Raw genomic sequence first — 115,343 nt, forward strand, 5'->3', positions numbered from 1 at the left:
TGATCCATCCCTTTACTCCTCAGAGAAATATTGGTTGATAAACCGCAGCATGGCATAAACACCAGCTGCAAGGCCAAGCAAGAGACCGGCGATCAGAAAGATCGGCTCCGTGCCTAACTTGCCATCGAGCCATCGGCCACCAAACACACCGATGACGACGCAACCAACCAATTGGGACACAATCGCCGACATCAACGCCATCGCTTGAAGGGGGTGACGCCGCTTTGGGGACATAGGTCTGCACACCCTTTAACTGCAACATGAAAACCTTCTCAATCTACCCCTTGTAAAGAATACAATACCGCTTGGTCAATGTCAATGTGTTCCCACATAAAACCTTGTTTCCACAGGGCAAATATTAATAATTTGTGACAATTTCTCATCTTTTTCTCACAATTGTCTTGTATAATGGTATATTTTATTTTTGGCCTCTTTGCGATGGTCGGATGATCGGGGAAAACGCTTACCGTTTCCACCGCGAACAAAGCCCCGCTCCGCGGCGGGGCGCTTAAGAGCCTTATTTCGTCCCGAACAGCCGGTCGCCGGCGTCGCCGAGGCCGGGAACGATATAACCGTGGTCGTTCAGCCGCTCGTCGAGGGCAGCGATGTAAATGTCGACGTCCGGATGCGCCGTTTCCACCGCGTTTACTCCTTCCGGCGCCGCGATTAGGCACATGAATTTAATGCTTTTCGCCCCCCGCTTCTTGAGCGCGTCGATCGCCGCCACTGCCGAACCGCCGGTTGCAAGCATTGGATCGACGATGATAAAATCGCGTTCTTCCACATCGCTTGGCAGCTTGACGTAATATTCCACCGGCTTGAGCGTTTCCGGATCGCGGTACAGACCGATATGGCCGACCTTCGCTGCGGGGATGAGCTTCAAGATGCCGTCCACCATGCCGATGCCGGCGCGCAAAATCGGGATGACGCCGAGTTTTTTGCCAGCGATCACCTTCGCTTTCGCCTTGCTGACGGGAGTTTCAATCTCCACTTCCTCAAGCGGAAGGTCGCGGGTAATTTCAAACGCCATCAACGTCGCCACTTCATCCACCAATTCGCGAAACTCTTTCGTCCCTGTATGTTTGTCGCGAATGTACGTGAGCTTGTGCTGAATGAGCGGATGGTCAAATACGTACACTTTTCCCATGGGTCATCTCCTCTTCCGTATGTATGCGGTACACTTCTATACATTCTACTGAAAAATCGGCGCCTGTTCAACTGGCGAAAGCGCTCGCCATCCGCGGCGCGGCAACGGTCGCGGAGCGCCGGTTTGCCTCGGTCGTTCACCGCTATCCGCACAAGAAAACGCCCGCGTCCCAACAGAGGGACACGGGTTGTGCACCGTCGTGCCCGCGGCCGGTCTTCGGAAACCGAGGGACCCGTCCGCGGCCTTCGCCGCTAGTCTTGGTAAAGCGGGAATTTTTCCGTCAGCACCGCCACGCGTTGGCGCGCTTCCTCAAGCGCCTGTTCGCTGTCGCTGTTTTTCAGGGCAAGCCCGATAATGGCGGCGATTTCATCCATCTCTTCCAAGCCGAAGCCGCGTGTGGTGACGGCGGCCGTGCCGATGCGGATGCCGCTCGTGACAAACGGGCTTTCCGGATCGTAAGGAATCGTGTTTTTGTTGACGGTAATCCCGACTTCATCGAGCACTTTTTCCGCCGTTTTCCCGGTCAGCTGCTGCGGGCGCAAGTCAACAAGCAACAAATGGTTGTCCGTGCCTCCGGAAATGAGAGTAAACCCTTCCTTCTGCAAAGCGGAAGCGAGCCGCTTGGCGTTTTCTACCACGCGTTTCGCATACACCTTAAAGTCATCCTGCAGCGCTTCACCAAGCGCGACGGCTTTGGCGGCAATCACATGCATGAGCGGGCCGCCTTGGATGCCGGGGAAAATCGCTTTGTCGATCTGTTTGGCGAACTGCTCTTGGCATAAAATCATTCCTCCGCGCGGGCCGCGCAGCGTTTTGTGGGTCGTCGTCGTCACAAAATGGGCGTACGGCACCGGATTCGGGTGAACACCTGCCGCAACAAGACCGGCAATATGAGCCATATCCACCATTAAATACGCACCGACTTCATCGGCAATCTCGCGGAACTTGGCAAAGTCGATGACGCGCGGGTAAGCGCTGGCGCCGGCGACAATCAACTTCGGCCGATGAAGACGCGCTTTCTCGCGCACATCGTCATAGTCGATGACATGCGTTTCCGGATCGACACCGTATTCGACAAAGTTGTACTGGATGCCGCTGAAATTGACCGGACTGCCATGGGTCAGATGGCCGCCGTGCGACAAGTTCATGCCAAGCACGGTGTCGCCGGGCTCGAGGACGGTGAAATAGACGGCCATGTTCGCCTGCGCTCCGGAGTGCGGCTGAACGTTCGCGTGCTCCGCCCCGAACAGCTGCTTCGCCCGCTCGCGCGCTAGCTCTTCAACGATGTCCACGTATTCACAACCGCCATAATAACGGCGGCCCGGATAGCCTTCGGCGTATTTGTTCGTCAGCACCGACCCTTGCGCTTCCATCACCGCGCGGCTGACGAAATTTTCGGACGCGATCAATTCGATTTTGGCGTGCTGCCGCTTCCGCTCCTGTTCGATGGCGGCGAATACTTGCGGATCTTGCTGTGGCAAGTGATTCATCACTAGCTCCCCCTTATGCGCAATGAATATTCGTTTTTATTTTATCAGCTTTCGCTCGGCAAATCCAAAGGAAAAGTGAATAAAAGATCTAAAAAGAACATGAATCGTTCGGATTTTCCAACGAGTAGACAGCCCGCGCGCCGCCGATCAGCTTCGGCCGCGTTTTCGCCAACGTCACGCACGCCGAACCGACATGCTTGATTGGCACCCGAACGGGAACCGCTACCGGCTTCAAATGCATGCCAATCAGCGTATGGCCGATGTCGATGCCAGCATCGGCGCGAATGGTCTCAACGACAACGGGATCGGCGAACTGCCGATAAGCGTAAGCCACCATCGCGCCGCCCGCCTTAGGGACCGGAACGACCGAGACGATCTCCAAGCCGTGCGTTTTGGCCGTTTCGCGCTCGACGACAAGGGCGCGGTTTAAATGTTCACAACATTGGAAAGCGAGGGCAATGCCGGTGTCGCGCCGCCATGCCTCCAGTTCGGCAAACAGCATAGCGGCGACGTCCATCGATCCCGCCGTTCCGATTCGTTCCCCCAACACCTCGCTTGTGCTGCAGCCAATGACTACGAGATCGCCGCGCCCAAGCGGCACCTGCTCGCGAAACGCCCGCAAAACCGCTTGCCATTGCCGCTGCCATTTGGCAAGCTGTGCCTCCACGCTATTTCCCTCCTTGATGGTCTTCATACTCAGCGATTTTACCGATCCGCCGCGCATGGCGCCCACCTTCAAATTCAGTCTCCAGCCACGCCTTGGCGATTTCGCGCGCCAAGCCGGGGCCGATGACGCGCTCACCCATCGCGAGGATGTTGCTGTCGTTATGCATGCGCGTCAATTTGGCGCTATATACATCATGACAAAGGGCGCAGCGCACGCCTTTCACTTTGTTCGCGGCGATCGTCATGCCGATACCTGTGCCACAAATTAAAATGCCGCGGTCAAACTCGCCGCGCGCTACCTTTTCAGCGACCGGAAGCGCGTAATCCGGGTAGTCGACAGACGTCTCACAGTCGCAGCCAAAATCTGTATACTCAATTCCCATTTCATCTAACAGCGTTTTAATTTCCTCACGGATGCGGATTCCGCCGTGATCGGAAGCAATGGCAACTTTCATCGTCGTTCTCCTTTCTGTTCATGGGATCGGCCGTCGCCGCGGGAATGGAAATGGCCGCCGTTTCCCGGACAGGCTTTTAGCGAAACCCTCCATTGCCAGCGATTAGGCGGCCAAAGACATCGGTTGTTTTCGTTCACGCACGTTGCTGCCAAGCATGCCTAACGAGCGCGGAACCGGGTGATCGCTTCGTGCAGCTGTTCCGCCTGTTCCACGAGCTCGCCTGCCAGTTGATGCACATCGCTGACCGCTGCGGTCTGCGCCTCAGTGGCCGCCGTCACTTCAAGCGCTCCGGCGGACGTCTCCTCGGCGATCGCCGCCACCTCTTGCGTCTGCGCCGCCACTCGCTCCATGTGGCTCATTTGGTTTTTCGCCAACTCAGCGATGTCATGAACGGCGCGGATCACTTCGCCGGCCGATGATGCCATAGCGGCGATCGCCTCATTCGTCTGTTTCCCTTTCGCCGCTTCGGCCGACGCCGCGGCGGCTTGCCCGTCCATTTGCACGACGACCCGGGCAACCTCGGTTTGGATCGTATTCACCAATTCGGCAATTTGTTTCACCGCCGCCGCGCTTTCATCAGCCAACTTGCGCACTTCCTCGGCGACAACGGCAAATCCCCGCCCGTGTTCGCCGGCGCGGGCCGCCTCGATGGACGCGTTGAGCGCCAGCAAGTTCGTCTGTTCGGCCATATCGGCGACAAGCAACGTAATGTGGCTGATTTGTTTCGCGTGTTTTTCAAGCTGCTTGACCGCTGCCCGCGACAGCTCTTGATCGTTGGCCAGCTGCTCAATGCCGCTGATGAGGGAATGGGTCTGCTCACGGCTCGCCTTGAGCGTCTCCGTCATCCCTTGCACGGATCGCTCCGCCCGTTCAGCGGTGTCTTTCACCTTCAAGGCAATGGCAAGCACGTCTTCAGCCGCCTCCGCCGCTTCTTGAACCGCCTCGGCCGATGCGGAAGCCCCTTTGGCAATCTCATCCATCGTCGCCGCAATCTCCCGAGCGCGGCCGGCCGCCGCTTCAGACGCCTGCTTCATTTCCGCCGTCTTTTCATTCGTCCGCGCCGCATGGGTTTCAATGTTGACGATGACGGCGCGCAAGTGATCAAGCATGCGGTTGAAGGCGACAGCGAGCGAGCGGATTTCATCGTTGGCCGAAGGCAGTGGCACGTCTTCTTCGATGCGCCCGCTCGCCGCTTTCACTGCGGCTTCCTCAAGCTGCTGCAGCGGTTTGGTGATCCAGCCGGCGGCAAAATAGGCGAGCGCTCCGGACCAAGCAATGCCGAGCGCTAAAATGACGATGGTGAACGCCCCTTTGTTGAAGGCGGAAAACCACCAGTCATACAACACATACAAATACAGAGCACTTGTCGAATAAGTGATAAGCGCCAACAGCGTCACAAATATGACGAGCTTCAAGCGCAAACTAAACCGGCGCTGCGTCTTCACCATCGTTCTCCCCCTTATCCATCGTCCTTTCACAGCTCTGTCCGCCATTTTTCCGCCAAGCGGTCAATGAGCGCCTCCAGCTCATCGCGCGCTGCCCGATACGCTTCGAGCGGCCCGCCGAACGGATCGGCGATGTCTCCGTCCGTTCCCGCCGCGAATTGCTTCAATGTAAACGTTTTGTCTTTCGCCTCTGGAAAACGTTGAATGATCATCTCCTTATGGCCGGATGTCATCGTCAGCACATGGGTCGCCCAATCAATGTGCTCTTTTTTCAGCAATGAAGAGCGGTGCTCCGCTTCAATGCCTTTTTCCCTCAACGCCATCTTCGCCTGATCGGACGCTTCGCTCCCTTCGGCGGCAAATACACCGGCTGACTTGACCTCGACGCCGGGCAGCCGCTTGTTGGCCAAAAGCGCCGCGGCCATCGGGCTCCGGCACGTGTTCCCTGTACAGACAAATAAAATGCGATACGACATGCCATCACCTCTTCCCCTTCCATCACTTATCATCAATATATCATAGGCAAAAGGGCAAAAAAAAGCAGGCAGTCCGTTTTTTCCCCGCCTGAGGTGAAAAACGCCCGCCCGAAAACCGGTGGGCAACGTTCCGTCGGGACGGCAAAATCGCGGTTGACAAGCGTCCCTCCTAGAAGGCTGGTGATTTAAGAGGGCAAGCCGCTGATCAAACCTGTTTCTCAAATGGATAAGCCTCGTCGCATCAGGAGCGCCTCTCAAACATTCCCCCACTGCTCAAGAGAAACAACCGTTTTTCACCAGCCTCCTAGGGGGCTGGTGATTTAATCGTGGATACCGCTTTACCATGTCATTTCTCAATTAGAAAAACCTTGTTACATCGGTCCTGCTTTTCCGCTCATTCTCCCATTGATGAAAGGAATCAGCGGTTTTTCACCGCCCTTCTAGGCCGGTCACCAGAACAACAGCTTGAACCCAAACGCCAGCAGAATGCTGCCGCCCAGCGCCTCGCTGTATGCGCCAAGCCATTGCTGAACGCGGCGACCGACAATCAGGCCCATCCACGTCAATCCCATGCTAAACAAGCCGAACAGGAAAATTGTTGCCATCGTCCGCGCCCCGAAAATGCCGAGGCTCAACCCGACCGAAAAACTGTCCAAACTGACGGTAAAAGCAAAAAAAAGCAGCCCTGCCCCGCGCGGAAACAGCGGTGAGCCGCCCTCGTGCCGAAACGAGGTGACAATCATTTGTCCGCCGAGCCATAACAGCAGCGCGCCTCCCGTATACGTCGCAAAGCTTCCTAATTCACGCGACAACAGGCGGCCGACGGCCATGCCGACAAGCGGCATGACAATGTGAAACAAGCCGACCGTCAGGCCGATGTAAAAGATTTGCCGAAGCCGAAGACGCAGCATCCCCATCCCCAAGGCGACCGAAAATGCGTCCATTCCCAGTGCGAACGCCATCATCGACAGCGCCATCATTTCTCCGACTAGCGCGCCCATGTTTCTCCCCTCCCGGACTGGCCTTACTGCTAGCATATGCGCGCGCAAAACGGTTTAGACATAGGGCGGGAGCTAAAAGGGACCTCCCCCAATGCCAGGAAGCTTTCATGCGGGCGTCATTCCGGTGCAGCAATCGCGCTAACGCCAAAAAACAAGGGCGCCTCACCAATGCGATGAAGCCCCCACGACCGTTTTCCTATATAGCGTCTCCCACCAGCAGCCTGTTTCTCATTCCGACTGCGTTGCTGCCCGACACGCGGCTTCCCGACGTCGTTGTCGCCGAAGCGGAACGCGAAACGGGAACCCCGCGCCTCATGATTTAAAAAATCGTTTTAGTCGTTCGAGTTTCGCCTTGATCTCCTCAAAAGCCGCGACTCGCTCGTTCCCCCCAAACTCGGCTGGTTGGAGAGGCGGAGCGCCAAGACGAACCGGCTTCCGCTTCACTCCGGTTGCTCATGGATGACACCTCTGTTCGAACGATCGATGTTCGCATGCACCCGTTGAACTTCACTCCTGTTGTTCATGGATGACCGGAAAATCCCGATGACTTTTTTGAAAGGAAATGAACTTCACTCGTGTTGTTCATGGATGACACGCCCCCCGGCAGCTTTGCGCAACCGGTTCATCAAGGCGACGCCGATTCCTTCTTCTGGAAACGCCTCGCTGTAAATCAGGTCCACATTCGCGTCATCAAACCGACGCAGCGCATCATATAATTGACGGGCGACCGTCTCAAGCGCCCGGCGCGTCCCGCACGAAATGACGATATCGGCCGCATACTGTCCGCGGTGTTCTTCGGTCGTCAACACCCCGACCGCTTTTCCTTCCGCCCGGCTTTCCTCAACGAGCCGCTGCAAAAACGCTGGCGAACCGGCAACGATCCAAAGCGGCGCTTTCGGTGCATAGTGCGTGTATTTCATCCCCGGCGCTTTCGGTGCCCCCGGCTCATGTTCTTGACCAGCCGCTTCAGCCACATGACCGATCACCTCCATGAGCGCTTCTTTCGTCACTCCGCCGGGGCGTAAAATCGTCGGCACTGTCTGGCTGCAGTCAAGCACCGTCGATTCGACGCCGATGCCGGTAGGTCCGCCGTCCATCACCCCGGCAATGCGCCCGTTTAAATCGGCGAGCACATGGGCCGCCGTCGTCGGGCTCGGCCGGCCGGAACGGTTGGCGCTCGGAGCGGCGAGCGCCAACCCGCTTTCCTCGATCAAGGCGAGCGCCAACGGATGCGCGGGCATGCGCACCGCCACAGTCGGAAGCCCGGCAGTCACGCGCTCGGACACGGCTCCTTTCCGTTTCGGCAACACGAGCGTGAGCGGGCCCGGCCAAAACCGCTCCATCAATGTCCTAGCCAGCGGCGGAATCGCCGCCACTACGGACTCCGCCTGCGCCATCGTCGCGACGTGAACGATGAGCGGATTGTCACTCGGCCGGCCTTTGGCGGCAAAAATTTTTTCCACCGCCTCCGTATTCGCTGCATCGGCCCCTAGTCCGTACACCGTTTCAGTCGGAAACGCGACAACCTCTCCTACTCGCAGCCACTCGGCCGCTTCCCGTATTTGTGGATAAGACTGTTGTTTATCAACAATATTATCCACAACCCAAACACGCGTTTTCAATCGGTTTCACCTTCTTCATCGCCGTCGTTCGTTTTGAAATCAAGCCGATTTTCGTTCCTTGCCAGATCCCCTTCCCGGCTTTTCGTAAAAGTTATACACAAAATGTGAATAAGTTTGTTGTTTTTGTGGATAACTATGTGGACAACTGCCATCAGCGTGCCCAACCTAACGCTGGCTAGGGTGGAGGCCACGGCCGCCGCAACGCTTTTCAAACGCTCTTCCCCTCTTCGCTCACCGGCCGTGACCGCTTTTACGGAACGAGGCGGTCGAACCATTCTTTGAAGAAAAATCTCACTTCGACCGGTTGCTCCGCCTCGGTTACAGCCAAGGAAGACTTTCGCTCCTCGCCATCATCGGTTTGAACGGAACCTGCGTCGCCGTTTGACCCAGCTTGACTCGCTCCCCCGGCCGCCTCCTTGGCTGAACTAACCGTTTCCCGTCCGCGCGGCTCCACCTTTTCTTCCCGAACCGTCTCATCCTCGCCGTTCGGCTGGCCCGGCCCGTGATTCGGCGTCTGGCTCGCCATCATCATAACGGCATCACCGTTGGAAAAATCAAGGAAGCAAAGCGGCGGAAACAGGACGCACCACCAGTTCGCCCCTTTTCCCTCCCCAAGGGTAATCAAGACCGCCTCGTACGTGCCGGCTGGGTATACGTAATCGCCATACACTTTCGTCGGAAAACGAACCGGCCGAAACTCCACTTTGTACGGCTGGTGGCTTCGTTCATCACGAAGGACGCGAGCGACGGTTTGTTCAATGTCCGGCAAATGGGAGCGAATGACGCGCTTCGCTTCGGCCAGCGATGTCAATTCGGCCACCCACCCGTTGATTTGCGCGTTGACCGCATCGCGCACTTTCCGTTTCAGCTCCTGGTCTTGCGCGGCATCGCTGTTCGCCAAAATGCGCAGGCGGATCGCGTCATTGGGAATGACGACCGCCGCGTTCGCCCCGGCGTTCGTCTGCTGGCCATACAGATGAACGAGCACACCTGTCGCTAATAGAATCATATATAAACATACGGCTATCGCATTTCCTTTTATCCGCATGATTGGCACCGTCCTTTCATCATTCATTGTGGACGGTGCCGCTTTGTTTTAAACCTATGAATCTAATTTTTTCTTGTCATATAAACCATTCGATCCTTGCCGTTCAAATCAAAGGCCACTTCGACCCGCGCCTCCGGAAACGCCGTCGCCAACAGGGCGGCCACCGCCTCCCCTTGCCCGGCGCCAATCTCAAAAGCCGCAAGCGCCGTTTCTTTCAACACCAATGGCAGCTCGCGGGCAAAGCGGCGGTAAAAATCCAAGCCGTCGCGGCCGCCGAAAAGGGCCGTGTGCGGTTCGTAGTCTCTCACCACCGGGGAAAGCATAGCGGCGTCCGTCTCGGCAATGTACGGCGGATTCGAAACGACCACATCGACGGTTCGCCCTTGTTCGATGAGCGGCTGCAACAAGTCGCCGCGCAAAAACGAAACGTTCGCCCCGAGCCGCCGGGCATTTTCCCCGGCAATGGCGAGCGCCGCTTCGGAAATATCGGTGGCGGTCACCGACAACGCCTTGTTCTCGAGCGCCAACGTCACCGCGATCGCTCCGCTTCCGGTACCAACATCGACGACATCGATCCGCTCGCGGCCGGCAAATAGGCGCGCCACGCGCTCAAGGACGCCAAGCACCAACTCTTCCGTTTCCGGGCGCGGAATGAGCACATGGCGGTTCACAAGGAACGGCCGTCCGTAAAACCGTTCGTGGCCGATCAAATATTGAACCGGTACATGGTCTACGGCATGGCGGCGCACATCGGCCGCGAACCGCTCGTACACCGCTTCCGCGACCGGCTCGCGCCAACGGGCGAACAGCCCGGCCCGATCGGTGCGCAAATGGTGGCACAATAGCCACTCCGCCGCCCGCTCCTCTTTTCCGTAGGCGCGCAAAAAAGAAGAAGCCCAAGCGAGGACTTCATGCACGTTACGACGCATCGTTCGCTTGCTCCAATTTTTTCGCTTGGTCATCCAAAATAAGAGCCTCAATGATTTCATCCAAATGCCCATCGAGCACTTGGTCGAGCTTTTGGATCGTCAGCCCGATGCGATGGTCGGTAACGCGGTTTTGCGGAAAGTTGTACGTGCGGATGCGCTCGGAACGGTCGCCGGTGCCGACCGCTTGCTTGCGCGTTTGGTCGTATTCAGCGCGCGCTTCTTGCTGGTATTTGTCATAAATGCGGGCGCGCAACACTTTCATCGCTTTTTCTTTGTTTTTGATTTGCGATTTTTCGTCTTGGCACGTGACGACAATGCCGGTCGGAATATGGGTGAGGCGCACGGCCGACATCGTCGTGTTGACGCTTTGCCCGCCGGGTCCGCTGGAGGCAAACGTGTCGACGCGAATGTCTTTTTCGTTGATTTCGACTTCGATGTCTTCCATCTCCGGCAGGCAGGCGACCGTTGCCGTTGACGTATGGATGCGCCCGCCTGATTCCGTTTCCGGGACGCGCTGGACGCGATGGGCGCCGTTTTCAAACTTCAGCTTGGAATACACCCCTTTGCCGTTGATCATAAAAATGATTTCTTTATAGCCGCCGAGGCCGGTCGGGCTCGCTTCGATCACTTCCGTCTTCCACCCTTGCGATTCCGCATAGCGCGTATACATCCGGTACAAGTCGCCGGCAAACAGCGCCGCCTCTTCGCCACCGGCGGCGGCGCGGATTTCCATGATGACGTTTTTCTCATCGTTCGGGTCTTTCGGCAAAAGCAGTACTTTCAGCTTGTCAACGAGCGCCTCTTCCCGTTCTTCGAGCTCAGCAATTTCCTCTTTCACCATCTCGCGCAGCTCGGGTTCCAGCTTTTCTTCGAGCATCGCTTTCGCTTCCAAGAGCTGCTCGCGAACCGACTTGTATTCCCGGTATGTTTGCACCGTTTCCTCCAAATCGGCTTGTTCTTTCGAATAATCGCGCAACTTTTTCGGATCGTTGATGACGTCGGGGTCCATCAGCAGCTCATTCAATTTTTCGTACCGTTGTTCGACAGCTTCCAACCGGTCAAACACATGATTCACCTCTGTTTTTGCACACAGTCTAATTTTAGATTATACCACGAAACGCGGCCAAACAAAAACCCCCGCCTTCGGCAAGCGGGAGCTGTCAGTTGACGCGGACGATGATTTCGTATGTTGGAATCGCTTTGGTCAACAGCTGGTCAATGCGGCGCGCTTCGTGCTGTCGCTCTTTAGCGGACAGCGTATCCGGCGCATCGACCGTTACATACAGATTGCTGCCATGAAACCAAATGGAATCGACGCGGTCATCGGTATGACGTTCAATCAGTTGCACCGCCTTGCGCAGATCGGCGCGCTGGTTTTCGCTTCCTTCCGTTAAACTAATGAAATTCGGGTTTTGCCGCGTTTTCTCCGGGTCGTCAAAATGGTTGTACAAGTCGCGATCCGCGTCGATGTTCGGCCGCTCCTCCGTCATGAGGCGCGCGCCGTTTTTGTCCTCGCTTTGCTGGCGATACGACGGATGATCCGGACGCAGCGAACAAGCGGAAAGAAGCAAAGCACATCCTAACAGCCCAATGCGTTTCATTGATTTCGCCTCCTTGCTGTTAGGATGTCCATGACCGACGGCAATATTTCTTCCATCATTCGCCTGCTTGTTCACCGGCAGACAGCCAAGGCGCGTCGGCCGCTTTTGCCGCGATCTGCGCCCGCTATGGTCCCGGCATGTGCCGGTTTGACAGCACCGCTTCGTTTCCCGTGAAAATGCCGAACTGACGCGGATTTTCATGCTTGGGTGGAGGGCAAATCACACTGCTCATGAAACTTTTCCACGAAAATGCTGAACTGACGCCGATTTTCATCCCCGAGTGGAGGGCAGACCGCTCTGCCCATGAAACTTTTCCGTCTCACTCACCGGCATGCTCAGCCAAGGAGTGGGGGCGTTTGGGCGGTTTGCCCGGCACTTCATGGTGATGGCGGCAGCGCGGCTCATACGCTTCGCTGGCGCCGACAAGAATGACGGGATCATCATAAGAGGCCGGGACACCGTTAATCAACCGCTGCGTCCGGCTGGCCGGGGAGCCGCAGACGGTGCATACTGCCTGCAATTTCGTCACCGATTCCGCGATCGCCATCAGCGTCGGCACCGGCCCGAACGGCTCGCCGCGGAAATCTTGGTCGAGCCCAGCGGCGATGACGCGATACCCGCGGTCGGCGAGCGTTTGCACGACATCGATGATGTCATCGGAAAAAAATTGCACTTCGTCAATGGCGACCACATCGGTCGCGGCGGTAATGTAGCGGAACATTTCCTCCGGCGTCGCGACCGGAATGGCGATCACCGAATTGCCGTTGTGCGAAACGACCGCATCATCGCTGTAACGGTTGTCCATCGTTGGCTTGAATACTTTCACTTCCTGCCTGGCGAACTGGGCGCGGCGAACGCGGCGAATCAATTCTTCCGACTTGCCGGAGAACATGCTGCCGCAAATGACTTCCAGCCAGCCGGACTGTGTCATCACATACATGGAGGCCTCTCCTTTCACACCACACTATCATCTAGACGGGCGCCGAAGCAAACGCGAGCAACAAGCGCCGGCATCCGTTCTCACGAAAAAGCAGGCAAGTGTCCGCTTGCCTGCTTTCGCTCGTCCTTGTTATTGAAGGCCGTATTTTTTATTGAATTTGTCCACGCGGCCCGCGGCGGTGACGAATTTTTGTTTGCCCGTGAAGAACGGATGGCACTCCGAGCAAATCTCCACGCGCAGTTCGTCTTTGACCGAACCGCTTTCGAATTCGTTGCCGCATGCGCAGCGGACGATGACTTTTTTGTACGCTGGATGGATCCCTTGTTTCATCGTTTTCATCTCCTTCCGCCCTGGATCTCGTCGAAACAGAGTGATTCATTCGTGGGGCGCTTCCGCCTAGCCGGGGAAGCGCTGCGTTCAGAACGGCCGGAGCGCATCCACAGACGCCCGCGGCCGACAAAGACCGTTTTACGTACAACCTTGTGATGGCCCAATCGAAACACACATGACAAGATTATAACAGCTTTTCTGAGGTTTTGCAACGGGCAAATCCCGACAAATACAGGAAACCCCGCTGAGCCGCGGCGGCAACGGAGCGAGGCGAAACGCGCCGGCGCCAACCAAGAGCCAGACCTCGTCCTGACCGCGCCGCCCGCTTGTGTTGGGCCTCCTTAAATGCGGAGTGGACCTCCGTTTTTCCACTCTTGATCGAGCAAGGCGAAAAACTCTTCGTTGGACTTTGTGCGGCGCAGCTTGTTCAAAAACCGCTCAATAAAGTCCGGCGAATCAGCCATCGTTTTGCGGATCGCCCACAATTTGTCCAAATGCTCTTTCGGAATGAGCAGCTCCTCTTTGCGCGTTCCCGAGCGGCGAATGTCGATCGCCGGGAAAATGCGGCGCTCGGCGAGCGACCGATCGAGGTGCAGCTCCATGTTGCCGGTGCCTTTAAACTCTTCGTAAATGACATCGTCCATGCGCGATCCGGTGTCGATGAGAGCCGTTGCCAAAATCGTGAGGCTGCCGCCTTCCTCAATGTTGCGCGCCGCGCCGAAAAACCGCTTCGGCCGGTGAAACGCCGCCGGATCAATCCCGCCCGACAGCGTGCGGCCGCTCGGCGGAATGACGAGGTTGTACGCCCGGGCGAGGCGCGTGATGCTGTCCATCAAAATCACGACATCGCGCTTATGTTCGACTAGCCGCATCGCCCGCTCCAAAACGAGCTCCGCCACGCGGATATGGTTTTCCGGCACTTCGTCAAACGTCGAGCTAACCACTTCGCCTTGCACCGACCGCTCAATGTCGGTCACCTCTTCCGGCCGTTCATCAATGAGGAGAACGATGAGTTCGACATCCGGATGATTGGTCGTGATGCTGTTGGCAATTTCCTTTAGCAGCATCGTTTTCCCAGCTTTGGGCGGCGCGACGATCAATCCGCGCTGGCCAAAACCGACCGGGGCGATCAAATCAATGATGCGGGTCGACAGCTTGTCCGGGGTCGTCTCCAATTTCATTTGCCGGTTTGGATATAACGGGGTCAGCGCCGGAAAGTGAACGCGTTCCTTGGCGATCTCTGGATCCTCGCCGTTGACCGCCTCGACGTGAAGCAAGCCGAAGTAGCGCTCATTTTCCTTTGGTGGTCGCACTTTTCCAGACACTTTATCCCCGTTGCGCAAATCAAAACGGCGAATCTGGGAAGCGGAAATGTAAATGTCTTCCGAGCTCGGGGAATAACCGACAGGCCGCAAAAAGCCAAACCCTTCGGACGGTATGATTTCGAGAACGCCTTCCATGAAAGAGAGGCCGTCTTGTTCGGCACGCGCTTTCAAAATGGCAAAAATAAGCTCTTTTTTCGTCAACTTGCTATAGTATGATATTTTGTACTGTTTGGCGAGCTCATACAGCTCTTTTAATTTCATGTTTTCTAAGGCCGCTAACGTTAGTTCCATCTCGACACCACGCTTTGCAAAGTTTCCTATTCTCCCATCGTGCGCATTCGGATATATCGATCATCAATTTCCACGGGCGAAGGGATCATTCGTTTCGAAGATAATGAAGGCTGAATAAAAGGAAAGTAGAATGGCAGAGCTTATTTTTGCACAGGCAACACGACTATTTTACCCCTTTTTCTCCCTTTTAATCAATCTTTTTTTGTTTTTTTCGGCGGGGCGCGGCGCGAGGGGCCGGCGCCGCCGTCAAGCCGAGATGGAAGGCAGGTCACTTAATGACCAAATTCGGCTTTTTCTTCAAGCTATGCCGCCCTTCGATGAAGCGAACGGTGCCCGACTTGGCGCGCATGACGACCGAGTGGGTGAGGCCGTATGCTCCCTTCAGCTGCACGCCGCGCAGCAGTTCCCCGTCGGTGACACCGGTGGCGGCAAAAATCGCGTCGTCCCCTTTCACGAGGTCGTCCATGCGCAGCACTTTGTTGACGTCGATCCCCATTTGTTTGCACCGCTCAAGTTCGGCATCATTTTGCGGCAGCAGTTTCCCTTGCAGCTCGCCGCCAAGGCATTTCAGCGCGACGGCCGCAAGCACCCCTTCCGGCGCGCCGCCGGAGCCGAACAAAATATCGACGCCGGTATGGTCAAACGCCGTATTGATGGCAGCAGCGACGTCACCGTCATTGATGAGCTTGATGCGGGCGCCGGCCTCGCGCAGCTCGTGGATGAGACGCTCGTGGCGCGGGCGATTGAGAACAACGGCAACGACGTCTTCAATGTCTTTATTTTTCGCTTTCGCTACTGCTTTTAAATTGTCAATGATCGGCGCTTCGATGTCGATCATCCCGACCGCTTCCGGGCCGACCGCGATTTTTTCCATGTACATGTCCGGGGCGTGAAGCAGATGACCGTGATCAGCGACGGCGACGACCGCCAAGGCGTTCCATCCCCCTGAGGCGACGATGTTTGTCCCTTCCAATGGGTCAACCGCGACATCAACACGCGGACCGTAGCCGTTGCCAAGTTTTTCCCCGATGTACAACATCGGCGCCTCGTCCATTTCTCCTTCCCCGATGACGACCGTCCCTTTCATCGGCACGGTGTCAAATACGTCGCGCATGGCCGATGTCGCCGCCTCGTCGGCTTCATTTTTTTTCCCGCGCCCCATCCAGCGAGCGGCGGCCAGCGCCGCCGCCTCGGTGACGCGCACGAGTTCCATTGACAAGCTTCGCTCCATCGTTGTTCTCCCCTTCCCCTTTGCCCTTGGTGTTACGCGTTTTTCACTTGTTCCACTTCTTCATCAGTCATTTTTTCGCGCCAAATGACAGCGCCGATGTCGGACAGTTTTTCCACCAAGCCGCTGTAGCCGCGGTCGATATGCTCAACGCCAGTGATTTCCGTCATCCCCTCCGCCATCATCCCGGCGATGACAAGCGCTGCCCCGGCGCGCAAATCGCTCGCTTTCACCTTTGCCCCTTGCAGCTTGACCGGGCCGGTGACAATGGCCGAGCGGCCTTCGACTTTGACGTTGGCGTTCATGCGCCGCAACTCGTCGATATGCTTGAAGCGGGCGCTGTAAATCGTATCGGTGACGACGCTTGTCCCGTTCGCCTTTGTCAGCAATGCGGTAAACGGCTGCTGCAAATCGGTCGGAAACCCTGGATAGACGAGCGTCTTGACGTCAACCGCTTTCAAAACCTCGGTGCCGGCGACCAAAATCTGATCTTCGCCCGTCTCGACGCGCACGCCCATTTCGCGCAATTTCGCCGTCAGCGACTCAACGTGCTGAGGGATGACGTTATCAACGATGACCTCGCCGCCAGTGGCCGCAGCGGCAATCATATACGTTCCGGCTTCGATCCGGTCCGGAATGATGGCGTGTCGGCAGCCCGATAATTTTTCGACGCCGTCAATGCGAATGACATCGGTGCCGGCTCCTTTGATTTTCGCGCCCATGTTCGACAGCAATGTCGCCACATCGATGATTTCCGGCTCTTTCGCCGCATTTTCAATGATCGTCCGCCCTTTGGCGCGCACCGCCGCCAGCATGATGTTGATCGTTGCCCCGACGCTGACGACGTCCAAAAAAATGCGGGCCCCGCGCAGCTCCTCGGCGCGCAAATAAATCGCGCCCTGCTCGTTCGTCACCGTGGCGCCGAGCGCCTCAAACCCTTTAATATGTTGATCGATCGGGCGCGGTCCAAGGTGGCAGCCGCCCGGCAAGCCGACGACCGCTTTTTTGAAGCGGCCGAGCATCGCTCCCATCAAATAGTACGAGGCGCGCAGTTTTTTTACTTTCCCGTTGGGGAGCGGCATGGACACCATATCCGTCGGGTCGATGACCGCCTCTTTGCCGTCAAATGAAAACGCCCCGCCGATTTCTTCGATTAAGCTTCCTAAAATGCGCACATCGGAAATATCCGGCAATCCCTCGATCGTCACCGGCGACTCGGCCAAAATCGCGGCCGGAATCAAGGCGACGGCGCTGTTTTTTGCGCCGCTCACTTTGATCGTCCCGCGCAGCCGCTCCCCGCCGATGATTTTGATTTTATCCATCGTCGTCTCCCTTCTTTGCACAGAAGTTGGCTTCCTTTGCAGGCCGAGAATGCGGCGCGGCGGGCCGAACGCCCAGCGCAAGGCAAAAAAGGCGGGCCCGCTTCACCGGGAAAACGAATGGCTTTCCTGTTATTGTTTCCGATTCCAGTCGGCAAGAAACTTCTCGATCCCTTGATCGGTCAGCGGATGGTGGAACAGCTGCATCAGCACTTTGTACGGCACGGTGGCGATATGCGCTCCGCGCAGCGCGGCCTCTGTCACATGGTGCGGATGGCGAATCGAAGCGGCGATGATCTCCGTCTCAATGCCGTGAATGTTGAAAATGTCAGCGATGGTGGAAATGAGCTCCAAGCCGTTGTGGCCGATGTCGTCGAGGCGACCGAGAAACGGCGAGACGTAGGTGGCGCCAGCGCGCGCAGCCAGCAGTGCTTGGTTGGCGGTAAACACGAGCGTAACGTTCGTTTTGATGCCTTTTTCGCTGAATGTTTTCACCGCCTTTAGCCCTTCCGGCGTCATCGGCACTTTAATCGTGATGTTCGGGGCGATTTTGGCCAACTCCTCGCCCTCTTCGATCATGCCGGCCGCATCGGTCGAGATGACTTCGGCGCTGACCGAACCGGAAACGATCGATGTAATTTCGCGGAGCCGCTCGTGGAATGACACGTTTTCCTTTGCCACAAGGCTCGGATTGGTCGTCACCCCAGCCAAAATCCCGAGTTCATGAGCATGTTTAATTTCTTCCAAATTGGCCGTATCAATGAAAAATTTCATGGCGGACCCTCCTTCGTTCATGATGAGACGGAAACAAGCAGGCCAGTCCAAGCGGCGGGCGAACCCGCCGGTCGGACAAGGTTATTGCGCCGCTTTGCCAGACGAGCCGAACTCGCGCATTTTGCCAATGACCGTCGCTTTGATGGCATCGCGGCCCGGACCGATGATTTTGCGCGGGTCGTAAACGTTCGGGTCGCTAGCGAGCAGCTCGCGGACGACTTTCGTGAACGCCATTTGGTTTTCGGTATTGACGTTGATTTTCGATGTACCAAGGGAAATGGCGCGCTGAATTTGTTCGGTCGGAATGCCGGTGCCGCCGTGGAGCACGAGCGGGACGCCGGTCAGGTCGCGGATTTGTTCCATTTCGGCAAATCCGAGCTTCGGTTCCCCTTTGTACGGGCCATGCACCGAGCCGAGAGCCGGAGCGAGACAGTCGATGCCCGTCCGTTTGACAAGCTCTTCACATTCTTTCGGGTCGGCGTAAATAATCCCTTCGCCGACGACATCATCTTCCTGCCCGCCGACGATGCCGAGCTCGGCTTCAACCGACACGCCGCGCGCATGGGCATATTCGACGACTTGCGAGGTGATGCGGACGTTTTCCTCAAACGGATGATGAGAGGCGTCAATCATGACCGAGGTGAATCCAGCGTCGATGGCTGCTTTGCATTTTTCAAAACTCGAGCCATGGTCTAGGTGAATGGCGACCGGAACTGTGATGTTCATGTCTTCCATCAAGCCTTTCACCATGTTGACAACCGTTTTAAACCCGCTCATGTAGCGGGCCGCTCCTTCGGAAACGCCGAGAATGACCGGCGATTTTTCTTCTTCGGCCGCCGCTAGAATGGCTTGCGTCCATTCCAAGTTGTTAATGTTGAACTGGCCGACCGCGTATTTGCCGCGCAGCGCGTCGTTGAGCATCTCCTTCATTGATACTAACGGCATGGTTCTATCCTCCTTCGCTGATCATCGCCCTTGCCACCTAAGCGGAACGTGAACCGGCAGGCGCAAAGGGCATCTACGTTATAAGCATACCAACTTGCCGGCAAAACAGCAACATTTCCATTCGGAGCCCGGCAGCTGGCAGCCCGCGAAGCCTCTCTTTACAGCGCCAAGCATTTTTTGACCGCCGCGCGCAAATCATCGATGTCAAACGGCTTGGCAAAATGCATCAGCGCTCCGAGCTCTTTCGTTTCTTGAATCATATCCAGCTCGCCATAGGCGGTCATGATGATCACTTTCATATCAGGGTCGATGTCTTTGAGCCGCTTTAAAATCTCAATGCCATCCATGCCGGGAATTTTCATGTCCAAAAGCACTAAATCGGGGCGATGCTTGCGAGCGATTTCGAGCGCCTGCATGCCGTTGGCGGCCTGATAGGTCGCATATCCTTCCCGCTGAAACACTTCGTTTAACAAAATGCGGATGCCGTATTGGTCATCAACAATTAAGATTTTGCTTTCCACCGCTATGCACCTCTATTCTTTTGTTCTTTCTATTAATCTTTCGCATTTCCCGAACGTATTTCCTGCCTGCTTTTCTTGACATTTGCATGTTTTGTATAATAACGGCGAAAGGAGGCCGAACAATGAAAATTTTGACGACCCAAACGATCGGACTGCTGCAAAAAATCGCGGCTGACGAGGAACCGGCCATCGAAGACGGGGCGCGTCTGCTCGCCCAGGCCGCTATCGGCGATGGACGCATTTGGCTGTATGGCAGCGGTGAACTCGATGCGGTCGCCGCCACCGCGCTTCTTGGCCCTGATCCGTTGCCGAAAGCCAAACGGATGGAACCGACGGCAACCAGTGATTGGCGGGAAACGGATCGCGCGCTTCTCTTCGCTCGCTTTTCCAATGATTGTGAGGCCATTCGCCTCGTCGAACAGCTGCAGGCACACGGCGTCGATGCAGTGGCCGTCGCGGCGCTCGTCAAGGATGACCCCGGACTGGCCGATATAGCTACCGTCTTTATCGACAGCAAACTTTCCCGTCCGCTCGTGCCGACCGAAGACGGCCGCCGCATCGGCATGCCGACGATCATCACCGCTTCCTTCGTCTACTACGGGCTGCGCGTGTTGCTCGATGAAATTTTATCGGAATATGAATAACGCTCGCCATCCAAAATGAGCGCTCTCCCGTCGGCTGAAGGAAAAAGGAAGAAAAGCCGCACCTAAGCGGATGGGGAAAAATGGTTGTTTCTTTTGAGCAATGGGGGATCGTTTGAAAGGTGATCCTGATGCGACGAGGCTTTTCTATTTGAAAAACGGGCTTGATAAGCGGCTGGCTCCCTTAAATCACCGACCTCTAAAAGGTTGGTGATTTAAGGAAAAATACTGCTGAGTTCCACCCATTTCTCAATGAGAGAAACCTCACAGAATCAGCTTTCTTTTTGGAATGAGAATGCCCCCAATTGGTGTGACAGCGGTTTTTCACCGGCCTTCTAAGAGGCTGGGGAAAAACCGCTCATTCCCTTCAGCAACGGGAGAATGAGTGAAAAACAGAACCGGTGCAACAAAGTTTTTCGACTGGAGAAATGACATGGTAAAGCTGTATCCACGATGCAATCACCAGCTTCCTCAGTCAACGGGCATCGTGCTAAAAAAAGAAAGGGAGCTGAACCCAAAAAGGCCGTTCGGTGGCTTTTTGGGACAGCTCCGTTTTCGTCATTGTTTCAGCGACGCTCTGACAAACTCGCGGAACAGCGGCTGCGGCCGCGTCGGGCGCGAGGTGAACTCCGGGTGAAACTGCGCAGCGACGAACCAAGGATGGTCTTTCAGCTCGATCACCTCGACCAACCGGCCGTCCGGGCTCGTGCCGGAGAAAACAAACCCGTGCTCTTCCATGATCGAACGGTATTGATTATTGAACTCATACCGATGGCGATGGCGCTCGTAAACGACCTTGTCGCCGTAAGCCGCATAAGCAAGCGTACCTTCCTGCAGCTTGCATGGATACAAGCCGAGCCGGAGCGTGCCGCCCATGTCCTCGACATCTTTTTGTTCCGGAAGCAAGTCGATGATCGGATGCGGCGTGTTGGCATCAAATTCGGAGGAATGAGCGCCGGAGAGGCCGACGACATTCCGGGCAAATTCGATCGACGCGAGCTGCATTCCTAAGCAAATGCCGAAAAACGGCACGCGCTGCTCGCGGGCGTAGCGAATCGCCTCCATTTTCCCTTCAACCCCGCGATCGCCAAACCCACCCGGAACTAAAATGCCGTCCGCTTCTTTCAACAGATCGGCCACATTGTCCCGCGTCACATGCTCGGCATTGATCCACTGAATATCGATGTCGGTGTCAAACGCATACCCCGCATGACGGAGCGCCTCAACAACCGAAATATAGGCGTCCGGAAGCTCGACGTATTTGCCGACGAGGGCGATTTTCGTCGTTTTCGATAAGTTGCGCACTTTCTCCACGAGCGCTTTCCATTCGGTCATGTCCGCTTCACGGCAGTTGAGGCGCAAATGTTCGCACACGATTTGGTCGAGCTTTTGCTCCTGCAGCATGAGCGGCACCGCATACAGCGTGTCGGCATCGCGCGCTTCAATGACCGCTTTTGGATCGATGTCGCAAAAGAGGGCGATTTTGTCTTTCATTTCTTGCGGCATCGGCATTTCCGTGCGCACGACGATGACGTTCGGCTGGATGCCGAGGCTGCGCAATTCTTTGACGCTATGCTGCGTCGGCTTCGTTTTCATTTCCCCGGCCGCCTTGATGTACGGCACGAGCGTGCAGTGGATGTACATGACGTTTTCGCGGCCGACGTCGCTTTTGATCTGGCGAATCGCCTCTAAAAACGGGAGCGATTCGATGTCGCCGACCGTGCCGCCGATTTCCGTAATGACGACATCCGCGTTCGTTTCTCGTCCGGCACGGAAAACGCGTTCTTTGATCTCGTTGGTAATGTGCGGAATGACTTGCACCGTGCCGCCTAGGTAGTCGCCGCGCCGCTCTTTGCGGATGACGGCGGAATAAATTTTCCCGGTCGTGACGTTGCTATATTTGTTCAAATTAATATCGATAAACCGTTCATAATGCCCTAAATCCAAGTCTGTCTCCGCACCGTCGTCGGTGACGAACACCTCACCGTGCTGGTACGGGCTCATCGTCCCTGGGTCGACGTTGATGTACGGGTCAAACTTTTGGATCGTCACGTTCAGGCCGCGGTTTTTCAACAGCCGCCCGAGCGATGCCGCCGTGATCCCTTTTCCGAGCGAGGAAACGACGCCGCCGGTCACAAAAATGTACTTCGTCATTTTGTCTTCCCCCTTGCCGAAATTACCATGACAGTTTCAGTGTTTGCGAAAGCTGCAAATAAAAAACGCTCCGCTTACATCCGTAAGGGAGCGATCCATCCGTGCGTTTTCAAGAGCCCAACACACATTGTACCGGCTTCGTCCGGCAAAGTCAAGCGATTATTCGTCTTCTTCTGTCTCTTCGAGATCGAGCTCTTCATCGAGCGGCTCATCGTCGAGCTCAAACTCTTCGTCGCCGAGAATGTCATCGTCAAACCCGACATCTTCATCAAGGTCAAACTCTTCATCCTCGAGCAGCTCATCCTCATCGAGCTCCAGCTCTTCGTCCTCGTATTCATCCAAATCGTCGTAATCGAGAACTTCTTCGTCAAGCAACCCATCGTAGTCATCGTATTCATCACCAAGCGCTTTTTTCTTCTTCTTCGGCTTGACGATCGTCACTGTCTCGTCCTCCGTCTGATCGAACGGATACCATGCGCGCAGTCCCCAAGCGTTCTCCCCGACGCAAATAAACCGTCCGTCGATATTTAAATCCGTATAATATTGGGCAAGCCGCTCCGCCATCTCTTCCTCTGATCGGCCGACCAACGCCGCCACCTCGCGGACGAGCTGATCGAATGGCAGCGCCTCCCGCTTGTCAAGCAAAATGAGGTTCGCCAATTCGACGAACGACATTTCCTGCAATTCCTCTGGCGAGTATTGCTGCTGCAGGCTCAAATTCAGCACTCCCCTTCTATATAATAAAACCAATGAATGCAAGTGTGGAATACATACCATTCATTATAAACAAATTGTCGGGGTTTATGCTACCCATTTGCCGAAAAAAGCGAAAGAGGGCCACCGTGCGGCGAGGGCGGCCCTCCTTCTGACATATTCGTTGCGTCCGCGTCTGTTTGGTCACACCGCTTCGCTTTTTCCTTACGAATCTCATTCGTCTTGGCCCCATCCGCGTTCTGCCCGTTTCGCTCCCGGCCGGTACGCCAACAGCTGCTGCCGATCGTTCTAAGACCTAAAGTGCAACGGGTCGTGATCGAGGGCGCCCAACGAAAGCGGAACACGGTGAAACGCGCTGGAATTACATATTCCGTCGATATTGTCCGCCGACTTCGTACAAGGCGCGGGTGATTTGTCCAAGGCTGGCGACTTTCACCGTTTCCATCAATTCCTCGAAAATGTTGCCGCCGCTCACGGCCACTTGTTTTAAGCGCTCGAGCGCTGGGCCGGCTTTGTCTTTGTTCCGCTCTTGGAATTCGCGCAAGTTGCGGATTTGCGTCTCTTTTTCTTCATACGTCGCCCGGGCGAGCTGGATGTTGTTCAGCTCCTCTTCCGACGGCGGATTCGGGTTCAAGAACGTGTTGACGCCGATGATCGGCAGTTCGCCGCTATGTTTCTTCGTTTCATAGTAAAGGGATTCGTCTTGGATTTTGCCGCGCTGATACTGCATTTCCATCGCTCCGAGCACGCCGCCGCGGTCGTTGAGCCGTTCAAACTCTTGCAACACCGCCTCTTCGACCAAGTCGGTGAGCTCCTCAATAATGAATGAGCCTTGCAGCGGGTTTTCGTTTTTCGCTAAGCCGAATTCTTTCGTGATAATGAGTTGGATCGCCATCGCCCGACGGACCGACTCTTCGGTCGGTGTGGTGATCGCTTCATCATAGGCGTTCGTATGCAGCGAGTTGCAGTTGTCATAAATCGCCAACAGCGCCTGCAAGGTCGTGCGAATGTCGTTGAAGTCAATCTCCTGCGCGTGCAGCGAACGGCCGGACGTTTGGATATGGTATTTCAATTTTTGGCTTCGTTCATTCGCCCCGTATTTGTCGCGCATCGCAACCGCCCAAATGCGGCGCGCCACGCGGCCGATGACCGAGTATTCCGGATCAAGGCCGTTGCTGAAGAAAAATGACAAGTTCGGCGCGAAATCGTCAATGTGCATGCCGCGGCTCAAGTAATACTCGACGTACGTAAAGCCGTTGGCAAGCGTAAACGCCAGCTGCGTGATCGGGTTCGCCCCCGCCTCGGCGATATGGTAGCCGGAAATCGACACCGAGTAATAGTTGCGGACGCGGTGCTGAATGAAATATTCTTGAATGTCGCCCATCATCTTCAAGGCAAAGTCGGTGGAAAAAATGCACGTGTTTTGCCCTTGATCTTCCTTCAAAATATCGGCTTGCACCGTGCCGCGCACCGTTTGCAGCGTCCATTCCTTCACTTGTTCGTACTCCTCTGGCGTAAGCGGGCGGCCGAGCTCGGCTTCTTTTTTCTCGACTTGCTGGTCGATCGCCGTATTCATAAACATCGCCAGCAAAATCGGAGCCGGGCCGTTGATCGTCATCGATACCGAGGTAAGCGGATCGCACAAATCAAACCCTTTGTACAGTTTTTTCATATCATCAAGCGTACAGACACTGACGCCGCTTTCCCCGACTTTGCCGAAAATGTCCGGCCGGTAGTCCGGGTCTTCGCCGTAGAGCGTCACCGAGTCAAACGCCGTGCTGAGCCGCTTCGCCTTGTCTTCTTTGCACAAGTAATGGAAGCGGCGGTTCGTGCGCTCCGGCGTCCCTTCGCCGGCAAATTGCCGTTTCGGATCTTCGCCTTGGCGCTTGAACGGAAAGACGCCGGCCGTGTACGGAAACGAACCCGGGACGTTTTCTTTATACACCCAGCGCAAAATTTCCCCGTAGTCTTTGAATTTCGGCAAGACGACTTTCGGAATGTCCAAGCCGGACAACGTTTTCGTCGTCAGTTCGGTGACAATTTCTTTGTCGCGCACTTTCGTGACAAATTGTTTGGCCGCATATTTCGCTTTCGTTTCTTCCCACGTCGCCAAAATGTGTTTCGATTCCGGCGTCAACTTGGCCTCATAATCGGCTTTCAGCGCCTCGAGCGGGCGGATGACGTCTTCCGCTTCGCCCCGTTCTTTCGCCGCTTCGATGGCCCCTTCCACTTGAAACAGGCGTCTTGCCACTTCGACTTGCTGCTCGGCGCGACGGTGGTACGAGCGGACCGTCTCCGCGATTTCACGCAAATAGTAGCGGCGTTCGTTCGGAATGATGACATTATGCTTTTCGACGTTGGCGACCGTTTTCATGCTGGTCTTCCAGTTCGTCTCTGTTTTCCGGTTAATCGTGTCAATGAGCGCGACAAAGAGCGTATTCGTGCCCGGATCGTTAAACTGGCTGGCGATCGTGCCGTACACCGGCATTTCCGAAACGTCGCGGTCAAACAGTTGATGGCTGCGCTGATATTGCTTTTGCACTTGCCGTTTTGCATCTTCCGACCCTTTGCGCTCAAACTTGTTAACGACGATCAAATCCGCATAATCGATCATGTCGATTTTCTCCAACTGCGTCGGGGCGCCGAACTCGCTTGTCATGACGTACATCGACACGTCGCACACGTCGGTAATGGCGGCGTCGCCTTGGCCGATCCCGCTCGTTTCAATGATGACAAGATCAAATCCGGCCGCTTTGACGACGGAAATCGCATCGCGAATCGCCGGCGACAGCTCAGAACGAGACCGACGAGTAGCTAGGCTGCGCATATAAACGCGCGGCGAGTTGATCGCATTCATCCGGATGCGGTCGCCCAACAGCGCCCCGCCCGTTTTTTGCTTCGTCGGATCGACGGATAAGATCGCGATTTTGATAGCGGGGATTTCATTTAAAAAACGGCGGACGAGCTCATCGGTGAGCGAGCTTTTCCCCGCCCCGCCCGTGCCGGTAATGCCGAGCACAGGGACGCGCTTTTCCATGGTTTTGACTTGCGCTAAGGCCGCTTCCGCCGCCGCAGCCGCTTCGCTGTGATCCGCCTCAGCGCGATATTCGCACAGCGTAATCAGCCGGGCGACCGCCTGCACATCGCCGGACGGGAGCCGCTCGAGTTCATCAGTCAGCGCTGTCACGGTCGGAAAGTCGCATCCTTCCAGTATAAGGTTAACCATGCCTTGCAAACCGAGGTTCCTGCCATCTTCCGGCGAAAAAATATGAGCAATCCCGTACTCATGCAATTCTTTGATTTCACGTGGAATGATGACGCCGCCTCCACCACCGTAAATGCGAATATGAGGGGCACCTTTTTCTTGCAGCAAATCATACATATACTTAAAAAATTCCATATGACCACCTTGGTATGAGGAAACAGCAATCCCTTGGACATCTTCCTGAATGGCTGCGTTAACAATTTCCTCGACGGAGCGATTGTGGCCTAAATGAATGACTTCAGCTCCGCTCGCCTGCAAAAGTCGACGCATAATATTGATGGTAGCATCATGACCGTCAAACAAACTTGATGCTGTCACCAAACGAACGGAATGTTTTAAACGATAAATGTGCGCCATCGTCTCTCCCCCTTTGTTATACCCGCTGTTTCTCCATAATCCCCTTCAGCAAAAACTCCGTCTGCCATTCAATATATTCATCGAGCGTATACATTTTTCGCAGCGCCCAGCGACGGAACGCCCACATTTGCCCAAGCACGATGATATTGTGAGCAAAAAGGCGAACCTCGCTCTCGGAAAGCGCCAACGCCCCGCTTTCCACACATGTGCGCAAAATCCGCTCGAAAATGGCCGTCATCTCCAGCTCTTTATTAAGCACATACGGGAGCGACTCTTTGCTTAGCGCTTTCACTTCTTGATACATGACCAACACTTCATCGTCAAGCTCATCGACAACCCGAAAATAATGAGCGATGGCCCGCCACAGCCCTTCAATCGTGCCATGATGGGCGCCGATATCTTGCTCCGTCCGCTCCCGCACCTCATCGTAAATGCGGTCGCACACCAAGTAGAGGACGTCTTCTTTTTTGCGGATGTACTCATAGAGCGTGCCGATGCTGAACCCCGATGCCTTGGCAATCTCTCTCGTTGTCGTTTGGTGAAACCCTTTTTGTTTAATCAAAGAAATGGCGCCCTTGATCATTTCGTTGCGCCGCTTTTTGACAAGCTTTTCATCTTTGACCGATGCGATCACTTCCCGTTTTTTCATTCGCGACTCCTCTCCCCCGTTCTCTGTCGACCTACCTACTCAGATCGTCTTGGTTCGGTTACCTGCGCGACTCCTCTTGCCCCGTTCTTGTTGACGGCGGGGCGGCGCCCCGCCTAAAGTCGGCCGCCGCGCGGCGTTTAACCGCGCGTCAACATGCGCGAAATGACAAGGCGCTGGATTTCTTGCGTTCCTTCGTAAATTTGCGTAATTTTCGCGTCACGCATAAACCGCTCAACCGGATAGTCTTTCGTATAGCCGTTGCCACCGAAAATTTGCACTGCTTCGACCGTCACTTTCATCGCCGTGTCGCCGGCAAACAGTTTCGCCATCGCCGATGCTTTGCCGTACGGCAAACCGTTTGACTCGAGCCATGCCGCTTGGTATGTCAAAAGCCGTGCGGCTTCAATGGCGGTGGCCATGTCGGCGAGCTTAAAGGCGACGCCTTGCTGCTCGGCGATCGGCTTGCCGAACTGGACGCGCTGTTTCGCGTAGTCAATGGCGGCATCGAGCGCTCCTTGAGCGATGCCGACCGCTTGGGCGGCGATGCCGTTGCGGCCGCCGTCTAACGTCATCATGGCGATTTTAAACCCTTCTCCCTCTTGGCCAAGCAAGTTTTCTTTCGGGATGCGGCAGTCTTCAAAAATGAGTTCCGTCGTCGGCGATGAACGGATGCCGAGTTTCTTTTCTTTTTTGCCGATCGAAAAGCCCGGTGTCCCTTTTTCAACGATAAAAGCGCTGATCCCTTTATGCCGTTTTTCCGGATCGGTGACAGCAAAGACGACGTAAATTTCCGCCTCACCCCCGTTCGTGATCCACACTTTCGACCCGTTTATCACGTAATGGTCGCCGTCTTTGATGGCGCGCGTTTTCATCGAGGCGACATCCGACCCCGCCCCCGGCTCGGATAGTCCGTATGCCCCGAGTTTTTCTCCGGTCGCCAAAGCGCGCAAATACTTCTGCTTTTGCTCTTCCGTGCCGAACTTGTAAATCGGCCAGCTGGCGAGCGAAATATGGGCGGAAAGCGTCACCCCGGTCGAGGCGCAGACGCGCGACAGCTCCTCAACGGCGATGACATAGGCCAAATAATCGCTACCGATGCCGCCGTATTCTTCCGGCCACGGAATGCCTGTTAAACCGAGTTCAGCCATTTTGTTGAAAATGCCGCGGTCAAACCGCTCCTCTTCGTCACGCTCAGCGGCGGTTGGCGCCACTTCGTTTTCGGCAAATTCGCGCACCATTTTTCGCAGCATTTCATGTTCTTCGCTCAATTGAAAGTTCATCGTTTCATTCCCCCGTTTCTGAATCTATGCCAAATCCTCGTCCCCCGGCGGTCGTTATGGCTTGGTCAGGTGTTTGCTGATGACGATGCGCTGGATCTCGCTCGTTCCTTCGTAAATTTGTGTAATTTTCGCATCGCGGAACAGCCGCTCGACGGGATAGTCTTTCGTGTAGCCGTTGCCGCCGAAAATTTGCACCGCCTCGATGGCATTGTCCATCGCCGTTTGTGAAGCGAAAAGCTTCGCCATCGCCGCCTCTTTTCCGCACGGCAAGCCTTGGGCGCGCAGCCAAGCGGCGCGGTAGACGAGCCATTTCGCCGCTTCCGCCGCCGTCGCCATATCGGCAAGCTTAAAGGCAATGCCTTGCTGCTCGGCGATCGGTTTGCCGAATTGGATTCGTCCTTTTGCGTACTCCGCCGCATGTTCGATCGCGGCTTCCGCGATGCCGAGCGCTTGGGCGGCGATGCCGATCCGGCCGACATCAAGGTTGGCCATCGCGATTGTAAATCCTTCCCCTTCTTGACCGAGCAAGTTTTCCGCCGGCACTTCAGCGTCTTCAAACGTGATGGTTACCGTCCGCGAGCCGTGCAGCCCCATTTTCTTTTCATCTTTGCCGATCGCCATCCCCGGCGTTCCTTTTTCAACGATAAACGCGGAAATGCCGCGGCTGCCGCTTTCCTCCGGATTCGTGCGGGCGAACACGATGTATGTGTCCGCCTCCCCCCCATTGGTGATAAATATTTTTGAACCGTTCAGGATATAATGATCGCCGCGGCGCACCGCTCTCGTTTTTACGCTTTTCGCATCCGAGCCGGCGCTCGGTTCGGTGAGACAAAACGCCCCTAAATAGTCGCCGCGAGCCAGTTTCGTCACGTATTTTCGTTTCTGGTCTTCCGTGCCGAAATACAAAATCGGGTTTGTGCCGACTGACGTGTGCACCGATAAAATGACACCGACCGTCGGGCTCACTTTGGAAATTTCATGAATGGCGATGATGTACGAAATAAAATCCATGCCCGCGCCGCCATACTGCTCCGGGACAGTGATGCCCATCAGGCCGAGTTCGGCCATTTTCGATAAAATCGGGCGCGGAAACTCCCCTTGTTCCATGCGCTCGACAAACGGGGCGATCTCTGCCGCCGCGAACTCGCGCACCATTTGCCGCATCATTTCTTGTTCTTCCGTCAACCGAAATTGCACGGGACATCCCCCTTTGTCATATTGCTCGTCACCGTTGCCCCGAGCTGCTTACTCGTACGTGTAAAATCCGCGGCCCGTTTTGCGGCCCAGCCAACCCGCCTTGACGTATTTGCGCAGCAGCGGGCACGGGCGGTACTTGTCATCGCCGAACCCTTCATGCAGCGTTTCCATAATGTATAAGCACGTATCCAATCCGATAAAATCAGCGAGCGTGAGCGGCCCCATCGGATGGTTCATGCCCAGTTTCATCACTTCGTCGATCGCCTCTTTGGTCGCCACCCCTTCGTACAAGGCGTAAATCGCTTCGTTGATCATCGGCATGAGGACGCGGTTGGAAATAAAGCCGGGGAAGTCGTTCACTTCGACCGGCACTTTGCCGAGCGTCCGGGTGACCGCTTCAATCGTCTCATACACGTCATCGGCCGTCGCCAAGCCGCGGATAATTTCGACGAGCTTCATCACCGGCACCGGGTTCATAAAGTGCATGCCAATCACTTTCTCCGGCCGCTTCGTCGCGGCGGCGATTTCCGTAATCGGCAGCGACGACGTGTTCGACGCCAAAATCGTTTCCGGGCGGGCGATTGCATCGAGTTCGGCAAACAGCTTCGTTTTCACGTCCATGTTTTCAACGACTGCTTCAATGACGAGATCCGCCTTCTCAGCGTCATGCAGATCCGTCGAGCGGACAAGCCGGGAAAGCGCTGCGTCCTTGTCCTCGGCGGCCATTTTCCCTTTTTCCACTTGACGGGCAAGGAGTTTTTGAATATTGGCCATTCCTTTATCCAATTGAGCGCTGCTAATATCATAGAGCAGCACCTCATAACCGGCGACGGCGCACACTTGGGCGATGCCCGAGCCCATCTGTCCGGCGCCGACGACCATGATCGTTTTGACGTCCATGTTCCTATCCCCCTGTCTATGTGTATTTCGTGAAAATGCCGAACTGACGCGAGACTTTCATCCTCGGGTGGAGGAGAAACCGTTGCCCATGGAACGTTTCTTTGAAAACCCCGTCACCAAGCTGTCATTTTCATCCCCGGTTGGAGGGAAGATCATGTGCTGTCCACGGAACGTTTCCGAAAAATGAACGCGCATCACATCCGCCAGCTTCGCGTCGCCAATGAGGCGGGGCCGGCAGCGAGAAGCATCGCGCCGGCACACCGATTCCTTCCCGCAGCGGCTCGACGGGGTGCACGGCTCCATCTTGCGCCGTGACGTTGTTCTGGAGACCGCTCCGGTTCATGGACGCGCGGCCGGCACCATGCCGCGTTCTCCGCCGTTTTGGCGCCATCGCCCAAGGGCGGGGCGGCGACACGTTCCGTTTCGCGCCGCGTCACCAAGGGACAGGATCGCAACAAGTCACTTCCTGCATCTTGGCGACAGCCGGCGACACGCGTCTTGGCGGCGGGCTGTCGTGCGAGGACAGGCAGCGACAGCCATGCCCCCGCAAGGCTACAGGTAAGACGCGCCCTTGACTCCTCTTATACCTCAACCAAGATGGCATCGCCTTGGCCGCCGCCGCTGCAGATGGCCGCAATGCCGAGGCCGCCGCCGCGGCGTTTCAGCTCATGAATGAGCGTGAGGATGATGCGCGCACCGCTCGCGCCGATCGGATGGCCAAGGGCAACCGCGCCGCCGTTGACGTTCACCTTTTCCGGGTCAAGACCGGCGATTTGAATGGCCGCCAATGCGACAGCGGCAAACGCTTCGTTCACTTCAAACAAGGCGATGTCATCGACCGTTTTTCCTGTTTTGCGGAGCAGCTCGTTGATCACAAGCCCCGGCGTCTTCGGGAAATCTTTCGCTTCAACGGCGATGGCGGTGTGGGCAACGACCATCGCCAGCGGCTCGAGCCCCTCGCGGACAGCGCGCTCTTCGCTCATCAACACGAGCGCGGCGGCGCCGTCGTTGACGCCCGGGGCGTTGCCGGCGGTGATAGTTCCTTGTGGGTCAAACACCGGCGGCAGTTTCGCCAATGCTTCTAGCGATGTATCCTTGCGCGGCGCCTCGTCGCGTTCGACGACAAGCGGCTCCCCTTTGCGCTGCGGAATCGTCACCGGAACGATTTCTTCCCCAAGCCGACCGGCTTCGATGGCAGCGATGGCGCGCCTATGGCTGCGGTACGCCCACTCGTCTTGCGCCTCTCTGGTGATGCCGAGCTCACGCGCCGTATTCCCGCCGTAGACGCCCATATGGACGCCGGTGAAGCTGCATGTGAGGCCATCGTATACCATCAAATCTTTGACCGTGCTGTCGCCCATCCGCAGCCCCCAGCGCGCTTTCGGCAACACGTACGGCGCGTTGCTCATCGACTCCATCCCGCCGGCGACGACAACATCGGCATCGCCTAAGCGGATGAACTGATCGGCGAGCGTGACGGCGCGCATGCCGGACGCGCACACTTTGTTCACCGTCTCGGTGCGCACGTGCCACGGGATGCCGGCATGACGCATCGCCTGCCGCGACGGGAGCTGTCCTTGCCCCCCTTGCAAAACCGTGCCCAAAATGACGTGATCCACTTGTTCCGCGCTCACGTTGGCGCGAGCGAGCGCCTCTTTCACAGCAATGCCGCCCAGCTCCGGGGCTGACAGCGCCTGAAGCGCGCCGCCCAACTTTCCAAACGGGGTGCGCACCCCGCTAACAATCACGGTTCTTCCCATCGTTCCTCTCCCCCTTTGATCAAGTAAGAAAGCGATTACAAAAATGCAGACTGAACGCTCGCTCGATAGCGGTGCAAAAGAGAAGGTGCGCCACCGACACCTCCTCTTTCATTATACTTACTATTTTAAAAAATAGAAATTGTCTTGGCAACTATTTTTATGACGCGACTTCTTCTTTTTCCTCGCCGAACACCGATTTCGCCAACAGTTCCGCGACATCGTACGTAAAGACGCGGTCTTCCACCTCTTTCGCCTTCGTGCCGTCCGACAGCATCGTCAAGCAGTACGGACAGCCGGAGCTGATGACGGTCGGGTTGACAGCGAGCGCTTGCTCCGTGCGGGCGACGTTGATCCGGTTGCCGGTCGTCTCCTCCATCCACATGAGGCCGCCGCCGGCGCCGCAGCACATGCCGCGCTCGCGGTTGCGCTCCATCTCAACAAGCTCGACGCCCGGGATGGCGCGCAAAATTTGTCTCGGTGCGTCATAGACGTCATTGTAGCGCCCTAAGTAGCACGAGTCATGGAACGTAATGCGTTCATTCACCGGATATTTTGGCACTAAGCGGCCTTCTTCGATGAGCTTGGCGAGCAGCTCGGTATGGTGGTACACTTCCGCCTCAAACCCAAAATCCGGATATTCGTTTTTGAACGTATTGTAGGCGTGCGGGTCGATCGTCACGATTTTCTTGACGCCCGCTTTTTCAAACTCGGCGATATTGTTGGTTGCCAGCTCTTGGAACAAAAATTCATTCCCTAACCGGCGCGGCGTATCGCCCGAGTTTTTCTCCTTGTTGCCTAAAATCGCAAACTTGACGCCCGCTTCGTTCAGCAGTTTGGCAAAAGCGAGGGCGATTTTTTGGCTCCGGCTGTCATACGACCCCATCGAGCCGACCCAGAACAAGTACTCGATTTCCTCTCCCGCTTTCGCCGCTTCTTTGACGGTCGGCGCATGCACATCATCGCGCAGCTCGCGCCAGTTTTCCCGCTCTTTTCGGTTCAAGCCCCACGGATTGCCCTGACGCTCGATATTCGTCATCGCCCGCTGCGCATCCGGATTCATCCGCCCTTCCGTCAAGACAAGGTAGCGGCGCAAATCAATGATTTTGTCGACGTGTTCGTTCATGACCGGGCATTGGTCTTCACAGTTGCGGCACGTCGTACAGGCCCAAATTTCTTCCTCGGTGATGACATCTCCGATCAAGCTCGGCATTTCGATCGTAGCGGCCTGCTCCGACGCAGCGGCGAACGCGAGCTGGTTGCCCCTTGTGTTTTTGAAAGCGAACGTCGGCACCCACGGCGCGCGCGACGTGACGACCGCTCCTTTTTCCGTCAAATGGTCGCGCAACTTCAAAATCAAATCCATCGGCGACAACATTTTCCCCGTGCCGGTCGCCGGACACATGCTCGTGCAGCGGCCGCACTCGACACAGGCGTACAAGTCGATCAACTGCTTTTGCGTAAAATCTTCAATTTTGCCGACACCAAACGATTCCTGGCTTTCGTCTTCAAAGTTGATCGGCGAAAGCTTCGGCCGCGTCAGCCGGCTGAAAAAGACGTTGATAGGCGCCGCGATCAAATGGGCGTGTTTCGATTGCGGGACGTACACGAGGAACGTCAGCAAAATCAACAAATGCACCCACCAAGCAACAAAGAACAGCACCGCGGCCCCCGTTTCGCCGACCCAGGAAAACGCGCCGGCAATGAGTGAGGCAACCGGCTCGCTCCATGTCGCCTCTTCGCCGTGCCAAATCATGCTCATCCCGTTGCCAAACAGCACGGACAGCATCAGTCCAGCGATGAAAATCAGGACGAGGCCGGCTTTAAAATCACGCTTTAAGCGGACGAGCTTTTCAATGTAGCGGCGGTAAAAAGCAGCGAGCACGGCGATTAAAATGAGCAACGTGACGATTTCTTGGAAAAACGTAAACCCCGGATACAGCGGCCCGAGCGGCAAATGCGCTCCGGGCGCGAGCCCTTTGATGATGAAATCGATCGCGCCAAACTGGACGAGAATAAAGCCGTAGAAAAAGACGACGTGAATGAGTCCGCTTTTCTTGTCCTTGAGCAGCTTTTTCTGACCGAACACGTTGATCCAAATGTTGCGCAGCCGCTCGTTCACCTTTTGGTCAAACTCGACTTTTTTGCCAAGCTGAATGTACATCGCCCGCGTTTTGACGACATAAGCGAACAAATAGATGGCGTAAGCGGTTACAAACAAAAACGCGAGCCAGTTCACCAACGATAAAGCGTTCATCTTTTCTCCCCTTCCCCCGCTTCCATTGTGTTTGCCATAACAAAGGAAATTTTCAGAATTTGCTTTACGTCTATTGTACATAATGAATGAGCATTCAGTCAATAGATTTTTTGCGTTTTTCAAAGCCGACTTCCCTCGATGAATAGCGGGCGGCAGGAGCCGAAGCCGCTTGGACGGGCGCTCGCGCCATTCCATCGTTCCCCTTTGCTATTTTGAGTTTTCCCGGGCACATTAATAAATACTGAAGGGCCACAGGAGGAGACAACATGGACGTCATTGCCGTCATCGCTAGTTTCATCGTTATTTTATTCGCTCTCATCTACCTCGATGACAAGCTCGGACAACTCGTCTTTCGAAACAGGCGCAAAAACGTCGTCTATCCGCAGCGACGAAGCGATCTTTCGCTGTTTGTCAACGGAAACCATTTATTTTCCGATTATTTTGCCGAGCTGGGCCGCGCCCGCGACCATATTCACATCTTGTTTTACATCATCAAAAACGACGAAATGACCGCGCCGTTTTTCCAACTTTTGAAGAAAAAAGCGGCTGAAGGAGTGAAAGTGCGGGTGCTGGTCGACTGGGTCGGTGGCCTTGGGCTTCCAAGGGCGCTCGTTCGTTCGCTTGCCAAAAGCGGAGTGGAGTTTGCCTACGCGCGCCCGCCATGCTTTCCGTTTCTCATTTATCGCCTCAACCGCCGCAACCACCGCAAAATCACCATCATCGACGGACGGGTCGGCTATATCGGCGGCTTTAACATCGGGCGCGAATATAGCGGGAAAGACGCCAACTTCGGCGAATGGCGGGACTATCACATCAAAATGAGCGGCGAAGGGGTTGGCGACTTGCAAAAACAGTTTTTGCACGACTGGGAAGAAGCGACGGGCCGAACGGTCCCTGACAACAGCCGCTATTTCCCGGCACTTCCTGCCGGCGCCGTTCACCACCAATTGATCGCCACCGATGGCTCGACGCTCGAAGAACAATACATCGAGGCCATCCGCCGCGCCAAAAAGGAAATTATGATCGGCAGCCCGTACTTCATTCCAAGCCGGCCGCTGTTTCACGAGCTGATGAAGGCGCTCGAGCGCGGAGTGCGCGTCACCGTGCTCGTACCGCTGAAAGCCGATCATTTGTTTGTCAGGGAGGCCGCCTATCCGTACTTTGCCCGGCTGCTTGAGGCCGGTGCGCACGTCTACCGTTTTTACCAAGGATTTTACCACGCCAAAACGCTTATCATTGACGATGAATGGTGCGACATCGGCACCGCCAATTTTGACCGCCGCAGCTTGTTTTTCAACAGCGAAATCAACTGCTACGTGTTTGATCGGGCGTTCACTCATCTCGTCAAACAGGCGTTCAAACGCGACTTGACGCGCTCCGAACCGCTGACGCTCGCCTTTTTGGAAAGGCGTTCGCTCCTTGACCGCGGCAAACAATCGATTTCCCAGCTGATCTCCGCCTGGCTGTAATCCGCTCAAAACGAATGCGCCCCATCCGGCCCGGCGTATAACGCCGTTGATGTCACGCCGAACGGGGCGATGGTCCGGTTAGGATCGCCAAAATATCGCCAGCCATTGAAACAGCCGCATGCCGAGATACACCCCGACGATGCCGGCGATGCCGGCCAACGCTGGGGGAGCCGGAATCGGCAGACGGAACAGCGTAAACAAAAACCCGACCACCATGCCAGTGACAAGCGATAATACGATTTCTTTCATAGGTTGCATCCTCCGCTGTCATTTTTCCTTAGAATGCCCAAACGAAAGAGGGGGTAGCCGCTCCCCCTCGATGATTACATCTGCTCGGGCGCTGAAACGCCGATCAGCGTCAACGCGTTTTGCAGCGTGATTTGCACCGCCTTGACAAGCGCGAGGCGGGCTTTCGTTTTTTCGATATGGTCTAGGTCAAGCACTTTCTCCGCATTGTAAAAGCTGTGAAGCGCCGATGCCAACTCAAACGCATAGGCGGTGACGCGGTGCGGCATCCGCTTGAGCGCCGCCTCGGCGACGACATCGGGGAAATCGCCGAGCACTTTGAGCAGCTCGACCTCTTTTTCCGTCCCGACAAGATGATGAAGAGCTACATCGCCATCGTAGGAAAGGTGTTGTTCCTCCGCTTGGCGAAGAATGCTGGAAACGCGGGCGTGCGCGTATTGGACGTAGTAAACCGGGTTTTCATTCGACTGCGACACAGCCAAATCCATGTCAAAATCCAAATGCGTATCGCCCGAGCGCATGGCAAAGAAATAGCGAACGGCATCGACACCGACCTCTTCCATCAGCTCGCGCATCGTCACCGCTTTGCCGGTGCGCTTGCTCATTTTGACGCGCTCGCCGTTTTGATATAGATTCACCATTTGAATGACTTCGACTTCGAGCGCCTCCGGGTCATAGCCGAGCGCGGCGATCGCCGCTTTCATGCGCGGAATGTAGCCGTGATGGTCCGCTCCCCAAATGTTGATGAGCTTTTGGAACCCGCGCCGCAGCTTGTCTTGATGGTAGGCGATGTCCGGGAGCAAGTACGTATACGTACCGTCCTGTTTAATCAACACGCGGTCTTTGTCGTCCCCAAACGCCGTCGAACGGAACCATGTCGCTCCGTCCTGCTCGTAAATATAGCCGCGCTCACGCAGCGTAGCGAGCGCCTCGTCGATTTTGCCGCTTTCATAAAGCGATGTTTCCGAATACCAAACGTCAAACGGCACGCGGAAGTCGGCCAAGTCTTTCTTGATTTTCTCAAGCTCATAACGGAGCCCGTAGTCGCGGAAAAAGGCAAGCCGCTCGTCTTCCCCCACTTCGACAAACCGGTCGCCGTATTCAGCCGCAAGCTGTTTGCCGATTTCGACGATATCGTCGCCGTAATAGCCGTCCTCCGGCAGCGGCATATCGACACCGAGCGCCTGAAAATAACGGGCTTCGACCGATTTCGCCAAGTTGTAAATTTGCTTGCCGGCGTCATTGATGTAATATTCGCGCGTCACATCGAACCCGGCTTTCGCTAAAATGTTGCAAAGCGAATCGCCAACCGCCGCGCCGCGGGCATGGCCTAAATGCAAATCGCCGGTCGGGTTGGCGGAGACGAACTCGACTTGCACTTTTTCCCCGTTGCCGACGTTCGACTCGCCATACGCTTGCCCCGCCTGCAAAATCGCCGGCACGACCGCCGTCAAATAGCGGTTGTCCATATAAAAGTTGATAAAGCCCGGCCCTGCTACCTCGATGCGCTCAACCGACACCCGCTCGCGGTCAAGCTGTCCGACGATGGCTTCAGCGATCGCCCGCGGCGGCTTTTTCGCGATGCGGGCGAGCTGCATGGCGATGTTCGTTGAGTAGTCGCCATGCGCCTTGTCGCGCGGCACCTCCAAGAGCACGTCCGGCAGCTCTTCGGCAGCTGTCAGACCGGCTTTGACCGCCGCCTCGCGAATTTCCTCTTTCAGCTTTTCTTTCATCTGTCCGACAATGTTCATCGGCCTATACCCCCTTAAATGTTAGCGTCAACGTATGGCGCCCGCTCCGCTCGTGCTCTAGCATCAGCTCATATGAGAGAAAGAGCTGCCCTTGTTTCCGTCTTTCGTCATATCGGAACTCGATCGCCTCCGTTTTTGTCGCCAGCCCCCACCGTCCAAACACCGTTTGGTAATGGCCCGGCATTTCCTGCTGGCAGCGGAACGTTTGCCGCATCTCAACCGCCCCAGAACGGAGAACGGTCACCTCGTCAGGCGCGATTTTCACAATGTTGTTCACCCGTCCGAGTTCGTTTTCCTCGACAAACTGCAAATACACGGTTGTCCCCTTTATGTAATACATGCCGTCCACTTCAAGCGCGATCGTCTCTTGGTGCGCACCGTCGCGGATGACGGCCACTTGACGAAGCCGCACCGGAATCCCGTTTGTTTCGTTCATATTTGCTGAACACACCTTTGCGAACCCAGTCATATCAATAAGTATAAAGAACTGTCCCGACTGATTCAATATGGAACGCTCATATTCCAGCAACCTTTCTCCTGCACACAAAAAAGCGCCCTCGCCCGCTGGCGATTTAGGCGCTTTTTTCTCTATTCACTTGGCCACCCAACCCAGCAGCATTTCCCGCACAAGCTTGCTCGCTGTATTGGCGGTTTGTTCCGAATGGTCGTAAATCGGTGCAACTTCCACCAAATCGGCGCCGACGACGCGGACGTCGGAGCGGGCGATCTCATGGATGGCGGCTAATAGTTCTTTCGATGTAATCCCACCGGCATCGACCGTTCCCGTGCCCGGGGCGTGAGCGGGATCAAGCACATCGATATCGATCGTCACATACACCGGGCGGCCGGCGAGCTTCGGCAGCACGGAACGGAGCGGTTCAAGCACCTCAAACTTGGCGATGTACATGCCGTTTTCTTTCGCCCATTCGAACTCTTCTTTCATGCCGGAACGGATGCCAAACGAAAAAACGTTCGTCGGTCCGATCAAGTCAGCGACCTTGCGGATCGGCGTCGCGTGCGACAGCGGCTCGCCTTCGTAATGTTCGCGCAAGTCGGTATGCGCGTCCATATGAATGACGGCGACATCCGGATAATAGTCGTACACCGCTTTGATCACCGGCCAAGAGACAAGGTGTTCACCGCCAAGACCGAGCGGAAATTTTCCAGCATCGAGCACTCTTCTGACAAACTGCTCAATCAGCTCCAAACTGCGCGCCGCATTGCCAAACGGCAGCGGGATATCACCGGCGTCAAAGTAGCGAACGTCCTTGAGTTCACGGTCCAAATACGGGCTGTACTCCTCAAGCCCGATCGACACTTCGCGGATGCGAGCCGGGCCGAACCGCGAGCCGGGCCGGTAGCTGACCGTCCAGTCCATCGGCATTCCGTAGATGATGGCTTCGCTTTCTTCGAAATTCGGATGGCTGCCGATAAACACGTTGCCTGAATAGGCTTCATCAAACCGCATCGCCTGCGCCCCCTTACTTCGTTAAATCGGCGACAAATTTCGGCAAGACAAAACACGCTTTGTGCAGCTCTTTCGTGTAATAGTTCGTCTCAATGTCATGGAAACGGTCGTCGCTCACCGCAAGCGGGTCGTATTTTTTCGAGCCGAGCGTAAACGTCCAGAGCCCGCTTGGATAGGTCGGAATGTTCGCCGTATATAGACGCGTAACCGGGAAAATCTCCTTTACATCACGGTAAACGGTGCGAATCAAATCCGCCTTAAACCACGGATTGTCCGTTTGGGCAACGAAAATGCCGTCCTCTTTCAATGCCTTGGCAATGCCGGCGTAAAACCCTTTTGTGAACAAGTTGACCGCCGGACCGACCGGTTCTGTCGAGTCAACCATAATGACGTCATACTCATTTTCGCTTTTCGCGATATGCATAAACCCGTCATCGACTTTCACTTCGACGCGCGGATCGTCAAGTTGGCCAGCGATTTCCGGCAAATATTTTTTCGAGCATTCGATCACCTTGCCGTCGATTTCAACCAGCGTCGCCTTTTTGACGCTTGGGTGCTTCAGCACTTCACGGATGACGCCGCCGTCGCCGCCGCCGACGACCAGCACGTTTTCCGGATGCGGGTGGGTAAACAGCGGCACATGGGCGACCATCTCATGGTAGACAAATTCATCTTTTTGCGTCGTCATCACCATGCCGTCTAGAATGAGCATGTTGCCAAACTCGGCTGTTTCGACCATATCGAGCTTTTGAAACGGCGTTTGCTCTGTATGTAAAGTGCGGATGATGCGTGCCGTGATGCCGAAATGTTCCGTCTGTTTTTCCGTAAACCATAGTTCCATTCGGTAACATCCTTTCTCCGAGCGTTTGCTTACTATCAAGTTTCCCTTGCCAACAAAAAACTAAACATGAAAAAGTATAGAGCAATCTAGCAAAAATGCAAGGGGAACGAGTTTAAAATAACAAAATTTTTTTCATACTAGTAAGAAAAGCGGAAAGCGCCTCCCTATCAAGCAGGCGCCTGCGTCAAGCACCGCTGAAACCGTTGGGGGGATGGGCAATGGAACCGATCCCGAGCAGCCGTTTTCGCGGCGCGTGGAAATATGTGCGCGCCGCCGTCTTTATCACCGTGTTCCTCGCCGTTTTTGCTTTCGCTGCTCTCGGGGGCTTTATTTTGTTTGCCAAAATGGCAGGAGCACCGCCGGTCGCTGTGCCGCAGACGACATTGTTTTATGCCGATGACGGCAGCAAAATCGGGGAAAGCGACCAAGGGCAGAAGCGTTACTGGGTTCATCTCGATGACATCTCGCCGCACGCCATAGAAGCAACGATCGCGGTGGAAGACCGAAAGTTTTACAGCCACCACGGCTTTGACTTTAAACGGATCGCCGCCGCTGTCATCGCCAACGTGCGGGCGATGGCGAAAGTCGAGGGCGCGAGCACGATCACGCAGCAATACGCGCGCAACTTGTTTTTGACGCATGAAAAAACGTGGTCGCGGAAAATTCAAGAGGCGCTTTATACGATCCGCCTTGAAACCAACTACAGCAAAGACAAAATCTTGGAAGGCTACTTCAATACGATTTATTACGGACACGGAGCTTACGGCATCGAAGCAGCAGCCCGCTACTATTTCGGCAAGCACGCGAGCGAGCTGACGCTCAGCGAAGCGGCCATGCTAGCCGGCATTCCGAAAGGGCCGTATTACTACTCCCCGTTCGTCAATGAACAGCGAGCGAAAGCGCGGCAAAAAATCGTCCTTCTCTCCATGGCGGAAGCCGGCTACATCAGCCGCCAAGAAGCGGAGCAGGCCTACCGTGCCAAACTCGTCTACGTTCGGCATCATGAACGCGAGCAGCCGATCGCCCCGTATTTTCAAGATGTCGTCAAGCAGCAGCTGCGCACGAAGCTTGGCCTTGACGAGCGGACGATCGAGCTTGGGGGGCTGCGCGTCTATACGACGCTCGATCCGCGTCTGCAACGAATTGCCGAAGAGCAAATCGCGCGCATCATCAACCCAAACTCGGCCATTCAGGCGGCGCTGGTCGCCATGGATCCGCGAACCGGAGAAGTAAAAGCGCTCGTCGGCGGGCGAAACTATCAAGAGAGCCCGTTCAACCGGGCGGTGCAGGCGGAACGCCAGCCGGGGTCGACGTTCAAACCATTTTTGTATTACGCGGCGATCGAGCAAGGATTCACGCCATCGACCCAGCTGCGCAGCGAACTGACGACGTTTACGTTTGATGACGGCCGGGCGAGGTACACGCCTCATAACTACAATGACTATTATGCGAACGGCCCAATTACCCTCGCCCAAGCGCTCGCTGTATCCGACAACGTCTTTGCGGTCAAGACGCTGCAATTTATCGGAGCCGACAAACTCGTTGACACAGCGAAGACGCTCGGCATCACGAGCAAGCTAAAAGCCGTGCCGTCATTGGCGCTCGGCACTTCGCCAGTGAGGGTGATCGACATGGTCGCCGCCTACAGCACCATCGCCAACTACGGCAAACGAAACGACCCAGTGTTCATTAAAAAAGTAGTCGACAGCGCCGGCAACGTGATCTACGAGCACCAACCGGCAAGCCGGCAAGTGCTCGACCGCGATGCGGCGTTTGTGACGGCCCATTTAATGACCGGAATGTTCGACCCGAAGTTAAACGGCTACACCACCGTCACTGGACAGTCGATCGCCGATGACATTACACGACCCTACGCCGGCAAATCGGGAACGACAAAAACGGACAGTTGGATGATCGGGTTCGCCCCACAACTGGTCGCCGGCGTCTGGACCGGCTACGACCGCGGCGAGCCACTAGATCGCTTTGACGAAAAACAATACGCCAAACAAATCTGGGTTCACTTTATGGAAGAAGGGCTCGCCGATGAACCAAAACGGTCATTCAAACCTACGAAAGGAGTCATCGGCGTCGACATCGACCCGCAAAACGGCAAACTGGCCACCGACGCTTGTCCGGTGAAGCGAAAAACGTACTATCTCATCGGCACCGAACCGACTGACTATTGCACCGACCATCTGGAAAAGAAAAAGAAGAAAAAAGAAGACGGAAAAAGCTGGTTTGAGAAATGGTTCCCGTGGTTTTAAATCAGAAGCCCGAGTTCTACAGTGACTAGGCAAACAAAATGCCTCTCATCCCTTGATACCAAAGGGACGAGAGGCATTTTGGCATATTTCGGGCGTGTACCTAGGAGGAGGGGGATGAAATCGTGCACACTGCTTCCTAGCATCGTTTCTCAAATAGAAAAGCCTTGCAACACCGCACACTTTTATTCATCGACCAAAGGAAACCAATGTTTTTTACCAGCCTTCTAGGAGGATGGTGATGGAATCCTAAATACGGATTGGCAATGTTATTTATCAACTCGAGAAACCTTGTTGCACCGATCCGACTTTTCACTCATTCCCCCATTGATGAAGGGAATTAGCCGTTTTTCACCGGCCTTCTAGAACGGTTTCGTTTGCGTGTATTTCTGGAGTGTACACGGAACACTACAGGTAGTCCTACTTACAACATTTTATACAATTGAACGGCTATGTATACAGCCACTCCCCATATGATCAAAGCTGATAGTTTATTTACCATTTTTAAAAGTGTTCCCGTTGTATCGAAATTACCGACTATTCTTCCGGCAATGGCAAGACATAAAAACCAAATCCAAGAAACCGAAATGGTCGCAATAGTAAACACCACTTTGTCTAATCCATTGTAATTCAGCGAACTAGTTCCAATCACCCCCACTGTATCTAGGATGGCATGTGGGTTGAGAAGGGACACCGATAATGCAAACATAATCTGTTTTTTAGGAGTCAACGCAACTTCATTCTTCCTTAAGCTTGCAGGGTCGCTATTCCAAATAGACCACCCCATATAAATCAGAAAGAATAACCCTAAAGAAAAGAGTATAGTTTGTAGTAAAGGAACCGTAAAAACAAGAACAGAGACTCCAAAAACAGCTAACAAAATGAGTAAAGTATCACAAAGCGAAGCTGTAATGATTACTGGAACTGCCCCTCTGAACTTTGGCTGTGAGGCCCCTTGGTTGAAAACAAAGACATTCTGCGCACCAAGGGGTAGAATTAATCCAAAAGCTAATGCAATCCCATGAAGCAATGCTGTCAACATGATGCTCCCACCTTTTCATGAACCCATTAACTAATGTTACCTTTACTTCGATCAAAAGAGATGCCACATATATCCTCAATGACACTATAAAACCCTGGTAAGAATGATTGAAAAAATCCCGTACAATGATGAGCCTCTCTGTATGCAGCGTCCTCCATTAGGATTAAATGTGCCTTCTTTAAGTTATAGTGGGGAATCGCAGGAAACAAATGATGTACAAGGTGATAATTGTCATGATGTGGATGTAAAAAGAATCTTCCTATTGGGGTACAAAAAGTATGTCTAAAACTATGAACCAATCATAACCAATTGCCAAGAAGTTATACCAATTATTCCTAGCGTACAGTTTTTGGATTTTTGAACGCAGTTCCGGAGAAAAATTTGCTTTTATCCTTTTATGTTTCTCTGTCTGCATATTCACCCTCCTCTTTTTATATATAAACCAACATAAATGAATAATAAAATATTTATAATTTTTTGTAAATATTCAGATGAGCAAATTCCCTAACATAAATTTACAAACAAAAAGGAGACATGAACCCGATTCCTTGGTTAGAATCAATGTACCACCTCATCTACAGTATAGAGTGAAGTCTCCCCCCTTTGATATTTACAGCTTATCGATTTCTTATTGAAATATTATTCGGAAAATCAAGAAAGGTGAGCCGTACAGTGAAATCGACAAAGATGACGTTGCATGTCAACATTTGTAGAAAATAGTCGTATTTTTTAGAATGAATTGTTTTGTAAATTCCCTCCTTTTAATTCATAATGTAGTTGCAAACGAGCATTTGAAAGTTGGTAAAATTATTACTATCCTTGGAACATCTATCATTACAGGTAATGGAGATTAGATTTACAGCCGTATATTGGAAGGGGAAGAAACAATGAAAAAACTTATGTTTGTAGTAATCACTTTCGCTTTATTTTTATTAGCTTCATGTGGTGATAGTGCAAAGAAGCCTTTACACCAAAAGGAGCCACAAACGGCTCGTTCTAATATTGTTAAAACACCTGTCCCAGAGGCACAAAAGGTGATTGAAAAATTTTATCAGGATATCAACAAACAAAAATATCAAGATGCGGCATCGCTTCTAGGCCCGCAATTGAAATTCGAAGGGCAACCAGAGTATAGTAAATACCTTAAAAATATGAAGCAGGTTACCATCACTAAGCTTGTTGATATCTCTAATGACTCAGGCCCCATTGACCCGAATTATAAACAATATTTTGCGATCAAAGTCTATTATGGGGAACTTAACATTAAGGTACAAGATCCTAATTTGGTTCCCACTTTAGGCGGGAAAAATTATCGAAGATTTATTCTCATTAAGGAAAATCGAGATAGTCCTTGGCTAATTGATACTGATGAAAATACACCTAAAAGAGAGTCTTAACAAATAAAACTTCTGAACAAAAACTGTAGATGAACATTCCTCTCACAAATATCCATCCGTTTGGGGGCATTCGCTCGTTTGGCGGATGGTGCACACACCTTCACGCAAGCGTTTCATCTGTATGACAAGACAGCGGGAAGAAGCAAGATCGACCTAGCGATCGCGAGGTTTTCCTCGCTCAAAGCAAAGTGGACTCGGCAGATGTGCGTGGTATCCATCCCAAACACTCATCGAAGCCTGCCTGAAACAAGGATTCCAGTCATCGCCATGCTCAAGACGAACTGAATTCTCTATCCGAAAGGCATCGCCGTCCAAGCGAAGGAGTTTGCCCGCTATATCGAGTCCAACGACCCCCGCCTCGTCACGGTGGGGAAGGAGCGTTACCGCGTGTATCGCTACGAGGGAGCGATCCATGGCCTCGATGACGCGGTGGTGCGGCTGGCTTGGAAGGCGGATGAACCGATGGCACCGGATCATCTCCATGTCATGTCGTCTTGAGCACCGACCGGGAGCTTAGCGATGAAGAGATCTTGCCCAAACTGATAGTATATATAAATGCTGAATAATCGGCTGGATGTAAAACAAAATTTCAACTTAGTATATATTGCCACAAAAGTTTTTTAATCTTTACTTTCACGAACTCTAAAGAGGTTCCGTCATCTATTCACGGTTAGGAGGTACTTTAATATGAACAATATGAACAAAAAAGAAATATATCAAGAGTTTACTGTTAATTACAAAAATAATGGTATTGAAATATAGAAACAATTCACAAAAAAATTAGCACATTCCTTCAGAAAAGGGGAGAGGGCTTTCTGAAGAAATGTGCAAAAAAAATGCCTCTTTTATTCCAAAATAAAGTGATAATTTATAGACAAGCATATTTACCTAATTTGTTTACTTATTCCTTCCCAAAGTGATTTGTCCATTTCCATGTATATTCCAGCTTCTTCGATTTTGCTAAAAATATCTTTATCAATAGTAATATCCTCTTGTTCAATTACACTGCATATTGTTTCTAGAGCTAATCCCCACTCTTCGTGTTCTATAAACTCTAATATGTCTTTTTCATCTTTCAATGGAAGATTAGTAATATTTCTTACTATTTCTTTTAAAAGAATATTTAAATTCATAAAATACGCCCTCCTAAAATTAGTTATTTAATAGGGAATGCAGTTATTATATCTTTTCCATCTGTAATTACCTTTATTTTAACTCCATCCCTAATTCCTATAACCTCATATCTTTGGACACTCTTAATAACTCTCCCCCTCTTCCATTTTAGTGTAGGGTCGGTAGCTATATCTGATACATTGTGCATTACCCTTTCCGCACTCCAGTTTTTAGGGAATAATGTTTTATTAGGGTTTCCAGTTCCAGGCCATAAATGCCCACCACCTGTTTTATCTCCGTAAAGTATATGCTTTGTTCGTTTTTTACTAGCTATATTTACAAAATTAGCTTTTCCCTTACCCTTAATGGAAGGATCACTTGACTTAGGTATACGATCAATGGCCTCTCCTTCGATCTTCTTCGTCATATGGAGAGCGGTATCTTTGACTTCATTCCTCGCTTCATTCATCCACACTCTAGACGTTGGGCCAACTCCGGCATATGCTGGCTGCCATGAAACGGAGGCGACGCTTTCCACTACTTCGTCCCATTGCTTCTTGAACAAACGGGCCGTTTCCGCCAACGGCGCTTTAATGACCTGTTGGTAAATCGTTTCGAAGATCGCCTTTATTTTATCATAGCGCACAACATGTTTCATTTTAGATAGGACAGACGCCGCCTCCATCGCCTTGGCGCCCTTGATCGCCGCTTTTCCGGCGACACCGGCTCCTTTAGCCGGAGGAACAATCGATAACAGCAACATCCCGCCCGCCAGCAGCCGATCCCCGATCGACAGGCGCTCGCCGGTGATCGGGTCGTACTCGCCAAATACGCGCTGCACGTCATACCAGCCGAGAAGCTCTAAACCGAATTCCTTCATGTTGTCGGCGAGCGTTTGGTCCGCTTGGCGCATCGCGGCGGCGGTGCGATACAGAAGTTCTTCCGCTTCGTTCAGTTTGTCTTCATAACGCTTCAGCCAATGAACGAGTTCGTCCCGCAGTGCTTCGATGGCAGGCGTGCTGACGCCGGGGAGGTCCATCGCAAGGGAAGAGGGCTCCCATGACAGCGTCGTCCGCGCCCGCTGGCAAGCGTCTTCGGCATCGGGAATGTGCTTTGCCACCGTTTCTAATTCATCAGGCCTCAGCCGAATCATCACCCGCGCTGCTCCCTTTTATCCCCATCACCTAACAAACGTGGCATGCAACGCATTTTTCTTCACTCCTCCATTTATACTTTGTATAAATGGTAACACAAGTGAATCAAGTATAAATTATGATTTTATTCCTATTTTATAGTAAATTCAGTGGTTATATATGCCTAATTTTTACATAACCGATAATACGAAATTCCTTTAACATATCCCCCTTTTCCTCCCCCACTTCTCTAAACAAAAAAAGAGAAACGGATTTCCTCATTTCCCTTGTCATTCCTTATTTTTCCCATTAACTATGTGCAATCAAAATAAACTCTTGCCACTCCTCCCCCTCGCCCCCTCATTCTTACAACACCTAATTCCTTCCATCCAAAATAAGGTCATGCACCAATTGCCCCTTTTCCCGATTTTCGTTTCGATTTTTTCTGTCACGACTTTATTATGATGGAGAATAAAGTGGTGATAGGGAATGAGGGGGAAGGCTGGATGGACAAGGGACTCCCCTTCTCCTCTTCACCTTTCCCGGTCCTTTGGCACAACTTTGTTTTGATGTTGGCAGGAGTTTATTTTGGTTGTAGATGAGCAAATTTGCTAACATAAATTGACAACTAAACAAAAAAAGGAGACATGAACCCGATTCCTTGAGTAAAATAGATGTGCTCAAACCCATTCACACAAGGAGGTTCATGTCTTAGGAATTGATGAGCACATCATCAACGAATGCTCATCGAAGCCTGCCTGAAACAAGGATTCCAGTCATCGCCATGCTCAAGACGAACCGGATTCTCTATCCGAAAGGCATCGCCGTCCAAGCGAAGGAGTTTGCCCGCTATATCGAGCCCAACGACCCCCGCCTCGTCACGGTGGGGAACGAACGTTACCGCGTGTATCACTACGAGGGAGTGTATCACTACGAGGGAGCGATCCATGACCTCGATGACGCGGTGATGCGGCTGGCTTGGAAGGCGGATGAACCGATGACACCGGATCATCTCCATGTCATGTCGTCTTGAGCACCGACCGGGAGCTAGGCGATGAAGAGATCTTGCGTTACGATGCCCAGCGCTGGACGATCGAATGCGTTTTCCAGCAGGCCAAAGACCAGCTGAAGTCAGGTGGTACCGTGTTCGCCACGTTCGGACAGTGAAACGGTATGGGGCAGTGGTGCTCTTAGCCTGTGTATCCAGCATCGCGGAATCTCAGCAAGACCTCTCTTCCGGCCTAGAGCTTCTTCGGTCTCGGAAAGGACACAGCATCGTCGAGTTCATCTACGATGCCGCAAAGCAAGAGATTCCCATTGATGTGATCAAAAAACAGCTCCATGTCGCCTAAGGGGTCCCCTGTTTGTCTTTTAGGAAATGGAAATTGATGTAATGAAAAATGCTCAACTACAGTACATCATCTATTAACGTTACTACTATTTTAGTAATGTTCTTTCATACTATTAATAAATTCTGAAAGTGAATCACATAAATATGAATAAGAATTATCTGGATCATCGACTTCCTCATGATACCAAAGGTAAATGTCTCCCTCGGAACCTTCGGCAATGCTAAAACAGTAAAGGTCGCCTGATGGTTCCTCCGCAAAAGGGATTAACCAATCCGGTATGATTCCATCCCTTCTTAAATCCCTGAGGGTGGTGTCGAAATCCCTGTTCCCTCCCTTAATAGGGATAAACTGTTGAATTATGTACTCGTCTCCGTCCTCATCCACGAATACATATTTTTCTGGTTCCCCCCCGTTATACGATAAATAGTGTTCCTTAAACTCCTCTGGAAAAGTAAAATGATACTTTAACTCTATTTCTTGAATATCTTCGATCGTTATCTTTTCTTTGGCATTAAGGATTTTATTATTATAATAGATTTTCATTCGACTGGACCCTCCATTTCTGTGGCATGGTCAATTCTTTTTTTCTTTTTAGGTTTATTGTATATGGCTTTCCCATAATATTCATCATATTGGGATGCGGAACCATAATGGGGGAAAGTTGCTTGGTGTACATCTCTCCTTACCAATTGCATAGTTGTTGTGCCGGTTTCGGGATCAAAATCATCCAAATGATGCCATGTATAATCCGGATGTGGGGATTTTCTTCCAGTCCCAGCAAACCCCGCTGCCTTATTCGCTTCGAGGAAATCCCCTGATCTACTCCCTGTCATTTTTATTTTTACTATATTTAATTGCCCTTCTTCAACAGGATATAAATATTCTGTTCCAGCAAAGTCTGGATTACCATTTTTAGTGGTTTTGATCCCGGGGAACCCTTTTGCGGCAGCCCTCTCGGCAGATGTTATTTTGCCTACTTCCCCTTCCAACCCATCCTTCGATTTTTTCATCATATAATGGGATATCAGGCGTGTTGATTATCCAATAAAATCCAAAGGGTATAGAAAAAAGAGCACCTTTCCTGTAGAATGTGAGTAGCGACACAAACAAACCCAGGAGGTGCTCTCTATGAACAAGCATACCACACTCCCGAATTTGATGCAAAAACTTGTTTCGGATGAAGAGATTCAACTGATTGCCGAAGCGGTTGGGTATCGTGATTCGTCTCGAACCTTTACGTTGCGCGAGTTGATTCACTTCTTCCTGCTGGCCGCCATGCATCAATGGAAAAGCTTTCGCCACGGAGCCGATGTGGGGCCTCTGTATGGATTGCCGCGATTCCATTATTCAACTGTATCCAAGAAAGCGAAAGAAGTTCCCTATGACATCATGAAACGCTTGTTGGCGTTGATCATTTCCAAGTGCAACCGCCAAACCCGCCGTTCGCTTCGGTTTCCCAAACCGCTTCGGGTGGTGGATTCGACGACCGTCACGGTCGGGAAAAACCGCCTGCCATGGGCGCCGTATCACGGCGAACGCGCCGGAGTGAAGCTGCACGTCGCGTATTCGCCGGAATCCTCGTTGCCGGCAGACGTGGTGGAAACCATCGGACTGCGTCATGATGGCCCGGTGGGAGAACAGTTGACGAACGCTCAACAAGGGCTGGTGGAAGACCGGGCGTATTTCAAAATCGAACGCCTCGATCGATTTGTGGAGCAACATCAGCTCTTTGTCATTCGGATGAAGGACAACATCGAACTCCATCAGAAAAAAAGCTTGAAACGCCTTTCCAGCACATCCTCATCGGTTCAAGCCGACTTCACGTGCCAGTTGGGGACGAAACAATGCCGCTCCACCAAGCGTCACCGGGTGGTGATCTTTCGAGATGCGAATGGCCGCGACATTCGGGTCGTGACGAACCTCTTCCATGCGTCTGCGGAAACCATTGCCGACATGTACCAACAACGTTGGACTGTTGAGGTCTTTTTCCGTTGGGTGAAGCAATATCTGAATGTCCCGACCTTGTTTGGCACGACGGAAAATGCGGTATACAACCAACTGTTTGCGGCGTTCATCGCGTATGTGTTGCTGCGATGGCTGTATGATCAAACCAAAAAACAGACGAACGTCTCTCTTTCCTTCATTTCGTTCGTTCGCCGTTTTTTCTCTGGGCAGCTTCCTCTCGATTGGAAATCCGGGATGGCCGCTGCTTTGTTTGAGTATGCCCAAATTTATGGAAGGCGTATGTATAATTTTGGATAATCAACACTCGTGATTACTATCCATTATGCATTTTGCAACACTTTCATATTGATTAATTAAATTAATTTGTCTATAAATCTTATTACGGCCAAAGCTAAGAGAGCGTATATAATCCATCTTATTGGACTTTTTCCAGTATTTTCTTTGTTCATTTTTCATATCTCCTTTACATTATATTATTAGTAATTATTACAAATAATTATAACCTTTAAGAGTACGGTACCGTCAAAAATTTTGTGTAATGCAAGATGGATAGGGTATCTCTGAAATGGATTGGGAATAGAGGGGGCTGTTTCCTCCCCACAGGAGACTGAATATTCAGTCTCCTGTGGGGAAGGGGAGAATCCCCCTATTTTTGTTAATTTATAGTATTTGATTAATGATAACGTTCTTCAAACATTCGCTCGAGGGCTTCCTGCGCTTCGGCTAATCCTCGTAACTTTCTCCCTGCCCATTTCTCATTAAAATCTTGAATGGTTAAATACACGACTTTTTCCGCGGCTTCTAAACTGCTCAAACGGTTCATCGGTTTTAAACGTTTCCGAATCTCCTTGATCCTTGATCGTTCGTTCGATGGCATTCGTCGTGTAAATCACACTTCGAATACTGCTTGGGTAATCCATAAATGTTAGGAGGACATCCCACTCATTGGCCCAAGATGGAACTTCTCTCGGATACTTGCTCGACCATTTCGATTCAAACTGTCAAAACATCTCCAATGCGATTTCTTTACTCGGAGATCGATAAATGAGTTTCAGATCCTCCGCCATTTCGAATGGGTCTTTTTTCCGAACACGGCTGAGGGTGTTACGGACTTTGTGAACGACACAACGCTGTACGTCAGCTTTCGGATACACCGCCTGAAAGGCTTCTTCTAGACCCGGTAGTCCATCGAATACCCCTAAAAGCACTTCCTTGACGCCTCTTTTGTAAAGGTTTTGGAGAATTTCCTGCCATACATAGGCACTTTCTTGTCCTCCCACAAAGAAATCAAGAATTTCGCGATACCCTTCTTCATTCACCCCTAACACCACATAAATGACTTCTTTCTCCACGGTTTCGCGACGAAGTTTTACGTATAACCCATCCAAATATAAGACCGAATAACGCTTTTGTAGAGGACGAGTATGCCACTTCTCGATGTCTTCTTTCACGACATCGGTCATACGGCTGATCGTCGCTGGAGAATACGCATTTCCTAGAAGGCCGGTGATTTAGTGCAAAATACTACTGCTTCCACCCATTTCTCAATTAGAGAAACCTTGTAGAAACAGCCTTCTTTTCTGAATCAAAATGCGATGATTGGTGTGTGATAGCGGTTTTTCACCAGCCTCCTAGAATTCGTTCGATAAATTTGCCAATTTCCCGTGTACTCATGCCGCTTTGATACATCTTGATGATGGCTTCTTCCAGCCAGCCGGTGTGTCGTTGGTAAGGGGCAAACAGCTGTGTTTGAAATTCTCCATTTCGGTCTCTTGGGACCAAAAGCCCTTCAATCCGGCCCTATTGCGTATCTAGATTTCGTTGATAATAGCCGTTTCTCATGTTTGATGTTCCGGCTTGTTCGATTTCGAGGAAATGTTTGATTTCTTCCCACATGATCAGTTCTCATTTTTCCTTTACAAACTGACGAATGGCGTTTTCCAGTTGATTTGCCCAGTCGATATTCGGTATACTTCTTTTAGACATAGGTAGGGTACTCCTTTCTCTAAGATTTTTGGTCCAATCAGAGAATACCCTACCTTTTTTCTTTTGGTCTAGCAAAATGCTTTACACAAAATTTTATACATCATCGAAATCGAATATCCAAAATAAATCAGTTTGAAAGTTATCAACAATATAGTAATAAGTTAAATAAAACTACTGAACACACAGAAAGAAATGTAATAGAGTGGAAGAATAATATATAAAAATACATAATTCCCTTAGTAAGGGATATCTACCATGAAAACGCATTAGAGAGTTAGGAATAGAATCCATTAATCCCTAGGATTTAGAAGGTTGGTGATTTAGGGCAAAATACTGCTGATTCCATTCTTTTTCCAATTAGAGAAACCTTGTAGAATCAGCTTTCGTTTCTGAATGAAAATGCCGCCGATTCGAGTGTGACAGCGGTTTTTCACCGGGCTTTTAGATTACTTGGAAAACGGTAAAATAGATATTTCTTATTCGTTACAAGAATGCATTCCATCTATTTTTCAACTATTAGAGGAACTCGATAGTGATTTTTATATTTATTTATCCCAATTATGGTTAGATGGTTATATAGACATTGAGATGCGAAAAAGAAAGGTAGACTTTGGGTTTTGCATAGAACTTCCTTATTCGAAAAAGTTCTTTATAAGTATTTATCCCACCAATTCAATGATGGATATTTATTATTTCATACATGAAGTTGGGCATGGTTATCATAATTATCTTAAACATAATTTAAGCCACTATACTGAAAGAAACACTAATAATGAAGTGAATGAATTATTCGCTCATTTATTTGAATCGATACTTATCTTTCAATTGTTTGGTAATCAAAAAGATGTAATTAGAAATTATCTCAATCAACTTGTGATTTCCATACCATTTAACGTAGCCATTCATGAGTTTCAAGAAAAACTGTATACACAACAATATCCTTCAGCAAAAGAAAAGAAAGATTTATTTTTAGATATATTAAAGAAATATACACATCATTGCGTAAATATAGAACCATATGAAAAAGAAGTTAACTCACTTTGGCTAATGCAAGAACAAATCTTTTCAACTCCTTTTTATTACATTGAATATTCATATGCCAAACTTGCTTCTCTCTATCATCTGGCACTACACTCTGATAAAAATTTTTTCTATTAAAACAAGTGTTTTCACAAGGTGCTTATCTGTCCCCAAACGAAACTTTTAAACAAGTTGTTAATAGTGGAATGCTATTGTCAGAAGAAAAATTTATACATGTGTCGGAATTTGTAAAAAAACGGCTCATCACCACAACATGTACTTGACAGACGATTCACTTCTCTGAACAAGTGTATGCAAAACATGATTGGTTTCCTGTTCTTTCTTGGTTGCATAAATCAGGTACGTGATGAAAAAATCAAGTACAACTTTTGGTGAAGAGCCAAAAAAACAAAAAAATTAATAATAATATTGAAATTCTCCAGAATATGTTTTATATATGTAATAAAAGGAAAAAGGGGGTGGAGACTTTGAAGATAGCCCCCAAAGTCTAAGAAGTTATAGTTCTCAAGTATTCACTTTGGAATATAATCAAAAAGGTTTGACAAAAGGGTGGTATTGTCCGAACCAAAAAAGGATAGTCGGAAAAGATTTAATTATAAAAGATTACGGAGAATTAGAAGTAACACTTAATCAGAAACTCCAATTAAATAGAATAAAAAATCTTGCAGAAAAAGTGGCAAAATCTAATATTATTCCTTTTTTTATAGGAGGAGACCATACCATTACCTATCCAATCATCAAAGGTTTTTTAGAGCATTATGAAAAGATACAAATTATACATGTAGATGCCCATTCTGATTTGGGAATTAACCGTTGGGATATTGTTGAACATGGTAGCTTTATGAAAAATCTAATACAGGAAGAAAAAATACGTCATATCTATCAATTAGGAATCAGAGGACCACAAGATAAAGAGGATATAAAGAGCGATAAACTAACAACCCTATTTGGAACATCATTCAAAAATGTCACCATAGATTCAACTCTTCCTACCTATATTACGTTTGATGTTGATGTATTTGACCCAAGTATTGTTCCAAGTGTAGGTTATCCTGTACCAAACGGATGGCACTATAAGGATTTTTTAGATTTTATTGAATTGTGTGTGAATAATGCCGATGTTATTGGTATCGATATTGTAGAATACAATGAAATGTATGATTTTGGAAATAAGATAGGAGCTTCAACAGTTACCCATGCCATATTAGACCTTTTAGCAGGAGTGATGATGAAAAATGAAAATGAAAGAGATTAAAAACATCATAAACACATACTATATCATTAATATTTTATATGGTATGGGTATAGCTGTGTTTGGTGCAACACTATATTTATATATGGAATCACTGCATTACAGTTATGCGGAAATGAACATTTTTTTATCCCTTTTTTGGATCGTAAGTTTTTTAACGGAAACTCCTTCTGGAATTATTGCTGATACATTCGGCAGGAAGAACACCATCATTAGTAGTTGTATAATTAGAAGTATCGGTTTACTTTTTTTATTTATAGATTGGGGGAATATTACATTTTTAATTTTAGGAGCGATCTTTACTGCAATAGGTGAATCGTTAAAGTCAGGTACGTTGGATTCTTGGATGATAGATCGTATTTTAGCTATAGATGAAACATTCACATTTGATAAAGTCTTTTCAATAAATAGCATGGCTGGCACAACAGTTAATTTATTAAGTGGATATTTGGGAGCGCAAGTCTTAGGTAATATTGATTTGAGTTATCCTATTTTAGCAGGGATTATATTGTTAATTATTTCTATGATTGTTGCGATATTTAAAATGAAAGAACCTAAAAGGAATTTGGAAGAAAATCCTCATTTAATAAACATAGGTCAGAGTTTTAACATGTTGAAGAAAACAACAAAAGAAGGAATTCATTTTTTAAGAAATGATAAGACATTTTTTCTAATCTGCCTATCCTTTTTACCTTTATCATTCATTATTAGTGGACCGGGTAATCAATGGCAACTCTTTTTCCAAGATGAAACAAAAGATATCAATACAGGATATATATGGGTTGGTTTAAACCTCTGTAGTATTTTAGGGGCTTATTTATCCAGAAAAATATCATCCCTTTCTGAAAACAAAATCTATATCCTCATAGGAAGTACCATATTTAATACGCTTTCTATTATTCTTTGCGTTTTAACAGGCAATTATCTAATTGCATTACTATTATTCTGGTTACATGTTGTTATTACTGCTTCAGAAGAAGTGATTCGATATACGTTTTTGAATCAAAATATCAAAAATGAGAACAGGTCTACTTTACTCTCATTTTTCAACACTTTAGAAGCTGGAGCAACGATTTTGGCTTTACTGTTAAATGGATTCTTTTCGGATTTTTATGGGATAGGAAACGCTTGGTTAATCATGTCTATCATTTCGCTGGTGATTTCAATACCCGTTTATTTAATTGTGAATTCTACTATTAAAAAACATAAATTAGGAAAATCAAATGAAGTTATGAAGACAATCTAATAAAAAAGAACCTAATCTTAAATAAATCCCACTCTTTTGGATAAAGTCACAGCCTATGTATAAACCCTTATCTTTTGTGAAAAAATAAAAGAGCCGTTCGGCTCTTTCTTTGTTAAAGGGGTATCAGCATTTGACTCTATTTTTCCATACCCGAGTTCGACAGTGACTAGGCAAACAAAATGCCTCTCATCCCTTGATACCAAAGGGACGAGAGGCATTTGGGCATACGTTGGGCGTGTATCTAGGTGCGAGGATGGATGCCTAGAATCTTCGGAGGAGGCTCCAGCCCTAGAGCCGCAAAGAATTGAGCCTGTTTGGCCGTCAGTTCGGTTCGTTGATCAAGGTCACCGTTTTTTGAAGAAAAATGTCCAAGCATGAGACGTTCGCATTCGTCCCTTACGTTCGGCCACGATTCATGGGTTCGGATCTCGACGATCCGAACTAACAAGAGAGCAAGCCAACTGAGCAGCACATGCGCCCGAATGCGGTCTTCCAAGCGATGATACATAGGCCGCAATTCCAATGTGGACTTCAATGTTCGGAAGGCCTGCTCAATATCCACCAGCTGCTTATACCCGATGGCGACATCTTCGGCAGACAAGGTGTCATCGGATGTCCGGATGAGATATTTGCCGTCGTACTTTTCCGCGTCACGAACCGCTTGCTTGTCGATGCGAAGGGTTCCGTCCTTCAACTGGCGCAAGTATTTTCCGTAGGACGGATGGGAACGCAACCGGCAGGTCGCCTTATGATGGGCTTCGTTTGGGAGTTGGCGAAGCCCTTCTAACTCCTCTTTCAGCGATTCGAGCAGCGTTTCTCGCTCCTTGCGTTGGCGTTCGGCTTCGCTGGGATTGTACACGAGAACATAGCGCTGACGCGCTTCTCCGTCGCCGACGATGATTTCTTTGATGTGCAAATTCTCGTCCACTTCATGATAACGTCCGCGACGGCTTAAGGCCTCTTCGACGGCGGCTTTGCCGGATCGCATTTTTTCGCCGACAATGTAGTGTCCGCCGGCCTGTTGCAAGATTCGCAAATTCTCTTCAGAGGAAAAGCCGCGGTCCATGACGCTGATCACACGTCCAAGCTTCCAGCCAATCAAGTCTTGTTTCACCTGTTTGATGACCGTCATGTCCATCGTATTGCCAGGCCATACCCAAGCGCGAATCGGGATTCCTTCCCGGGTGACAGCCAGCCCAATGACGATTTGAACCAAGTCTGGGCGTTTGTCTTTCGAGAATCCTTGTTTTCGAAGCGATTCTCCTTCCGGTGTTTCAGAGGGATCCACTTCGAAGTACGACGAAGTCGTATCGAAGTAAATCAAGTCGACTTCCAAATTCAATAAATCGGCCACAGCATGGAACACTTGACGTTCCAATTCCGGCTGCACGGCCAGCAGTTCATCCATCGCCCGGTACAACTGGTGGCTGGCGGCTTGAGGAAGGTGAGGGATATACACATCTTTCTCCACCCACTCCTCCATCGCCAACTTGCTTGACGGATGAAGGGCGCGATTCGCCACCATGGCAAAAATCAGCCGTTCCAGCGAAATCTGGTGATGTCGGGAGGTAAACAAGGAGTGGAGAATCTCTCCCAACCCCAGTTGTCTCCAGAGCTGATCCAAGAGCCAGACGCCGCCGAGGTGTTTGCATGACTGGAATTGAAAGTCATCGGAAGCTTCTCCTGTCAACGTTTCGACTTCCCAAGCCTGCTCAGGAGAAAGGAATCGCGAAATGCTTTTGGCCAGACGTTCCAAGACGGCGCGATCCACTTCATCTTCGCGCCCGAATGAATAAATCACCTTCGCTTTCGCATATTTGGCCTTTGGATCCCATTCATTGTGAGCAAGCTGGAGATAAGCAACGGTTGTTCCATCCTTATTTTTGCGTGTGACTCGTCGTATGTACATGCCTATATTATAACGTATAAACCTTATTTTTAAAAGGAAAAATTAATAAATCGTGTGCCTATGAAATTCGGCGTTTTTTCCTAGGATCCGCATTACGAAACCCTTGATATAACAGCATTTTGGTCATTTCCATTTGCCTAAAATGACCTCAAAACTGTCGAACTCGGGTCCATAATAGCAGCTCTTTTGGGGTGGGATATAACTCTTCTGGACACACCATGTCTATTGGAGCTTCGTCATCTCCGCCATACACAAAGTTTCCATGATAGGTAGTAATTAATCCGTTTTTAAATAAAAGATAAGCTCCATCTACAAATTCCGAACCATTCTTGGTATATAAGTTTTTTAAAGAGATTTTGTCTTTCTTACAAATACAATTCAATAAATCATGTATAAAAGTTCTTTTTAACATTAAATATCACCTCTTTTGTTTTAGTTCTGTAGATGAGCAAATTTGCTAACATAAATTGACAACTAAACAAAAAAGGAGACATGAACCCAGCTCCTTGAGTAAAATAGATGTGCTCAAACTACCCACAAGGAGGTTCATGTCTCATGAATAGATTAGCACATCATCAAGGAATCCACAAGTTTTTCATGACGCTGGGATTGGCGCTTGATTTCTCGAAGCCGGTCATCAAGCATTTGGTTCATCTTGTCGACGCCTTGACGACCAAGGGATTTTCGGGGACATTGACGGATGTCCGGTACTGGAGTTTTCATCCCAACCATCGAACCACGCTCAGCCATTTTTTCACGAAAAGCCCTTGGAACGAGGAAAAACGGCTTGAGAAGCTTCAAGAATGGATTCTTCGCCAGATCGAACGCCTAGCCAAACGGGAGAATCAACCCCTTTTTGTTTCGATTGATGATACGATTTGCCAAAAAACGAAGCCTTCGTCACGGGCTGCCCGCGCCATTCAAGGGTGTGATTGGCACTACTCGCACAAAGATCATCAATCCGTTTGGGGGCATTCGCTCGTTTGGCTGATGGTGCATACCTTCACCCAAGCGTTTCCGTTCGCCTTTCGTCTGTATGACAAGACGGCGGGAAGAAGCAAGATCGACCTAGCGATCGAGATGCTTTCCTCGCTCAAGGGGAAACGGGCTCAGCCGGTGTATGTGCTCATGGATTCGTGGTATCCGTCCCAAGCGCTCATCGAAGCCTGCCTGAAACAAGGATTCCATGTCATCGCCATGCTCAAGACGAACCGGATTCTCTATCCGAAAGGTATCGCCATCCAAGCGAAGAAGTTCGCCCGCTATATCGAGCCCAACGACACCCGCCTCGTCACGGTGGGGAAGGAGCGTTACCGCGTGTATCGCTACGAGGGAGCGATCCATGGCCTCGATGACGCGGTGGTGCTGCTGGCTTGGAAGGCGGATGAACCGATGACGCCAGATCATCTCCATGTTGTCTTGAGCACCGACCGGGAGCTAGGCGATGAAGAGATCTTGCGTTACTATGCCCAGCGCTGGACGATCGAATGCGTTTTCCGGCAGGCCAAAGACCAGCTGAAGCTCGATGGATACCGTGTTCGTCACATTCGGGCGGTGAAACGGTATTGGGCAGTGATGCTCTTAGCCTGTGTATACAGCATCGCGGAATCTCAACAAGACCTCTCTTCCGGCCTAGAGCTTCTTCGTTCTCGGAAAGGGCACAGCATCGTCGAGTTCATCTACGATGCCGCGAAGCAAGAGATTCCCATTGATGTGATCAAAAAACAGCTCCATGTCGCCTAAGGGGTCCCCTGTTTGTCTCTTAGGGAATGGAAATTACTGTAATGAAAAATGCTCATCTACAGTACTTTACACAAAATTTTATACATCATCCCAACACTTCTACATTAGGGGTTTTTTTCTTTTGCGTAAACGCTTTTTTATATCACACTTTATTTACTAATTTTGTAAGCTGTGCAACGCTAGTGTGAAAGGGCTCTTGCATGTGAATTCTCCCTTTGATGTTTGGTTACACTTTCATTTTAAGAAGATCCTCATGCAAGGCTATTTTTATGCTTGTCTGATTTTATCTAGCACCACGGGTATATTTTTAAAATCATATAGGGCGTACTAGGGTTATAACTACTCTATAGTTAAGAACCATTTATTCAGTACCCCATATCGTAAAAAAGTTAAAGTTTATGAATTTTCATATCACATTTATCTTCTTCTGCTACGTCCATCGCTGTACGTATCACTTCAAAAAATGTCTTCCCATCAGTTGTTGCAAAATAATTTGCTAAATTGGTTACTTTTGAACTAAACTGATCCCCCCACGGTGGTTTTTGTGATATGTCATCAATATCCCATATAACAGACTCTGGGGAGTATTTTGATAATTCCTGTTCAATTTCAATTAGATTAGCTTTCGCAACGGGGATATTTTGCCAATTTAATTTGTCATAATATAAATCATTCATTAATAACGGGTATTTTGTTCCCCATCCTTCTTTTTCCAAATGATATGAGATTGTCGAAAAGAATGAATGTACAAAATCGCTATGTCCTAATTCGTAAAAAAAACAATCTACTAATATTCCTACCGCCATCTAAATTTCACCTCTAATCCATTTTAAAAATAATTTCTGCAACACCGTCTGTTTTTTCATTTATTTTTTGTTTAATATCCCTCAAAACTTCCCTTGTGACATTTTGACCCCTTACATCAATAATAACAGTTTGCCTAGTTTGTTCAGGTAAATCACTTATACGCTTATTTATTTGCTTTGAAACACTTCTTATTAAGTTACTTCTTCCAGAAAACGTAGTCACTTTATAATTCTTAACTTCTACACCATGACCGTTGATATAAAAATCTGGTCTCGAACTATTTTTAGTGCCATGACTTACTTCATTGCCATCTTTAAATGATACTTGTTCACGATAACCGGGATATTCTTTCCCTACATCGATTTCAGATTGTCTCCATGATGGTCTAGTTTTCTTCGTCCCCTTAGCAAGCTTCTCAGCTTCACTGATCCCCTTCTCAACCGCTTCCCCCTCAACATTCTTGATCCTGTTGAGGGTCGCATCTTTCGCCTCCCTCATCCACCCCCAAGGCGCCGAGCCCACCCCCGCATACGCCGGCTGCCAGGAAACGGAGGCGACGCTTTTGACTAATTCGTCCCATTGTGTCTTGAACAGGCGGGCCGTTTCCGCAAACGGCGCTTTGATGACTTGATAGTAGATCGTGTGGAAGATCGTCTTCATGGTATCATCGCGCACGACATGTTTCACTTTCGCAAGGGCGGAGGCGGCATCGATCGCCTTCGCACCCTTGATCGCCGCTTTTCCCGCCATTCCGGCCCCTTTAGCGGGAGGAACCATCGACGCAAGCAACATTCCTCCTGCCAGCAGCCGACCCCTGATCGAAAGGCGCTCGCCGGTGATCGGGTCGTACTCGCCAAACACGCGCTGCACGTCATACCAGCCGAGGAGCTCCAAACCGAGTTGTCGGCGAGCGTCTCGTCCGCTTGGCGCATCGTCGAGATAGGACAGCCACTGAACCAACTCTGTTGTAAAACAGAAAAAACCTTGAAAAGCTCATAGCCACTCAATAGGATTAATTATAATTCTCAAGGCCCCATGGCATCCTAAGAAGTATTCTTTCTCAAAAACCTTAAACATCGTCGTAAGCATCACCTAAAGATATAAAATCTTCTTGTAGCCAATACCAATACCTACCCCTATTTTCTATCAATCGCTCTAATAAATCGGTAAAAGAAGTCGCTATAATAGAACACTCTCCTACCACTCCATGCCTATCATAAAAGCTATCATAGCACCTACCAAGCCTACTCGGATTTAAATCAATTGTAATGTACTCTCCATTTTGATCCGTTGCACAAATATACCAATCGGATGAAATATCTTCTTCACATAACTCTCCTACAATAATAGGGTTGGCTAACTGAAAATCCTGTGGAGGGACTATTAAAATAGGATAATCAGCCTTTTCAAATAAAAGAGCCCCACCACATAATTCATAAAACTTATGCACATCGTCAGGCAAAGTATGTCCTGTACTTAAATTCGGAATACCAGTTGGTGGATAAACTATACAATCTTCTAAACTTTTTATTTTATAAATTAAATTCTCAATTCTCATTATTCTTCACTACTCCCGATAAATATATTGATAAAATACACGATAATACTCTCTCCTAGCAGACTGGGGAACATCAGCAGCATCGAACATTCTTTCAGTTAATTGTTGTATTTCTTTCGGTGAAACTGCTTTTCAATCAATTTCCCCTCCAACTTTTTTACCGGTTTTTTTTCGGATATAAAACAAAATGACCCCCTTGGTGGGAAAACCAACCTGTTTGGTCTTCGCTCCTCGTCCTGGTGTTTCGAGCCATGCTTTGACCGCTTGCCAGATGACGGATAGGGTATATTGAACATACGGGAGGAGGAACGAAGGCAGCACACTCACGGTTTTGCGGCATTCTCGCGAGCGTACCGCGCGATCCAAAGGTGATACTCCCCCTCGGCCGTCAACGCATAGCGTTGGTAATACCCGTGACGACGCAAGGGGCGGCGGGATAGAACGTGGGGACATTGGTTTACATCAGGAAAATCGTTCTCTTTCCCACGATCCGTATACGTTTGAATGTCAATGCCAAAGTCGTGAAACTGGATCACACTTCCTCCCCCCTTGAAACGAATGGCAATCTTCGTCCGAAACAATTCACAAAAAAATTAGCACATTCCTTCAGAAAAGGGGAGAGGGCTTTCTGAAGAAATGTGCAAAAAAATGGGTGTTTTGTGCTGAAATAAAATGATAATTTACACCTAAGCTTTATCTCCATCTCCAATTTATTTCTCCATCCTCATACACAGCAGGTAAATAAATTCCCTTTTTATCTCCATGACTATCTACAACAAACCAATTATCATCATTCAACCATTCCTCATTATATTCACTTTCTTTAAAATGATTTTCCTCATTCGTTAGATCCTCAAAAAACTTCCTAAACTTCACCATATTTTGATTCGCTATAAGTTTACCGTATACCCACATACCTTCAGTGTTAATATCCTGTATTTCACCTAGACATTCATTTTGAAAATATAGAAACATATTTAATACTCACTCCCTAGGATAAATTTTTATGAATTTGCTAGGTACTTCACCTCTTATCAAATACTCATTATCTCTCTCAGTCCAATTTAATGCCCTTTTCTTCCAAAAATCAGAAAAAGATCTATCTCGTTCGATTAATTTTCGAATCTGTTTCGGAGATAAAATAGCTACATTCTTAACTTCTCCTGACCTAATGGCTTTTCTCAAAGAAGAAATATCTAACTCTATTAAATAATCTCCGTAATTTCCAACAACGAGTTTGTTACCGGTAAAACTAATATAGGGACTATTTGATTTTGCTTTCCTTCTGTAACCTCCAAGAATATGCTCTATAACAGTAACTTGCCGATTTTTATATATGCCTTTACTATTTGCAGGAACTAAATTACCTGAATCTGACATAAAAGGTTTGCCAATTCCATTGGGTCTTTTAGATGAGTGCAACAAACTATCTCCTCTATAAAGTTTGTTCGTCCCCCGTCCAACCACCCCTCCTTCAGCTTTCTTTATCATGTGGAAAGTGGCATCTTTAACTTCATTCCTCGCCTCACTCATCCACACCCGAGGCGCTGGGCCCACTCCGGCATACGCCGGCTGCCATGAAACAGAGGCGACGTTTCCTACTAATTCGTCCCATTGCTTCTTGAACAATCGGGCTGTTTCGGCAAGAGGGGAGCGGACGGTTTGGCGAAAGGCGATGTCGCCGATCGCTTTCATTTTATCATCGCGCACGACATGTTTCACTTTCGCAAGGGCGGAGGCGGCATCGATCGCCTTGGCGCCCTTGATCGCCGCTTTTCCGGCGACGCCGGCACTTTTAGCCGATGGTACAATCGATAATAACAACATCCCGCCCGCCAGCAATCGGTCCCCGACCGACAGGCGCTCGCCGGTGATCGGGTCGTACTCGCCAAATACGCGCTGTACGTCATACCAGCCGAGAAGCTCCAGACCGAATTCCTTCATGTTGTCGGCGAGCGTTTGGTCCGCTTGGCGCATCGCGGCGGCGGTGCGATACAGAAGTTCTTCCGCTTCGTTCAGTTTGTCTTCATAACGCTTCAGCCAATGAACGAGTTCGTCCCGCAGTGCTTCGATGGCAGGCGTGCTGACGCCGGGGAGGTCCATCGCAAGGGAAGAGGGCTCCCATGACAGCGTCGTCCGCGCCCGCTGGCAAGCGTCTTCGGCATCGGGAATGTGCTTTGCCACCGTTTCTAATTCATCAGGCCTCAGCCGAATCATCACCCGCGCTGCTCCCTTTTATCCCCATCACCTAACAAACGTGGCATGCAACGCATTTTTCTTCACTCCTCCATTTATACTTTGTATAAATGGTAACACAAGTGAATCAAGTATAAATTATGATTTTATTCCTATTTTATAGTAAATTCAGTGGTTATATATGCCTAATTTTTACATAACCGATAATACGAAATTCCTTTGACATATCCCCCTTTTCCTCCCCCACTTCTCTAAACAAAAAAAGAGAAACGGATTTCCTCATTTCCCTTGTCATTCCTTATTTTTCCCATTAACTATGTGCAATCAAAATAAACTCTTGCCACTCCTCCCCTCTCGAACCCTCATTCTTGCGCCCCTAATTCCTTCCATCCAAAATAAGGTCATGCACCAATTGCCCCTTTTCCCGATTTTCGTTTCGATTTTTTCTGTCACGACTTTATTATGATGGAGAATAAAGTGGTGATAGGGAATGAGGGGGAAGGCTGGATGGACAAGGGACTCCCCTTCTCCTCTTCACCTTTCCCGGTCCTTTGGCACAACTTTGTTCTGATGTTGGCAGGAGTTTATTTTGGTTGTAGATGAGCAAATTTGCTAACATAAATTGACAAATAAACAAAAAAAGGAGACATGAACCCGATTCCTTGAGTAAAATAGATGTGCTCAAACCCATTCACACAAGGAGATTCATGTCTTAGGAATCGATGAGCACATCATCAAGGAATCCATCCATTTTTCATGACGCTGGGGGTGGCGCTTGATTTCTTGAAGCCGGTCATCAAGCCTCTCGTTCATCTTGTCGATGCCCTGTACCAAGGGATGTTCGGGAACATTGACCGATGTCCATCACTGGAATTTTCATCCCAACCATCGAACCATGCTCAGCCATTTTTTCACGAAAAGCCCTTGGAACGAGGGAAACCTGCTTGAGAAGTTTCAAGAAATGAAAAAATGCTCATGTACAGTTTTCAAGAAAATCCCCTGCGCATGGGCAGGGGATTTTCTTGTCCTAGTTTTCCTGTGTTATACATGTAGATTTAGTTTATCCTTTTTTCCAGACAAGAACAAGCCCTTGCCCAAATATGTTCACAAAACCGTCACAATTCGCCTTCAAGCCCTTTTTTCAGCTCATCGCTCGAACGGTTCCACATGTCGATGTCGTGGCCTTTCAAAAAGTCGGCGAGCACCCGTTTGGATTTCGCATCCATATGATCGACAATGATGTGCCGCTTCAGCGATTTATCGAGACGGTTCACATGTTCCGGCAATAGCTTATAGCCGCGGCGCGCCTCGCGGTCAACGGTCATTTCACACGCCGTCACCCCGGCGTAATACGGGCCGTCCTCGCGGCGTTCAATCGTCACCCAGACGATCCAATACGGCTTGCCGTTCGGCACGGCCGCACGGTCGGGCAAAAACTTAATGCCGCGCTCGACGGCGCTGCGCGCATGCATCGCCCCCATATCGACGAACGCTTCGCCCGCCTCGACGTCAATGATGACCGGCGAGACGTTTTCTAAGCTCAACGCCCCGGCGCCAAAACCGCGGTGCCCGTCGGTCGGATCGTCTTTGATGATGTTAAAGCCGATCGTTTTTTTCTTTTTTTGCTCCATGCGCGGTTTCCTCCTTCCTTACATAAACAAACGAGCAACAACCGATTGCAGACTCTCAAGCACAAACGGCAGCGCCAGCTGAAACACCGGCTCAATCGTATAGCGGTCAAGCGGCGTCAGCACAAGGACTAGAAAAATCAACGCCCCGTAGCTCTCCCATTGCGTCATCTTCGCCCGCAAACCGTCGGGAGCCAAATCTTCGATGATCCGATACCCGTCGAGCGGCGGAAACGGCAACAAATTAAACAAAAACAACACCGCATTCAGGCCGATAAAAATTTGAAAAAACTGGTCAAACCCCGCAGCAAACCAATCCGGCAGCGCCCGCATGATGCCGAAATCAACCATCGCATACCAAATGACAAACCCAAGCCCGGCGAGCACAAGATTGCTGAGCGGCCCAGCAACCGAAACGAGAATGCCGGCCAGACGGGGATTTTTAAAATGGAAGCGGTTGACCGGCACCGGCCGCGCCCAGCCAAATCCAGCGAGAAAAATAAGCAAGGTGCCAAGCAAATCCAAATGGGCCAACGGCGATAACGTCAACCGCCCTTGGTTTTTCGCGGTCGGGTCGCCGAATTTGTAGGCGACGTACGCATGGGCGAACTCGTGCACGGAAAACGCTAACGCCAGCGTCAAGAGCACGTACGGAATTTCACTTAATGAATATGGAAAAAAATGTTCCACTTGATTAACTCCCTTTCCCCTATATTCACCACTTTTAGTATACATGATTTGCCGCGAAAAGTGGACTGAACTTCATCATTCCATGGTATAATAAGCGCGACAGCACTCGACAAGGAAATGGGGGAACCATGATGCCGTATGTCACGATCAAAATGCTCGCCGGCCGCACGGACGAGCAAAAGAAAGCGCTTGTTGAAAAAGTGACGGACGCCGTTGTGGAAACGACGGGAGCGAAAAAAGAGAGCGTTGTCGTTTTCATTGAAGAAATGACGAAAGATCATTACGCCGTCGCCGGAAAACGGCTGAGCGACGCGGAGTGAAGAAGCGATGGGGGCGCCTAAAACGCCCCCGTTGCATTTTTTATAAAAAACGAATATTATTATAATGGTTTCTAACATTGTTCGTTTTTAGGAGGTCGCCCATGATTCGTTTCGCTGAAAAACAGACTGACCGCAAGACGGAAATGCTCGCCGGGTTGACCACGTTTCTCACGATGGTGTACATCATCGTCGTCAACCCGGTCATCTTATCGGACGCCGGCGTCCCGTTTGAGCAGGCGTTTACAGCCACCGTCATCGCCACGATCATCGGGACGTTGTGGATGGCGGTTTTCGCCAACTATCCGATCGCCATCGCCCCTGGCATGGGACTGAACGCCTATTTCGCCTATTCAGTGGTTGGCTCGCACGACAACATTTCGTACGGAACGGCGTTTTCCGCCGTGTTTGTCGCCGGGGTGCTGTTTTTGTTGCTGTCGCTCACCCCGCTCCGCAGCAAGCTGATTGAAGTGATCCCCGACAGCTTAAAGCACGGCATCACCGCCGGCATCGGGCTGTTTATCGCCTTCATCGGCCTGCGGCTGACCGGGATCATCAAAGCTCACCCGCAAAACTTGGTGGCGCTTGGCGACTTGCATGCCCCATCGGCCGTGTTGACGCTTGTCGGCCTCGCCGTCACGCTTGTTCTTATGATGCGCGGCGTCAAAGGAGCGCTCTTTTACGGCATGGTCATCACCGGGATCATCGCCTATGCGACCGGGCAACTGCACTTTGACAAAGGCATCGTGTCGCTGCCGGCGCTGCCGGACGGGGTGATCGTTGCCAATCCGTTTGCGGCCGTTGGGGATGTGATCAGCCATCATTTGTACGCCGTCGTCTTCTCCTTTTTGCTTGTGACGCTGTTTGACACGACCGGCACGATGATCGGCGTCGCCCAGCAAGCGGGATTGATGAAAGGGAACACGCTGCCGCGCGCCCGTGAAGCGCTCTTGGCTGACTCGGTCGCGACTACGGTCGGGGCCATGCTTGGCACAAGCCCAACGTCAGCGTACATCGAGTCGTCCACTGGCGTCGCTGCCGGTGGGCGGACCGGATGGACGGCGCTCACCGTCGCTGTCCTATTTGTCATCGCCGCCTTTTTCAGCCCGCTGGTCAGCGCGGTCGCCGGGTTATCGGCCATCACCGCCCCGGCGCTCATCATCGTCGGCAGCCTGATGATCAGCCATATTGCCCATATTTCGTGGCATCAGCTCGACGAGGCGTTTCCGGCCTTTCTCATTCTCTTAAGCATGCCGCTCACCTCGAGCATCGCGACCGGCATCGCGCTCGGCTTCGTCTCGTACCCGCTCTTAAAAATCGCTCGCGGCCGCTGGCGCGATGTGCATCCGCTCCTGTACGTGCTGGCGGTGCTGTTCTTTTTGCAGCTGGCGTTTTTGCCGCACTGATGGAATCAACCCGCTGATCGGTTTTCAATGACTAAAAAGCCCGCTTATACGCGGGCTTTTGGATTGCATCGGCTGCGCAGCGCTTCAATATACGCATACGCCTCTTCGATTTCTTCCGCCGTATAGCGCTGCTTGCTTTTGACGACGGCGATTTTCTCTTTTACTTCCTCTTTCGACAAATGTTCAAAATAGAGCACTGTGGAAACCAGTTCCAAGAAACGCGCGTTTTGTCCGTTCATCGTCTGCATGCATTCGTCAAGACCCGGCATGTCCCAGTCGTAATGGCGCAAAAACTGTTCGCCCGCCTCGGTCAGCGTATAGCGATATTGCACATAGCCGCTCTTTTTCTCTTTCTCCTCCTGCAAAAAGCCGAGCGCGCACAGCTCTTCAATGCGGCATGTGAGCTCTTCGGAATACGGGCCGTAAAAATGGAAGTCGAACTTCTCGTAAAACGGAAAGTCGAGCTTTTTCGCGATGTAAATCATTTTTTGCAGCTTTTTGCGGCCGACAATTTCCCCGGCGGCCGCCAACGCCTTCATCACTTTCGCATGCTCCGTAAGCACCCTCCGTCATCTCCTAACCCTTTAAAATTTCGAGAATCGCTTTCTTCACCGTTCGCTTCGCCGACAAGTCTTCTAGGAAGTCGGCCGGGAAATACAGCTTATGGTCGGTGCGCCGCTTGCCGGAAATGGCGTCAACGAGCACCGATTCGCGCGACAGCTCGCGCAGTTCCCCGTTCGGCATCAGCAAATAAATCGGCAGGCGTTCGCCTTCTTCTCCCGGTCGATAGAAGTCGTACGGCAAATCTGACGAGGAATCGACCACCAAATAATAGTCCGGGTCAATCCCCGCTTTGCGAAACAAACCGGTCAGTTCGATCAACTTCGCCATTTGATCGTTCGTCGGATGGAATTCGGTATATTTGAACAGGCGACGGCGCACAAAGCGACGGCATAAATCGCGCAAAATCGGATCTTGTTCTTCTTGCCATTGTTGAAAATAAAACAAAATGATCGACTCATCGAGCGCCAAGTAATCGTCAAGCGCTACGTTTCCAGCGAAAAACGACAAAAAGTGAACCGGCTTCGTTTGAAACGAGTAGCCGTCTTCGTACAGTTTTTTCGCCCGATGCAAAATTTTCGTCAAAATGACTTCCGCGCTGCGTGTGACCGGGTGGAAATACACTTGCCAGTACATTTGGTAGCGGCTCATGATGTAATCTTCAACCGCATGCATGCCGCTCCGCTTAATGACGACTTGGTCCTCGCGCGGGCGCATGACGCGCAAAATGCGCTCCATGTCAAAATAGCCGTAGCTGACGCCGGTGTAGTAAGCATCACGCAACAAGTAATCCATCCGGTCAGCATCAATTTGGCTCGAAATGAGGCTGACGACAAGCTTGTTCGGATACGTTTTGGCAATCACTTCAGCGACCCTTCGCGGAAAATCGTCATCCACTTGGCGAAGTGCGGCGTTCACTTCCGTATCGCCTAAAATGATAGCGCGTGTAAAATCTTCGTGATCAAGGCGAAACACCTTCTCAAACGAATGGGAAAACGGGCCGTGCCCTAAATCGTGCAAAAGCGCCGCACATAGGCAAAGAAGTCGCTCGCTATGGTCCCAATGGTCGCGGCCGACAAACACGTCATCAATGATGCGGCGAATGATTTCGTACACGCCGAGCGAATGGTTGAATCGGCTGTGCTCGGCGCCGTGAAACGTCAAATACGTGGTGCCGAGCTGCTTGATGCGGCGGAGGCGCTGAAATTCCTTTGTGCCGATCAAATCCCAAATCAATTTGTCGCGAACATGTATGTATCGGTGCACCGGATCTTTAAACACTTTTTCTTCGTCAAGCTGCCCGCCGGAATACATCGCATCCTCCTCTTCCGTCTCGAACATACATTTATTATACGCCGTTTCGAGCCGTAAAGAAATAGTTGACTTTTTTCTCCGTCTTTCTCCAGTATTGACGAAAAACAGGTTTATCACCACAACGTGTACTTGACAGACGGTGCACTTCTCTGAACAAGTATAGTCTGATTGGTTTCCTGTTCTTTCGTGGCTGCATAAGTAAGATGTGTGGTGAAAAAATCAAGTACAACTTTTGGTGAAGAGCCAAAAAACATAAAAATCACCTTCTTTCGGCAAAGAAGGTGATTGAGTCAACGGTTTTTCAGCCGTTCGGCAATTTTATCGATCAATTCGTCCTCGGTCAGCGCCGCCACCGGGCGGTTGTTGACGAAGGCGAACGTTTTTTTTCGCCCTGGACCGCAATACGACTGGCAACCGATTTTAATGACCGCGTCCGGGTCCAGCTTTTTCAAGCGCGGCAGCAGCGTCTTCAAATTCGGCGCCTTGCAGTCGTCGCAAACGCGAAACTCATTCGCCATCATTCGTCATTCCTTTCTGTGGCGTTTGCCTTGTGTATTCTACCCCTTTTGCAGGAAAATTGCAAGTTTACCGCTTTTATTCTCATAACTTGTCAATCCTGTAAACTGGAAATGTATAAATAGTGACGCTGTTGCCTATCCTTTTTACTAGTATCGAAAAAGGAGTGGGGAACAATGAAACAACGGCAAGATGCTTGGACAGAGGAAGACGATTTATTGTTGGCTGAAACGGTGCTTCGCCATGTGCGCGAGGGGAGCACCCAGCTCAACGCGTTTGAAGAAGTCGGCGACAAGCTAAATCGGACAGCGGCAGCGTGCGGCTTCCGCTGGAATGCGGTCGTCCGCCATCGCTATGAGGAAGCGCTGCAGCTGGCAAAACAGCAGCGCAAAGAACTTATGCGGCTGCTCGCCAAACAAGGGGGCGCAAAAAAACGGCGCCTCTATGAACCACCAATGCCATCGCTTGAGGAGCTCGGCGAGGTGATACAGCTGCCGGCCGTCATCCCGCCTGCCGCTTCGCAACAAGTGACGCTCGACCAAGTGATCGCCTTCCTAAAAACGTTTCAGTCCCATGAGCGGAAGCGGGAGGCGCTCGTTAAAGAAAATGAGCGGCTGCGCCGCGAAATCGAAGAATTGAAGAAAACGAATCAAGAACTGGAAGAAAAAGTGGCACAGTTGCAAGCAAACTCGTCCACCGTTCAGGAAGATTTCGAGACGTTGGTCAACATTATCAATCGGGCGCGCAAAATGGTGTTAAAAGAGGAAGAAGAGCGGGGGCTGACGTTCCGCATGGACCCGAACGGAAACTTAGAAAAAATCGCCGAGTAATGAAACAGGATGCCGCACTGTTTGCGGCATCCTATATTTGTCGGCCAGTCCCGCTCTTCTCCTGCCGCCCCTAAGAGGCTGGTGATTTAATGGCGTATACGGCTTTACCATGTCATTTCTCCATTAGAAAAACCTTTGTTGTATCGGGCCTGCGTTTCAATCATTCTCCCATTGATGAAGGGAATCAGCGGTTTTTCACCAGCCTTCTAAACGTCGGCGGCCACGTCCCCCGTTCCGCTCGGTTTTTCGAAAGACACGACGGCATTCCGTTCCACCATGCGGGCCCAATAATATTCGTACCACTCCCATTCTTCCCCATCAAGAACAGAGGAATACAGCTGACCGCCAAACGATTGCAGCGTTCGCCAGAGGGCAACCAACAGCTCATCGACGGACAACGGGCGGCCGGTAAGTTCGGACAGCGAGGCCATGACTGCCGGGTCGACAAGGGGATAGGCGAAAGTCGTTTGTTTTCCTTGCCGCCCGAGCTCATAAAAGCGGCGAATCAGCTCAGCGCGCGCCGAGCCGCTTCCCGTAACGCAAAGATAGATCTGCACAGCAACACCGCCGCGCACGCGCCGTTGGGAAATGCCAGCGAACTTTTGGCCGCCGATGCTCAAGTCATAGCGGCCCGGGCAATACGAACCGACGACCTCCCCTGCTTCGATGGTGACGCCGTACGGGGCGAGCATGGCAGCCATGAGCGCACACATGGCTTCATACCCTTGCTCAACGGCAATGGAACGGCCTGTTTCCGGAAAAACAAGAGAAATGTTCAGCACCCCGCTATCCAACACGACAGCGAGGCCGCCGGAGTTGCGGACGACGACGCGGTAACCTTGTCGGCGCAAAAACGACACCGCCTCGGCGATGTGGGGAAGCTTCGTATCCGCCGCCCCTAAAACGACGGTATGCTCGTGCACCCAAGTGCGCACGACCGGATCCGACCGCCCGGACCCGACCGCGGTGCATAGCGCGTCGTCCGTCGCAAACGACTGTTTCGCATCAAACAGCGGGCCGAAATGAGACTGGTCGATCACTCTCCACTTCGGCTGCCGCAACAATTCATGGCTCATCACGGTTAGCTCCTTACGTTGATCATTCCGCCCCCATTATAGCACAATCGATGGAGATGTTGCGCAACCGGATCGCCGAACAACAGCCGGCCTTTACACGAGTGCGCTTCGCCCAATCGTTACTAATGCCTCAGCAATGGACGTTTCCCCCACCTGCGGCCGCGCTGAGAAAAGCGTTCTTCCCGTTCAGCATGAAAGAGGGTGTCCCGAACACGCAGGGCACCCTCTTCTGTCACTATATCCAAAAATATCTTCTCTTCGCATCAAGAAAGGGCGAGCTTTTCAACCCTTTCCTGCCGTCATCCGGTCGGTCTCGGTGACCTTTTGAGCGAATCCGTTTCTCCCTTCTTCACCGGCGCACGCGAGCCGCACGATGGCCTTTTCTTTTTCCCCTCACTCTCCAAGCGACTGAGCGGCGGTAATGAGGGCAAGCTTATACGCATCTTCCGCGCTGCAGCCGCGTGAAAGGTCGTTAACCGGTTTGTTCAACCCTTGCAAAATCGGTCCGACCGCTTCAAAGCCGCCAAGGCGCTGGGCGATCTTGTAGCCGATGTTGCCCGCCTCAAGGCTCGGGAAGATGAACACATTCGCATCGCCTTGAATCGGGGAATCGGGGGCTTTCTTTTTCGCCACTTCCGGGACAAAAGCGGCGTCAAACTGGAACTCGCCGTCAATGACGAGCCCCGGCGCCATCTCACGCGCCAGCCGCACCGCCTCTGCGACTTTTTCCGTCTCTGGCGAGGAAGCCGATCCTTTCGTGGAAAAGCTGAGCATCGCCACCCGCGGCTCAAGGCCGAACATTTTCGCCGTCTGAGCGCTCTCAACGGCGATTTCCGCCAAATCCCGGCTGTCGGGGGCAATGTTGATGGCGCAATCGGCGAACACATACTTCTCCTCCCCGCGCACCATAATGAACACGCCCGATGTTTTGCGGATGCCCGGTTTCGTCTTAATGATTTGCAACGCCGGTCGGACGGTGTCGGCCGTTGAGTGGGCCGCCCCGCTCACCAAACCGTCAGCGGCTCCCGTGTAAACGAGCATCGTACCGAAATAGTTTTCATCGAGCAGCAGTTCGCGCGCCGCCTCCTCGGTCACTTTTCCTTGACGCCGTTCGACAAAGGCCGCAACCAGCTCATCAAACCTAGCATAACGGCGCGGATTGACAATCTGTAGACCTTCCAGTGACAAGCCAAGCGCCGCTGCCTTCACCCGCACCGCTTGTTCGTCGCCAAGAACGATCGGCTGAAGCACTTGCTCTGTCACCAAACGGCTGGCCGCCGCCAAGATGCGGTCATCCATGCCTTCTGGAAACACGATTTTCCGTCCCGTTCCGGCCACCTTTGCTTGTAACGCCGCAAACAAATCATTTGCCACCAGTTACGCCTCCTTCATTTTCGCGGTTGGCGTGCGGCCGCCCGACCGCTCCCTTTCTCCGGCCTCCTAGAGCGACGGTCATCACGCCATCCTGTCCTTCTACTTATAAGCATACCTCTTTTCAGCGGAAACGCAATGAAGGAAAGCCCTTCCAACCAATAATTCATCTTTTGGAACAATTCCGTACATTTGCTTTCATGCGCCATGCGCCGCGTTTTTGGCCAGACTATGGTATAGTAGTGATGGACATACTCGATGATAAGGAGTGACCGATGATGAGCGAAGCGGCCCAAACGTTGGACGGCTGGTATTGTTTGCATGATTTCCGCACAATCGACTGGAGCGCGTGGAAAACGCTGCCGAGCGAGGAGCGCGAAGCGGCGATCGCTGAGTTTTTGGCGCTTGTCGACCAATGGGAGACGACCGAAAACGAGAAGCAAGGAAGCCATGCCATCTACACGATCGTCGGGCAAAAAGCAGACATTCTGTTCATGATTTTGCGCCCGACGCTTGATGAGCTTCATGAAGTGGAAACGGCGCTCAACAAGACGAAACTGGCCGAATATTGGCTGCCGGCGTATTCCTACGTCTCGGTTGTGGAACTGAGCAATTATTTGGCATCCGGCAGCGAAGATCCGTATCAAATTCCGGAAGTGCGCCGTCGCCTGTACCCGATATTGCCGAAAACGAACTACATTTGTTTCTACCCGATGGACAAGCGGCGCCAAGGCGAGGACAACTGGTATATGTTGTCCATGGAACAGCGGCGCGACCTGATGCGCGCTCACGGCATGACAGGGCGAAAGTACGCTGGCAAAGTAACGCAAATCATCACCGGCTCCGTCGGTTTGGATGATTTTGAGTGGGGCGTCACCTTGTTTTCCGATGATGCGCTCCAGTTCAAAAAACTCGTTTATGAGATGCGCTTTGACGAAGTCAGCGCCCGTTTTGCTGAGTTTGGCTCTTTCTTTGTCGGCACTCGCTTGCCTGCGGAACAAGTTTCTTCGTTCTTCCATGTATAACGAGAAAGGGGCCTTACCTGCAGGCCCCTTTGCTTATTTCCCCCGGCTTCAAGCCGCGCGAACGCCGACCGGCAAGCACTCGCGGTCTCCTTCTAGGAGGCCGGTGATTTAAGGGAGCAGGTCGCTTACTAACCTCGTTTCTCAAATAGAAAAGCCTTGTCGCATGAGGATCGTCTTTCAAATGCTCTCCCATTGCTCAAAAGAAACAACCGTTTTTCACCAGCCCTCTAGGGTGATGGTGATTTCATCGTGTATACAGCTTTACCATGTCATTTCCCAATTCGAAAACCGTTGTTGGTTTTAGCCAACAGTGCTCGTTTCGGTCATATACAGGCAAACTACCCCATACATATAAAATCAGAAATTCCGTTTTAACCGTTTGTCCACCTGTCACCATTTTCTCGTTCCGCCAATAGCCTATTACTGTCGAAATTCACAACGACTGAGGTGACGATATGGCCGTTGTAGCCCACACCGAAGAAGACGTGAAGCTGCTGGCTCGGCTCATGCGGGCAGAAGCGGAAGGAGACGGGCGGCTTGGGATGCTCATGGTCGGCAACGTCGGCGTCAACCGCGTCATCGCCGACTGCCTTGATTTCCGCGGTATCCGCTCCATCCGGCAAATGGTGTTCCAGAGCCCCGGCGGCTTTGAAGCGGTGCAAAAAGGGTACTTTTACCAACGGGCGCGCGATATTGATATTGGATTGGCACGCCAAGTGATCCGCGGCTGGCGCTACCATCCCGCCACCAATGCGCTTTGGTTTTTTAAGCCGCCTGAAGGCGAGCCTTGCCCACCGCAATGGTTCAACCAATGGAACGTCGGCCGGTATAAATCACACTGCTTTTTTGCGCCGACTCCATCCGATTGTCCGCGCGTTTATTGACATTTTTTCATATGAGGAGGGGTTCCTATGTCCAACTATACAGACTATCACTTTTATTCGGAGGAAGAAGAGCAGCGGCAACAGCCATCCACGCCGTATCCATACGGCTATGCGTATCCGCAACCGTATTATCCAGCTTGGTACCCATATTCGTACTATCCGCAAGCGGTCTCCGCTCCGGCGATGACGCCGCCGACATTTGGGCTGCAAACGCCGACCTTCACCGCACCGACACCGACTACCGCCGCTGCGCCTGCGGCGGCAGGAGCGGCAATTCCGGGGATGTTGCCGCTTGAAGAGTCGTATATTGAAAACATTTTGCGGTTAAACAAAGGGAAAGTCGCCACGGTGTATGCGACGTTTGAAAACAACCGTGAGTGGAACGCGAAAGTATTCCGCGGCGTGATTGAGGCAGCGGGGCGCGACCATGTCATTTTGAGCGATCCGCAAACGGGAACGCGCTATTTGATCCCGATGATTTACCTCGATTACGTCACCTTTGAAGGGGAAATCGCCTACGAATACCCGTTCGCCGGTGCGACAGCGGCGCCGCTTTCCTCCTATTCTCCGCGCTGAGCGGCGTCCCAAGCTGTCCCTTTATGCCAGAGGGTGTCCCAAAAACTCGGGACACCCTCTCTTATCGCTATATAAGCGCCTGCCGCTTCCCTGCCACACGGGATGTTGCGTCTTTCTTTAGGGGGAGATCGCCTCTCCGGTCAGCCCTCTCTCTCATCGGTATAGACGCACCGACCGCTTTTGTCACACGAGGTGTTGGTCGGATCTGAACGATAGATCGCTTTGGGGATCAACCCCTTGATCATCGCTAGATACGAACGGGTCGCTTCCTCCACACGATATGGCCCGCAACCGATTAAGCTGGCGATCGTTGTCAGCTTCCGCCAAACCATACGGCCCGCCACCGGCCTTTTCGTTCGCCTCCGCGTTACAGCCACTTCAACGCCGCATATCCGATCATCACCCAAGCGATTAAAAAAGCAATACCGCCCAATGGGGTGATGGCGCCAAGCGGCTTGAGTTGCGTAACGCTTAATACGTACAAGCTGCCAGAAAACAGAACAATCCCCGCCAGCATCACCCAGCCCGCGGCACCGATCAGCCCGACATTTGGCGCCTTGCTAAGCAACAGGCCGACGACCAACAAGCCTGCCGCATGAAACATTTGGTATTGCACCGCCGTTTTCCAAATCTCCAAATACCGATCCGGAATTTTCCCTTCCAACCCGTGTGCGCCAAACGCTCCTAACGCCACGGCTAAAAACGCATTGAGCGCGCCGAGAAGGACAAATGTTTTCATAACTGTCCCGCCTTTCTAAATGGAAGATTATTTTCTCTCAATTCAATGGGAATGTTCCATGACAACCAATGACTAATCGATCGGAACCTATCGATGGAACCGGGCGATCGGGAGCGCCACTGGCCAGACCTGCATTCAGGCCGGAGAACCGCTTCTTGCCCTCCGGCGCCAAACAGAACAAGCTATATGAACATCTCCTACCTACATTCCATTTCGAGGTGGGAGACTTCTCGGTGAATGTGTTAAAAGGAAAGAGCCGCTTCACAGGTTTTCCTTGTCTTTCCCTCAAAAATCTAACAACGACTCCCCGTTCGCCTCGTCATCAATGTCAGGGGAGCGCCCCCGGCCGGAAACGGATCCTAACGACAGCCCACCAGCAACCGACATCGGCCCGCCGACGACAAGCGGCCCTGTTGAGAGAGAGGGAACGGCTGGCTGCGGTTGAGCTGTTGTTTCCAGCATTAAATCGCATAAGGCACGAACAGCGGCGATATGTTCGCGCATCCGCTGCGGATCATGAGCCGCCTTCGCTTTGCGGAGCTCATCTTCCATTTTTCCAACAATGGCGGCAAAGGAAATGGACATGCTTCTTCCTCCTCGCTCACTCGGCGCGGGCGCCGATGTTTTCGATTTGCCAGTCAATGGGTTCACGTCCGTGCTTGGTTAAAAACGCGTTCGTCCGCGAAAATGGGCGGTGGCCGAAAAAGCCGCGCGCGGCGGAAAACGGGCTCGGGTGCGGCGCCTCGATGATATGATGGCGCGGATTCGTAATCCGTGCTTTTTTCTCTTGCGCATTCCGGCCCCAAAGCAAAAAGACGACCGGATCGTCTTTTTCATTGACGAGTTCAATGACGCGGTCGGTGAAATGTTCCCACCCTTTGCCGCGGTGGGAATTCGCTTGGCCGCGGCGGACGGTCAACACCGTGTTTAACAACAGCACCCCTTGCTTTGCCCATTTCACAAGGTAGCCGTTATCCGGGATGTAGCAGCCAAGATCGTCATGTAGCTCTTTGAAGATGTTGACTAATGACGGCGGCACCGGCACGCCCGGCTTGACGGAAAAACTCAACCCGTGCGCCTGCCCCGGGCCGTGGTACGGGTCTTGCCCGAGCAGCACGACTTTGACGTTCGCGTACGGCGTATAATGAAGGGCGTTAAAAATATCGTGCATATCCGGATAAATCGTCCGCGTCCGGTACTCCTCTTTTAAAAACTCGCGCAGCTTTACGTAATACGGCTTTTGAAACTCCTCTTCAAGCAGCGGAGCCCAGTCGTTTTTCAGAATCGGCATTTTGAGCCACTCCTTTGCCATCGGCTTTTTCCTTTATCATTGTAACCAAAAACACACCAACGGCAAAGCGAAGTGAACGGCAGCCATCGGGGAAGCTCGCTTTCCAACCAAAAGCACCAATCCTTTGCCCCCGCCATCAAAGGCGCCCTGAAATCAGCCACCGGAGCAGGCCAACAGCAAGCAGTACGTACAAAAGCAGGATCAGCGCCCCGGCGGTCCAATTCGTCGGTTTGCCGCGCCTAGCGAGCTCTTCCGCCCGCGCCCGATGTTCGGCGACAATGTCTTTCGGCAGCCACTTGAGCGCCAAGTAAATGCCAAGCGGCACAAGCAGCAAATCATCCACGTACCCGAGAACCGGAACGAAATCGGGGATCAAATCGATCGGGCTGAACGCGTACGCCGCGACAGCCAGCATAAAGAGACGCAGCCAGACCGAGACGCGGCGGTCGCGGCTGGCCGAATACAAGACGAAAATTTCCCGTTTCAGCCTCTTTGCCCATGACTTCCATTTTTCGAACACGGATCATCCCCCTTTTCTGTTTCAAATAGTATAAAATAGGGGTATAGTCATTGTAAACGCCTGATTGGTGGACAAGAGCATGCGACCGTAAAAACAAACGAGCGATCATTTGAGGTGAATGGAAATGGAAAAGAAACAATTTCATCTCGTTCATGACGAACAGTCAGACCGACACGTGGTATACATAAAAGGGGAGCTTGATTTAGCGGCGGCCGAACAGTTTCGGCGTGCCATTGAACCGCTCGCCCATGACGCGGCCAAAACGCTTGTCATCCGCTTAGACGGGTTGACGTACATTGACAGCACCGGCATCGGCATGTTTGTGGCGCTGCTGAAAACCCGCAAAAAGCAAGGAGCTCCCTTTCTGATTGAAAACGTGCCGCCCAAAGTACAGCGTCTGTTTGATTTAACCGGCGTCTCTCACTTTTTTTCCGAAACAAATGACACGACAGAAAGGATCGAGAGCCAATCATGAAAGAGCACGAAACGATCGTACAGCTGTCGATTCCAGCCGATGCGCAATTCATCGATATCGCGCGTCTGACTTTGTACGGGCTGGCCGCCAAAATGGGATTTTCGTATGAGGAAATAGAGGATATGAAAGTCGCCGTCTCCGAAGCATGTAACAATGCGGTGCTGCATGCCTACAACGGGGCAGGCGGCGTCATTCATCTTCGCTTTGAGATAAGCACCGACGCGCTGTCGATCATCATCAAAGATCAAGGCAAAGGGTTCGATTACAAACGGGCGGCCAAGCAGGCGGCACCCCTGTCCGCGAAACCGCTTGAAGACGTCAAAGTCGGCGGCCTCGGCCTCTTTTTAATGGAAGCGCTCATGGACGACGTCACTGTCAGCACAAAAGGCGGAACGGAAGTCCGCCTGACGAAATTCCGCCATCGCGGAGAAGGAGAGCATGCCCATGACTCTATATCCCCCTCCTCTGTCCAAGAGCAAGCTTGACGCCTTGATTGCTGCTTACCAACAAACGAAGGCGGAAGAAGCGGCGACGGCGTTGCTCGTCCGCTTTGAACCGCTGATTGTGGCGGCGGCGAGAAAAATGGCGCGCAGCCGCCCCGACTTTTACGAAGATTTGTTTCAAGTCGGACGGTTGTCGTTTTTGCGTCTCCTTGAGCATTACGATCCAAACCAAGGGACGAGCTTCGAATCGTACGCGATGAAAAGCTTAATTGGCTATATGAAAAACTATTTGCGCGACAAAGCGTGGTACATTCAAGTGCCGCGCAAGGTGAAAGAAAAAGGAAGCAAAGTGCAGCAAGCCATCGACGAGTTGACCATCAAGCTGGAACGTTCGCCGACCATCGATGAAATCGCCGACCATCTAGGCTTATCAGCGGAGGAGACGATTGAAATTTTGGCCGGCCGCGACCATTACCAGCCTGTTTCGATCGACGCCCCCGTGCAAGACAGCGAAAAGGACGGAACGACCATCGGAGAATTTATCGCTGATCAGACAAATGAGGTTGAAGCGCTGATCGAACGTTTGGATTTGCAGCAGGCGATCGACAAGCTGAGCGAGCAGGAACGGCTCGTCATTGACGCCGTTTTCCGCCGCGGAGAAACGCAGCGCTCGCTCGCCGAACGGCTCGGCGTCTCACAAATGACGATCAGCCGCATCCAAAAGCGAGCAATCGACAAACTGAAACGGCAGCTTGCCGCCCATCCGTCCTGATCTTCACACCGTCAAGCCAAACGAAGGAAGAAAGAGGGATCATGCTGTTGGCGAAGAAAAGACGGCGGCTGCGCGTTGCTCCGCATTCGAACCATCGCTCGCCGAACCAAAAACGGCGCCGCCGAGTGCGGACAGGCACTAACGGCGGCGCAGCAGCAGCAATGTCTGATCATCCTTTTGTTCGTATCGGTGATACGCCCGAATTTGCTCATATAGCTCGTGAACGATTTGCGCAGCAGGCTGATCGAGATTGACGCGGGCGAGCATCGAAGCAAGAACGGAAAACCCGTCATCGATTTCGGCGTTGCGTTTTTCGGTCACTCCGTCCGTGTACAGCAACACAAAATCCCCCGGCTCTAGCACGACCGACTGAGTTTCAAAGGAAAATTGCGGAAATAAACCGAGCGCGCATCCTTTGGCGCGGAGCGGCACGCACTGTTTTGTTTTCGCCTTATAGAGAAGCGCCGGCTCATGCCCCGCGCACGCGTAGGAAAAAGCGTGCGTTTTTTCATTGTAGTTGCCGACTACCATCGTCACAAACATGGACGGTTCCGTGTAATCGTAGGCAAACCGATTCAGCAAGTCGAGATACACATGCGGCTGCGTCCCGTAATGAACGGTCCGGTCTAGAATAAACTTCATTAACGTCATGATCATCGCCGCCGGAATGCCCTTTCCCGACACATCGGCAATCCCAACGGACACCGACCTCTGGTGGACCGCGAAATGATAAAAATCCCCGCTAAGTACGCGAGCAGGCACGCTGAGAACCCCAATGTCCACATAGGAAGGCAGATCGGCTGCAGCCGACGCTTGCAAGAGCGACCGTTGCATATTGGCGGCCAACGACATTTCAAAATCAAGCTGCTCGCGTTCGCGCTCAAGCCGCTCCTTTTCTTTTTTCTCGGTCATGTCGCGCAAGACGGCGACGAGCCCGGTCAACGTTCCGTTTTCCATCACGGGCGCGAGCGTATAACCGACCGGCAAGCAAACGCCGTCCCGCCGCCGAAACGGCTCTTCCTCGACGCGAATCACTTCGCCGCTTTTCAAACGTTTCACAACGCGACGCAGCTGCTTCCAATCCCAGGCAGCCCCATCCGGACGCGCCAGCGAGACAAATGAAAACAATGGCTTTCCTTTTGCCTCACCCGGAGCGGCGCCGATCAAGCGGCCCGCCGCCGGATTCATCCAAACGATGCGCCCGTCCCGATTGACCATCAGCAACCCTTCACCGAGCGCATTGGCCATCATCTCAAGCTGCTGTTCGCGCTGCTTCAGCTCGGTGTACGGCTTTTCCACCGTTTCCGCGTACATCGCGCGCACCACATACAAGAAGCCGGCCATCTCATACAAAGGCCCCCAAAGCCGTGACCCGTCGCCAACCAGCAGCAACGCCTGTCCAAGGGCAAACAACAAACAAGCCGGCGGCCAGTATAAAAGCGAAGAAGAGCCGCCTTGTCGCCAGCGGCGCCACACGAGCACCCCCGCCGCCACGTCAAGCAAGCCAGTCACACCGGTTCCGACCTGCCACCAAAGTCGCCAGCGGCTTGTCCCGTCCTCCGCTCCCACCGTCACCACCATATGAATGAACAGCCCGACGACAGCTGTGTAAGCAAAAGCGGCCAAAAACGCTTGCCACCGCTGTCCGCTATGCCGCTCCATCACTTCATCCGGGCGCGAAAACAGAAAAAGAAAACCCGCGGCCAACGTCAAGCGGGCAGCAAGCGCAAACAGCGCCGCCGACACGCCAGTCGCTGTAAACGACCACACCGTTGACCATGAAAAAAGCGCTCCCGCTGAAAAAAATAACGCCCCCATAATCAACCGTTCCATTGACAATGTATGCGGGAACACCGCCCACCCTTGCACAGCGACGAGCCAACAAGCAACAACAGCGGCAAGCCCCAAAACAAGGTCAAGCGAATGGTCAAGGCGGGGCGGAAGCGGATTCCAACCGCCCGAAAGCAACAACCAACCGAACCAGACAGCGGCCAATACAGCAGTTGCCGCGTGCAGACGCACCCGCTCATTTGGCTTCTGTTCGTTCACAAAAGAGAAACCTCCACTCCCTCGTTGATACGGTTATTATACCATACTCACATTTCACACCTCCATTTCGCACCTTAGCCGGATCCAAAAAAGATGTTCCGTTCGATCAGTGGACGATCGCTCATAGAGTGAGGCGGAAAACTTTAATTAAAACGTATGAGCCAAGTCTTTCGCCCGGGCAATGGCGTTCGCCTTAATTTCTTCCGCTTTTTCCGGCACAGCCGCATGCCCCTCAATGAATAAGCCTTCAAACGACGGCACGCCGAAAAATTGCATAATGACGCTTAAATAGCGATGTCCCATTTCCATCGCTGCCGCTGGGCCTTCTGAATAAAAACCGCCGCGCGCCTGAATGTGGAGTGCTTTTTTATCGGTGAGCAGCCCGACCGGCCCTTGTTCCGTATATTTAAAGGTCTTGCCGGCCACCGCCACCGCGTCAATGTACGCTTTCAATACCGGCGGGAAAGAAAAGTTCCACATCGGCGTAACGAACACGTATTTGTCCGCAGAGATGAACTGATCGCACAGCTCGTTCATCCGCCCGACTTTCGCTTTTTCTTCGTCAGACAGCTCTTCAAACGATTTCCCGGAGCGAAGCTTGCCCCAACCGTTGAACACATCAACATCAATTTCCGGAATGTATTCTTTAAACAAGTCGAGATGAATCACTTCATGATCCGGATGCACTTGTTGGTAGGTGTCAATAAACGCCTTCCCGACCGCCATGCTGTACGATTGTGTATCGTCGTGGGGATGGGCGGTGATATACAGTACTTTCGTCATGATGCATACTCCCTTTCTTCGATGTCTCAGCATGTTAGTGTGTGCCGCTTGCCACAACGGCACACATTTATCTTTATTCCAAATATCTCGAACTAGAGATAATTATAGAAGGAGGAGACGAATTTCGCAAATCATTTGCCCAAAAAAATTGCCCTAGAAGGCCGGTGAAAAACGGTTATTTCTTTTGAACAATGGGGGAGCGTGTGAAAGATGCTCTAATGCGACAGGGCTTTTCTATTTGAGAAACGAGGCTGGTAAGCAGCCTGTTTCCTTAAATCACCTCCCCTCTAGAAGGCCGGTGAAAAAGTACACGCCAAGGCAGGGATGTAGGGGGCTTATGTCGAAAAAGGAAGAAGAAGCGTTGCAATGGAGCGTGAGCAGATCATGAAAGCACCTAAACATCCCTCGACTCAGCCTCGTCTGTTTCCAGTCATCGACATGGAGGAACGGGTTCCCCCACATCATCTCCTGCGCCAAACGAACGAAGCGGTTGACGTTTCCGTCATTCACGATGGGGTGGTTCCCCTGTACACGGAAAAAACGGGTCGTCCAGCGGTGGATCCGGAACGACTGCTTCGCCTGATACTGCTATCTGTTAGGGTGCGAAATGTGAGTCTATTTGCTTAAAGCGGCCCCAAAACGGTCGCACTTGGGGGAGAGAGCGTATTCGTTTTTTCGCGAAAATGCAACAAGGGCGTTTCATGCGCCCTCGTCCCTTCTTCACTCCGCGTCGCTCAGTCGTTTTTTGAAGACGGCGTAATGATATGAAAACGACAATGCTCTTTCTTCGCTCTCGTCGTTTCTACAACGGCGTTCGCCACTTTTCAACAACGCATAAAATCAAATGGTCAGAAGATACAGATGGAAATTTTCCGTCTACTCGAACTCTTTACTTAGCTTTAGTAAGACCATTATATTTTTCGAACAATAGGAATGTAAAACATTTTTCACAATGATCCGGTAAACAAGCAGTATGATAAGCAACAAGATAAACATTACATATCCAATATACAAAAATTGGTCAGTGGGAATAAGATACATACCGATAACAATGGAGTATAGAAATATAATAGTCGCTGCGTTTTTAAAAATATGGAAAATATTGTATGAATAGATGGATTTTATATTCTCTGAGCTGTACCCATATTGTTTTAATATTCCCATGTCTTTTTGCTGTACTTGTAAATAAGCTCGAAAAGAAAAAATGAGATATGCAGCAGCAATCATAACAATTATTATCGATAGTAATGAAGCAATAACAGCTGTATTGCGAAGCGACAACGTAAAGTCATGAAACGCTTTAAATGTGTAGCGGACGTGGTACCCGTGCTCTTCAAGCCTTTTGGCGATACGATCGATATCGGATATGTTGTCTACATATATGTACATACTTTTTACGATTTCGACACCAAACGGATTATGTTGATCATATTCTCTTTGGAACTCGCTCCAGTTTGTACGAAAGGCGATTTCAATGATGTTCTGAAATGTCTGCTTTCCGACATATAATGTATGGCTTGTAAACATGCCTTCATCTTCAGTATATAAAGTAAAAGGATTTTTTTGAAGAATTCCTTGCTTATTCTTTACAAGGAATTTAGAACGAACGTGGCTGCTCATTCCCCCATCCTCTACCTGAACAATAGGAATTTGTAGATTGATTTGTGATGTTTTTAGTTTTGAACAAGCAACCCCCGCATCCAACTGACAGTTCCCTAAAAAACGTGCTGCCTCTTCATCTACTCCATAAATAAAATACCTATTTCCTTTTTCATCTTCAACTCCAAAGTTTAGTTGATACATCGTATATATACGTATACCTTTATACTTAGAAAGAATAGACCTCAGTTTATTTTCATCATAAATCTTTAGTGAACGTGAATGATTACCGTGTTCATCTTTTCCTGTAATTTCGATCATCCTTACATTGTCATTGCTGATAAAATCTTTATCTACTTGTATATACTGCTTAAACAAAAAAAGAAACGATGTCGAGACAAGGAAAAGCGACAGCATAAATATGACCATAGAGGTATTTATATATGTGCTTGCCTTCTTTAGTATAAGCTTTGCCACTTGCTTTTTGACCTTTTTATCCACGACATAATTTTCCCCCTGTCATGACCAATCGGGTAGCATTTGCAAAAAGCTCTACACCCTCATGAGTTACGATAATACATAATTTATGTCCAAAAATCGCCGAGATCATGTTGGCAATCAAGGATTGGTTTGATTGATCCAATCTTGACAAAGGTTCGTCAAGCAATATAGCATCCGGATTACTTATAAATAAGAGGGCCAGCTGCACACGACGCCTTTCGCCACCGGATAACATCGCAATTTTCCGATCGGCCAAATGGTCAATACGAAATCGAGCTAACACCTCTAATGATGTTTTCTCAAAATATTGATCATCTTTACAAACAGCTGCATACTTTACATACATATTCTCTTTTACAGTCAAGTTAGAAAATAATAAATCATCTTGAAAAAGATATTCGAGTTTTATTCCTTCTTTTTTTTCTACTTTTCCCTCATCCACATCCATATAACCGGCTATAACATTCAATAGCGTCGTTTTTCCACAACCGCTTTCTCCACTAATTACATATATTCGCTTATTTTCAAATTGAAACGTTACATCATCGAGTATTTTTTTTTCAGAAAAACATTTTGTGACATGTTTTAACGAAATCACCTTTTATTCCCCTTTTTATGGAACGATGATCTCTTTCTTTCCATCTAAACTGTAAACAATGACTTTCCTACGTTCTGTAAAAAAATCGATAACATTCTTTACAGAAGCGATTTTCTCATTTGTATCAATCTTTACTATGTCTAATACCAAATCTGCATCCCCATTTGGATATATTTGTATAAGCAATCGGTTTACTTTATCAATGTAATTGATCAATTTCTTTTTAAATATCCTACCATTATCTGCATATATTTTCTCTTGATCTGAACGATACAACGTTCTGTCGATGACATAGAGCTGTCCTGCCTTTAAGCCCTTTTCAACCAACCGTGGTTGATTGCTTTTATTAGATAAATCCAAAACATACATTGTATAGTCATCATCACTAGGATTGTAAGCCGTATAGTAAAGTTGTCTACCTATGATGGCACCATAAGATACTGGCCCTTTTACGTGCGGATACTCAACCAAACGTTTCTCTTTTTCATCCCAACGAGCAATGGTTCGGCTTATTTCTATGCCCTTATTATCCAAATACATTTTGATAAATACGTAATTGCTTCCATCATTGGCTAATGGGAAAATTGCTTCTCCTTTTCTTCCACTATACAATTTCTCAATCTCATTGCCATTAATTTTTAAAATACTAAAATGTCCATATTTGCTATCTCCTGCTGTATAATATAGACATTTGGTTGGAAATGCATACACGAAAAAATTGGGACGATTAGTTTGTTGCTCAATGGCATGCGTCACCAAATTATAAGCGACAAGTTTCTGTGTAAATTGATGATACAAAATTTTGCATTTATCATTATTAGTGCATACTGGAAATGTAATATACTTCTTTTGTTCAGTGCTTACTGAACTACACCCAACAAGAAGAGAAAGAAGCACCACAGTACAAAAAAGAAAAATCTTTCTCATGACTCTCATCCTATAATTGAAAATGAATTTTGGAGCATCCACAAATATTTCACTCACAATCCGTTTCACGTCAGCCAACGTGAGCCAAAGGGGAGAGCCATTTCCACCAGCCCTCCCTCTAATCTTCGAACAGTATCCTTCGTCTTACACAACACGAGAAGGCTGGTGATTTGAATCGTGGATACCGCTTTGCTATCTCATTTCTCAACGAGAAAAACCTTGTTGCATCGGCCCTGCTTTTCATACGTTCTCCCATTGATGAAGGGAATCAACGGTTTTTCACCGGCCTTCTAGAAGGCTGGTGAAAAAACGCTGTCACACATCAATCGGAGGCATTTTCATTCAAAAAAGAAAGCTCATTCTACCTAGTTTCTCTAATTGAGAAATGAGTGAAATCATTATTTGTACTAAACACAGGCCTCCTAGATGTATTATGTGACGAAACTTTGCATACATTATACTCAGAAAAGCGAATGATTAAACTCCTGCGGAAATATAAAAGGTTCTCGGGTCCCCCTTTAATTTTACATATGCCGTATTAATTGTAGAAATGGTATCAGAGCGATAGTCTTTATAAGGTGAAATAACAATGTTTGATCGCCATGAAGAGCTCTGAGCGCCGTTGCTGTTTTCCCAATATTTAACTTTTGTTTGAACCGTCTGCCAAGAGGATGATAATCCGGCGGTAGCTCCATCCCCAGAAACGCCCATGGTAATAGAAGCAGAATTTCTTAAAGAGGCAGAACTATACCATTCAGTCTTAATCATTTCTACCGTTCCATTGCCACTGTAAACTGCTGAAGCTTGCCAATCCCATTGTATCGTATTCCCAGAATAAGTAGGTGAAGTAGAACGCCACACATTGGAAGTCAAAGTTCCCTGATCCCCAGGAATGCTGTAATCCTTGGATTGACTAATAGCAAAAACCTCTAGAGTGGGAGAAAAGAGAAAAATCGAAACCATAGTAGCAATTGTCATTGTTTTTATCCATCTGACGTTCATTCTCACTACCACACCTTTCTTCACCCTTATTAGAAGTATGCTCTAAATCCTTCAACAAATGAATCAATATTGATCATGAGAAATTGGCTCTTGTCTTGCTAACCAAGCACTCATTTCACTAAATATTCCAACAAATAAATAGATTCCACTTCATTAATCACCTATGATTAAAATTTCACCTCCATTCAAAATTTCGTATTCACAAGTTGCTTCTTTAAGTTTATACTTATCAATTTACCAAAAAAAAAGTATTAAGAATATATATTTTTGTCGACATTTTTCGACTGAAATTTGTTACTGTAGATGAGCGTTTCTTGTTTCAGTAATTTCCATATACAAAAAAACAAACAGGGTACCCCCATAGCCATCAAGTGAAGCCTTGGAGCTACTCCCTCCAAGGCTTCACTCTATATCTTTGGAGGCTGTGACCGTGGGAATATGGAAAGATAGGCATGCCAAATACACCTTCCCTTAGAAGGTTTTTTATGGTATAATCTGGGGATTCCTTACAACAACGGCATGATGACCAAACTCTCGATCATGTCTAAAGCGCTCTTTTTTGGTAACTATTCACCCCGATAGTAGTATGTAAAGAAACCCAGCACAAATCGGGCATTTCTGTGATAGAAAACGCCTTAAGTAAGTAGTAGAAAGAATATCTCGCCTTTCAACAGACGACACAACGAATTCCACACGTTTTTTTCGTGTTTCGTGAGTGTGGAAACAATGCTTCTTGCGATACAAAAAGACGGGGCGAATGGTTCGTCACGAAACGTGCCCGAGATGTTCTCTTTCCCTTTGACCATACGAAGATCCCGTTCTGCTTGGTTGTTGTCAAAGGGAACATGAACTTCCCGCAAGAAACGAAGCGCTTCTTCCTTTCGTTTTTGAAGCCGTCGAACAAAGGCAAGTGCCTTTTTCGGGAGGGGCGTCATCGTTTCCAAACGGTGCTGTGCTTTCGCTAAGATGCGATCATACACACGCTCCCATCGTTTCGCTTCTTCGTTCGGGAGTGCACCGTGATGGGCTTCGACCGCCTGTTTGGCGGCGAACAGAAAGGTGGTCATGCGCATGGCCCATGTCTGCCCTTGTTCGATGAAGTTCTTCAGATCACGCAAATGATGGGCGTGACAAAGGGCATGGGTGGCTTCGGTGTAGTTCGGTGTAAATTAGCACATTATTTCAGAATCCCTTTTTCAAATTATTTCAGGCGGATTCCAAAATAATGTGCAAAATTTTTGCGGATTGTTCCGGATTTTGCACATTCTTTCGGAACGTTTGCACGCTTTTTCAGATGAAGATTTCCAGCGCGCCTAGAAGGCTGGTGAAAAACGGCTGAGTACCTTCATCAATGGGAGAACACGTGAAAAGCAGAGTCGATACACCAAGGTTTTTCTAGTTGAGAAGTGACATTGCAAAGCCGTATCTAGGATTAAATCGAGGATACTTGAGAAATCGACGAAGCTGAATGAGAAACAAAAGCACGTTTTATCAAGGTTTCTGAATTTGAGAAAATATAGGTTTTACCGCGTTGTTAAGTAAATCACCGGTCTCCTAGTGGACCGCTGGAAAAGAGAAAGCACAAAAGAGGCCGAGTCGGCCCCTTTCGTGCTAATACCCCATTTCCTCTGTGGCCATACGTACCACTTCTTCGTCAATGACGTCCTTTTTCAGCTGATGCCCGTACAGCAGGCATGTCGTAGCCAGCGTGTTGATCACCCGAGGCCATCCCTGCGACTGCAGGGCAATCGCCTCTAACGCCGATGGAGTGAAGATCGGATGCTTCGCCCCGGCCTGTTTCATCCGATGCTCGATGTAGCCCGCCACCTCCTCCTTCTCGAGCGGCCCCATCCGGCATCGCATGATGATCCGCTGATCGAGAGGGCGGTGCTGATTGAGCCGCAGCTTCCCCTGTAAATGGGGCAGCCCAGCTAACATCAAGACAAAGGGGTTGGTGGAATCCATCTCAAAGTTGAACAAGATCGCGATGTCCTGTAAAAAGGCATCCTTCGCTAAATGCATCTCGTCCAATATCAACACCGGTGTGATCCGCCGTTCATGATACAACCGCTCAATGGCCTGCTGGATTTGGCGGAAGAGATCCACCTTGCGGTATTTCGGTTCTTCCCCCAACCCAAGGGCCAGCCCGCGGTAAACATCCATCACGCCTCCAGTCGATAACGGGAAGTAGACCACGTGATACAAAGAAGGGGACAACGATTCTTTCCACGCCCGAAGGGCGAATGTCTTGCCCGCCCCCGGTTCTCCGGTCAACAGCCCGATTCCCCGGGTTCGTTTCACGTACTCCAGCGCCCGCAGCGCTTCTTGAAACGCTGCCCCTTGATACGCCTCGGACGGGGCGGTTTCTTTCGCAAACGGCTCCCGTGAAAGAGAGTAGAACGATTTATACACCGTGTTCTCCCTCCTTCGCTGGAACTTCCGCAAACGGCGACCGGTGACGCTTCACATGGGCGTGATCCTCCAAACGTACCCGAATGGCTTCCGCCACCCGTTTGCCGTCTTCGTACACATAGACGCCTCGTTCATCATAGCGGAGTTCAATCGACTGTCCAATAAACCGGGGCGGCACTTCATACAGCTGCTTGTTTAAGGTGATGGTGCCATCGGCTTTCACCTTGCGGTGCTCCCGTTTCAGAAAAATCGCATCCAGCCAGTCGATGTCTTCGACCCACACCACTCGTTCCACTTGGGACTGAAACACCTCATGCGGCGTTTTTCCGTCCAGTGAGGCGTGTGGTTTTCGGTGATACGCTTCTTCAAGCCACTTCCCGAACCGCTCGTTCAACTCGTCCAGCGACTTCGGCGGATCCAGCTCCAACAGCGGATAAAACCGCGTCTGTACGGTGCGGAAGAACCGTTCGATTTTCCCTTTGCTTTGCGGGTCATACGGCTGGGTGTGGATGAGCGTAATCCCCATCTCGGCGCACGCATACTGCAGCACCTCGGACCGGTAAATTTTCCCGTTGTCCGAGTAAATGCGTTTCGGCTTCCCGCAACGAAGCACCGCTTCCTTTGTGACGACCCGCAGCCCGTCAAACTTCTCCGAAGGGAAACTATACGTACGGCACCAACCGCGAGCAGTCATCGATATAAGCGATCAGAAACGTTTTCTGGGCTTTCCCATGGACGCGAATCGTGGGTCCATGGGATAAGTCTCCTTGCCATAGCTCATTGATCTGGTCATACGCAAAACGCTTTCGCTCCGGCATCGGCAAGATTTCTTTTCCCACTAGGTTGTGTTTTTTCAACAGTCGATATATAGTAAAATATGAGAGGGTGGTAGGAATGTCCCCCTGCTTGGTGAGTTGTTCATAGAAAACGGTAACGGGCATGGTGGGATGTTCCTTCCTCAACGCTAGAATATGATCCTCATCATCGGGCGACAGACGTCTGGAGCGGCCGCGGTCCGAACGGCGCTTCGGCTTCAAGGCGTCGAAGCCCCCTTTTTTGTATCGAGCACACCAATCCAGAATCGTCTTCGTCGCAATGAGTTTGTCCCCTTGATGAGGAATCGAGTGCACTCGCCCGCCCACCTCATTCAAATACGCTTTGGGTTCCACCTGCCCATTCACCAACGGAGCGATCAGCCCGTACCGAAACAGGGCGATATCGTGTCTCATCGATTCATCCATCCGGATCTCCTCCTTGCCTCTCTGTGATTTTGGACCGTCCCGGTCCCTCTGTCCCCTATCTTACGAAACGGCTCGAGATTCGTCGAGAGGAAGGGTTTGTGGAAACATCAACAGTCCCCTTTTTTGGTTTTTAATAGAAATTTAGGATGTGATTTAATCTGCAAACAGATGCCATCTCTCGTTGGCCCACAGGTCTTGGATGATCGAGCCCACCCCCCGTCCCTCCAAGAGCTGCATCCACCAGACGGCCCGTTCGGTTCTTGCGTTCCCCACAGGGCCGATGATCTCCCATCTCCTCGCCGCCACGTGATGCAAGCGGGGGAGATTCCGGAAAAATCGTCGGACATAAAACAAAATGACCCCCTTGGTGGGAAAATCAACCTGTTTGGTCTTCGCTCCTTGTTCTGGTGGTTCGAGCCATGCTTTGACCGCTTGCCAGATGACGGATAGGGTATATTGAACATACGGGAGGAGGAATGAAGGCAGCACACTCACGGTTTTGCGGCATTCCTGACAACGATATCGTGCGATCCAAAGGTGATACTCCCCCTCTGCCGTCAACGCATAGCGTTGGTAATACCCGTGACGATGCAAGGGGCGGCGGGATAGACAGTGGGGACATTGGTTTACATCAGGAAAATCGTTCCCTTTCCCACGATCCGTATACGTTTGAATGTCAATGCCAAAGTCGTGAAACTGGATCACACTTCCTCCCCCCCCTTGAAACGAATGGAAATCTTCGTCCGAAACAATTCACAAAAAAATTAGCACATTCCTTCAGAAAAGGGGAGAGGGATTTCTGAAAGAATGTGCAAAAAAATGGGTGTTTTGTGCTGAAATAAAATGATAATTTACAGTTCGGGTACGTACCGAACGCATCATGCATCATCGTCCCTTGATATCGGGGAAGAATCCTAATGTCTAGGTCGCTTTCTTTCCACGGGAAGCGTGAGGAGCCACGTACGTATATTTCGATGTGCACGCGATAGGAACCCATGCCCGTTTCCCTTCGATGCGCAAACTCGTTTCATCGACATGCAAGATGTTGGAATCCAGCAAAGTTTCTTCGATGATGTCCAAGTTGGGTTCCAGCGCTTCGCGTCCTCGTTTCACCATATTGGTAAGAGTTCCTGTGCTGATCGAGTGCTGATATAACGCTTCGATCATCTCACTTAAACGCTTGTACGGAATCAATTGAATATGGTGTAAATAAACAACGAGCGCAATGAGTCGTGGGCCATATTGCACATGATTCGTTACGTGTGGTGGGAACGGGGCTTGTTGGACACATTGGCAATGCGGACACGATTTCACCTCACGCTCGTGTTGGGTGACTTCGATCGCCGCAGGAGGGAGATCGAACACTTGACGGACATCGACTTTGAAAGGTTGGACTTCACACAAAGAAGCCCCACATCCTTGACACCTGTTCACACGATGGACGACACGATGATGGGGATGTTCCACTTGACGGAGCGTCGTTCCACGATGTCCTTCTTGTCCGCCTGGCTTTTTGCCAGATGGCTTACGTGAAGAACGAGGGCGGGCAAAACGGTCAGAGGATGGGGGCAAATGGCTATTGGAGCTGTTTTTTTTCGTGCGTGCTTCCAGCTCTTGAATGCGACCTCTGAGTCGTTCATTTTCTTTGCTCAAGTGTTTGTTTTTCTGACGCAACTGTTCGTTTTCTTGGATGAGCTGATGAATGAACTGGTTTTGTTGTTGGATTTTGCCCATGAGGCTCTCCATTGTCAATACAGCTTGTTGTACCGTCAACATGTGATTCACCTTCTTGTCTATGGGTATTCACATCATAGACAAGAAATACAAAAACTATTCAACTCACTTTATTATGTCGCTGAATAGTTACTTGGTCGAAATGGGTACCGTCAAGAATTTTGTGTAATGTAAATGGGGTAGGGTTTCTCTGAAATGGATTTGAATTGATAGGGGACTGATTTTCTCCACACAGGAGACTGAATATTCAGTCTCCTGTGTGGACAGAGGAAATCCCCTTTCTTTGCTTATTTGTTTATTTACAATATTTGGTTAATTGTAGCGTTCTTCAAACATTCGTTGAAGGGCTTCATGCGCTTCGGCAAATCCTCGTAACTTTCGCCCTGCCCATTTCTCATTAAAATCTTGAATGGTCAAATACACGACTTTTTCAGCGGCTTCTAAACTGCTCAAACTGTTCATCGGCTTTAGGCGTTTCCGAATCTCCTTGATCGTTCGTTCGATGGCATTCGTCGTGTAAATCACACTTCGAATACTGCTTGGATAATCCATAAATGTAAGGAGGACATCCAACTCATTGGCCCAAGATTGAACTTCTCTTGGATATTTGCTGGACCATTTCGACTCAAACTGTTGAAACATCTGTAACGCTATCTTCTTATTCGGGGCGCGATAAATCAGTTTGAGATCCTCTGCCACTTCAAATTGATCTTTTTTCCGAACACGATGTAAGGTATTACGTACTTTGTGAACGACACAACGCTGCACATCGGCTTTCGGATAAACCGAGCGAAAAGCTTCCTCCAGCCCCGGAAGACCATCGAATACGCCCAGAAGCACTTCCTTGACGCCTCTTTGGTAGAGGTTTTGAAGAATTTCTTGCCATACATAGGCACTTTCTTGTCCTCCCACAAAGAAATCAAGAATTTCGCGATATCCTTCTTCGTTCACCCCTAACACCACATAAATGACTTCTTTCTCCACGGTTTCGCGACGAAGTTTTACGTATAAACCATCCAAATATAAGACCGAATAACGCTGATGTAGAGGACGATTGTGCCATTTCTCGATGTCTTCCTTCACGACATCGGTAATCCGGCTGATCGTCGCTGGAGAATAAGCATTTCCTAGAATTCGTTCGATAAACTTGCCAATTTCCCGTGTACTCATGCCACTTTGATACATCCTAATGATGGCTTCCTCCAGCCAGCCGGTGTGGCGTTGATAAGGGGCAAACAACTGTGTTTGAAATTCCCCGTTTCGGTCTCTTGGAACCAAAAGACCCTCAATCCGGCCATATTGCGTATCTAGATTTCGCTGATAGTAGCCGTTTCTCATATTCGGCGTTCCAGCCTGTTCGATTTCGAGGAAATGTTTGATTTCTTCCCGCATAATCAGCTCTAATTTTTCCTTCACAAACTGACGAATGACGCTTTCCAGTTGATTTGCCCAGTCGACATTCGGTATATTTCTTTTAGACATAGGTAGGGTACTCCTTTCTCTGGAATGTGTTTTTGTCCAAATCAGAGAATACCCTACCTTTTTTCTTTTGATCTAGTAAAATGCTTTACACAAAATTTTATACATCATCTCGAAATGTTATTCTAAAAAACGAAATAAAAAATCCTTTCTTTCTACCCTGTTAGGGTGCGAAATGTGAGGAATATACTGAATATGTATTACTATAAAATGCTCTGTTATCTTGGGAAGGGAAAACTATGGATCTATAGAAGATAAACCATTATATAACACAAAAATATAAAAGATAAGGAGGCAAGCGTATGGAAAGATATATTTTAGTGAGTACTATTTTAGGTTTTATAGTATTATTATTTTTCTTTAACGAATATAGAACTAACCAATCTCTTAATCAAGAAGCTACTTTGGAAGGTTTTATAATTATGAAAGAAGGGGAAGTATATTTAGTTGAAGATCCAGATTTTGTTCAGGAAGACGCAAATAAATTAACAATACAGGAATTAAGAAGAAAATATAATATGAGTAAGTTATGGATTAAGGGGTTTGGTACTTTGAGGGGAATAAAAAATGGACAAAAAGTAAAAGTGTGGTATTCAGAGATTTTAGAATCGTATCCGGGCAAAGTCGAAGTTATAAAGATTGAACCTATGTAATTATAATTTTATAAATAATTCAAATATATAAACTATTTTGTTATAATAATTTTGAAAAATTCATAAAGGGGGCTACTTATATGAAAAAAATTGGATTTATCATTTTAGTAATGGTTGGGTTTATCATTTCGCCCATAATTAATGCCCCAAAAACCGTCAACGCTCAAAAAAATAGTAATAATGCTTATGACATGATTAATTCAAAAGGTGAAGTCATTAAGTATGAAGACTACATGAAAAAGTTAAAGAATTCCAAATCTTTAGTCACGGAAGGCTCGGAAGGTACCGGTGAAGTTCTTCCAAAAACAGAGATAAATACGGATTTCAAAAAAAATAAACCTTACAAATATAATTTAACCCCTGAAACAACATATATAGGTGGTAAATCTCCAAATGAATATTTCCCTCAGGTCGTTATTGGTGCTGATGGTCGTACAAAGGTTTCCAATACTTCAGTCACTCCTCACAGACAAATCGCGTACATTGAATTAGAATTTAGAGATGGTTGGTATACTTGCACAGGAACTGTTATTGGGAAAGATAAAGTCCTTACAAATGCACATTGTGTTATGGATGTTACAAATCAGTCTGGTGCGATAAACGGTCATGTATATCCCGCTGTCAATAATAATATGTATTCATATGGGGTATATCAAATAGTAGATTATTATATTACAAGCAACTATGTTCAAACAGGCGATCCAACTCAAGACTTTGCAGTACTTAAGCTTAGCACATACTTAGGAAAAAATATTGGTGATGTAGTTGGATACCTTCCATTAAGACAAGTATCTAGCATTCAAGGTACATCAGCAAAACTTTATGGATACCCAGGGGATAAAATCGAACAGTATAACGAAGTTTCTCAATGGGGAATGACTGGCTCTATTTCAAAAGAAACCAATGAACTTGCATTTTATCAAATTGATACTTACAATGGGCAATCCGGTTCTTCTTTATTAAATTCATCAAATGAAATCATTGCTGTTCATAGAGGCAGTTTTAGTGTCAATGGTACCACTTACAATGGAGGACCAAAAATGATTAAACCCGTATATGATTTTATTAGAGCAGCAATGCTAAATTGAAAATTTCTTCCAGCTATTTATTAATGACCAGCAAGGAAGATCTTAGTGATTGTAAACCTTACTAAGATGTTTTTTAACAAGGTAGGTAAATTTTGAAGGTTTCGTAGTTTAATTGACTCTTCCCGGAAAGGGAACAAAAAAATGCCCTGAAATTCTACCCTCCAGGGCATTTTTTCTATATAGTCTCTAAATGTACTTGGACAGCTCCGATGCCAAAACTGTCATCCATCTTGATGTTAAAATTTCGGCAACGCATTGACCGCATCAGCGAGATCGCTATAACTGTCTTTCAAATACCACGATGTTGTGGCGACATTACTGTGACCTGCAAGTCTTCGGACTTCCCACTTTGTATAAAAGAAAGAAGCTGTCTCAAAAGATCGCTAAATCGACTTGTTGAGACAGCCTCCGTTCTTGTCATCAAAAAGCGATCTTTTCCTCCAAAAAGGCTTTGAGCTCGCCGATCGGCAGCCGCACTTGTTCCATCGTGTCGCGGTCGCGGACGGTGACTTGGCCGTCTTGTTCGGACTCAAAGTCGTACGTAATGCAAAACGGCGTGCCGATTTCGTCTTGGCGGCGGTACCGCTTGCCGATCGAGCCGGTTTCGTCGTAGTCAACCATGAAATGTTTCGCGAGCTCTTCGTAAATGCGGCGCGCCCCGTCAGCGAGCTTTTTCGACAGCGGCAAGACGGCCGCTTTGTACGGTGCGAGCGCCGGATGCAAATGCATGACCGTCCGGGTCGTGCCGTCTTCCAGTTCTTCCTCGTCATAGGCATCGATCATAAACGCCAGCGTGACGCGGTCGGCACCAAGCGACGGTTCAATGCAGTACGGCACGTAGCGTTCGTTCGTTTCTTGGTCGAGATAATGGAAGTCCTCGCCCGAGTATTCCATATGCCGCTTTAAGTCGTAATCGGTGCGCGACGCGATGCCCCACAGCTCGCCCCAACCGAACGGGAAGCGGTACTCGATGTCAGTGGTGGCGTTGCTGTAGTGGGACAACTCTTCTTTCGCATGATCGCGCAGACGGATATGGTCTTCGTTCATGCCGAGCGACAACAGCCACTCCTTGCAAAATTGCTTCCAGTAGTCGAACCATTTCAGCTCTTCGCCCGGTTTGCAGAAAAACTCGAGCTCCATTTGTTCGAACTCACGCGTGCGGAACGTAAAATTCCCTGGCGTGATCTCGTTGCGGAAGCTTTTGCCGATTTGCGCGATGCCAAACGGTAATTTTTTGCGCATCGTGCGCTGGACGTTTTTAAAGTTGACGAAAATGCCTTGCGCCGTCTCCGGGCGCAAATAAATTTCGTTGGCGCTCGACTCGGTGACGCCTTGGTACGTTTTGAACATTAAGTTGAACTGGCGCACGTTCGTAAAGTCGCGGCTGCCGCATTCGGGACAGGCGATGCCATGCTCGCGGATCAGCTCATCCATTTTCGCTAGCGGCAAGCCGTCAACGATCATCTCGATCCCTTTTTCCTCAAGCGCCTGCTCAATCAGCTTGTCGGCGCGATGGCGCGCTTTGCACTGTTTGCAGTCGACCATCGGATCGTTGAAGTTGCCTAAGTGGCCAGACGCTTCCCACGTTCTCGGGTTCATTAAAATGGCGGCGTCCAAACCGACGTTGTACGGCGACTCTTGGACGAATTTTTTCCACCACGCCCGTTTGATGTTGTTTTTCAGCTCAACGCCGAGCGGGCCGTAATCCCACGTATTCGCCAGCCCACCGTAAATTTCCGACCCCGGAAACACGAAGCCGCGATGTTTCGCGTGGGCAACGATTTCTTCCATGGTTGCAGCCATGTTATCATCCTCCTTCACATGTGTATGGTGCCAACAAATCAAAAATGCCCTCGCCCCTAGGCATGACGCCTAGGGACGAGAGCGTAGCTCCCGCGGTTCCACCCTAGTTGATGCGCAAACAGCGCATCCCCTTTTTCCATTTCCGCTCCGGACTGCCGTTTCATTAACCGTCTTCACCGGGCTTCCACCATCCCCGGCTCGCTTTGGAAGAGAGGGTTAACTACTATTGATCCGTCATCGCGATTCGCTATACGATTTTGCTCATTATAATAACAAACCCGCAAAACCTCTGTCAATAGTTGCCTCTCTTTTTTTGCATCCAAAACCGCGACACGATCGGCTGGCCGTCCCAGATGACTTCACTTTCGGCGCGGCGGCGCGCGACTTCCGGCTCGTCAAGCAAAAGCCAAAAGTTTTTCACCGGCAAATCGCCGAGCCCATGCTTCTCGCAAAGCCGCCGCAAATATTGGCGCCGCCTGTCGTCGAGCTGTCGCGACATGTTGTCGCCATCCGCGCTGAACGCATACAACACGGTCGCCGCCGCGACACGGGTGACGCGACACACAGAGGCAGCACGCAAAAAGAAGTCCCAATCCCAATAGTTGTGGATAGACGGGTCAAAGCTGCCGATTTCGTCATGAAGCGACTTGCGATACACGCTCCCGGACGGGACGTACGTTGAAAACGTCCGCATGGCTTCCAAATCGTACTCATAGGCAAATAAGAAGCGAGCGAACGGGATGCGCTGATCGTTTTCGACCCGATACTGGACAATTTCCGCATCGGCATAGGCGAAGTCCGCATGCTCGAGCGCCGCGACCATCCGCTCGAGATGACACGGCAACACTAGATCATCGTCGTCGCAAAGCATGATGAGCTCGCCACGCGCCGCTTGGACGCCTGCGTTGCGGGCCGCGACATGTCCTTCGTTGTCGCGGCGGTCAATGACGCCGATGTCCAGCTCCGGATACAAGGCGACGACATCATCGACCGGCTCGCCGCCGTCGTTCACAACGATGACCTCAAACGGCTTGTACGTCTGCCGGCTTAACGCTTCAAGCAGCTCGGCAAGCGGATATGGGCGATTGTATGTCGGGATGACAACGGATACAGACGGACACAACGGACAATCCACCGCCTCTCTCATTTTTCCCAAACCAAAAGGGGCTTACCCTTAAGGTATAGCCCCTGTTTCTGTTTGTCAACTTAGGCGAGTTCCTGTTGCTTCGTCTCTTTGCCAAGAACAGTGACCGAGAGGACGGCGACAAGGACAGACAGGCAGAACAGAGTGAAAATCGCCGTCACGGACACCCCTTTGGCGACAAGCGAGCCAACGAACAGCGGGCCGAAGATGCCGCCAATGCGGCCAAACGCCGCCGCCATGCCGGCGCCGGTCGCACGAATCGACGTCGGGTATTGCTCCGGCGTGTACGCATACAGCGCTCCCCAAGCGCCTAAGTTGAAAAACGACAAGAAAATGCCAGCCGCCATCAACCCCGCAAGCGACTCGGCCGTGCCGAAAAAGTAGGCGCTTGCCGCTGTGCCAAGCAGATATGTGATCAAGACGAACTTCCGCCCGGCCCGCTCGATCAGCCATGCGGCGCTGAAATAGCCAGGCAACTGGGCGATCGTCATCACAAGCACGTATTCAAAGCTTTTAATTAAGCTGAATCCTTTCATGACCATGACGCTTGGCAGCCATAAAAACATGCCGTAATACGAAAAGACGACACAAAACCAAAGAAGCCAAAGCATCGTCGTTTCCTTCCGGTACGGCGCCGACCATACGTGGGCGATATGGCTCCATACCGTTCCCTCTTTTTTCGTTGCCATAAACCGTGGTGAGTCGGGCAGCCGGAGGCGTAAGTAAATGGCGTACAGCGCCGGTGCGGCCGCCAGCCATAACGCCGTCCGCCATCCATAGGCTGGTATGACGAAATACGAGATGAGCGCCGACAGCAGCCAGCCGCCGGCCCAAAAGCTTTCAAGCAGCACAACAGCCCGGCCGCGATCCTTAGCTGGCACCGCTTCCGAGACGAGCGTTGACGCGACCGGCAGCTCGCCGCCAAGCCCCATGCCGATCAAAAAGCGAAGTGCCAAAAACGCCGCCAACGTCGTCGTCAGCGCCGACAGCCCGCTGCCGATCGAGAATAATAACAATGTGACAAGAAAAACATGTTTCCGGCCGATCCGGTCGGCAAGCAACCCAAACACGAGCGCCCCAACGGCCATGCCGATCGAGTTGACGCTGCCGATCCAGCCGACTTGTTCGGCTGTCAAGTTCCAGTCTTTTTGCAAGGCGGCCATCAAAAACGACAACATGCCGACATCCATCGCGTCAAACAGCCAGCCAAGGCCGGCAATGCCTAACAGCTTGCGCTGGGAAATCGTCGGTTGATTCATGTATATCCTCCTGTCATTATCGGTGTAAAGACATATTTATTATAAAAGAAAATCACCCACCTCTGCACTGTACGGTTAATACTTTTTGCGAAAAATCCGCTCCAAAACTTGAATAACACGATCAAACACCAACATCGCGATCCAGCCCTCGTTCTATGATTAGAACAAAAAGTTCGGCTAAAATCAGCTGCCATGCTTTTCATGATAGGCGCCAGTAAAACCATTTGGCAAAGCATCAAATCCTTTCTTCGTTCCCTCGTTCATGATGTTGATTTCGACCTCACATTTCGTACCCTTCCGACGAAAATCAGGAGGATTTTTTTCATTCCGATGTCGAATGAATCCTTGACACAGCTTCTTAGAAAGACCTTTCATCTGAGTACAGCGAGACAGGTTGGTTGGATCATTTCAAAATTGGTAGACTGGGTATTACTATAGTACAAGGAGGATACTTATGGACGAGGAAAGAATCAAGGATCTTGAAGCAAAATTAAGTCTAGCCACCGACGCCATTACGTTACTCTTAGATATGGTGAACAAGGAGCACAAAAGCTTTGCGATTCTGGCCTTAGCCACTGGCTTTACTGCCAACGAGTTGGAACGCCTAGAAAAACTGTTTTATCACGCTGGCAAATCACAGTGGGACAAGGACACATTTGTGGCAGAGTTCGAGAAGCAGCTTCCCAAAAGAAGTGCAATGTTGCGAAGCATTTTGGAAGGGCTAAAGTCAGATGGAAAGTTTGTATCGTTATGCGAGAAGTATTTGGATTGACAGAAAAAACCCGCCCATGTCGAGGCGGGTTTATTTTTCTTTAAAACATCCAAATCTTCACCAAATGATTCTCGGAAATTCTTTATTGCAACTTATATACTGTAGATGAGCAAATTTGCTAACATAAATTGACAGCTAAACAAAAAAGGAGACATGAACCCAGCTCCTTGAGTAAAATAGATGTGCTCAAACTACCCGCAAGGAGGTTCATGTCTCATGAATCGATGAGCACATCATCAAGGAATCCACAAGTTTTTCATGACGCTGGGATTGGCGCTTGATTTCTCGAAACCGGTCATCAAGCATCTCGTTCATATTGTGGATGCCTTGACTACCAAGGGATTTTCGGGAACATTGACCGATGTCCATCACTGGAGTTTTCATCCCAATCATCGAACCACGCTCAGCCATTTTTTCACGAAAAGCCCTTGGGATGAAGAGACGTTGCTTCGCAAACTCCAGCAATGGATCCTTCATCGCATCCAGCGAATCGCCAAACAGGAGAATCAACCCCTTTTTGTTTCGATTGATGATACGATTTGCCAAAAAACGAAGCCTTCGTCACGGGCTGCCCGCGCCATTCAAGGGTGTGATTGGCACTACTCGCACAAAGATCATCAATCCGTTTGGGGGCATTCGCTCGTTTGGCTGATGGTGCATACTTTCTCGCAAGCGTTCCCGTTCGCCTTTCGTCTGTATGACAAGACGGCGGGAAGAAGCAAGATCGACCTAGCGATCGAGATGCTTTCCTCGCTCAAGGGGAAACGGGCTCAGCCGGTGTATGTGCTCATGGATTCGTGGTATCCGTCCCAAGCGCTCATCGAAGCCTGCCTGAAACAAGGATTCCATGTCATCGCCATGCTCAAGACGAACCGGATTCTCTATCCGAAAGGTATCGCCATCCAAGCGAAGAAGTTCGCCCGCTATATCGAGCCCAACGACACCCGCCTCGTCACGGTGGGGAAGGAGCGTTACCGCGTGTATCGCTACGAGGGAGCGATCCATGGCCTCGATGACGCGGTGGTGCTGCTGGCTTGGAAGGCGGATGAACCGATGACGCCAGATCATCTCCATGTCGTCTTGAGCACCGACCGGGAGCTAGGCGATGAAGAGATCTTGCGTTATTATGCCCAGCGCTGGACGATCGAATGCTTTTTCCGGCAGGCCAAAGACCAGCTGAAGCTCGATGGGTACCGTGTTCGTCACATTCGGGCGGTGAAACGGTATTGGGCCGTGGTGCTCTTAGCCTGCGTATACAGCATCGCCGAATCTCAGCAAGACCTCTCTTCCGGCCTGGAGCTTCTTCGGTCTCGGAAAGGGCACAGCGTCGTCGAGTTCATCTACGATGCCGCGAAGCAAGATATTCCCATTGATGTGATCAAAAAACAGCTCCATGTCGCCTAAGGGGTCCCCTGTTTGTCTCTTAGGGCATGGAAATTATTGTAATGAAAAATGCTCATCTACAGTTATATAGAAATGCGTTGCATAGTGAAATTAACAACGAAAACACAAAATATTAATACACTTTAAATAAAACAAAATATTCCTTTTACACTTTTCTCATATAATCGTTTATGCTTAGGAAAAATTTCTTAAATCCTTTGAATGGAAAGGAGGGTTGCTTTCCATCAAACAATGAAACCCGCTTCTCATGCAAAAGGAAAAATAGAAAGGAGAGGCTCTCGTGAAACAAATCATTGCCGGAACTGTCATGGCGACAGCTTTGCTGGCGGCTTCCCCCTCATCATGGACGGCTCTCGATGGCCATGCCTATGCCGCAGCGGAAAAGAATACAGCCGCATCTCACTATATTGTCAATGTCAACGGCAAATTGATGACGATCCGTTCGCTCCATCGTTCGGGAACTGTTTTATTGGCGGGGAGCGATATGGCCAAGCTGTTTTCAGCCGATTATCGGTATGATCAAAAACACCAATATTATGAAATTCGACGTACATCTCCCAATGTACGGATCGTGCTTCAGACGGGGAAAAAAGCGGCATTGGTGAATGGCAAATCCGTTTCATTGTCTGTCGTCCCACAGCGTTTTGGTCAAGAACTGTACGTCGATGCCAAGCAAATCGCCGCTCTCTTAGGCGGACAATGGAAAGCAGAAGCTGGCGTTGCCATCGTGTCAACATCCGGCAGCTTTCACCCATTTCGCGAGACATGGCAAGTGAACGGCTCCACTGCCACGATTCACGGTCTCGTGTTAGGACAGACATCTTTTTATTCAGTCAATGATGTTGCCGTTGCTTTTGGCGCTACTGTGCACGTTGACAAAAAAACGAGCATGGTTAAGGTGGAAAAAGGAAACCGGACAATTCTCTTCCACCCGTTTAGTTATGTATTGAACGCCGGCGGCAAAAAAATCTCTTTGCCGACCGCGCCATTCATTCAAAACGGGGTGCCGTACATCAATCTGTCCGCCCTCGTCTATGCACTAGGGGGAGAGATCGAGAAGGAAGATCGATTTATCGCCACGTCTGGTTTCATCAAAGGAACGAGCATCAATCCACAATGGATCGATCAAAATACATTGCTCATCAGCCGACCGGATGAAGCCTCTTCACTGCTTTTGGACATTCGCTCGCGAACGGCCATCCGTTCCATCAACGAAATGGATCTTACGTTATCACCTGATGGAAAAAAAGCGGCTTACGTCGATGAAAACGGCCATTTGTTTATCATCGATTTATCCTCCAACGTCGTCAAACAAATCGGCGACGATGACGAAGTGAAAACGGATTTCGTTTGGTCCAACGACGGCCGCTCACTCTATTGCATTTACGGAAGCAACAATGAAGCAATCGCTGTTGTGTCCTTGGAAACAGGCAGCATCAACAAATTGATTGATGACAAAGTGAAATATAAAACGGACCTTCGTCTATCCCCGGATGGAACGAAGCTGTTGTACACCGTTGCCAATGAAGGAAAAACAAACTACACCGACGATCAAAAAACGGATGTTGATTCCATTGATACAAGCGGGACAGATCCGCAGCTGTTTCTCGTGGATCTCTCCTCCGCGAACAAACAGCCGACGCCATTAACCTCGTCGCCGGACAATAAAGTCAACAGTGCATTTCTTTCGAACAGTGAAATCGTCTATGTAAGTGCAATCGACAGTGAAACCGCTCGACCGTCATTAAAACGGACTAGAAACGGAAATGAGCAAACACTGCTTGCCGACCAGAACATCATTGACGCGGTCGTTGTCAAAAACCGGATCTATGTCGCTATTGAAACGAACGGCATCTACACGATTCGCATCTTCGACCCGTCCACAAGCTCATGGACAACGATGGGAAGTACGAAAAACGAAATCACCTCGATCGCGCCGTCACCATATGACAATCAAATCGCCGTGACGATCGCGACCGAGAACGGGGAAAAAATATCGATTCTCCGCAACGGACGCTGGATCGATATGACAAAATGATCATGAAAAAGCAAGGGCCGCCTAGGTCCCTAAAAATGAATCCATGGAGGGATTTGCTATGAAACGAACTACGCTATGGAAACGGATGGCTGCCGCTGTTCTTTCGTCAGCTTTGCTAATTGGCGCTGCCTTCACGACTCAATACCGTGCTGACGCGGCCGAAGTATCCGGAAAAATTGTGGTCGCCGGCTCCACCGCTTTATTGCCGTTAACCCAACAGGCAGCAAAGGAATTTAAAAAGCATCATCCGAAAGTGAAAATTGTTGTCTCAGGTTCCTCGTCCATCGCCGGTCCACAATCCGTCGCTAAAGGCGTCGCGACCATCGGCGCCTGCGATTGGGATGCGACCCGCGCAGTCGGTGGATTTCCTGCTTACAAAGGATTAAAAGCATACAAAATCGCCAAAATTCCGTTCGCTGTCATCGTTAACAAAAACAATGCCGTGAACAATCTATCAGTCCAGCAAATTCAAGACATTTATGAAGGCAAAATCACCAACTGGAAACAAGTCGGCGGGAAAGACGAAGAAATCGTGGTCATCAACCGCGCAAAAGGCTCTGGAACGCGCGTTAACTTTGAAGACAAAATCATGGATGGACATGCCATCAAAACATCCGGAGACAACTACAAAGAAGTACAAAAATCAGGGGATATGGTCAATGCAGTTTCTTCCAATCCAAACGCCATCGGATTTGTCGACTTGGCCTATGTCAAAGGCGGAATTAAAGCGGTGAGCATCAACGGTGTAAAAGCAACAACAGCCAACGCCGCCAGTGGGAAATACGTATTCTACGGCTATGGCTACTTATTGACAAAAGGCGAAGCGAAAGGGGCCGACAAAGCATTTATCAATTATATCCTAAGCCAAAAGTTTCAACACGGCTCTTTGAAAAAACTGAAGTTTATCCCTGTGAAGTAACAGAACACCAATCAGCCTCTCCACCGGGAAGGAGAGGCTGATTTTCCGCCAACAGAGGGAAGGAGGAGGCACATAATGGAGAAACAATCGCCCGATTGGACTGACGCAATGAACTTGTTAACAGCCCATCGTCAAAGCCGATGGACCGTCAAATATACTGCCGACCGCTTTTTCCGTTTTCTATGTCTTGGAAGCGTCATATTCCTTGGCGCCGTATTGGGCGCCATCGTCCTATTCGTGAGTGAAACCGGTTTTCTCGTGTTTCGGGACGTATCACTTTCGGAATTTTTCTTCTCCCCCCATTGGGACCCGGAACACGGCAAATATGGAGCCGCCGTTTTTATCGCCGGTACATTGTATTTAACCTTAGTGACTCTGTTGATCACAACGCCGATTTCGATTTGTGTGGCTGTGTTTATCGCGGAAATCGCCCCCCCATGGCTGCGGCAATGGCTTCGCACGCTGCTTGATTTATTGGTCGGCATCCCTTCGATCGTCTATGGCTATTTGGGAGCCACCTTGCTCATTCCATGGATCCGCGAGCACACGGGAGCCCCGGTCGGCGACGGATTTCTCGCCGCTGCTCTCGTTTTATCGATCATGATTTTGCCGACCATCACCCGTATTACTGATGACGCCCTCTGCGCCGTTCCAAACGAATGGCGGGAAGCAAACTATGCGCTTGGGGGAACAACATTCCAAATGATCGTTCGAGTGGTGCTCCCTGCTGCGAAATCAGGCATCGCCGCCGCTGTCATCCTCGGAATGGCACGCGCTATCGGCGAAACGATGGCTGTAGTGATGGTCATCGGCAACGTAGCGCAATGGGGATTTGATTTGGTCACTCCGTCAAGCGTGTTGACTAGCCATATCGTCATGCAAATTTTAAATGTCGATTTTCAATCGACGACAAACCATGCCCTTTATATGATGGCGCTTTTGCTGCTTATGATCTCGATTTCGCTTATTATGCTCATTCGCCGGTTGCGCCTGAAAGGAGGAGCATCATGAACGACCAAGCTACCCTACTTCATGAAAAAACGAGCCGGCTCCACATCCGGCGTCTCATGAATCGACTCATACTCGGTGTGGTCATCATCATTTCTTTAGCCGTCTTTTTTGTCATTTTAGCCCTTCTTTATACGATTGTGAAAAAAGGACTTCCAAATATTAATATCCATTTCCTCATTGGACCGCCGGAAGAAATTGACGCTGGAGGAGGAGTCGGGCCGTTTTTATGGAACTCCATTTATATTCTCGTGCTATCTTTGCTCTTATCATTGCCCATAGGGATCGGGGCAGGTATTTTTCTAGCTGAATATGCTCCGAACAACCGAATCATGGAATGGGTTCGGGGCGCCATTGAAAGCTTGGCATCCGTCCCATCGATCGTGTTCGGTTTATTCGGCTATGCATTGTTCGTGGAATATTTTCAAATCGGCGTCACTATTTTAGGAGCATCCATTACATTGGCATTGCTCAATCTTCCTGTGTTGGCCCGTGTCTCGGAAGAAGCCATCACGGCTGTTCCTTCAACATGGAGGGAAGCCTCCTTTGCTTTGGGCGCGACGAAAGCACAGACGATCATCAAAACCGTACTCCCCGCCGCCAAGAAAGGCATCCTGACCGGCGTCAGCCTTGTCGCATGCCGGGCATTCGGCGAATCAGCAATCATTTTGCTAGTCGGCGGAACATCGTCATCTGGGGAGATGTGGGATTTCCACCTGTTCTCTGAAGGGGCGACTCTTCCCGTTCACTTGTGGTACATTCAATCCGAAGCGCTGGTGGCAGACGCACAACAAATTGCCGAGAAAACATCCGCTCTTCTCGTGCTGATGGTGCTGTTCCTTAGCTTCATCATCCGTTTTCCGCTATGGCTTAGCCAGCGAAAAAAATGATATGAACTCGCATTCGCATCCTGTTGCTGAAAATTGAAAGGCTTTTTGTTTTCATCTCCCCTTTCGCACCTTAACAAGGTCAAAACAACGGACGCTTTCTTTCATTTTTCCAATATTTTTTGCCAACAAAACGAGCGATGGCAATCTTTTTACCATCGCTCGTTGTTCTGGATGATAGAACACTATGATAGTCAAATAGGAACGTTCATCAATTGCACGGAGGATCGAAAGCCATACGCTTTGGATTGCCAGCCGCTCCGAGAAAAACCGCAGCAACATTTCGCAAAGTTGACAACCCGTCATCCGGCATCATTTGGCCATGTTCAACATAGTAGTCGCAGCTCCACGGAAATTCGGTGAACGAAAACGCTATTCCCCCATGGACATCGGCGACCGCCTGCAGCACGTCAAGCGCTGCTGGCACCACTTCCTTGTCGATAGGAATAACAGCGATCTCCCATTGTTTCACTGTTGTCCCCCTCCTTGTCGAATCCCGCTTTTTGTTCATTCGACAAGAAATACAACCATCCCACTTCATCAGAATACATTATGATAAAATGAAACTACCATCACATGGACGATGCGGGGGAAACGATATGCGTAACGATTATGATCCGTTCCGCGGCGAGTTTGACAGCCTTGAGGAGTTTGCCGACCGCGTCAGCGACGTGCTGCGCTGCCCGGTGACGATCGAAGACGCCAACCATCGCCTCATCGCCTACAGCGCCCACGATGACTACACCGATCCCGCGCGGACGGCGACGATCATCAGCCGGCGCGTGCCGGAAAAAGTGATCAACAGCTTATGGAAACAGGGCGCCATCCCGGCGTTGCTCAAAAGCCGTGAGCCGGTGCGCGTGCCGCCCATTGAAGATGTCGGCCTCGGCAGCCGCGTCGCCGTCTCGATTTGGAAAAACGATGAGGTGATCGGCTTCATTTGGGTGCTCGAAACGAACCGGACGCTCACGCCTGAGGAAATGGAATGGCTGAAGCTGGCGGCCAAAGCGGCGAAAAACAAAGTGCTGCAGCTGTATATGCGCAAAAACAAAAAAGAAGAGCGGGTGCAAGAGCTGTTTTGGAAGTTGCTCACCGGCCATATCGCGACCGAAGACGAGATCCGCGCCCATCTTGCCGCGATGCAAATGACGGCAGCGCCGCCGTTTGCCGTTGTCGTCTTCCGCTTTGCGGCTGATTTGACGAATGAAATGGAGCGGCAAATCTCCTACCTGCTGCAAACGACCCAGCAGCTTCCGCTCCCTCTTTACACGACCGACGGCCGCGACGTCATTTTGCTGGCGGCGCCGAAAACCGAACAGCCGTTGAAAGAGCTTCAACGGTTCATCGAGTCATTCGCCGCCAAAATGAAAGAACGGTTTCACATCCATGAGGTGCAATGCGGGTTTGGCGGCGTATATGGCGGCTACCGCCTCATTGAAAAAAGCTACCGCGAAGCGCTCGCCGTGCTGGCGTTGAAAGAAAAACTCGGCGATGAAATGAAGTCCATTTACGGCTATGCCCAGCTTGGCATTTATCAATTTTTTGATTTTTTGCTTGAACAAAAGCGGCAAGGGGAATGGACCAACCCGGCGTTAACAAAGCTGCAATCGTACGACCAGAAACACCAGAGCGACTTGGTGAAAACGTTCGAAACGTTTTTTGACCATAATGAAAACGTGCAAGAAACCGCCGACGTTCTCAATGTTCATCCGAACACGCTCACGTATCGACTGAAGCGGATCGCTGACATCGCGGAACTGGATCTCCATAACATGAACCAAAAAATCAAATTATACATCGATATTAAATTGGCCAAGTATGAAGCGCGCGGTTGAATTTGTGGAAATCCACAAAAACCGGGCGCTTCTTTCTCTTTTTTGAACAATGCCGGGCTCTTGTTTCCTCTTTTATACTATAAGTAAGGCTACTTTTGACGAGGAGGAACGGTACTGATGATTATTGGAGTGCCAAAAGAAATTAAAAATAACGAAAACCGCGTTGCCATTACGCCAGCTGGCGTGTTGTCGTTCGTTCAGGCAGGACATACGGTGCTGATCGAGAAAGAGGCAGGTATTGGAAGCGGTTTCAGCGACAGCGATTACGCCCGGGCCGGAGCACAAATCATCGAGCGGGCGGAAGATGTTTGGGCGCAAGCCGATATGGTGATGAAAGTGAAAGAGCCGCTGCCAAGCGAATACGGCTATTTCCGCCCAGGTCTCATTTTGTTCACCTATTTGCATTTGGCCGCTGATCCGGAATTGACGCGCGCCTTAAAAGAAAGCGGCGTCATTGCCATTGCCTATGAGACGGTGCAAGTCGGCCGCACGCTGCCGCTGCTCACGCCGATGAGCGAAGTCGCCGGGCGGATGGCCGCGCAAATCGGGGCGCAATTTTTGGAAAAACCATACGGCGGCAAAGGCATTTTGCTTGGCGGCGTCCCTGGCGTCGCCCGCGGCAAAGTGACGATCATCGGCGGCGGGGTTGTCGGCACGAACGCAGCAAAAGTCGCCGTCGGCCTTGGCGCGGACGTGACGATCATCGACTTGAACGCTGATCGTCTCCGCGAGCTTGACGACATTTTTGGCAACCAAATTACGACGCTCATGTCCAACCCGATGAACATCGCTGAAGCGGTCGCCGAGGCTGACCTTGTCATTGGGGCGGTTCTCATCCCGGGCGCACGGGCGCCGAAGCTCGTCACCGAGGACATGGTGAAAGCGATGAAACCGGGTTCGGTCATCGTTGATGTCGCCATCGACCAAGGCGGCATCGTCGAGACGAGCGATCACGTCACGACCCATGACAACCCGACCTACGTGAAACATGGTGTCGTCCATTATGCGGTCGCCAACATGCCCGGCGCTGTCCCGCGCACCTCGACGATCGCCTTGACGAACGTCACGATGCCGTACGCCTTGCAAATCGCCAATAAAGGCGTCGCCCAAGCCATTGCAGACAACCCGGCGCTCGAGCTTGGCGTCAACATCGCCAACGGCGAAATCACGTACGAAGCGGTCGCCCGCGACCTCGGCTACCGCTACGTCCCAGCTCGCGAAGCGCTCGGCAAAACATTGGCCGCCAACTAACCGCTGGTTGACGCGGCCAGTAGCGCCCTCGGTCAGCCGCCTGCTCATCGCCATCACCCACGGGGCTGACCGAAAAGGTTGTCTGCCTTCCAGATCGACACAACCGATCGTTCGGCAGAAGCAGTCAGCACGTATATAGGGCAACGAAAGAGGGTGTCCCGATCCTTTTAGGACACCCTCCTTTTTTATATCCGTTTGTCATGCCAAATCGTTTTCGTTCGGCAAAGCGGACCGTGTATAATAAAAATAACAAGCCATGAACTTTCCGGAAAAACAAGACGGTGTCGCTTGCAGAATGTTACCGCCCCCGGAAAACAACCGATCGCGTTTGACGAATCCTGTGATGGGGACGGGAAAACGGAAGCCAAATCGCCCTTGGATGGAATGGGACAACGGAAGCCAAACCGCCCCTTTGATGGAATGGGAAAACGAGAGCACAAAATCGCCTCTTTGCCAGTGGCGAAATCTTGCCAAACGGCGTTGGTTTTCCTACTACGAACCTTGGGAGGCTGGTGATTGAATCTGAGATACGGCTTTGCAATGTCACTTCGCAATGAGAAAAACCTTGGTGCATCGACTCTGCTTTTCACGTGTTCTCCCATTATTGATGAAGGGACTCAGCCGTTTTTCACCGGCCTTCTAGAAGGTTGGTGAAAAACCACTGTTTGCCTTGATGAATGATTGAAGTGTAAACATCAGGGCTGATGGAACAAGTTTTTTCTACTTGAGAAACGATTCGAAAAAGCGGTTGAGCAAGTAAATCACCAGCCTTCTAGTGATTTCGCAAACAGGAAAGAAACCGCGTCGCACGTTCGCTCAAGTTTGGCGATTCTTGCTTCGATGGAGAGCAACGATTTCGTCCTTGAAGTCGGCTTCCTAATACCATCTTTTAAAACAAAGGAGTGATGACGATGACTATGCCAAAAGCATTAACCATCGCCGGTTCGGACAGCAGCGGCGGCGCCGGGCTGCAGGCGGACTTGAAAACATTCCAAGAGCTTGGCGTATACGGCATGACGGCGATCACGACCATCGTCGCCATGGATCCGCACAACCGTTGGGCGCATCAAGTCTTCCCGGTGGACTTGGCGACGATTGAAGCCCAGCTGGAGACGATCATCGTCGGCGTCGGAATTGATGCCTTAAAAACAGGCATGCTTCCGACAACCGATATCATTGAATTGGCGGCGCGCACCATTGAAAAACATGGATTGAAAAACGCGGTCGTCGACCCGGTGATGGTATGCAAAGGGGCGGATGAGCCGCTCCATCCGGAAAATACGGTGTGCTACCGGGAAACGCTCGTGCCAAAAGCCACCGTCGTGACGCCGAACTTGTTTGAAGCCGCGCAACTGTCCGGCCTGCCGCGCCTTGAAACGATCGAGGACATGAAGGAAGCAGCTGGGCGCATTCATGAACTCGGCGCCCGATATGTCATCGTCAAAGGCGGGCGGAAAATTCCGCATGACTATGCCGTGGACGTCCTTTATGACGGCAAAACGTTTGAACTCCTCGAATCGGAACGGATTGACACGACGTATACGCACGGGGCCGGCTGCACGTTCTCGGCCGCCATCGCCGCCGAACTGGCCAAAGGCCGTCCGGTGAAAGACGCCATTGCCACGGCCAAAGCGTTCATCACCGCCGCCATTCGCCATTCGTTCCCGTTAAACGAATACGTCGGGCCGACGCATCACGGCGCTTACCGCCGCTACGGGGAACAATAGGCAAGGCTTCTTCGGCCTTGTCTTCCCCCACCGCGGAATGAAGCAATGCAGGGACTCTATGGAAAATAATTCGATATGTGCTAGAAAGGATCGGTCGCGCCATGGCGCGACCAGCGCGGCGACTTGTACCCGGATTGGGATCCAGTGAAATAGTCCGAAACAACAAAAAGGGTGCCCCTGCGCAAGAGACACCCTTTTTGCCTATTTTTTAGGACAGCAGCTGCTTGAATCGATCAAATTGTTCCGCTACTTTCCGTTCTGGCTCCTTCGTCAGCAAGCTGACGATGACAATCGCTGCCAGTCCAGCCGCAAACCCCGGGATCATTTCATACAGCAGCTCTTTTAAGTAGGCGGATTGCGTCCAAAGAATCACTGTCAACGCCCCGGCGACCATGCCGGCGAGCGCCCCCCATTTCGTCATCCGCCGCCAGAACAAGCTAAGCAAAATGACCGGTCCAAACGAGGCGCCGAATCCGGCCCACGCATAGCCGACCAAGTTTAAAATCGTGTCGTTTTTCGTGTACGCCAGCGCCGTCGCGACGACGGCGACAAGAAGAACAGACAGACGCCCGACAAAGACAAGCTCCTGATCCGAAGCCGCGCGGCGGAATACGACTTTATACAAGTCTTCGGTTAGTGAGCTCGAGGTGACGAGCAGCTGGGATGAAATCGTGCTCATAATCGCCGCCAAAATCGCCGCCAGCAAAAACCCAGTAATAATCGGATGGAACAAAATATGACCGAGCTGAATAAACACGGTTTCCGGGTCATCAAGTTTCATACCGCGCTGCGAAAAGTAAGCGATTCCAAAAAGTCCCGTCAACATCGCCCCAACGACCGAGAAAATCATCCAACCCATGCCGATGCGGCGAGCGTTCTTCATTTCTTTAATTGACTTAATGGCCATAAAACGAACGATAATGTGCGGCTGGCCAAAATATCCAAGCCCCCAAGCGAATAACGAGATGATGCCAAGAAAACTTGTCTCTTTCCACAGATTCAGCAAATTCGGATCAATATCACGAATAAGGCCAATTGTTTTCACAGGCCCGCCCGTATGGAACAGCGTCACCGCCGGCACCAAAATCAACGCGATGAACATAATTGTTCCTTGTACAAAATCGGTCCAGCTGACGGCCAAAAAGCCGCCAAACAACGTATACGCAACCACAACGCCGCCGACGATCCACAAGCCCGTATGATAGCTGACGCCAAACGAGTTTTCAAACAGCACGCCGCCCGAGACAAGGCCCGATGAGACATAAAAAGTGAAAAAGACCATGATCACGATTCCTGATACCATTCGCAACAACTTCGTTCGATCACCGAAACGGTTTTCCAAAAACTCTGGAATCGTAATCGAATCGTTCGCCACTTCCGTATAGACGCGCAGACGCGGCGCAACGAACAACCAGTTTGCATAAGCGCCAAGCGTCAAGCCAATGACGATCCAAGCAGCGCTTACTCCGTCCACGTACATGGCTCCCGGCAGCCCCATCAACAGCCAGCCGCTCATGTCAGAGGCTCCGGCGCTTAACGCCGTGACCGCCGGCCCGAGCGTGCGGCCGCCAAGCATATAATCGGACAAATTCGACGTCCGTTTATACGCCCAATAGCCGATCCACAGCATGCCGATTAAGTAGACAATGACTGAAAATAAAACCATGCTGATTCCCCTTCCCTTGGCTGTCTTATCACCACTTTCATCATAACGAAATTAATAGTATTTACACAATAGTTTTATTTTTTTTCCATAGGGCAACAAAAATGGTTCGTTGCCACAACGTGTCCTTGGCAAGTGAGACTTCTTTTCGCATCGCCTTAAAATTGTTGATTCGTTAACAGAAGGAAAGATGGCATGGGTTGAACCAGTCAAGCACAACTTTTAGTGAAGAGCGGTAAAAATACCAATCAATAAAACCATTGCTTGCAGGGTTTTCTTTTGATATAATATTCAGTAAAGTTCGACATTTACCTTTTGCCGTCTTGTCCAACTAGAAGTTATTTTATAAAAATTCATTTTCGATTTTAATCCCACGACTACCTTTTGGAAAACCAAACAAAACACTTGATAAATACAAGATTTTCCCCATTTATACGGAGGTACCAAAATGTTCAAACAATTATTTTTATAAAACCTATTGCATAATCAAAAAAATATTGATAGTATGATAATCGTTCATCGACCATGATTCCAAAGGGGGATTTTTATAAGATGTGGAAGAAGAAAAGTTTGTTTGCAGCCATCGTGGTTGCGCTGATGATGGCGCTCGCCGCGTGCGGCAGCAAGTCGAAA

104 protein-coding genes and 13 pseudogenes (2 of these 117 cut by a window edge) are annotated in these 115,343 nt (G+C 50.4%); 35 read left to right on the plus strand and 82 right to left on the minus strand.

Going from position 1 to position 115,343, the window contains the following annotated elements; all coding sequences use genetic code 11:
• The 9 genes from NST29_RS17335 to NST29_RS17375 form a co-directional block, all read right to left on the minus strand.
• Window positions 1–8 carry the beginning of an ATP synthase subunit I gene (locus NST29_RS17335; RefSeq protein WP_051985083.1) on the minus strand. It extends 400 nt beyond the left edge of the window, so 8 of the gene's 408 nt are visible here — the first part of the coding sequence; its start codon is at window positions 6–8; the stop codon falls past the left edge of the window.
• Between the two features lie 4 nt (window positions 9–12).
• Window positions 13–234 (minus strand): AtpZ/AtpI family protein, encoded by a 222-nt coding sequence (locus tag NST29_RS17340; protein WP_033020500.1) that lies wholly within the window; start codon window positions 232–234, stop codon window positions 13–15.
• 283 nt (window positions 235–517) lie between these two features.
• Complete coding sequence (upp, locus tag NST29_RS17345; RefSeq protein ID WP_033020503.1) at window positions 518–1,147, minus strand: uracil phosphoribosyltransferase; 630 nt, start codon at window positions 1,145–1,147, stop codon at window positions 518–520.
• A 251-nt stretch (window positions 1,148–1,398) separates the two neighbouring features.
• Window positions 1,399–2,637: a serine hydroxymethyltransferase gene (gene glyA, locus NST29_RS17350; RefSeq protein ID WP_033020504.1), complete on the minus strand. Its 1,239-nt coding sequence runs from the start codon at window positions 2,635–2,637 to the stop codon at window positions 1,399–1,401.
• A gap of 88 nt (window positions 2,638–2,725) precedes the next feature.
• A complete protein-coding gene (locus NST29_RS17355; RefSeq protein WP_339232517.1) occupies window positions 2,726–3,304 on the minus strand; it encodes a TIGR01440 family protein in 579 nt (192 codons plus the stop codon).
• 1 nt (window position 3,305) lies between these two features.
• Window positions 3,306–3,758 (minus strand): ribose 5-phosphate isomerase B, encoded by a 453-nt coding sequence (gene rpiB / locus NST29_RS17360; protein WP_033020509.1) that lies wholly within the window; start codon window positions 3,756–3,758, stop codon window positions 3,306–3,308.
• A gap of 158 nt (window positions 3,759–3,916) precedes the next feature.
• Window positions 3,917–5,206: a methyl-accepting chemotaxis protein gene (locus NST29_RS17365; RefSeq protein WP_033020511.1), complete on the minus strand. Its 1,290-nt coding sequence runs from the start codon at window positions 5,204–5,206 to the stop codon at window positions 3,917–3,919.
• A gap of 26 nt (window positions 5,207–5,232) precedes the next feature.
• Window positions 5,233–5,679 carry a low molecular weight protein arginine phosphatase gene (locus NST29_RS17370; RefSeq protein WP_033020513.1) on the minus strand — a complete coding sequence of 149 codons (447 nt, stop codon included), beginning with the start codon at window positions 5,677–5,679 and terminating at the stop codon, window positions 5,233–5,235.
• A 449-nt stretch (window positions 5,680–6,128) separates the two neighbouring features.
• Entirely contained in the window at window positions 6,129–6,680 is a 552-nt protein-coding gene (locus tag NST29_RS17375; RefSeq protein ID WP_033020515.1) for a manganese efflux pump MntP family protein, read from the minus strand.
• A 107-nt stretch (window positions 6,681–6,787) separates the two neighbouring features.
• Here NST29_RS17375 and NST29_RS17380 point away from each other — a divergent pair, with 107 nt between their 5' ends.
• The gene (locus tag NST29_RS17380) at window positions 6,788–7,003 is read left to right on the plus strand and encodes a hypothetical protein (RefSeq protein WP_033020518.1); all 216 of its coding nucleotides are present in this window, start codon (window positions 6,788–6,790) and stop codon (window positions 7,001–7,003) included.
• A gap of 246 nt (window positions 7,004–7,249) precedes the next feature.
• Here the strand turns inward: NST29_RS17380 and NST29_RS17385 are convergent, their stop codons facing one another.
• The 14 genes from NST29_RS17385 to NST29_RS17450 form a co-directional block, all read right to left on the minus strand.
• Window positions 7,250–8,302, minus strand: coding sequence for an L-threonylcarbamoyladenylate synthase (locus NST29_RS17385; protein WP_033020519.1), 1,053 nt, complete (start codon window positions 8,300–8,302; stop codon window positions 7,250–7,252).
• Window positions 8,299–8,514 carry a hypothetical protein gene (locus tag NST29_RS17390; protein ID WP_339232518.1) on the minus strand — a complete coding sequence of 72 codons (216 nt, stop codon included), beginning with the start codon at window positions 8,512–8,514 and terminating at the stop codon, window positions 8,299–8,301. Before NST29_RS17390 ends, NST29_RS17385 begins: the two co-directional genes overlap by 4 nt.
• Before the next feature lie 38 nt (window positions 8,515–8,552).
• Window positions 8,553–9,350, minus strand: a complete 798-nt coding sequence (spoIIR, locus tag NST29_RS17395) for a stage II sporulation protein R (RefSeq protein ID WP_033020538.1) — start codon at window positions 9,348–9,350, stop codon at window positions 8,553–8,555.
• Window positions 9,351–9,412: 62 nt separating this feature from the next.
• Window positions 9,413–10,279 carry a peptide chain release factor N(5)-glutamine methyltransferase gene (gene prmC / locus NST29_RS17400; RefSeq protein ID WP_033020523.1) on the minus strand — a complete coding sequence of 289 codons (867 nt, stop codon included), beginning with the start codon at window positions 10,277–10,279 and terminating at the stop codon, window positions 9,413–9,415.
• Window positions 10,269–11,345: a peptide chain release factor 1 gene (gene prfA / locus NST29_RS17405; protein ID WP_033020524.1), complete on the minus strand. Its 1,077-nt coding sequence runs from the start codon at window positions 11,343–11,345 to the stop codon at window positions 10,269–10,271. The genes prmC and prfA overlap by 11 nt, the downstream gene beginning before the upstream one ends.
• Window positions 11,346–11,439: 94 nt before the next feature.
• Window positions 11,440–11,880: a hypothetical protein gene (locus NST29_RS17410; RefSeq protein WP_033020527.1), complete on the minus strand. Its 441-nt coding sequence runs from the start codon at window positions 11,878–11,880 to the stop codon at window positions 11,440–11,442.
• Between the two features lie 319 nt (window positions 11,881–12,199).
• A complete protein-coding gene (locus NST29_RS17415) occupies window positions 12,200–12,820 on the minus strand; it encodes a thymidine kinase (RefSeq protein ID WP_033020528.1) in 621 nt (206 codons plus the stop codon).
• Window positions 12,821–12,949: 129 nt separating this feature from the next.
• Window positions 12,950–13,150, minus strand: a complete 201-nt coding sequence (gene rpmE, locus NST29_RS17420; protein WP_033020529.1) for a 50S ribosomal protein L31 — start codon at window positions 13,148–13,150, stop codon at window positions 12,950–12,952.
• Between the two features lie 341 nt (window positions 13,151–13,491).
• Entirely contained in the window at window positions 13,492–14,766 is a 1,275-nt protein-coding gene (rho, locus tag NST29_RS17425) for a transcription termination factor Rho (RefSeq protein WP_033020530.1), read from the minus strand.
• Window positions 14,767–15,034: 268 nt separating this feature from the next.
• Window positions 15,035–15,997 carry a class II fructose-bisphosphatase gene (gene glpX / locus NST29_RS17430; protein WP_033020531.1) on the minus strand — a complete coding sequence of 321 codons (963 nt, stop codon included), beginning with the start codon at window positions 15,995–15,997 and terminating at the stop codon, window positions 15,035–15,037.
• A gap of 32 nt (window positions 15,998–16,029) precedes the next feature.
• Complete coding sequence (locus tag NST29_RS17435) at window positions 16,030–17,316, minus strand: UDP-N-acetylglucosamine 1-carboxyvinyltransferase (RefSeq protein ID WP_033020533.1); 1,287 nt, start codon at window positions 17,314–17,316, stop codon at window positions 16,030–16,032.
• Window positions 17,317–17,445: 129 nt separating this feature from the next.
• The gene (gene fsa, locus NST29_RS17440; protein ID WP_033020535.1) at window positions 17,446–18,087 is read right to left on the minus strand and encodes a fructose-6-phosphate aldolase; all 642 of its coding nucleotides are present in this window, start codon (window positions 18,085–18,087) and stop codon (window positions 17,446–17,448) included.
• 81 nt (window positions 18,088–18,168) lie between these two features.
• Window positions 18,169–19,032 (minus strand): class II fructose-bisphosphate aldolase, encoded by an 864-nt coding sequence (locus NST29_RS17445; protein ID WP_033021920.1) that lies wholly within the window; start codon window positions 19,030–19,032, stop codon window positions 18,169–18,171.
• A gap of 158 nt (window positions 19,033–19,190) precedes the next feature.
• A complete protein-coding gene (locus NST29_RS17450; protein ID WP_033021918.1) occupies window positions 19,191–19,553 on the minus strand; it encodes a response regulator in 363 nt (120 codons plus the stop codon).
• A 122-nt stretch (window positions 19,554–19,675) separates the two neighbouring features.
• Between NST29_RS17450 and NST29_RS17455 the strand changes: the two genes are divergently transcribed.
• Window positions 19,676–20,197 (plus strand): DUF2529 domain-containing protein, encoded by a 522-nt coding sequence (locus NST29_RS17455; protein WP_033021913.1) that lies wholly within the window; start codon window positions 19,676–19,678, stop codon window positions 20,195–20,197.
• A gap of 555 nt (window positions 20,198–20,752) precedes the next feature.
• Here the strand turns inward: NST29_RS17455 and NST29_RS17460 are convergent.
• From NST29_RS17460 to NST29_RS17500, 9 genes are all read right to left on the minus strand, one after another.
• Window positions 20,753–22,348 (minus strand): CTP synthase, encoded by a 1,596-nt coding sequence (locus NST29_RS17460; protein WP_033021911.1) that lies wholly within the window; start codon window positions 22,346–22,348, stop codon window positions 20,753–20,755.
• Window positions 22,349–22,507: 159 nt separating this feature from the next.
• The gene (gene rpoE / locus NST29_RS17465; protein WP_033021910.1) at window positions 22,508–23,065 is read right to left on the minus strand and encodes a DNA-directed RNA polymerase subunit delta; all 558 of its coding nucleotides are present in this window, start codon (window positions 23,063–23,065) and stop codon (window positions 22,508–22,510) included.
• Between the two features lie 358 nt (window positions 23,066–23,423).
• Window positions 23,424–26,684, minus strand: coding sequence for a fused isobutyryl-CoA mutase/GTPase IcmF (gene icmF / locus NST29_RS17470; protein WP_033021907.1), 3,261 nt, complete (start codon window positions 26,682–26,684; stop codon window positions 23,424–23,426).
• 16 nt (window positions 26,685–26,700) lie between these two features.
• Window positions 26,701–27,333, minus strand: a complete 633-nt coding sequence (locus tag NST29_RS17475) for a TetR/AcrR family transcriptional regulator (RefSeq protein WP_033021900.1) — start codon at window positions 27,331–27,333, stop codon at window positions 26,701–26,703.
• A gap of 137 nt (window positions 27,334–27,470) precedes the next feature.
• The gene (locus NST29_RS17480) at window positions 27,471–28,613 is read right to left on the minus strand and encodes an acyl-CoA dehydrogenase (RefSeq protein ID WP_033021899.1); all 1,143 of its coding nucleotides are present in this window, start codon (window positions 28,611–28,613) and stop codon (window positions 27,471–27,473) included.
• A gap of 54 nt (window positions 28,614–28,667) precedes the next feature.
• On the minus strand, window positions 28,668–29,810 hold the full coding sequence (locus tag NST29_RS17485; protein ID WP_033021895.1) for an acyl-CoA dehydrogenase: 1,143 nt from the start codon (window positions 29,808–29,810) through the stop codon (window positions 28,668–28,670).
• 48 nt (window positions 29,811–29,858) lie between these two features.
• Window positions 29,859–30,710: a 3-hydroxybutyryl-CoA dehydrogenase gene (locus tag NST29_RS17490; RefSeq protein ID WP_033021894.1), complete on the minus strand. Its 852-nt coding sequence runs from the start codon at window positions 30,708–30,710 to the stop codon at window positions 29,859–29,861.
• 581 nt (window positions 30,711–31,291) lie between these two features.
• Window positions 31,292–32,470: an acetyl-CoA C-acetyltransferase gene (locus NST29_RS17495; RefSeq protein WP_033021890.1), complete on the minus strand. Its 1,179-nt coding sequence runs from the start codon at window positions 32,468–32,470 to the stop codon at window positions 31,292–31,294.
• Window positions 32,471–32,627: 157 nt separating this feature from the next.
• Window positions 32,628–34,724, minus strand: a complete 2,097-nt coding sequence (locus NST29_RS17500) for a (Fe-S)-binding protein (protein ID WP_033021888.1) — start codon at window positions 34,722–34,724, stop codon at window positions 32,628–32,630.
• 266 nt (window positions 34,725–34,990) lie between these two features.
• Here NST29_RS17500 and cls point away from each other — a divergent pair, with 266 nt between their 5' ends.
• On the plus strand, window positions 34,991–36,193 hold the full coding sequence (cls, locus tag NST29_RS17505) for a cardiolipin synthase (protein ID WP_033021887.1): 1,203 nt from the start codon (window positions 34,991–34,993) through the stop codon (window positions 36,191–36,193).
• A gap of 78 nt (window positions 36,194–36,271) precedes the next feature.
• On the opposite strand, the gene NST29_RS17510 is transcribed toward cls, so the two are convergent.
• The 5 genes from NST29_RS17510 to speE form a co-directional block, all read right to left on the minus strand.
• Window positions 36,272–36,442 (minus strand): XapX domain-containing protein, encoded by a 171-nt coding sequence (locus NST29_RS17510; protein WP_033021884.1) that lies wholly within the window; start codon window positions 36,440–36,442, stop codon window positions 36,272–36,274.
• 74 nt (window positions 36,443–36,516) lie between these two features.
• Complete coding sequence (gene argS, locus NST29_RS17515; protein WP_033021882.1) at window positions 36,517–38,190, minus strand: arginine--tRNA ligase; 1,674 nt, start codon at window positions 38,188–38,190, stop codon at window positions 36,517–36,519.
• A 4-nt stretch (window positions 38,191–38,194) separates the two neighbouring features.
• Window positions 38,195–38,626: a DUF1934 domain-containing protein gene (locus tag NST29_RS17520; RefSeq protein ID WP_033021880.1), complete on the minus strand. Its 432-nt coding sequence runs from the start codon at window positions 38,624–38,626 to the stop codon at window positions 38,195–38,197.
• 156 nt (window positions 38,627–38,782) lie between these two features.
• The gene (gene speB, locus NST29_RS17525; RefSeq protein ID WP_033021878.1) at window positions 38,783–39,658 is read right to left on the minus strand and encodes an agmatinase; all 876 of its coding nucleotides are present in this window, start codon (window positions 39,656–39,658) and stop codon (window positions 38,783–38,785) included.
• A 13-nt stretch (window positions 39,659–39,671) separates the two neighbouring features.
• Complete coding sequence (gene speE, locus NST29_RS17530; protein ID WP_033021876.1) at window positions 39,672–40,499, minus strand: polyamine aminopropyltransferase; 828 nt, start codon at window positions 40,497–40,499, stop codon at window positions 39,672–39,674.
• Between the two features lie 218 nt (window positions 40,500–40,717).
• Here speE and NST29_RS17535 point away from each other — a divergent pair, with 218 nt between their 5' ends.
• Window positions 40,718–42,763 (plus strand): PBP1A family penicillin-binding protein, encoded by a 2,046-nt coding sequence (locus NST29_RS17535; RefSeq protein WP_033021873.1) that lies wholly within the window; start codon window positions 40,718–40,720, stop codon window positions 42,761–42,763.
• A 421-nt stretch (window positions 42,764–43,184) separates the two neighbouring features.
• Here the strand turns inward: NST29_RS17535 and NST29_RS17540 are convergent, their stop codons facing one another.
• Window positions 43,185–43,802, minus strand: coding sequence for a LysE/ArgO family amino acid transporter (locus NST29_RS17540; RefSeq protein ID WP_033021870.1), 618 nt, complete (start codon window positions 43,800–43,802; stop codon window positions 43,185–43,187).
• Between the two features lie 26 nt (window positions 43,803–43,828).
• Window positions 43,829–44,086 (minus strand): annotated as a pseudogene (locus tag NST29_RS17545) (fatty acid desaturase); the annotation flags it as partial.
• Between the two features lie 603 nt (window positions 44,087–44,689).
• Between NST29_RS17545 and NST29_RS17550 the strand changes: the two are divergent.
• Window positions 44,690–45,199 carry a DUF4829 domain-containing protein gene (locus NST29_RS17550; protein WP_033017768.1) on the plus strand — a complete coding sequence of 170 codons (510 nt, stop codon included), beginning with the start codon at window positions 44,690–44,692 and terminating at the stop codon, window positions 45,197–45,199.
• 28 nt (window positions 45,200–45,227) lie between these two features.
• Window positions 45,228–45,732: pseudogene (locus tag NST29_RS17555) on the plus strand (IS701 family transposase); the annotation flags it as partial.
• A 351-nt stretch (window positions 45,733–46,083) separates the two neighbouring features.
• Here NST29_RS17555 and NST29_RS17560 read toward each other — a convergent pair.
• Together NST29_RS17560 and NST29_RS17565 are read right to left on the minus strand one after the other, a co-directional pair.
• A complete protein-coding gene (locus NST29_RS17560) occupies window positions 46,084–46,332 on the minus strand; it encodes a MafI family immunity protein (protein ID WP_003251249.1) in 249 nt (82 codons plus the stop codon).
• A gap of 23 nt (window positions 46,333–46,355) precedes the next feature.
• Complete coding sequence (locus NST29_RS17565; RefSeq protein WP_324699038.1) at window positions 46,356–47,465, minus strand: pre-toxin TG domain-containing protein; 1,110 nt, start codon at window positions 47,463–47,465, stop codon at window positions 46,356–46,358.
• Window positions 47,466–48,182: 717 nt separating this feature from the next.
• On the opposite strand from NST29_RS17565, the pseudogene NST29_RS17570 reads away from it, so the two are divergent.
• Window positions 48,183–48,797, plus strand: a pseudogene (locus NST29_RS17570) (IS701 family transposase); the annotation flags it as partial.
• Window positions 48,798–48,887: 90 nt separating this feature from the next.
• On the opposite strand, the gene NST29_RS17575 reads toward NST29_RS17570, so the two are convergent.
• Entirely contained in the window at window positions 48,888–49,340 is a 453-nt protein-coding gene (locus NST29_RS17575) for an SMI1/KNR4 family protein (protein WP_324698682.1), read from the minus strand.
• Window positions 49,337–49,810 carry an HNH endonuclease gene (locus NST29_RS17580; RefSeq protein WP_324698681.1) on the minus strand — a complete coding sequence of 158 codons (474 nt, stop codon included), beginning with the start codon at window positions 49,808–49,810 and terminating at the stop codon, window positions 49,337–49,339. Before NST29_RS17580 ends, NST29_RS17575 begins: the two co-directional genes overlap by 4 nt.
• 115 nt (window positions 49,811–49,925) lie before the next feature.
• Here NST29_RS17580 and NST29_RS17585 point away from each other — a divergent pair, with 115 nt between their 5' ends.
• Window positions 49,926–51,059, plus strand: a complete 1,134-nt coding sequence (locus NST29_RS17585; RefSeq protein WP_339232523.1) for an IS4-like element IS5377 family transposase — start codon at window positions 49,926–49,928, stop codon at window positions 51,057–51,059.
• A 376-nt stretch (window positions 51,060–51,435) separates the two neighbouring features.
• Here NST29_RS17585 and NST29_RS17590 read toward each other — a convergent pair.
• Both NST29_RS17590 and NST29_RS17595 read right to left on the minus strand, forming a co-directional pair.
• A pseudogene (locus NST29_RS17590) lies at window positions 51,436–52,264 on the minus strand (IS256 family transposase); the annotation flags it as partial.
• A 127-nt stretch (window positions 52,265–52,391) separates the two neighbouring features.
• Window positions 52,392–52,748 (minus strand): annotated as a pseudogene (locus NST29_RS17595) (transposase); the annotation flags it as partial.
• A 450-nt stretch (window positions 52,749–53,198) separates the two neighbouring features.
• Here NST29_RS17595 and NST29_RS17600 point away from each other — a divergent pair.
• The 3 genes from NST29_RS17600 to NST29_RS17610 all read left to right on the plus strand — a co-directional run bounded on the left by NST29_RS17600 (window position 53,199) and on the right by NST29_RS17610 (window position 56,287).
• Window positions 53,199–53,906 (plus strand): hypothetical protein, encoded by a 708-nt coding sequence (locus NST29_RS17600; RefSeq protein WP_172418720.1) that lies wholly within the window; start codon window positions 53,199–53,201, stop codon window positions 53,904–53,906.
• Between the two features lie 400 nt (window positions 53,907–54,306).
• Complete coding sequence (locus tag NST29_RS17605; RefSeq protein WP_172418836.1) at window positions 54,307–55,044, plus strand: arginase family protein; 738 nt, start codon at window positions 54,307–54,309, stop codon at window positions 55,042–55,044.
• A complete protein-coding gene (locus NST29_RS17610) occupies window positions 55,025–56,287 on the plus strand; it encodes an MFS transporter (protein ID WP_339232524.1) in 1,263 nt (420 codons plus the stop codon). Before NST29_RS17605 ends, NST29_RS17610 begins: the two co-directional genes overlap by 20 nt.
• Window positions 56,288–56,528: 241 nt before the next feature.
• Here the strand turns inward: NST29_RS17610 and NST29_RS17615 are convergent, their stop codons facing one another.
• Window positions 56,529–58,196 carry an IS1634 family transposase gene (locus NST29_RS17615; RefSeq protein ID WP_172418722.1) on the minus strand — a complete coding sequence of 556 codons (1,668 nt, stop codon included), beginning with the start codon at window positions 58,194–58,196 and terminating at the stop codon, window positions 56,529–56,531.
• Between the two features lie 148 nt (window positions 58,197–58,344).
• Window positions 58,345–58,608 carry a hypothetical protein gene (locus NST29_RS17620; RefSeq protein WP_339232527.1) on the minus strand — a complete coding sequence of 88 codons (264 nt, stop codon included), beginning with the start codon at window positions 58,606–58,608 and terminating at the stop codon, window positions 58,345–58,347.
• A gap of 143 nt (window positions 58,609–58,751) precedes the next feature.
• On the opposite strand from NST29_RS17620, the gene NST29_RS17625 reads away from it, so the two are divergent.
• Window positions 58,752–59,939 (plus strand): IS701 family transposase, encoded by a 1,188-nt coding sequence (locus tag NST29_RS17625; RefSeq protein ID WP_339232529.1) that lies wholly within the window; start codon window positions 58,752–58,754, stop codon window positions 59,937–59,939.
• A gap of 389 nt (window positions 59,940–60,328) precedes the next feature.
• Here the strand turns inward: NST29_RS17625 and NST29_RS17630 are convergent, their stop codons facing one another.
• The 6 genes and pseudogenes from NST29_RS17630 to NST29_RS17655 all read right to left on the minus strand — a co-directional run bounded on the left by NST29_RS17630 (window position 60,329) and on the right by NST29_RS17655 (window position 64,521).
• Window positions 60,329–60,745: an immunity 70 family protein gene (locus tag NST29_RS17630; RefSeq protein WP_033842835.1), complete on the minus strand. Its 417-nt coding sequence runs from the start codon at window positions 60,743–60,745 to the stop codon at window positions 60,329–60,331.
• Between the two features lie 13 nt (window positions 60,746–60,758).
• Entirely contained in the window at window positions 60,759–61,706 is a 948-nt protein-coding gene (locus tag NST29_RS17635; RefSeq protein ID WP_339232530.1) for a pre-toxin TG domain-containing protein, read from the minus strand.
• Between the two features lie 109 nt (window positions 61,707–61,815).
• Complete coding sequence (locus NST29_RS17640) at window positions 61,816–62,304, minus strand: SMI1/KNR4 family protein (RefSeq protein ID WP_324698668.1); 489 nt, start codon at window positions 62,302–62,304, stop codon at window positions 61,816–61,818.
• A gap of 9 nt (window positions 62,305–62,313) precedes the next feature.
• Window positions 62,314–62,840 (minus strand): annotated as a pseudogene (locus tag NST29_RS17645) (DUF6431 domain-containing protein).
• Between the two features lie 157 nt (window positions 62,841–62,997).
• A complete protein-coding gene (locus NST29_RS17650) occupies window positions 62,998–63,279 on the minus strand; it encodes a hypothetical protein (RefSeq protein ID WP_008881167.1) in 282 nt (93 codons plus the stop codon).
• Window positions 63,280–63,288: 9 nt separating this feature from the next.
• On the minus strand, window positions 63,289–64,521 hold the full coding sequence (locus NST29_RS17655; RefSeq protein ID WP_324699036.1) for a pre-toxin TG domain-containing protein: 1,233 nt from the start codon (window positions 64,519–64,521) through the stop codon (window positions 63,289–63,291).
• Between the two features lie 735 nt (window positions 64,522–65,256).
• Between NST29_RS17655 and NST29_RS17660 the strand changes: the two are divergent.
• A pseudogene (locus NST29_RS17660) lies at window positions 65,257–65,461 on the plus strand (IS701 family transposase); the annotation flags it as partial.
• Window positions 65,462–65,615: 154 nt separating this feature from the next.
• Here NST29_RS17660 and NST29_RS17665 read toward each other — a convergent pair.
• Together NST29_RS17665 and NST29_RS17670 are read right to left on the minus strand one after the other, a co-directional pair.
• Window positions 65,616–66,131: a YwhD family protein gene (locus tag NST29_RS17665; protein WP_033023326.1), complete on the minus strand. Its 516-nt coding sequence runs from the start codon at window positions 66,129–66,131 to the stop codon at window positions 65,616–65,618.
• An 18-nt stretch (window positions 66,132–66,149) separates the two neighbouring features.
• On the minus strand, window positions 66,150–66,818 hold the full coding sequence (locus NST29_RS17670) for a site-2 protease family protein (RefSeq protein ID WP_033023324.1): 669 nt from the start codon (window positions 66,816–66,818) through the stop codon (window positions 66,150–66,152).
• A 131-nt stretch (window positions 66,819–66,949) separates the two neighbouring features.
• Between NST29_RS17670 and NST29_RS17675 the strand changes: the two genes are divergently transcribed.
• On the plus strand, window positions 66,950–67,138 hold the full coding sequence (locus NST29_RS17675) for a 2-hydroxymuconate tautomerase (protein ID WP_020961553.1): 189 nt from the start codon (window positions 66,950–66,952) through the stop codon (window positions 67,136–67,138).
• A gap of 101 nt (window positions 67,139–67,239) precedes the next feature.
• Window positions 67,240–68,541, plus strand: a complete 1,302-nt coding sequence (locus NST29_RS17680; protein ID WP_061912367.1) for an NCS2 family permease — start codon at window positions 67,240–67,242, stop codon at window positions 68,539–68,541.
• A 44-nt stretch (window positions 68,542–68,585) separates the two neighbouring features.
• Here NST29_RS17680 and NST29_RS17685 read toward each other — a convergent pair whose 3' ends face one another.
• The 3 genes from NST29_RS17685 to NST29_RS17695 all read right to left on the minus strand — a co-directional run bounded on the left by NST29_RS17685 (window position 68,586) and on the right by NST29_RS17695 (window position 70,934).
• Window positions 68,586–69,104, minus strand: a complete 519-nt coding sequence (locus tag NST29_RS17685) for a hypothetical protein (protein ID WP_061912368.1) — start codon at window positions 69,102–69,104, stop codon at window positions 68,586–68,588.
• Between the two features lie 13 nt (window positions 69,105–69,117).
• Window positions 69,118–70,416 carry an HD domain-containing protein gene (locus tag NST29_RS17690; protein ID WP_033021655.1) on the minus strand — a complete coding sequence of 433 codons (1,299 nt, stop codon included), beginning with the start codon at window positions 70,414–70,416 and terminating at the stop codon, window positions 69,118–69,120.
• Between the two features lie 290 nt (window positions 70,417–70,706).
• Window positions 70,707–70,934, minus strand: coding sequence for a DUF1450 domain-containing protein (locus NST29_RS17695; protein ID WP_033021653.1), 228 nt, complete (start codon window positions 70,932–70,934; stop codon window positions 70,707–70,709).
• A 174-nt stretch (window positions 70,935–71,108) separates the two neighbouring features.
• Between NST29_RS17695 and NST29_RS17700 the strand changes: the two genes are divergently transcribed.
• On the plus strand, window positions 71,109–71,762 hold the full coding sequence (locus NST29_RS17700) for an RsfA family transcriptional regulator (protein WP_033021651.1): 654 nt from the start codon (window positions 71,109–71,111) through the stop codon (window positions 71,760–71,762).
• Window positions 71,763–71,968: 206 nt separating this feature from the next.
• Here the strand turns inward: NST29_RS17700 and NST29_RS17705 are convergent, their stop codons facing one another.
• The gene (locus tag NST29_RS17705) at window positions 71,969–72,838 is read right to left on the minus strand and encodes a lipoate--protein ligase family protein (RefSeq protein WP_033021641.1); all 870 of its coding nucleotides are present in this window, start codon (window positions 72,836–72,838) and stop codon (window positions 71,969–71,971) included.
• Between the two features lie 393 nt (window positions 72,839–73,231).
• The gene (gene pta / locus NST29_RS17710) at window positions 73,232–74,212 is read right to left on the minus strand and encodes a phosphate acetyltransferase (protein ID WP_033021628.1); all 981 of its coding nucleotides are present in this window, start codon (window positions 74,210–74,212) and stop codon (window positions 73,232–73,234) included.
• 275 nt (window positions 74,213–74,487) lie between these two features.
• On the opposite strand from pta, the gene hemQ reads away from it, so the two are divergent.
• From hemQ to gerQ, 3 genes are all read left to right on the plus strand, one after another.
• Window positions 74,488–75,234: a hydrogen peroxide-dependent heme synthase gene (gene hemQ / locus NST29_RS17715; RefSeq protein WP_339232534.1), complete on the plus strand. Its 747-nt coding sequence runs from the start codon at window positions 74,488–74,490 to the stop codon at window positions 75,232–75,234.
• Window positions 75,235–75,689: 455 nt separating this feature from the next.
• Window positions 75,690–76,118: a cell wall hydrolase gene (locus NST29_RS17720; protein WP_033021624.1), complete on the plus strand. Its 429-nt coding sequence runs from the start codon at window positions 75,690–75,692 to the stop codon at window positions 76,116–76,118.
• Window positions 76,119–76,145: 27 nt separating this feature from the next.
• On the plus strand, window positions 76,146–76,694 hold the full coding sequence (gene gerQ / locus NST29_RS17725) for a spore coat protein GerQ (protein ID WP_033021622.1): 549 nt from the start codon (window positions 76,146–76,148) through the stop codon (window positions 76,692–76,694).
• Window positions 76,695–77,061: 367 nt separating this feature from the next.
• On the opposite strand, the gene NST29_RS17730 is transcribed toward gerQ, so the two are convergent.
• The 4 genes from NST29_RS17730 to NST29_RS17745 all read right to left on the minus strand — a co-directional run bounded on the left by NST29_RS17730 (window position 77,062) and on the right by NST29_RS17745 (window position 79,244).
• Window positions 77,062–77,433 carry a DUF423 domain-containing protein gene (locus NST29_RS17730; RefSeq protein WP_033021619.1) on the minus strand — a complete coding sequence of 124 codons (372 nt, stop codon included), beginning with the start codon at window positions 77,431–77,433 and terminating at the stop codon, window positions 77,062–77,064.
• A gap of 285 nt (window positions 77,434–77,718) precedes the next feature.
• A complete protein-coding gene (locus NST29_RS17735) occupies window positions 77,719–78,018 on the minus strand; it encodes a YwdI family protein (protein WP_033021616.1) in 300 nt (99 codons plus the stop codon).
• A gap of 16 nt (window positions 78,019–78,034) precedes the next feature.
• Entirely contained in the window at window positions 78,035–78,724 is a 690-nt protein-coding gene (locus tag NST29_RS17740) for a uracil-DNA glycosylase (protein ID WP_033021615.1), read from the minus strand.
• Between the two features lie 136 nt (window positions 78,725–78,860).
• A complete protein-coding gene (locus NST29_RS17745) occupies window positions 78,861–79,244 on the minus strand; it encodes a YkvA family protein (protein WP_033021608.1) in 384 nt (127 codons plus the stop codon).
• 124 nt (window positions 79,245–79,368) lie between these two features.
• Here NST29_RS17745 and NST29_RS17750 point away from each other — a divergent pair, with 124 nt between their 5' ends.
• The 3 genes from NST29_RS17750 to NST29_RS17760 are packed head-to-tail and all read left to right on the plus strand — an operon-like array spanning window position 79,369 to window position 80,934.
• Window positions 79,369–79,719: an STAS domain-containing protein gene (locus NST29_RS17750; protein WP_033021606.1), complete on the plus strand. Its 351-nt coding sequence runs from the start codon at window positions 79,369–79,371 to the stop codon at window positions 79,717–79,719.
• Window positions 79,716–80,204 carry an anti-sigma B factor RsbW gene (rsbW, locus tag NST29_RS17755; RefSeq protein WP_033021605.1) on the plus strand — a complete coding sequence of 163 codons (489 nt, stop codon included), beginning with the start codon at window positions 79,716–79,718 and terminating at the stop codon, window positions 80,202–80,204. Before NST29_RS17750 ends, rsbW begins: the two co-directional genes overlap by 4 nt.
• Window positions 80,164–80,934 carry a sigma-70 family RNA polymerase sigma factor gene (locus tag NST29_RS17760; RefSeq protein WP_033021603.1) on the plus strand — a complete coding sequence of 257 codons (771 nt, stop codon included), beginning with the start codon at window positions 80,164–80,166 and terminating at the stop codon, window positions 80,932–80,934. Before rsbW ends, NST29_RS17760 begins: the two co-directional genes overlap by 41 nt.
• A 138-nt stretch (window positions 80,935–81,072) precedes the next feature.
• On the opposite strand, the gene NST29_RS17765 is transcribed toward NST29_RS17760, so the two are convergent.
• Both NST29_RS17765 and NST29_RS17770 read right to left on the minus strand, forming a co-directional pair.
• Window positions 81,073–82,983, minus strand: a complete 1,911-nt coding sequence (locus tag NST29_RS17765) for a SpoIIE family protein phosphatase (protein WP_033021600.1) — start codon at window positions 82,981–82,983, stop codon at window positions 81,073–81,075.
• Window positions 82,984–83,130: 147 nt separating this feature from the next.
• A complete protein-coding gene (locus NST29_RS17770; RefSeq protein WP_033021596.1) occupies window positions 83,131–83,766 on the minus strand; it encodes an FMN-dependent NADH-azoreductase in 636 nt (211 codons plus the stop codon).
• Window positions 83,767–84,132: 366 nt separating this feature from the next.
• On the opposite strand from NST29_RS17770, the pseudogene NST29_RS17775 reads away from it, so the two are divergent.
• Window positions 84,133–84,360 (plus strand): annotated as a pseudogene (locus NST29_RS17775) (IS5/IS1182 family transposase); the annotation flags it as partial.
• A 282-nt stretch (window positions 84,361–84,642) separates the two neighbouring features.
• Here NST29_RS17775 and NST29_RS17780 read toward each other — a convergent pair.
• The 10 genes and pseudogenes from NST29_RS17780 to NST29_RS17825 all read right to left on the minus strand — a co-directional run bounded on the left by NST29_RS17780 (window position 84,643) and on the right by NST29_RS17825 (window position 95,262).
• A complete protein-coding gene (locus tag NST29_RS17780) occupies window positions 84,643–85,866 on the minus strand; it encodes a hypothetical protein (RefSeq protein WP_324698656.1) in 1,224 nt (407 codons plus the stop codon).
• Window positions 85,859–86,464 carry an ATP-binding cassette domain-containing protein gene (locus NST29_RS17785; protein ID WP_033018105.1) on the minus strand — a complete coding sequence of 202 codons (606 nt, stop codon included), beginning with the start codon at window positions 86,462–86,464 and terminating at the stop codon, window positions 85,859–85,861. The genes NST29_RS17780 and NST29_RS17785 overlap by 8 nt, the downstream gene beginning before the upstream one ends.
• 15 nt (window positions 86,465–86,479) lie before the next feature.
• Window positions 86,480–87,391: a hypothetical protein gene (locus NST29_RS17790; RefSeq protein WP_033018107.1), complete on the minus strand. Its 912-nt coding sequence runs from the start codon at window positions 87,389–87,391 to the stop codon at window positions 86,480–86,482.
• 477 nt (window positions 87,392–87,868) lie between these two features.
• Window positions 87,869–88,393, minus strand: coding sequence for a hypothetical protein (locus tag NST29_RS17795; protein ID WP_081916990.1), 525 nt, complete (start codon window positions 88,391–88,393; stop codon window positions 87,869–87,871).
• 635 nt (window positions 88,394–89,028) lie between these two features.
• A pseudogene (locus NST29_RS17800) lies at window positions 89,029–89,550 on the minus strand (transposase); the annotation flags it as partial.
• A 454-nt stretch (window positions 89,551–90,004) separates the two neighbouring features.
• On the minus strand, window positions 90,005–90,805 hold the full coding sequence (locus NST29_RS17805; protein WP_324698655.1) for an AAA family ATPase: 801 nt from the start codon (window positions 90,803–90,805) through the stop codon (window positions 90,005–90,007).
• A pseudogene (locus tag NST29_RS17810) lies at window positions 90,798–92,046 on the minus strand (IS481 family transposase). The gene NST29_RS17805 and the pseudogene NST29_RS17810 overlap by 8 nt, the downstream one beginning before the upstream one ends.
• 153 nt (window positions 92,047–92,199) lie before the next feature.
• Entirely contained in the window at window positions 92,200–92,751 is a 552-nt protein-coding gene (locus NST29_RS17815) for a DUF6431 domain-containing protein (protein WP_033021581.1), read from the minus strand.
• Window positions 92,752–92,905: 154 nt separating this feature from the next.
• Window positions 92,906–93,822: pseudogene (locus NST29_RS17820) on the minus strand (IS66 family transposase); the annotation flags it as partial.
• 270 nt (window positions 93,823–94,092) lie between these two features.
• Complete coding sequence (locus NST29_RS17825; protein WP_014194791.1) at window positions 94,093–95,262, minus strand: IS256 family transposase; 1,170 nt, start codon at window positions 95,260–95,262, stop codon at window positions 94,093–94,095.
• 299 nt (window positions 95,263–95,561) lie between these two features.
• Here NST29_RS17825 and NST29_RS17830 point away from each other — a divergent pair, with 299 nt between their 5' ends.
• The gene (locus NST29_RS17830) at window positions 95,562–95,912 is read left to right on the plus strand and encodes a DUF3221 domain-containing protein (protein ID WP_033842806.1); all 351 of its coding nucleotides are present in this window, start codon (window positions 95,562–95,564) and stop codon (window positions 95,910–95,912) included.
• 80 nt (window positions 95,913–95,992) lie between these two features.
• Window positions 95,993–97,000 (plus strand): trypsin-like serine protease, encoded by a 1,008-nt coding sequence (locus NST29_RS17835; protein WP_324698652.1) that lies wholly within the window; start codon window positions 95,993–95,995, stop codon window positions 96,998–97,000.
• A gap of 236 nt (window positions 97,001–97,236) precedes the next feature.
• Here the strand turns inward: NST29_RS17835 and NST29_RS17840 are convergent.
• The 4 genes and pseudogenes from NST29_RS17840 to NST29_RS17855 all read right to left on the minus strand — a co-directional run.
• Window positions 97,237–97,344, minus strand: a pseudogene (locus tag NST29_RS17840) (integrase); the annotation flags it as partial.
• A gap of 76 nt (window positions 97,345–97,420) precedes the next feature.
• The gene (locus tag NST29_RS17845) at window positions 97,421–98,803 is read right to left on the minus strand and encodes a glycine--tRNA ligase (protein WP_033019795.1); all 1,383 of its coding nucleotides are present in this window, start codon (window positions 98,801–98,803) and stop codon (window positions 97,421–97,423) included.
• 292 nt (window positions 98,804–99,095) lie between these two features.
• Window positions 99,096–99,926: a glycosyltransferase family 2 protein gene (locus NST29_RS17850; RefSeq protein ID WP_033019808.1), complete on the minus strand. Its 831-nt coding sequence runs from the start codon at window positions 99,924–99,926 to the stop codon at window positions 99,096–99,098.
• Between the two features lie 83 nt (window positions 99,927–100,009).
• Complete coding sequence (locus NST29_RS17855) at window positions 100,010–101,206, minus strand: MFS transporter (RefSeq protein WP_033019798.1); 1,197 nt, start codon at window positions 101,204–101,206, stop codon at window positions 100,010–100,012.
• 454 nt (window positions 101,207–101,660) lie between these two features.
• On the opposite strand from NST29_RS17855, the gene NST29_RS17860 reads away from it, so the two are divergent.
• The 6 genes from NST29_RS17860 to pstA all read left to right on the plus strand — a co-directional run bounded on the left by NST29_RS17860 (window position 101,661) and on the right by pstA (window position 108,237).
• Window positions 101,661–101,978 carry a hypothetical protein gene (locus NST29_RS17860; protein WP_033019800.1) on the plus strand — a complete coding sequence of 106 codons (318 nt, stop codon included), beginning with the start codon at window positions 101,661–101,663 and terminating at the stop codon, window positions 101,976–101,978.
• Between the two features lie 258 nt (window positions 101,979–102,236).
• The gene (locus NST29_RS17865; RefSeq protein WP_339232543.1) at window positions 102,237–103,382 is read left to right on the plus strand and encodes an IS701 family transposase; all 1,146 of its coding nucleotides are present in this window, start codon (window positions 102,237–102,239) and stop codon (window positions 103,380–103,382) included.
• Between the two features lie 280 nt (window positions 103,383–103,662).
• Window positions 103,663–105,420 (plus strand): stalk domain-containing protein, encoded by a 1,758-nt coding sequence (locus NST29_RS17870; RefSeq protein ID WP_033020189.1) that lies wholly within the window; start codon window positions 103,663–103,665, stop codon window positions 105,418–105,420.
• Window positions 105,421–105,478: 58 nt separating this feature from the next.
• A complete protein-coding gene (locus tag NST29_RS17875) occupies window positions 105,479–106,339 on the plus strand; it encodes a phosphate ABC transporter substrate-binding protein (protein WP_033020190.1) in 861 nt (286 codons plus the stop codon).
• A 75-nt stretch (window positions 106,340–106,414) separates the two neighbouring features.
• Window positions 106,415–107,350 carry a phosphate ABC transporter permease subunit PstC gene (gene pstC, locus NST29_RS17880; RefSeq protein ID WP_033020191.1) on the plus strand — a complete coding sequence of 312 codons (936 nt, stop codon included), beginning with the start codon at window positions 106,415–106,417 and terminating at the stop codon, window positions 107,348–107,350.
• On the plus strand, window positions 107,347–108,237 hold the full coding sequence (pstA, locus tag NST29_RS17885; protein ID WP_061912676.1) for a phosphate ABC transporter permease PstA: 891 nt from the start codon (window positions 107,347–107,349) through the stop codon (window positions 108,235–108,237). Before pstC ends, pstA begins: the two co-directional genes overlap by 4 nt.
• 238 nt (window positions 108,238–108,475) lie before the next feature.
• On the opposite strand, the pseudogene NST29_RS17890 reads toward pstA, so the two are convergent.
• A pseudogene (locus tag NST29_RS17890) lies at window positions 108,476–108,706 on the minus strand (tartrate dehydrogenase); the annotation flags it as partial.
• 127 nt (window positions 108,707–108,833) lie between these two features.
• Here NST29_RS17890 and NST29_RS17895 point away from each other — a divergent pair.
• The 3 genes from NST29_RS17895 (at window position 108,834) to pdxK (ending at window position 113,047) form a co-directional block, all read left to right on the plus strand.
• A complete protein-coding gene (locus tag NST29_RS17895) occupies window positions 108,834–110,069 on the plus strand; it encodes a helix-turn-helix domain-containing protein (RefSeq protein WP_061912674.1) in 1,236 nt (411 codons plus the stop codon).
• A 117-nt stretch (window positions 110,070–110,186) separates the two neighbouring features.
• Window positions 110,187–111,320 (plus strand): alanine dehydrogenase, encoded by a 1,134-nt coding sequence (gene ald / locus NST29_RS17900; protein ID WP_339232545.1) that lies wholly within the window; start codon window positions 110,187–110,189, stop codon window positions 111,318–111,320.
• A gap of 911 nt (window positions 111,321–112,231) precedes the next feature.
• Entirely contained in the window at window positions 112,232–113,047 is an 816-nt protein-coding gene (pdxK, locus tag NST29_RS17905; protein WP_033020206.1) for a pyridoxine/pyridoxal/pyridoxamine kinase, read from the plus strand.
• Between the two features lie 208 nt (window positions 113,048–113,255).
• Here pdxK and putP read toward each other — a convergent pair whose 3' ends face one another.
• On the minus strand, window positions 113,256–114,713 hold the full coding sequence (gene putP, locus NST29_RS17910) for a sodium/proline symporter PutP (protein WP_061912672.1): 1,458 nt from the start codon (window positions 114,711–114,713) through the stop codon (window positions 113,256–113,258).
• 549 nt (window positions 114,714–115,262) lie between these two features.
• On the opposite strand from putP, the gene NST29_RS17915 reads away from it, so the two are divergent.
• A protein-coding gene (locus NST29_RS17915; RefSeq protein ID WP_033842789.1) for a basic amino acid ABC transporter substrate-binding protein crosses the window boundary here: on the plus strand, window positions 115,263–115,343 show its 5' end (the start). 741 nt of this gene lie beyond the right edge of the window; the window shows 81 of its 822 coding nt (coding positions 1–81); it begins with the start codon at window positions 115,263–115,265; its stop codon lies beyond the right edge, outside the window.

The sequence above is a fragment of the Geobacillus sp. FSL W8-0026 genome (assembly GCF_037966255.1).
Lineage (GTDB): Bacteria > Bacillota > Bacilli > Bacillales > Anoxybacillaceae > Geobacillus > Geobacillus icigianus.

Coding starts and splice junctions, on each gene's coding strand:
- NST29_RS17340 (WP_033020500.1), bottom strand. CDS start 234: ATGTCCCCAAAGCGGCGTCACCCCCTTCAAGCGATGGCGTTGATGTCG.
- upp (WP_033020503.1), bottom strand. CDS start 1,147: ATGGGAAAAGTGTACGTATTTGACCATCCGCTCATTCAGCACAAGCTC.
- glyA (WP_033020504.1), bottom strand. CDS start 2,637: ATGAATCACTTGCCACAGCAAGATCCGCAAGTATTCGCCGCCATCGAA.
- rpiB (WP_033020509.1), bottom strand. CDS start 3,758: ATGAAAGTTGCCATTGCTTCCGATCACGGCGGAATCCGCATCCGTGAG.
- NST29_RS17365 (WP_033020511.1), bottom strand. CDS start 5,206: ATGGTGAAGACGCAGCGCCGGTTTAGTTTGCGCTTGAAGCTCGTCATA.
- NST29_RS17370 (WP_033020513.1), bottom strand. CDS start 5,679: ATGTCGTATCGCATTTTATTTGTCTGTACAGGGAACACGTGCCGGAGC.
- NST29_RS17375 (WP_033020515.1), bottom strand. CDS start 6,680: ATGGGCGCGCTAGTCGGAGAAATGATGGCGCTGTCGATGATGGCGTTC.
- NST29_RS17380 (WP_033020518.1), top strand. CDS start 6,788: ATGCGGGCGTCATTCCGGTGCAGCAATCGCGCTAACGCCAAAAAACAA.
- spoIIR (WP_033020538.1), bottom strand. CDS start 9,350: ATGCGGATAAAAGGAAATGCGATAGCCGTATGTTTATATATGATTCTA.
- prmC (WP_033020523.1), bottom strand. CDS start 10,279: ATGCGTCGTAACGTGCATGAAGTCCTCGCTTGGGCTTCTTCTTTTTTG.
- NST29_RS17410 (WP_033020527.1), bottom strand. CDS start 11,880: ATGAAACGCATTGGGCTGTTAGGATGTGCTTTGCTTCTTTCCGCTTGT.
- NST29_RS17415 (WP_033020528.1), bottom strand. CDS start 12,820: ATGTATGTGATGACACAGTCCGGCTGGCTGGAAGTCATTTGCGGCAGC.
- rpmE (WP_033020529.1), bottom strand. CDS start 13,150: ATGAAACAAGGGATCCATCCAGCGTACAAAAAAGTCATCGTCCGCTGC.
- rho (WP_033020530.1), bottom strand. CDS start 14,766: ATGGAACTAACGTTAGCGGCCTTAGAAAACATGAAATTAAAAGAGCTG.
- glpX (WP_033020531.1), bottom strand. CDS start 15,997: ATGGAGCGAAGCTTGTCAATGGAACTCGTGCGCGTCACCGAGGCGGCG.
- NST29_RS17435 (WP_033020533.1), bottom strand. CDS start 17,316: ATGGATAAAATCAAAATCATCGGCGGGGAGCGGCTGCGCGGGACGATC.
- fsa (WP_033020535.1), bottom strand. CDS start 18,087: ATGAAATTTTTCATTGATACGGCCAATTTGGAAGAAATTAAACATGCT.
- NST29_RS17445 (WP_033021920.1), bottom strand. CDS start 19,032: ATGCCGTTAGTATCAATGAAGGAGATGCTCAACGACGCGCTGCGCGGC.
- NST29_RS17455 (WP_033021913.1), top strand. CDS start 19,676: ATGAAAATTTTGACGACCCAAACGATCGGACTGCTGCAAAAAATCGCG.
- NST29_RS17460 (WP_033021911.1), bottom strand. CDS start 22,348: ATGACGAAGTACATTTTTGTGACCGGCGGCGTCGTTTCCTCGCTCGGA.
- icmF (WP_033021907.1), bottom strand. CDS start 26,684: ATGGCGCACATTTATCGTTTAAAACATTCCGTTCGTTTGGTGACAGCA.
- NST29_RS17475 (WP_033021900.1), bottom strand. CDS start 27,333: ATGAAAAAACGGGAAGTGATCGCATCGGTCAAAGATGAAAAGCTTGTC.
- NST29_RS17480 (WP_033021899.1), bottom strand. CDS start 28,613: ATGAACTTTCAATTGAGCGAAGAACATGAAATGCTGCGAAAAATGGTG.
- NST29_RS17490 (WP_033021894.1), bottom strand. CDS start 30,710: ATGGACGTCAAAACGATCATGGTCGTCGGCGCCGGACAGATGGGCTCG.
- NST29_RS17495 (WP_033021890.1), bottom strand. CDS start 32,470: ATGGGAAGAACCGTGATTGTTAGCGGGGTGCGCACCCCGTTTGGAAAG.
- NST29_RS17500 (WP_033021888.1), bottom strand. CDS start 34,724: ATGAACGCTTTATCGTTGGTGAACTGGCTCGCGTTTTTGTTTGTAACC.
- cls (WP_033021887.1), top strand. CDS start 34,991: ATGGACGTCATTGCCGTCATCGCTAGTTTCATCGTTATTTTATTCGCT.
- NST29_RS17510 (WP_033021884.1), bottom strand. CDS start 36,442: ATGAAAGAAATCGTATTATCGCTTGTCACTGGCATGGTGGTCGGGTTT.
- argS (WP_033021882.1), bottom strand. CDS start 38,190: ATGAACATTGTCGGACAGATGAAAGAAAAGCTGAAAGAGGAAATTCGC.
- NST29_RS17520 (WP_033021880.1), bottom strand. CDS start 38,626: ATGAACGAAACAAACGGGATTCCGGTGCGGCTTCGTCAAGTGGCCGTC.
- speB (WP_033021878.1), bottom strand. CDS start 39,658: ATGCGGTTTGATGAAGCCTATTCAGGCAACGTGTTTATCGGCAGCCAT.
- speE (WP_033021876.1), bottom strand. CDS start 40,499: ATGGAACTATGGTTTACGGAAAAACAGACGGAACATTTCGGCATCACG.
- NST29_RS17535 (WP_033021873.1), top strand. CDS start 40,718: ATGGAACCGATCCCGAGCAGCCGTTTTCGCGGCGCGTGGAAATATGTG.
- NST29_RS17540 (WP_033021870.1), bottom strand. CDS start 43,802: ATGTTGACAGCATTGCTTCATGGGATTGCATTAGCTTTTGGATTAATT.
- NST29_RS17550 (WP_033017768.1), top strand. CDS start 44,690: ATGAAAAAACTTATGTTTGTAGTAATCACTTTCGCTTTATTTTTATTA.
- NST29_RS17560 (WP_003251249.1), bottom strand. CDS start 46,332: ATGAATTTAAATATTCTTTTAAAAGAAATAGTAAGAAATATTACTAAT.
- NST29_RS17565 (WP_324699038.1), bottom strand. CDS start 47,465: ATGATTCGGCTGAGGCCTGATGAATTAGAAACGGTGGCAAAGCACATT.
- NST29_RS17575 (WP_324698682.1), bottom strand. CDS start 49,340: ATGAAAATCTATTATAATAATAAAATCCTTAATGCCAAAGAAAAGATA.
- NST29_RS17580 (WP_324698681.1), bottom strand. CDS start 49,810: ATGATGAAAAAATCGAAGGATGGGTTGGAAGGGGAAGTAGGCAAAATA.
- NST29_RS17585 (WP_339232523.1), top strand. CDS start 49,926: ATGAACAAGCATACCACACTCCCGAATTTGATGCAAAAACTTGTTTCG.
- NST29_RS17610 (WP_339232524.1), top strand. CDS start 55,025: ATGAAAATGAAAGAGATTAAAAACATCATAAACACATACTATATCATT.
- NST29_RS17615 (WP_172418722.1), bottom strand. CDS start 58,196: ATGTACATACGACGAGTCACACGCAAAAATAAGGATGGAACAACCGTT.
- NST29_RS17620 (WP_339232527.1), bottom strand. CDS start 58,608: ATGTTAAAAAGAACTTTTATACATGATTTATTGAATTGTATTTGTAAG.
- NST29_RS17625 (WP_339232529.1), top strand. CDS start 58,752: ATGAATAGATTAGCACATCATCAAGGAATCCACAAGTTTTTCATGACG.
- NST29_RS17630 (WP_033842835.1), bottom strand. CDS start 60,745: ATGGCGGTAGGAATATTAGTAGATTGTTTTTTTTACGAATTAGGACAT.
- NST29_RS17640 (WP_324698668.1), bottom strand. CDS start 62,304: ATGAGAATTGAGAATTTAATTTATAAAATAAAAAGTTTAGAAGATTGT.
- NST29_RS17650 (WP_008881167.1), bottom strand. CDS start 63,279: ATGTTTCTATATTTTCAAAATGAATGTCTAGGTGAAATACAGGATATT.
- NST29_RS17655 (WP_324699036.1), bottom strand. CDS start 64,521: ATGATTCGGCTGAGGCCTGATGAATTAGAAACGGTGGCAAAGCACATT.
- NST29_RS17665 (WP_033023326.1), bottom strand. CDS start 66,131: ATGGAGCAAAAAAAGAAAAAAACGATCGGCTTTAACATCATCAAAGAC.
- NST29_RS17675 (WP_020961553.1), top strand. CDS start 66,950: ATGCCGTATGTCACGATCAAAATGCTCGCCGGCCGCACGGACGAGCAA.
- NST29_RS17680 (WP_061912367.1), top strand. CDS start 67,240: ATGATTCGTTTCGCTGAAAAACAGACTGACCGCAAGACGGAAATGCTC.
- NST29_RS17690 (WP_033021655.1), bottom strand. CDS start 70,416: ATGTATTCCGGCGGGCAGCTTGACGAAGAAAAAGTGTTTAAAGATCCG.
- NST29_RS17695 (WP_033021653.1), bottom strand. CDS start 70,934: ATGGCGAATGAGTTTCGCGTTTGCGACGACTGCAAGGCGCCGAATTTG.
- NST29_RS17700 (WP_033021651.1), top strand. CDS start 71,109: ATGAAACAACGGCAAGATGCTTGGACAGAGGAAGACGATTTATTGTTG.
- NST29_RS17705 (WP_033021641.1), bottom strand. CDS start 72,838: ATGAGCCATGAATTGTTGCGGCAGCCGAAGTGGAGAGTGATCGACCAG.
- hemQ (WP_339232534.1), top strand. CDS start 74,488: ATGAGCGAAGCGGCCCAAACGTTGGACGGCTGGTATTGTTTGCATGAT.
- NST29_RS17720 (WP_033021624.1), top strand. CDS start 75,690: ATGGCCGTTGTAGCCCACACCGAAGAAGACGTGAAGCTGCTGGCTCGG.
- gerQ (WP_033021622.1), top strand. CDS start 76,146: ATGTCCAACTATACAGACTATCACTTTTATTCGGAGGAAGAAGAGCAG.
- NST29_RS17730 (WP_033021619.1), bottom strand. CDS start 77,433: ATGAAAACATTTGTCCTTCTCGGCGCGCTCAATGCGTTTTTAGCCGTG.
- NST29_RS17735 (WP_033021616.1), bottom strand. CDS start 78,018: ATGTCCATTTCCTTTGCCGCCATTGTTGGAAAAATGGAAGATGAGCTC.
- NST29_RS17740 (WP_033021615.1), bottom strand. CDS start 78,724: ATGCCGATTCTGAAAAACGACTGGGCTCCGCTGCTTGAAGAGGAGTTT.
- NST29_RS17750 (WP_033021606.1), top strand. CDS start 79,369: ATGGAAAAGAAACAATTTCATCTCGTTCATGACGAACAGTCAGACCGA.
- rsbW (WP_033021605.1), top strand. CDS start 79,716: ATGAAAGAGCACGAAACGATCGTACAGCTGTCGATTCCAGCCGATGCG.
- NST29_RS17760 (WP_033021603.1), top strand. CDS start 80,164: ATGACTCTATATCCCCCTCCTCTGTCCAAGAGCAAGCTTGACGCCTTG.
- NST29_RS17770 (WP_033021596.1), bottom strand. CDS start 83,766: ATGACGAAAGTACTGTATATCACCGCCCATCCCCACGACGATACACAA.
- NST29_RS17790 (WP_033018107.1), bottom strand. CDS start 87,391: ATGAGAAAGATTTTTCTTTTTTGTACTGTGGTGCTTCTTTCTCTTCTT.
- NST29_RS17795 (WP_081916990.1), bottom strand. CDS start 88,393: ATGAACGTCAGATGGATAAAAACAATGACAATTGCTACTATGGTTTCG.
- NST29_RS17825 (WP_014194791.1), bottom strand. CDS start 95,262: ATGTCTAAAAGAAATATACCGAATGTCGACTGGGCAAATCAACTGGAA.
- NST29_RS17830 (WP_033842806.1), top strand. CDS start 95,562: ATGGAAAGATATATTTTAGTGAGTACTATTTTAGGTTTTATAGTATTA.
- NST29_RS17835 (WP_324698652.1), top strand. CDS start 95,993: ATGAAAAAAATTGGATTTATCATTTTAGTAATGGTTGGGTTTATCATT.
- NST29_RS17845 (WP_033019795.1), bottom strand. CDS start 98,803: ATGGCTGCAACCATGGAAGAAATCGTTGCCCACGCGAAACATCGCGGC.
- NST29_RS17855 (WP_033019798.1), bottom strand. CDS start 101,206: ATGAATCAACCGACGATTTCCCAGCGCAAGCTGTTAGGCATTGCCGGC.
- NST29_RS17860 (WP_033019800.1), top strand. CDS start 101,661: ATGGACGAGGAAAGAATCAAGGATCTTGAAGCAAAATTAAGTCTAGCC.
- NST29_RS17865 (WP_339232543.1), top strand. CDS start 102,237: ATGACGCTGGGATTGGCGCTTGATTTCTCGAAACCGGTCATCAAGCAT.
- NST29_RS17875 (WP_033020190.1), top strand. CDS start 105,479: ATGAAACGAACTACGCTATGGAAACGGATGGCTGCCGCTGTTCTTTCG.
- pstC (WP_033020191.1), top strand. CDS start 106,415: ATGGAGAAACAATCGCCCGATTGGACTGACGCAATGAACTTGTTAACA.
- pstA (WP_061912676.1), top strand. CDS start 107,347: ATGAACGACCAAGCTACCCTACTTCATGAAAAAACGAGCCGGCTCCAC.
- NST29_RS17895 (WP_061912674.1), top strand. CDS start 108,834: ATGCGTAACGATTATGATCCGTTCCGCGGCGAGTTTGACAGCCTTGAG.
- ald (WP_339232545.1), top strand. CDS start 110,187: ATGATTATTGGAGTGCCAAAAGAAATTAAAAATAACGAAAACCGCGTT.
- pdxK (WP_033020206.1), top strand. CDS start 112,232: ATGACTATGCCAAAAGCATTAACCATCGCCGGTTCGGACAGCAGCGGC.
- putP (WP_061912672.1), bottom strand. CDS start 114,713: ATGGTTTTATTTTCAGTCATTGTCTACTTAATCGGCATGCTGTGGATC.